The organism is Legionella genomosp. 1, assembly GCF_900640215.1.
Lineage (GTDB): Bacteria > Pseudomonadota > Gammaproteobacteria > Legionellales > Legionellaceae > Legionella_C > Legionella_C quinlivanii_A.
Genome location: NZ_CAAAJH010000014.1, coordinates 1 through 98,973, shown reverse-complemented (window position 1 = coordinate 98,973; position 98,973 = coordinate 1). Strand labels below are relative to the sequence as shown.

The following is a 98,973-nucleotide window of genomic DNA, read 5'->3' as shown; positions in this document are numbered from 1 at the left end:
GCGGCATTCATGTGTATACTGTGGCGAGTTATAATAAAGCCTTGTTAGTCATGCCGGTTTGCTTCTTAATTAGTTTGCTGGCCGTCTTGATAATGCGTGAATCGCATCCGCAAAAATGGCATCGATAAAGTCTCACGACGCTGTCGTCTTTGCGAACGAAGTGAAGCAATCCAGATCGAATCTTGAATAAAGTCAGGAGTGGATTGCTTCGCTGACGCTCGCAAAGACTGTGTTTTGGACCCTGTCTCTGAATAAATCTCAAATCCTTCTTTGGTCGGCGTATTTCTTCATCAGAGCACGGAATGGGTGAATACTCGCGGCATTCATGTGTATACTGTGGCGAGTTATAATAAAGCCTTGTTAGTCATGCCGGTTTGCTTCTTAATTAGTTTGCTGGCCGTCTTGATAATGCGTGAATCGCATCCGCAAAAATGGCATCGATAAAATCTCACGACACTGTCGTCTTTGCGAACGAAGTGAAGCAATCCAGATCGAATCTTGAATAAAGTCAGGAGGTGGATTGCTTCGCTGACGCTCGCAAAGACTGTATTTTGGACCCTGTCTCTAAATAAATCTCAAATCCTTAACATTTATTTAAGCCTCATACATTAAACTAATACTATATACCCAAATAGATAGTTGCAATGACAATGCCAGCAAAGACAAAAGAAGAAAGAACTCTTACTGTTGCCATACAGTATATTGATTTGATCCTGAAGACCCTGGAGGATAATCATCTCTTGACTGAGGCCTTGAATGGTCCTCAGGCAATTTGGTTGGACAAGCACAAAATAAAACTGGAAAATGCTGATCTTGAGCCGTTCTTCTCACAAGAGGGTAGGTTAAATGAACAATATCAGTTTGATTCTCGTATGGAGGAATTTCTACGCAAAATTCCCTTGCGTCCTGAGTCTACTAATCTTGACCGGTTTCAGCTCTATGCCTTAATGTTTTCTTTACCCAGTACGTTATATAACCAGGTTAAACCAGTATCCTTTAGTAATCCGGAAAATCCTACGGATAGTCCGGAGTTTCACGAGTGGTATGCTCAGTTCGATCTTTATAATACCGATGCACCCAAGGCGGTGTATAAGGCACTACAACCTGTCGAGTCAGTAGATGATTTTAAGAATCAGCTAGTGACTGTCAAAGCGCAACTTGAAAAACAACTTAATTCAATAATCTCTATTGCAGAAACAAAAAACCCTCAATTGCTGCTTAACCGTGAAAACCTAAAAGTAAAAGAAGAAATCATTCCGGGTAATAAGCTGCAAATTGTGAAGGATTCTGAACGTGATCTGACATTTAATGGCCAAACTGTTGTGCTAAATAATACTACCGCTGTGTCTGAGCTCGTTGAAGTGCTAAAGATTTCAGAAACACAGGCATTAGATCTGGTTAAGGCTCAGTCCCAACATCTTTCCTATGCAATAAATTATTGTATTGCTCACTTGCAAAACTCTGAACTCTACACCCAGCGAGGTATCATTGCTAAGTGGAATACAGCCTCCAGTCGATGGAATATTGAAAAGAATGGTGATGAATTTACACAAACTTATTTCATCCAAGGTATTCAGTTTTGGGACACTAATGGAGAAATGCTTCATAATATCGATGCAGGATTAACGATTCATTTCAACTTCAATCCCGCATCAGGTTTATGGGAACGAAATGATGCGGTTCATTTCATCGGCAGTGATTCTGATAAAGAGTTTATGACTCAATTAATGAATGCAGAACACTTTGATATCAATGGACGCCCTGAGTTAAAACCACTTGTTCCTTATCAGTTTCCTACAATTAATAAGCTATTGGATTTCTATTTATATGATCGGGAGAATTTCGCTCAACGTTTAAATCGCCATCTTCCTGAACCTTCTGAAGCCATTGTCGCGTTTTTAAGAAATTTAGAGGAGAAATTGGCAACTAAATCCCTGTCACTCACTGATTTTGTAAATAACAATGAACCTAAAGCTCTTCACGAATTTTTCAGAGCAAATCCCGAGATTAAAGAGCTATTGAGGGAGGGGGAGTTTGTTGTAAGTAATCTAAAGGAAAAAGAAGCTCTTTTAATGCCTGCACCCAAGGATGATGTCATTGTCTGGAAATATGAAGCATTAAGAGACATTCCTTTTGCGAACCAAAAGAAATTTGATAAATATTGGCCTTATGTCGACAAGGGTTTACCAGCAAAAGAGGTGCTCGATGCACTAAATACCCATGCTGCCGATTTAGATAAACCGGAAAATGCCTGGAAACTGGATAAAATGATAGCGCTCTGGAAACTGGCGTATCCTGAACAGATGAGTTTACCCGATGAAGACATCAGGTTCATTATTCAGAACCATAATCAATTTAGCTCCATTGCAAACAAAAGCCCTGAGGTTTTTGATCAGCTGATGACGCATTTAATTATGTTTAAAGCCGCTCAAAACAAAGAAGTACCTTCTCAATTATCCTACAGGGTGTTGATTACTCAATTAACGAGCATGGTTGATGCTTTACCTGCTGATTTGGCCAACGATTTTATAGAGCGCTATAAAGAAAACATCCTCAAAGACAATACTCTTATGCAGGAAGCGCTGGTGGCTGCAAATATTCCACCCAGTAATCCTTTGTCAGAACTGGCAAAAGACTATGATGTATTTGTGAGTCACTCAGTTAGTACAGTCCATCAGTTTGAGAAGGAAGAGGCCAATCAAAAATTATTTTTTGACGCGCTGATTAAATTAAGAGGACGCGCAGAATCGTCTGAAGTTAATAGTAAAGATCGAATGATTATCAGAGAGATGGCCGATAAGCTGACCATTCATGGAATGAATTACTTCTCCGGACAGGCTCATGACAAAAAAGACCTTCAGGCATTTAGAAAAACAGCGCTAACAATGATTGAAACTGCCGAAGATCAATTGTCTTCAAAAAGTAAAAACTGGCTTGGCCGCCAATTCCAGAAACTATTATCCTGGATAGGCCAATATTTCCCATCCCTTAAACCAAAAGAAACCAAGGCGGAGCAGACTGTTAGCAGCGTCAAGGATTCAATGAAATTTTTAAGTTTCAAAGAACAGATTAAAGAGGTAAGAGGGAATGATTCTAAGCTGGATGATCAATCGCCTACTAAAGTAATGTGATTCGAACGCAGGCCTGATACAAAATTCTTTTTGTTTTTACTCGAAACCAGATATAGTTTGGACCTTGCAGCATAAAGGAGATTTCTATGTCTGGCTTATTTGGCCCTTACTATTCATCCTCATCAACTCATCGGGGTGCACAAAAAGCATCCGCTGTGGCTACAGTTGTGGAAAATGGACTTAATGCCATTAGCGGCGGTACCCTCAATGCAATTCCAAGCAAAGTCGTACAGATTGGTTCGTCCGGTTACACAATGTTTAGCACATCAACCCACATAAGTGAAAAAATCATTAATGGACTGGAAGCCGGGATTACTTTAACTCAGCTGGCATTAATCATTGCTTTGTACGTAATGGGTGAGGAATGTGCCAACGATGAGCATGCACTATGTAAAGCGTATTTTATATTGGAGGCAGTTTATTCCGGACTGTTGGCCTTAGCATTGGGTATAGGAGAAATGTCCAAAGATCCCATTACTCCTTCCGCCCCTACAGTATAAATTAACTTGATTAAAGGGAGAGCTCTATGCGTTTTGTCGGCATACTGTTTCTATTCTTCAGCACCTCTGTCCATGCTGATCTTAGTGAGAAAGTTGAGCAATTAATTCAACAGAAACTGCCCCAGGCGACTGTTGGGATAGTGGTAAAAGATGTTGTTACAAACGAAATAGTCTACAGTAAAAATCCGGATAAGCTATTGGCACCAGCAAGCAGCACCAAGCTGCTAACCGCGGCGGCAGCGCTCTATCAATTAACTCCGGAATATAAGTTCAAAACTCAATTAATGACAAAAGGGAATGATGTTTATGTGGTTTTCAATGGGTCTCCATCATTAACCTCCAAGGATTTGGCCAGTTTGCTTGCAAGTCTTCCAAAGAAGATCAAAGGGAATTTGATAATCGATGTATCACATTTTAAACCGCCCTATTATCCTGGAGGAACCTCCTTTGACGATCTGGGCTGGTACTATGCAGCTCCTGATACAGCGGCCATTCTTGATGCGAACGAGGTTGCATTTAAATTTACCAGCGCCAGAATTTTAAACAAGCGGGTCAAAATTGAATCGCAGAAACCTGATAATCCACTCCATCTCATCAATGAGGTGAATACGGTATCTGCTCAAACCGAAAAAAATCATTGCAATATGAATATTGAAGTCATGCCTGGCAATACCTTGAAACTCTATGGTTGTCTCGCTCAGACTAAAGATCCCAAGGTAATGAGGCTTGCCGTTCCACAGCCTGTAGCAAGAGCCAGGAAGTTAATTGAAGACTATCTCAAAATACATCATATTGCTTTGAACGGTCATGTGAATACCGGCAAAGCGCCTGCCGATGCTAAGATGATCGCCAGCCTGGAATCACCTGCCACTGAACAATTGATTAGTCACATGCTGCAAGAGTCAGATAATCTTTATGCGAATAGTTTCACTAAAGAATTGGGGTTTGCTATTACGGGTGAGGGTTCCTACAAGCAAGGGGTATTCGCGATTAAACAGATTTTAAGCAAAAATACCTCAGTTGATGTTAAGAAAATTGCTCTTTATGATGGTGAGGGAACACGTTACAACCTGTTAACTGCTCAGCAACTCGTTAATCTGCTGGACTCCTTGTATCAAAATCAAAAGTTGCGTGAAATTCTTTTTAAAGCCTTGCCGCAATCAGGCAGCAGCGGCAGTCTGAAGGCACGAATGACCAAGACGGATCTAAATCATTTGGTATATGCCAAAACAGGAACGCTGCATGACGCTTCCTCCTTATCCGGTTTTCTGATGCGTCCTGAAAGAAGTCCGCTGGTCTTTTCAATCATTATTAATGGAGTCGAAAAGCCCATTTATATCGCAAAGGGATTGGAAGAGGAGATTCTTCTGGCAGTTTATTCGCGAACCAGTAGGCCGGGCGCTTCGCATTAAGTTAAGCTCAAATGTATATTAAACTGTCTTCCCCGCGAAGGCGGAGATCCATCTCTGAGCGAGCTATAGTGCCAATTGAGGAATGGATTCCCGCCTTTGCGGGAATGACTAAATTCCTTAACTTAATAACAGTGGGGTTAGGGCTTGGCCTTATTTCGTAGTTAGCGGCGGCAGGGAAGTCTCCGGAGACTCCTTGGGTTTCTCCGCAAATTTTACTGGGATGTGGCGGCTGATATCACGGCTTAAGCAGGTAAAATTCGCGTTCATACTGCTTACAAGGGTTTGCTGGTTAACAACAGGTAACTTGATGTGATAGTAAGCACTGTATTTCCTGTTCTCAACGGATGGTCCATAGATCACGTAATCTGCCTGCAGGATACTGTTACCCTGACTATCCACTTTAAATTCGTTAATGTTTACCTGAAGCTGAATGGCAGGATCAAATTTGGGGTCCCAGGGAGCTACTTCGACCACGGCATTAGGGATAAGTGTGGAGAGATTGCTGCGAAGCACTCTTTTAACATTACTCTGCAAACCTTCAGCCCATTGATGATCATCTTCCATTTTACTCTGATTAGCGCTAAGAAAAAACATCAGCTGGGGCTTGGCCAGATACTCCGGTATACTCACATCGTCTATGCCAATACGCATCACTGAATGACTGTATGCCTGTGAGCTTGTATTTAAAATGGGATTAATAACATATAACAAGGGCTCTTTACTTCGACCACAGGCAACCAAGAGTAACGTCAGTACAATTAAGAGATATTTTTTCATCACCTTCCTCTTAGCAAGGCATCGGGATGGCGCGCCAGATAATCAGTAAGCGTGCGCACGGAATAGGCCATTTTGGATACCTCTTTTAAACTTTCATTCCAATAGATTAAGGCGCTTGGAATCTGGCCTGTCATCAGATCGGCAAATTGATTAATACTGTCAGCCATTGTCTGAATAGCTATAATCGCTTCTTTTAGTTCTTTCGATTTAACAAAATTACTGATGTCATTCAGTGTACGCCTGGCCGTTCGCATCGTATCTTTGGCGCTCATATCGTCTTCGACAACCACTTCTGTTGGAAATAAAGGCACGCCATGAAAAGTTCTCGCCTTGACAGAAGCCTGCTTTTTCTCCGCAAGAACCAGCTCAATAGTGGAGATACCTGTCAGCAAATTGGGTGATGAAATTGTAGCAACGATCCCATTCTGGATAAGGATTTGAATTGGATTATCTCCAGGCTCAAATGATTTTTCGACAAAGAATTCCACATACACGGGAATAGATACATTGGTCTTGGACTTGGTAGCGGTCAGCTCAACGCGTTTGACTTCACCGATCTTAACGCCGCGATAGGTGATAGGCGAGGTAGCATCCAGTCCGCTGAGAGAGCCTTTAAATAACATGACATAGGTTTCAATTTTGCCATGAAGGTATTGATTATAAACGAATAAGGTACCAAATACGGCTAGAATGAGAGCAAAAAAAACAAAAATACCTGTTCCGATATAAAATCTTTCCTGTTCCATGAAATTCCTAAAGTGTTAAGTAAAGTTCAGTTTGACCAACACACTAATCACAACCAGCCAAAATAAACCCCGGGTTATAATTCTTGAAACTGCTCTTCTGACCGGCATCACCTTATTGGTAACGTAATAATAGTAATAACCTGCAGTATAACTGGCAATGCTCGCATACAGAATAGTTTTGATCAGTGAAGTGATTACATCCGCTGGATTAATAATTTCTGAAAGGCGCAAAAGGTATTCGTCGGTGCTCATATGCAAGAGATAGGAAAAGGTTAAAAAAACACTGAGAAAAAAAGCCGCTGATATGTAGGTGTAAAGTAACATCGCTGTAATATTGACGCCAACAATCAAAGGAATAATGGTCTCCAGCATTACCCGATCTGGCGTATGATTTAAACTGGGATGATCCGGGTTAATCAGATTAAGCCCGCATTGCACACAGAAAATAAAACCAATCGGAAGGGGCGCCATATCGCGGATTATAGTGCTTTGTGCAATAAACAATGCCTGATTCTGCAAATTGAATGGTGCAAGTATGTAGTTAATGCTATAAGCCAGAGACATCCCAATCAGGCAGCTCAGTATAAGGAGCGGAAACACCAGCACTGATCCTGAGTGCAGAGTACCGAGAATGGTATGGCTCCATCGCACATCCTGCCATTTGAATATGAAGCAATAGGATAAATGGCCCAGATAAACAAAAAAGAGAGTAATTGCCCGATGCAGGCTAAAAATTTTCTGGCCGGTGTAAAAAAAAATTTTTGACATTAAATTTGACCAGTTCCCTGTTAATAATAAGCGCGCGTCAATTGAATGGCATTATTTCAGGCACATTCGATTTAACTTAAGCTACCATTATGAATATACTAAATTATAAGGACTTCCATCTCTTATTAAAATACTTGGAATGGATTTAATTAACAGGCACGGAACTATGACACCTTGGTATAAAGAACTCCTGACACCACTAATTAGACGGATTGCGGATGATGATGAGAAACAATTAGCGGCAAATTTTGTTAATAAGGTTTTTTATTTTGTCGAAATGGAAATTTTTAATAAAATTTTGCCTCTGGAATGGTCTCTGGGTGTCATTAATCATCTATTCAGGGAGTTCGGAAGTGAGGATAAACCCATTCTCTTAAAAGAATTTGTTCATATGATTCTCGGGCTCTCTTTGCTGCATGCAAAATATACCAATGATTTTGTTGTATGGACCAGTGATTTTGTACCCGTTCTTCCAATTCCCAAACCGGAAATTCCAAAAAATTATGCACGACCCTTGATAATGCACCGTTTATTCACTCAGTTCAAAGAAGACCAGATTTACCTGCAAGTGGTTCAGGGGGAGATATATTATTTTTACTTGTATGGGGGAACTGCGCGTGAATCTTTCATCGATAATTTGAATAGGGAAAGCAAATCGATTATCCAAAACAAAATTCAGGGGCGACAACCACTTACAGAATCTGAGGCGAGTCTGTTAAGAAAAGCTTTGGCACTAAAAAACCCAAAGCTTGAATTCCTTAAAAAATACCCTAATGCGGCATTTTGTACCACGTCTTATCCCCGATGGGATCAAATAAAACGTTCCCAATATAGTGAGAGTGAGAAAGAGTCTCTTTTTACCGCGAGGGAGATACTAAGCGAAATTGAAAATGAACTTTGGCCAAAACTGAAATTTGAAATGGGTTTTGGCTTACGGCCCAATTCGCGAAGGGGGAAATTATTCTATGATTTATTCATGCAGGAACATTCCGAGTTTTTTTATATCAGTTTGTGCAGTGACTACTGTAAAGTTGAAGGAGGCTCACTACAACTTCGCCGCTTTATTCATCGTGTCATACCAAAGCCAGTCAGAGCTGCCTGGGAGCATCTCTTTAAAATAATACCTCCTGCCTATCATAATCTGTTCATTCACTCATTGTGGACGCTTGATATCCCGGTTAGAGATCGAGAGCTTCTTGAAGCGATAATGACTCTCCTTAAAAAGTTTCCCGCTAATTTTTCATCATTACTTTCTACTTTTTCCAATAATTTGCTTCATCTGTTTTTACAATTACAACAAGCCTATGAAGCGCCTGAATCCGAAGGCGCCGAGCTTGGATTTAAACTCGAGTTATTGCAATACCTTCATAAATATGACTATCAAATCCATGAACCGGGATGGCAGAAACTGACTGAAGCGGTCGAAGATAAACTATTGAATGATTCCTCATACGCTCTGCTGTTTTCACGCATTTCCAGCCTCAATCGTATCAATTGCAATCTATCTTCTTTTCAGGTGGAATTAAGGGATCTGGCTTGCAAACTCTTCAGAGAAGAGAGCAGAGGCGATCCTGATCAGCAATATGAGAGTTATTATGCAATTTTTTTCAACAGGTTATATGACAGAAGAGTAGTTTTAACATCTCCTCAGGGACATGCAATAGTTCAAAGCCTGATTGATATTGGAAAGCACCAGTTTTCCAATTCATCAGCATACGATCTGAGCGACAGATTTTCATGTATCTCAATTAATCAGTCGATAAAAAGAGTCCGATTAGAAAGTCTTGTATTAACCCTGCTGGGCCTCCGAAGTCTAATGCCCGAACTCATCAGTAGAGCCTTGGTAGAAAAATATAAATATGGTATCAATAACAGGCTTAAAAAACTGGTGGCGGCCGAAGTGAACTGGAAGCTGGAAAACAAGGAACGTATCGAGATTAAACGAGCCTTGGTAAAAGATATATATTCTCAGGAGTTTCTGGGTAATCAGGCTCCTGTTCAATTGATTGCGGGAAAAGAAAATGTGGCATGTGGTTTATTCTTTTTTAGCATTGATAGCCAGGGATTGTATTTTCATCTTTCCCGTCTGGAAGCATTCGCCTGGACTCTTTCAATTTATTATCCTGCTGAAGGAAAACAGATATTGGAACTTGCAAACGAGTTGAGAGTCGCTGCTGTCGATATCCTGGAAAATGAGCAGAAGAGTTCTAAAGAATTAAAAATGCTTGCAGTCAGCTTTATCAGATTATTAAACAGCAGAAATGATAAATTAACCAATATAAAACCAAGATGGGAGTCTTATTTGTCAGAAATGACTGAAGCGCTTGCTAGTCTTGAGGTCTTTAAATCATTTGGTGAGTCATTCAAAAAATCTATATTGAGTGCTGCGATGACTGAAAACAGTCATTTATTTTTTAAAAGAAACTTAAGCTTGCAATGCCTGAAGGACTCTACCCAATTACGCCCCCCCTCAAGCCCTTAGTTCAATAAATTTCATAGTTTTCTGGACTTTCAATTAAACTCTTTTAAAATTGTGAGTTTGTGAGAGAGCCCAGAGAGAATATGAATCCAATTGATGCGGTTATTTCATGGGTTGACGGCCATGATCCTGTTTATCTGGAGAAGCTGCGATCGTTTTGCGAACAATTGGGAATCAAACAGCATACGGCCGTTGAACCAACACGTATTAACCACTGTAATGAAATTCAGTATTGCCTGCTTTCGCTTGATCGTTTCGCCCCCTGGATTAGAACAATCTTTATTATCACCAATCAGCAAATTCCTTCGGTAATCGCAGATTTACAGGGTAGTAATCTGGCAAAAAAAATCAAAATAGTTGATCAGAATGAATTGCTTTTACAGTTTGGCTCAAAAGCACCGGTATTCAACAGCATCAGTGTAGAGTGGTTAATTTGGCATATTCCCGGCTTGTCGGATCAATTTCTTTATCTCAACGACGATTTTTTTATCATTCGGGAGGTCAGCCCTGAGGACTTTTTTCGCAACCAGCAATTAGTTCTTCGAGGCGAATGGAAGGTACAGGCAGAGAAAAAATGGACTTATCGGCTTCAAAAACAGTTTAGCCAATGGTTTAGTCTGAAGGAACCAATTCTCAAGACTAATCCTCATCGCGCATGGCAAGAAAAATCTGCCAGAATGAGTGGCTGGGATACGCATTTTTATCTTCTCCCGCATGCCCCTTTTCCATTATTTCGAAGTTCTTTTGAGAAGTACATGACAAACAATTCTGAATTGTTTTCCAGCAATATACGCATTCCATTTCGACATGCGGAGCAGGTATCCAGCGTACCCTTGATGGTTCATTTCGATTTAAAAGAAAAACGGGCTGTACATGATGTTAAAAAACAGGTGACTATGGTTAATGGAGCGAGCCATTCCTTTTCAAAAATAAAAATGCGTCTGAATCAGGCTCATAAAAATAAGAATATTGTGTTTGTATGCATGCAAAGTATCGATCAAGCGCCAGCAGAGGTTCAGGAGTATATGCTGGATTGGCTGAAACAGCATATTGCCTAAGGATTCTGAATGAATATTGTTATTGATGTCACCCGGATAATGCGGCGTAAGCTTAAAAAACAAACGGTTACGGGTATTGACAGGGTTACTCAGGCTTTCGTCAATCATTATAGCGAAAGAGGGCTCGCGCTAGTACGCTGGAGTGGCCGGAGCTGGATTTTACCGCGGGTCCAATCTCAGGCATTATTCAAATGGCTAAACAGTGAAGGTACTCGCTTTGAGTTAGCTAAATATCTTATTAGCGGCATTTTCTCGCGCAAAAAAATGAATAAAGAGAAACCAACCTTTTTACTAAACACGGGTCATGTCGGTTTAGGACAATCCGATTATCAGCGGCTGGCAAAAGAAGAGGGTATTAAACCCGTTTTTATCGTTCATGATACTATACCGACTACGTATCCTGAATATTGCAGCCCAGGAGAAGACCGGCGATACCATGAAAAAATGGCTTCCATTCTACCGCTGGCAAGCGCAATCATCACCAATTCAGAAGCGACTCTGAATGACTTAATCCTTTATTCAAAGCAGCATAATTATGTTTTACCTTATACTAAGGCTATTTTGCTGGGTTCAGGAATTCCACCAGCTATTGAACCTGGTTTAAGGCCAATCCAGAAGCCCTATTTTGTGATGTTAAGTACCATTGAACCGCGAAAAAACCATTTATTAATACTGCAGATATGGCGTCAGTTAGTGGAACAGATGGGAGAAAACGCTCCTCATTTAGTCATCATTGGCAAACGTGGCTGGGAGTGTGAAAATGTGGTAGACATTCTCGAGCGTTCTCATTTTCTTAAAACGTTTGTCACTGAATTATCACATTGCCCCGATGCAGATTTAGTCACCTATCTTTCTCACTCTCAAGCTCTGCTTTTTCCATCGTTCAGTGAGGGGTTTGGATTGCCTCTTGTTGAAGCCTTAACCCTGAAAGTACCAGTAATTGCCAGCGATTTGGCAGTGTTTAAAGAAATTGCAGGACATATTCCTGACTATATTGATCCTTTGGATGGCAGGCGCTGGAAAGAACTTATCTCAGAATACGCTGCGTCGGAGAGTAGTCGCAGAAGGGCACAACTCGAGCGTATCAATAGTTTTAAATACCCCTCATGGGAAGAGTATTTTCAGCAAATGGATTCTGTTTTGGAAGAGATGGGCTGTCCTTCCCACGAAGACATTGTTGCGTAAATGAAGATGGGGGCGCAAAAAAATGTCTTTGCGAGCGTTAGCGAAGCAAGCCAGTTCCTTGCTTTGTTCAAGTTTCGATCTGGATTGCTTCACTTTGTTCGCAAAGACGACAGGTAAAGTGGGTCATGGCAGCTGAACTAAGCTACCCGTCTCTATCACGGCGCAAAACTGGAGGATGAGCTGTCATCCTGCCTTGCTTTTTTATTGCGCTGCTCATCTTCTGTATCTACTTTATCCGTTATAACCGCCTTTAAGTCCAATACCGATACTGTCCTTTTCAATCCTTTTTTGGGTGAACTGTTCGCCTGGAAGAAACCGGAGCTGCCTGGTGCGGATAATTTTTCTGCATCGGAAGCGGCGGAGGTTTCGTTAACAGGCTTTGGCTCGTTCAATCGGGTATTCAGATCAAATACTTTCAGATCGGTATTGTCGCGGAGAAAAGCTTTTTCCTGAGAAAAAGCGCTGTCTTCAAGTTTTTGATAGTCCTCTTCACTCATTGCGAAAAGGGTTTCCAGTTTATCCTGGATGTGAGCAGCTATGTAAGCCGAGACCTGTTGTCCACCGTGGCCATCGTACACACCGCTCATGCCCATAAAACCAGGCACCTCATTTGGCCGTTTAACGGTTTGCACTGCGACGGTCACATTGTCGCTAGAGCCATTTGTGATAGCCCAGTAAGCAAGGTGATCAGAAAGCTGCCCTTCTGAAATGGTATCTGCTTTACCAGCAGCGGCGATAGCTTCCTTCAGATAGTTTTCCTGGCCCTTTTTAACGTCGCCCAGCTCTTTTACCTGCTTGCGTGCTCCATCTGTAAAGCCGTCTGAGCAGCTAATTAATTTTACTGAATATCCTGCGGGAATATTGGACAAGTCAACAATGGAAATATCCGAATCGGCGATAACAGGTAGAAAAAAGGCATCGCCAATTGCTCTGGAAACGGCAAGTCTGCCCCAAACCCGGCCATTTAAAACATAATAATCTTCGAATTCCATTATACGTGCTCTTTCGAGGTTGGGCTTGTGCTCTCTCGCATTTAATCTGTAGACATCAATCACTTCGCCAGATTCATTATAAATAGCCGCGAATGCTGCAGCATCTGCAAGAAGTGCGGTAATTAGGAAATTATTTTTAATCACTGTTGTAACTGCGGTTGAACCGACTTGTTCAAGTGTTTTATCTCTAAGTATTTCGGCGTCAATTTGCCGATAAGCAGTCCATAGACGCTGGCCAATCTGAAGGGGTGTCAAATCCAAAGAAGCGGAGTCTGATTTAAACCAGGCGGCAGTATCTTCCTGGTAAGCACGCCCCCCCTGTAACTGGCTGCCAGCGTATCTGTGTTTAGAAATGTTATCGTTTGGATTATCGCCAGGTACAGGCATGGTCTCAGTAGAATTGTTTGGCATTGGTATCGGAAATAAATCAAACAGGATTTATTTTATACTTTGTGGGGCTGTGTTTCAAGGCGTCTGTATTTTATTTCAAGTTTTTCAATTACTATTTCTATAGCTTGGCATCATGCTAGATAAATTATACAATATGTCAAAAATAGCATCATCCGATTATTTCATGTCAGTTCACTACAATTTAGTATCTCGCCGAAATTTAAAAAATTTCATGCAAAAGCCTAACAAAAGCTATACCCTGCATAGTTTATACGATGAAGCACGCACACTTCATACAGATTATAAAAAAAATAAGGAGAAAAGCCTTGTTGCGCAAATTGATTTTCTAAAATCAATTCTCGATAAAAACAATCACTTCTATGATACGCAAATTTACAAAAAAAAAAGCTGGTGGAAGAAGATTTTCTACTTCTTTGGCTGGGTCCCGAAAGATGAATCTCGGCTTCTCTCACTCAATAAGTCATTAAAAAAACAAATTCAAAGCTTGGAAAAGATGAAGTTTAGCTTTGACTTTCTGGATAAATGGGTACTATCCATTGTAGATGAGCAAATTGATTCTCTTGTGGATAGTGAAAAAGATATCGACAGGCAGTTATCGAATTTGTCGCATCGCTCTTTACTTTCCGTTACAGACGTACCCGATTACCTGGAAGGAAATGCCAGTGTTATCGCTTATCGTGATTATGTTTCAGATTTAAATGATTATATCAGAACCTTGCCCGAGCAATCTGAGATCCAGCTTCGACTCAAGCGAATAGCGGTGCAGCTCAAGAGTTGTGAGGAGCAGGAAGGGCGAGTTTTGAGACATCGTACACAAACAGAGTATCTTATCAAGAATGGGCGTCATCAGGATGTACAAACGCTTAATGAACAATTGCATGATGAAATGACATTTGAAGCAATTAAAAAAATTGATAATCTTTGTCTTGGGGAGTCTGCCCTTTTTAGCCACGGTTTTGCCTCTACTCAGGGAGGGCATGCGACTCTGTTTGAAGTAGAAAAACTTGAAAAGGACTCTTCAGTTTTCCTGTTTATTAATACCGGGTATGGTGTCCAGAAAAGTTATAGTTGGCTAACCTCAATTGTAGACAATGTATTTGGCCTGGATAAAAGCCCCGCTAAAAAAACAAGCCCAATTGACATCGATGAGCTGGCAACAGGCTCGTTAATGCCAGAGTTATTAGCGCCTAGAATCACCACCGCACCGGATATTAAAACCGGTTTACAAAATATGTTGCAGCCATTATCCGAATTACAAAGACAGGGGCGATTACTGGATGATGATCATCAGATAAAACATCAGAAAATGGGATCCTGCTCCCAGTCCTGTATTGATGCCTGGTTTGAGCGGCAATGCAAAGAAGCAGAGACTATTCCATTTCAGATATTTCGATTAAAGAAAACGTTATCAAAAATCGATCTGCTTTTACGAAACAATTCACTCAATCTAAGACAGCGAGAGGCTTGCCGACATATGCGGGTTGCAGTGTATGTTGAACTTAGGAGCTTGCAGGCCAGAGTGAACTCTCTAAACGAAAACACGCGTAACATACTCAGCAATAGCCTTGCTGATTTGAAAAGAGTGCGGGAAGAGAATTCTGAAGCGAAAGAAAAGGCAGCAAAACCGGTAAATTTTGAAGATCCTGATGAACTGGAACGCTACTGTAAAATAAAAACAACACAGCATTTTAACTCCAAATTTTCTTCGCAAGAGCAATTAAGAATAAAAAATGCTTCTCGGGAAACCGTTTCTGTGAAAACCGCATCAAGAACCTTTCTTCTTTTTGGTAAGAAAAGAAAACTCAGCGATGAGGAGATACAGGAAAATAAATTAAACAAGGTATTGCTGGCAAAGCAAATAATGCACGCCAGTGAATTATCAAATCGTTATAGTTTTCTGCAACAAAATCTTCTACAACAGAGCGGACTAAATGAAGAAGAAAGAAAGCGAATCGATCAGCTTGTGGCTTATCAACGAGAGAAGGGCGCGGTTCCCTATTACAGTCTGGAATTTTAAGGATTCAGTCAAAGTCAGAAGTACGATTACTGATTAAGACGGTCCCAGTGGGGACCGGTTATCTTCTATGTTATGAAAGCATTCCATTCAAGCAAAGAATGTTTGATGCAACTGCATGGCCAAAGTCATTTTTGTCATCAGCCTCGTTATCATCCTGATTGGTTTTTGCATTCTCGCATTTTTGAATATAAGTTTTATGCAGATCGACTGTTGTCTGGAGGATAGCCTGACTAAGGCTGCGGATTTTGCATTTGCATTGGAGCATTCCAGAGAGCGCATTCGAGATGCTTTCATCAGCTACAGGGCGAAACTCAGACAATAATTCAGCCAGGCTTGCTTCTGAAGTTTTTAAATTAATTGCAAACAATTTTTTCGCACTTTCGGAGGATAAGTTGAGTAATGCAGGAAGCATCATGCAGTAATACTGGAAAAACTGAACTTTCAACAATCCTGCCATTGCGATGCGTTGCTGATCCTGATAAAAAACAGGTTGATTTTGTTTGAGCTCTTCCTGGGTTGCATGCTGTGCAGGTAATAATCCATTCACTGTACATTGCAGCAATTGCTGCAAATCAGCCAGTTTGGCAGCGAAAACTTGCCGATATACGCGGTCAACTCCACCAAAAAAAGCCGGATCATCCGAGTTCAATGAGATTATTTGTTTTTCCAGAAACTTTATAAATTGCTTGTGTTTATCCAAACCAGGAATTTCATTAGGATATACTGTAATATCGCTTATAGGGCAGCTTTCAAGCGTTACGCCCTTATCTTTCATTATATTTAAGTACTCCTCCTCATCAGCACTATTTTGCCCATGTGCTACCCAATCAAGAAGTTCTGTCGATTCCAGTATAATCTTCGCATCCGAGGATTTTTCCATATGCGCCGTGAAATACCAGGCTGGGTTTTCTGCTGATAAGCGAAGCTCTTTGCCTTCCTTGTAAAACTCTTTGAATAGTTCAAACGGAAATGGCCCTTCATTGCCTGCCAGGCCTATTGTTGTAATTAATCCATTAGGACAATTTTTAAGATCTTTCCAAATCTCATTAAATGGTTCTGGATAGTGGTGGCGCTCCTGATAATAACGCAGTCTTAAAACACTAATCTCGCCAAAATCCTGCATTCCTCTCACTAATGCTCTGTTGTAAGCCTGATTAAAATCAGTAAAACTCATGTATTTTTTGCACTGGACCCAGGATATGCCGGGGAGGGCGAAAATAACATTATTTTCATAACAATATCTGTAAAAATCATAGGCAATGTCTTCGATATCCTGTGGTGTTCTAATAAAATCAGAAATTTCAAAAAAATCATCGAGAAAGCCCTGAAAGTCTTCTACCCCTCGATATTTAAACAGGTTACCGCTCTCATGAACAAGATCTTCACGGAATTGAAGACCATTTCTTGCGGCAATTTCCCTTGCTCTTTTAACCGTTATGAATCCGGCTTCTCCATGAACATGGAGGTCGACTTTGGGCAATTTGTTAATCAGCTCCTCAGCCACAAACTTATTTCCCAAGTGATGCTGTAAATTCTGCAATAACTCTTCAGTTATTGAAGGCAGGGCGGGTACTGGCCTTTGTTTCGAGCTGATTTCAAATCCTTGCAAGTCAATCACAGGCTTAATCGCGGGTGAGGAAGTGGCTTGCTCCTGTTTAAACATACTATTTTTCATTTAATTTTGTCCTTACTCCATTTAAGAGACGTCATTTTTCCATAAATGAAAAATAAGTTCCATAAATAACTTGTCTGTCCTATTTAGCAGCATTATATTGAATGCTTACTTTGAACAAGAGCAATGTACTAAGCTCAGAAACTATTAAACTGTAAAACGAGCATGGATGTTTTTTAATTTTTGTTCGCCGCTCAAACGAGCATAGGCCTTCTCAAGCAAATAGTCCTTTTTCTCTTTCGGTAAATGTTCAATAATTTTATAAAAACCATCGGAAGACAGAGACAAAAACAGGCAGGTCGAACTTGTTTTGACAGTGGCATTTCGCTCACAATTATAAAGCAAGGCGACTTCTCCAAAAAAGTCGCCATCACTTAAACTTGCGATAATTATTTCTTCGCCATCTTCAATAGAAAACACATCAACCATACCGATAGCGATAATATAAAACTTGTCCCCTTGTTCACCTTGTTTAAACACAATTTCATGTCTGTCAAATCGCTCGGTAGTCATGTTGTTCGCAATGTCAACCATGAGCTCTTTATCGAAATCCGCAAAAAGAGGTATGTGTTCAAGCCATGCAGGATTAACTCGCACAAAGCCCTGTTCCGGCATTAAGGTGAAGCCTTTTTGTTTATTCCATAGCTGATTATAAAATCCATTTTGATTAACCAGAGTGCTGTGGTTACCCGATTCCACAATTTCACCTTCCTTCATAACCAGTATCAAATCAGCATTGACAACCGAACTTAGCCTGTGTGTTATCGAAATAATTGTATGCAAGCCGGTTAATTTATCGACGGTTTCATCGATTAGTGAAGAAGAAAAAGGATCCAGGGCTGAGCTTGCTTCATCTAGACAAAGAATCGCAGGGTTGGCAACCAGTGCACGGGCTATACAGATCCTTTGTTTCTGGCCGCCAGAAAGATCTGAGTTTTTAGGGCCTATAAGCGTATTATAGGTATCAGGAAGCTGCATAATTTCATTGTGAATTCCAGCTTGTTTTGCGGCCTCAATAATTTCATTGTCTGATGCGTCCAAACGACCCATTCTGATGTTTTCCAGGATGCTTCCCTCAAAAAGCCTGGGTTCCTGCAATACCACCGAAGTCTGAGCAAGCAATGATTCCTGAGGGAAATCCCGATAATCCTTTGAATCAAAAATGATAGTGCCTGAAGCAGGAGTAATTTCCTTTAGAATAAGCTTTAAAAGGGTGCTTTTACCTGAGCCGCTCAGGCCAACAATCCCTAGAAATTTTCCTGCTGCAATTTCAAAATTAACCTGTTTCAGGACGATTCTGTCATCATAATTAAAGGCAACGTCTTTTATATAAATTCCTTTCTGAAGTCGTGGAAGAAAAACTTCTTTACTGGATGTTTCTTCCATCTCCAGTAAATCCTCAATGATCTTCAAGCTTGAGGCGCAGCGCATAATGACAGGCAAGGTATTGCTGATGCTATTCACTGATGATAAGAAATTTCTAAATAACAGGATAAATGCAATAAACGAGCCCAGGCTTAATAAATGAAAAAATACCAGGATTCCTCCCAGAATATAAATCAAAAGCATGGAAAAATTGATGCCAATTAGCAAAGAGGCACTGGAAAGACCTAAGTTGATGTTATATCTATAATTTGCCTCTGTTGATTGTGTGAGAAAGGAATTAAATTTGTTTTTTTTGAACTCTTTTAAAAGCTCTAATCGTATTACGTCCTGCATTCTAATATTTTCTTGAATGTTATCCAGTATTTGCGCATCCATTTTTTGTTTATCGCTTATTGCCTGCGCGGTTTTTCTGAAAAAGAAACGTGGCAGCGCCAGAATTATTACCAGGCTGGGTAAAATAATCAGAGCAATAATCCAGTCAAAATAAAACAGAAGGGCTCCTGCAATAAAACAAAGTAAAACATCACTCAAAATACTCCAGGTTGAGAACAGGGTAGTACTTTCAATAAGTGCAAGATGTTCACTAAAATAGGAGATCAGAGGAGAGGATTGTTTTTTGTAATAGGAAGTCAGATTTAAATTCTGAAGAGTAACAAACATTTTATATCTCAAATGACTGATAATCTTTGCCCCCATAGTGGACAGAATTTTTGTGCGCATCAGAAATGCAAAAATAAAAAGGATATAGTTAGCCAGTAAGAGAAACATCGTCAGCGCTAACAGAGAAATACTGTTTGTTTTTAAAACATCATTAATTAACCACTCGACGATCACAGGTTGAATGCATTGAAACACTACCGAAAGGATGACGGAGATAAATAAAAGTGAAAACAATACAGGCTGTTTTTTCTGATATCTGAATAAGCTTTGATAAAATTTAAAAAGACTCATTGTATCCCTTTCAATAACAGGTAATTCTATCCAGGCCGATGCGGTTATCTTGAGTATATATCAAAAAAAGAAGCAGTTAGATTACTGATTTATGGGCATAAGCCTGATTGAGTTGTTCTGGCTGACTTGGTTCGCATTGAGAGTCAGCCTGAAGATTTCTAAAGTCAGGTCCTTCACTGCCACTTGGAATAATGGCAAAGTCTGCTGTTCTGACTTACACCACAGCCATCGTTATTAACTGAATGTCTATAACCAGAGTTACCATTCGCACCCAGCCAAAATCCAATTATATGCGATAAATTAACCCCGGGTACTTTGGGAGCTAAAATGGCACTGTCCATCCAAATAGCGTTTTTAAAATTGGTGTAGACACCAAAACCAATTGCCGTATGAGTAGTCACATTGCTTCCCACTTTATAAACAGCGTAGCCATTAATATTTCCATCCATCCACTCTTGCTGGCTGGGAACATCATAGGCAGGCTCCGATTGAAACTCATACATAATTCCGCCATTTCCATTCCATACGACGTTGTATTTTTCAAAATGCTCGGACATAAGGTTGTAGGTTTTGACATTATTGCCATTGATAATAATGCCATAATCACCGGCGTTTTGAGTCCAGCCCACATTCGAGCCATGATCTGCACGCCATAACCAGGTGTTATCAATAACGACATCATTGCTGTTAATAACCATACAGCTTCCAGCGGTACTCTTGTAGTTATTGGGTCCGCCTACACGACAATACACATCATCAATGAAAACAGGATCTACATGGGTTGTATTGTTCGCTGAAGCACCTACCTGCAGCAGAACAGGGGCCGAAACAGGACCACCATCGATCATGAAGCCAGCCAGTTGAACACCTTCAACATCGCTTACATTCATGATTGGCTTGCCCGTATCAGAAACGAAGGTCGGATATCCCATTCCATATATAATTGTATTTTTTCTCGTGACGTTAATGGTTTCTGTTAAATGATATACCCCTGGGGTAATAAAAAGATTGCTTCCCTGTCGTAAAGCTGCATTGATTGAGGCTGCGCTGTCCCCTGGTTTTACCATATAAAATGACGATATCGGCAGGTTTTTGCCTGCAATATGCCAGTCAGTACCGGAAACATTTTTCCGACGTGTTCTTACATTAAGCGCGAATTGATTAGTAAGTTTATCAAATACCAAATAAGGTTTTTCTTTAATCAAAGGTACTTTATCAATGATACTGTAAGGTGGATTGGGCCAATTACCCGCAGGTATCTGACTTCCCGGTGTAATACCCACAAACACCATGTTCCAGTTACTGCCATTCCAGGCTTTAAACTGAGTATTTCTTGTCAGATATTGTTGCTGTGTACCTGAATAAATGGTTCCATCCACCCGTGAGTCTGCAAGTAAGCCGCCGCTTGACCAGCTTACATCATTTAAACGCAAATCGCCCATTACGTGAATGCGTCTTGCTGGTGATGCCTGAGAGACTGCCCAGACATTCTGGTTTTTAGGAATAGAGCCATCTGTAAGAGAGCCCAGGGTAGGAATAATTGCAAGATTTTCCATTGAGCGCCAGAATACGGTGGTGACTCCACCCAGATTGGGTCTATCCTGAGTACGCACGGCACCGGTTATGACGACATCATCGGGCTTTTGTCCCGCACCGACAACAGAGGTATACACTCCAACACGCACATCAACCGGTGATGAAGCAGTGCCGTATTTTCCCGGCATGAATATAAAGGCATAGCGATTATCAGAGAAATCCACAGAGTAGTTATTCGCAGGATTATTTTGCTGATTGTAGATTTGAAGAATCCTGTTATTTATTTCACTGGCGGGCATAGAGGGATCGAAGATGATTACGTTTGAACCAAATGGATTATCTACACCAACTTGATTATCAGTATCTGCAAAAACGGTATTACACACAGGTAACAAAGACAAGCCAAGTGATAAGATAAGTTTCTTCATAAGTGATTTTCCTTAATCGATTATTAATGGGGAACCTAAAAGCCTAGCATAGAAATTTCATGATGTCAGATCGCAAGACAGCCATTTTGATATTTGATGAGGCTCAGAGGATAGGGGATATCAGACGTAGAACTAATATTTCTGGGCAGTCATTTGCATAATATTTACGCATGATTTCATGATGCATACTAAACTAACTGATAGAGATTCTCATTATTTTTTATCTGAAATAATGGACGACATGCCTCAGAAGCTTGCAATGTATCTGGCAAAACAAGTCTAAAGCGAAAAGAAACCAGTCCTTTGCATATTGGCTCTGAGAAAAAAGCGAAATTGTCACCTGAGATTCGAGCATACGAACCTCAGGATAGGACTGAGCAGTTATTCGTGAACGCCATAAACGGAGGTTATTAACAAGCGCCTTACCAGGTTCTGCAGCAAGTCGAAGCAGGGAGGAGGTCATGCGGCCAGGAAAAAGTCAGTTAAGCGTTTGCTTTAGTTTGGATAGCTGGTTTGTAGGTTTTGCTCCTGATCAACCTCTAACCTAAGCCCGGTTTCTATTGTTTTGACCGAGAACATACCAGCCTGGCTACTGCGGCCTTCGGTGGTTTGATTCGGTTTATTTTGCGATAACCACTCGAAAGCTTTTCTACTTTTATCTCCTCGGGTCACATTCTTTTCGGCTGTATCAATCATAGCAGTAAGAAAATTTGGCGCCACTTGTTTAAACCAGTCAAGAGCAGCAATATTGCTGTATTCAACAGCTCCACAGAAGGCTTGATAATTTCTTGCCTTTAACATCTTTGGAAACTCAGCATCAGGAGCATGTTCTTTTTGCCATTTTAAAGAGTCTAAGTTTTCATAGCCGGCAAAGCAAAAGCCCCAATAGTTATCTGCTTGTAGCGCTTTAATTAATTCCTCAGGTACTTCTTTATTTAACCACTCCAGGGAGTCAATATGACCAGCAGCGGCGGCTAATCGAAAACCATAATAGAAGTCGTGCTGTATCATAGCAATCACGTCCTTAGGTGCTTGTTCTTTAAACCAATCAAGGATAGGAGTGTGGCCCGCGACCGCAGCAAATCGAATACCACGATATCCTCGGCTTCTGAGCATGGTCATTATTTCATTCGGTGCTTCTCTCTGCATCCATTTAAGAATATGCAAATGACCATACTTAGCTGCAAAATCAAAGCCGTCATAGGATTGGGATCGAATCATTGATGGCAATTCATTCGGCGCTTCACTGGCTAGCCAATCGATAATTTTTTGATGACCATTTGCTGCTGCCCAGCAAAAAGCCTCATACTCTTTGTCTTGTATCAGCATTAGAAATTCATCAGGGGATTGGTCTTTAATTTTTTGCAAGACATCCAGGTATCCCATAATCGCGCTGATGGTAAAGATTTTCTGCTGAGATAAACCCAGTGTGTTCTGTGCGAAATGCATATAGTCGGACAGTTGTAAATCCGGATAAAATATTCTCAGTAATATAAGTGCTTGGACATCATCTTCTGGAAAATCGTGACGAGTTGTTTCTTGAAAAGGTTTTCTCATAAGCTCGGCATCATTCCATGTTATTTTAAGCTCAAAGTTCTTAAACCAGAATTGCTCGGGTATTTTCTTAGCGATAGGGTGATTTTCTCTTTGCATTTGTTTGGCGCACTGATAATAAAATGCTCATTATTTCATGTTTTAATCGTTGTGTAAAATCTACAAAAAGATAAATTCAGAACATATAAATTAAATTGTTTGCTAGCTTCTCGACTGCTCCATAAGCCTCTGTTAGTATCCATACTGAGTAAATTCAATTACAGAAAAGTTATGAAACAGGGAATGTTGAATCTAATATTTAAAATAATCTCTATCGGTGTATTACTTCTCGCTAGTATGAGTGGCTACGCAGCCGAACAAATCTCTCTTTCAAAAAATATTTATGTTAATGGCAATCGTCCCTTTGAATCGCATTGGGGATCAGGTCCTTTCGATACTGCGATCGCGATGAATATTCAATACCAGCCTGTTAAATCGATACGAGAGGAACTCTCAGGCTATCTACAATATACCTTGCGATTTTTCACAGGATGGAATGAAGATGGGGAAGCGCATATCACGGTGATAACACCGCCAGAATACTCTGAAGTCATTAAGAAGTTTGTCAGCATAGAACGAATTGAAGAGATTGCCGTAGAGAATAGCATTCAAAACTCGGATGTGAAGATTTTGGGGTTGGGAAGAGGTGTCGCAAGCATCAATGATAAAACAGAAGAAACGTATTTTCTTATCGTTAAATCTAAAAATTTATTGAAAATTCGGCAATTAATTTATGAAGAATTCGTCAAAAATGGCGGCGATAAAGATGCCTGGAATCCGAGACATTTTCATCCTCATATTACGGTCGGATATTCTTTAAGAGATCTTCATGAAGCGGATGGTGTGATTAAAGATGTAATGCATTCGCTGGATACTCGATTTGAACTTGTATCTACTGAATAGACAGATCACCCTGGCCCTATTAGGGGCCAGGTATTCCTGCCGGAGCCGGTTGCCTTTGAAGAACGACATTGCTCGAACTTTCATAGCTTATATACAGATTTTAACCACTCCTTTGCTTCTTGGCTGATTTGTTCATCCTGTAGAGCAATGACTGTGATCGCAGACTTTTTATCTCCTTGCACACCACATATTTCATCCATTAATTGACTCCAGCTTTGCAATAACTCAGACGAAGGAATTTTTCCTACATTATTCAGGATGGTATAGGCACGTTGTTTCAAATAAGCATTCATTGCCTTATCCATCCAGACAACGATTTCTGGCGTCAATCCATGCTCCTCAAGTCCCTTTCCCTCAGCAAAACCTTTTTCAAATTTTTTTGTCCGAAGATGAGCATATTTTTTACCATATAGGCTATTGACCCAGTCCATCAATTTTTTCCCCAAACGAATACCCGTTTCGGTATTTGGATCGTCCTGCAAGCTATTTTTAAACTCATCAACCAGATGAAACCAATTTTTTTCAAATATCTCCTTTTGTTCTGGTGTTGAGTTTGTTCTTAACTCAGTTTCAAATTTTGCATAATCTTTCAGTTCATTAGGTGTAAAGATTTCTTTAACCCATGCATTTTCTAGTTGTTGCGCCATTTTATATACCTCGATTAGTTCGATTACTTTTTTCCAGGGAATGGGCTTATTATTGCTGCAATCTTGCGATATTCGGTCTAATATTGCACTTGCCTCCATTAATGAAGCTGCCTTTTCCCGTAAGCACCTTGATTGCATGGCAAGATGGTCGGGTGCATTATCATTTCTGGTAAGTAATTCCTGGATTTGAGTGAGTTCAAACCCCAAGAATTTAAGTGCAATAATTTGTTGCAGCTTTAATAAATCCTTTTCAGAGTACAAACGATAATTATTATTTTGACGCAAACTGGGTTTGAGTAAACCAATTTTGTCATAGTGATGCAGCGTACGTACGGACACCTGGACAAGATTTGCAAACTCTTTTGGCCGCCATTGTTTCATCGTTTTTTCCTCCTTGTATCCAAGGTTAATGTATGACGCAACGTCATAGTCAAGCTTTTTAGATCCAAAGTTATTCATTAGGTTGTCTTATGCTTTTTGAGCTTCAGATTACGATAATCCTGTTCTAAAATAGTTTCAAAGAGGTAGCCTGGTAATATCAGGAAGTTTGATCTGACCAAATTTGAGAGTTGATTGCCAGGTCCCGCAAGAGTTTTGCGGGAGTTCGTTAGTCAAAATGTTTACGAAGGCCTTATTTTAATTGCAGGGCATGGCTGTTCTTTTCCTCTACGTCAGGAACTACAGCGGTGTATACACTTCCCATTTTGGCGAGGATGGCCACGTTTTGTTTCATATCGCCAAATGACGCACTTCGCCTTAGGGCAGGGGTTTCAGTGGTCTCGCTATGAGTAGTCGCTTCGTTTGTTGCTTTCGCCCGAAGTTCCATACCATATTGATGGGCGAGGTAGCTGGTACAAACAGCATTCCCTAATTGATTGTCGCGCAGCATATAAAGCGGACTTATTTCTCGAAGCATTTTATATATTTTCATCACTTCGCTGGTGATATCGGCGACATTCTCACTGGCAAACACCGTGTCATAATTCATTAAAAGCATAAGACTCATGAGAAAATACCCTGTTCGCCCTCTGCCTGCGCTACAGTGAATTACGGTGTTGTTAATTAAACTATCTTCATAGATCTCCCAAATAGCCTTTTTAAGCACTTCACCATCAAGAACAGGATGGCTATGCCAGCAGTTTGCCAGGTTAAGTGAGCCACCATCCGATATAGGAATTAAAACGACATCAACATCTTTTGCTTCGCTATTATCGGTTTGGGGGAAGCTTAAAGTGGAATATGCGATAGTGCTGGGACAAACTCGATTCGTTTTAAACTCAGCCTCGCCGCTTTTTCGAGTGACTGTAAAGCGATAATTTTTTCCTGCCAAAGCAAATGACCTATCCCCGTCAGTAAAACAATAATCAGCAAAATCAGGAAAATGATGTTTATCACTAGAAAGTGTTACTCCTAGTGCAATAATTTTTTTAACTGGATTTTCAGAAGGGTAGATATTGGTTGCAATGAATTGATCTAATGTATCTTGTTGAGGACCCGCAGAGGTAAATAATTTTGTACCTGGAATAGCTATTCTTTCAGAAGATATCGGGGTGCTTTTTTGAAACCGATTTGGCTCTCGGAAAGAATCCTTAACTCTTAAAACAACTTCTTTAATTAAAGAAGGGAGAGGACTGTCTGTGAATTCATCTCGAGTTTCTCTTGTGAAGAAAGGTTGATAAACAAAATCGCTATCATCATAATCTTCCATAGTTTTTCCTAATTAACTTGTTAGAATTGGGCCGCATTCTAACAGATTTTAATTAAATATTGGGGTTATTTTCCTGAAAAAGTTTGCATATTACCCACTGAAAAGATGTGTATCTGATTTGGGTTCGATGTTAGTTATGTGCTAAATTTCAACTCTTGTATCAAGGGCCTTAGCAACAAACATTATTATATGCGTATCGATATGATGCCATCTCTTATCAAATGTCTTGCACTTATGTTGCTGCTCCCTTCAATAGGGATTGCGAGCATTCTAAGTAATCCGCAAGTTGAGAAACTGCTTTCACGGCATATAGAGGCTAGTGGTGGCGAAAATTGAAGACTACTTTTTTGGAAGTATATGATTCGGTATCAATGAAACGATGAAGTGCACTTGATAAAGAGATGCCCTAATTAGTGTTTTAGTTGCAATCACCAATACAATACCTCTGCCGCAGGAAGCTCGTGAGCATCTGGATGCTTATCTCGCAAGCCGCACTGCTGGATCAAACGAACCTCTGTTTGTAAATAGGGCAGGGAATAGAATCAATACTCGTAACATATACCGAATCTGTCAGCGGGTTTTACAGCAAGTTTTGGCATTTTTGCCAGAACATGACCAGTTTGAGTATAGGCCGCATAAGCTTAGGCATACGTTCTTGAAAAAGGTAACCTAATGCTCAACAACATCACAACCCTGCTGACAGCCCCGACACCCTGGCCGCATCAAAGCTATCCTTCTTATCCGAAATCCTCCCCGCCAACTGTAACTTACCCGCCTCTTTAGCAAGCTTAATCCCCTCTATGCAAGCGGCATCAGCTTCTTCGCTTTGTTTCAATTTATTGTAACAGGACGCCAATGTAGAGTAGCAAATTGCACGCTCGTCTTTGGCCTGTCCAGGAAAATAGCTTATTAAATACAATAATTGATACACCGCGACGACATAAGCTTCCGACTGATAATTTTTTACTGCCTTGTCATAAATAAATTTAAAATCAAATTTACCAAGATTCATAGAATCATTAAATTTATTCTGCGTACGCTTCAATAATTCAGTATGCTCTTTATTGTTGTTGAGTGGATAAAATAGTGAAAGAGCCTTTTCAAATGCATTAATACTTTCAGGAATCAGATTCTTCTTCGCATTACAAGACCCTAGCACCGAATAGCAATACCCTAATTCCAAATCGGATCCCTTGTTTTGCTCATAGCTTTCTTTTGCAGCCACACAATAGTTGAATGCCGTTTGGTAATCCTCCAGCTTATAATGAGCCACTGCTTTATCATATAACTCACGCGGTTTCAGCGAAAAAAATCCTGACTGAACTTTCTTCGCTGCCTCCTCCTGTGGAAGACTGGCTTGATACAATAGATGGCTAAGACCTGCAAAGGCGGATTCTTTATTCATTCTTGCCAGGTTCAGTTTGGCGAAATTCTCCTGAATCGTTTTTTCAGCCAGTTTAAGATCCATATCCCGGACAGTATGGTCCAGTGTGCTATAAAAAGAAGCCCATTCCTCGTTAATCGATTCAATGAAAAGCTGCTTATACTGTTCAATGAAGGAGGACCAATCGACCGCCTTGCCTTCTGAGTGATAACCAAGCAAAATCCTGGCCCTGTTGCAAAGCGAATGCCAGGCAGGGGAGTGCACTAAAGGATCTCCCTGTGAAGGCGCTGCATTAATCTGACAGGATTGCTGCCACTCTTCCGGGCTCAGGGTATCAAAATCCTCACGAATTTCCTGCAGTTTGCTGAAAAACTCCTTCAATACGCTGTAGAGCATTGTTTCCAGTTTTGAACTATAGCGGCGTTCTTTCGAATGCCTTTCGGTCTGCTCGTTTCTTAGCTGACGAAGAAAATTTATTTTTTCTTCATTTGTCCCCTTGAGCCAATTCTGCACTAAAGAATCCAGTGATTGGTTGCTTAATAAAGTTAATATATTGGGATCTTTGGCTTGTAAAATCATTTCCGAGCTGCCCGGTTCTCCCTGCCTTGCAGAGCGCCCATCCCCTTGTTCCTGTACTCTGGAATCCTCAGGATGAAAGGTGAAAATAAAATGCAATCCGCCGGCTGCCTTACTTCCGGGAGACAGGATAATATCAGTTCCTCTTCCTGCAATATTGGTGGCAATCGTCACCATCCTTTCCTGTCCGGCTCGCGCAATAATGTACTCGCCCGATTCCCGCTGGGTTTCATTTAACAACTGGCTGTTAATGCCTTTTTCAGCAAGATATGCATTAAATCGTTCAGTTTCAGCGATACTTTCAAAAAGCACCAGCACTGGTCTGTTAAGCGCCTGCATTTCCTGAATGCGTTGATATATAGCCAGGTACTGATTAGGGATATCATCGAGAATTCTGGGAGGCAATGTCTTTCGCTGACAGGGAAAATGTGGCGGGACATCGAAGCTCTTTATTTTATAAATATCCTGAACTTCCTCCCGCTCAATTTTCTCTCCCATTGTTCCTGTTAAACCAAAGAGCAATTGATACTCATTAAACATGGAAGGATGGGAAATGGAAGCCACCATGAGGGACTGAGGCGTTATTTTCAGTTGATGCCTGGCTTGCAGCATTTGATGGATACCATGCTGCCACTGGCATCCTTCACTAATACTTCCGGTATTGGAATAATCAACAATGCGAATGTCATCCGCCTGAATAATATAATCTTTCCCTTCTTTCTTGTAGTAATAAGCAATTTGCGCGCTTTTAATCCATCGGCTGAGGGCAGTATCCGATAGCAAGCGTAACTCCTTCAGAAACGCGGGGCTGTTAAACTCCATACCCAGTTGATTTCTTAGTTTTGAAATATGTTCTGGAGTAATTCGGCCTGCTTTCACAGTTTCTATAGTGAATTTCAGGATTGGCGCGTAAATCCAGGTTAAATCGTCTTTTCCAGGATAGGAAATACGGGCAGCACCGGTTGTATTCAGCAGGAGATTATCCACCTCGTCAACCACCGCAGCGTCGTGGGTGCGAGGGACAAGCTCTCCATTTAGATTGTAATAAAACCGTAACTTTTCCTTATTCAGACCGTCTCTTAATTGTGCAAATTCATAATCCCAATTTGTACCAAACAAAACCTGTGCATGGAAATGCGCTTGCTTCTGCTCGACACGGCTGATGTGGGAGCTGGATATTCCCAGGGCTTCAAAAAACTCTGCATACTTTCTGTAATCGCGGATTGCCAGCACCGAAGAAGACGTGATGACATCGACAAAATGCCCCTGTCCCGCCAGAAAGGCAACCAACATGGCAGAGATAGTCGACTTGCCCTCGCCCGTTCTGATTTGGGCAATCCAACCCTTGATATCCGTCTCTTCCTGACCTATTAAAGCCAATAGGGCCATGATTTGAGTATCGTAAGGGGATATTTTAAAAAAGCGGCGCAGGGTTTCGATAATTACAGCAATCATTATTTGCTTGGCTTCATTATCCTGTTGCACACGAAATCGTTTTGCCGCTTCGAGAAATGAAGTTTTCAAAGCATCCTGGCTCAATTCTTGAAGTGTTTTTGCCTTTGCCCTGATCCCAACATATTCCGGTTTAAAACGCTGTAGGACTGCCGCGGGCAAGGGGTTTGCAGTAAACTCATCAGCCGTTGCAAAGCGCTCCAAAACTGTATCGATATCGCGGTTGGGATAACGCTTTTCCAGATAAAGACCATATTCTGACTGCAGAGCCTTGCGCAGTGCCTGTAGATCAGGCAGGTGGCTCTTAAGCAGAGAAGAAATTCCTTTGACATCCTGCAGATTAATCAGTAATTGCATGACAGCAAGGTAATCGGCAATTCGGCGTTCGCTATCTGGCACTTCTGCCTCTAATAATCTTCGATACAGTTCAAGGCCATAAACTGATTTAAAATAGGAAGCCAGGGTGATAAGCTGCGCCAATTCCTTCACAGCCAAAGGCTGCTCAAAACATTGAAAAACAAGCTCCTGTAATAAAAATTTCTCGGCTGTCTTATCCTGGCTGGCATTTAAATGATTGCAAAACTGGTTCCATTGCTGCCAGGAGGGCACTGTATGGAAATTCTTGAAAAAAATTTCTGCTTTCTTTTGATGCGAAAAATAATCCACTTCATCCAGGACTGCCTCTTTTTGGCTTTGAAAAGTTGCCGATTGATACGATTCAGGGGTTCTCATTAGTATTTTCTCTTAAAACATTAGCTTGGTACGTTTGTTTTTGACTGTTCAGCTGATGGCTGCATCGGCTTATGAAGGCTTTTATAAAAACTGTGCATCATTAAACCTTCCTTCACTTTAGACACTGCATGGTATTGGCTAAGCGCGCGATTTAACTCGTCATTACGCTCCTTAGGTAAATGAGTAAAACTTGCAGGGCTTATACTTTTATCCCCCGCTTGCACTAGTGCCCTGACAATTCTAAAATGCCCTTTACCCAGAGCCGTTTGTGCAGGCGTTAAACCATCAGCATTGATGGGGTTTAAATCAGCTCCATGCTTTATCAATGCCAGCACTGCAGGCATCTTTCCATTCTGGCAAGCGAGGTGTAATGCAGTGCCATTGCCGCTTGCTGGTTGATTCAGATTTGCCCCCGCTTTAGCCAGCAATTCAATCAAACCCACATGATTAAGTTGGGCAGCATAGTGAATCGGCGCATACCCAAGCCGATCGGTATCATTGAGAACAAGATCCCCACCGTTGATCAACAGCGCAGCAGCGTCCCTGGCATCGTTAATACAGGCCAAGTGCAAAGCAGATCGTCCATTCTTATCCAGGACATTGAGATCCACATCGTCCAGAATCAGCTCTGCCAATGCATTTTTGTTATTTTTTGTTACAGCTGCATGCAAAAGCGATCGATTGCGTTCTTTTCTATGATAAAGCGGGATTAATTTAACAAAATCCAGCATTTCCTGATTCTTCGAATAAATGGCATACTCGCATACTCCAAAGCCATGCTTATCCTCTTTTTCAAGGTCAGCTTTTAACTCAAGCAGACAAAGTACGGCTTTAACATGTCCATTCAAAGCAGCCAGATGCAAAGCGGTTCGCCTCGCACTTTTTTCAAGTTTTTTAGTCTCCTCAGGTGTCTCGGGTTGATTTAAATCAAAGCCCTGCCTCGCTAGATACACAATACTTTTTACTTTTCCAAGCATCGCCGCATAATGAAGGGCGTTATTTCCGGATTGATCAACAGAGAAAATGCTATGTCCTGACTCGCAAAGGTATCGCAAGACAGGCAGCGATTCCTTGGCAGCAGCTAACATCATTGGCGTTATGCCCAGACGGTTGCTCTGATTGGGTGTTTTCATCAGAGGAAGAAGCGTTAATGCGGCGGCCTCAGAGGGCTTCTCAAGGGCATAATGCAAGGCACTATTACCTTTTAAATCAACCTGATCAACTCTTGCCCCTTCTTTTAGCAGCAGGTTCATTAAGGCGACATTGCCGGTGGCTGCTGCAAACATCAGGGCAGTCTGCCCTTTATGATTGGGGCGGTTAACCGCATAATAGGGCAGCAACTGTTTCACCAGTTCATACTTGTTGGCCTTTATGGCTTCATGCAAACCATTATGATCCGATGTTTCAGCACTACGGCAAACCGCATCCATTTTGGTAAAGAGCAAGCTATGTGACTTTGCTGAAGCTAACTGCAGCATACTCAGGCCGCGGATTTTGTCGGAAATTAAATCGGCAATGCAGTCAGGAAAATACTTGACCAGGACATCAAAGCGGTAGCATGCCGTTGCGTCATCATTTGCATTGATAATCGCCCGTAATACATTTTTATCTCCTTTAAACAAACCAGGAGAGACTCCATCCTTTTTTAAGGCGGCCAACAATTTTTCCAAAGAGGAATCAAGATTACCCAGGGCCAAGCCTTCTTCACCTGCCTGAAGTGAAGCCAGATGATAGGTATTTGCGATAAGATGTTGCAGTAAAGAAGCCCCTTTTGTGGACTTGAAAGCCGTCAACAGAATTTTTTCTTTGTTAAATAATGACAATGCTTTATCAAATTGCAGTTTTTGTAGATGCAGTTTGAATTTTTTTATAACCTTCCTCCCCTTTTTATCAAGAACAGGGGTAGGAAGCGGCTTGCTGGGAGCTGAGGAGGGCTGAACTGGAGCCCCTTTTGATTTAGCAGCCTCTCGAGAGGGGGATTGACGCTTTTCATATTTACTGAGCAGCTTACGAATATCAGCAGACACTTCTTCCAATACAAACAAGTCTTTCGGCCATTCACTCGGCAGGCTTAATTTAAACAAACGTTTAAGGAGCGCAGCATCGTCCTGTTTTACAGCCAAATGAAAAGCCGTTTGCTGCTTGCTGTTAACGCTTGCAAATTGACAAGCCCTTTCCTTTAACAAGGGTAAAATACGATGGGCGCCAGTCTTTATCGCGATGTGGACTGGATAGTTTCTCTCAGTATCCAGCGGCTGATCGATATCTTTGCAGTATCTGAAAACCAAAGAAGCTATTTTTTCATCATTACTTTCAATTGCCGCAGCTATTAAAAGAGACGTCTGAATAGAGTTCTTTTGACCTTTTTTGAATAAATATTCCAGGCAGGAAAATGCTCTATTTTGAATTGCCTTCAAACTCAAAGCGGTCATATCATTGTCTTCTTGCAGATTATCCCGCAAATAACCAATTTCATCAGCCATTACTGCACAATCAAGCAGAGTCAGCGATGAAGAGGTTTTATAGGCAACACCTTTTTCAAGCAAAGCATAAACAATGAGAAAATGGCCAAACTGCGCCGCTATCGCTGTTAAGCTATTGCCTTCATACATCTCCCTGAAATTTACATTCTTTCGAAGCAACTGCCTGACGCGTGCATAATCCCCATTGCGCACCAGAAAATACAGACTTGAAAAGCCATTTCTGTCTTTGGCGTGATAGTCTTCACCGCGCCTGAACAAGATATCGCTAACGGCAGGCAGCGCATACTGAATAGCTAATTGTGAAGCAGTCTGTTCTTTATGATTAGGCTGGTTAACAGCTGCCCGCTCAGCAAGCCATTGGGCTGTTTCAAGCTGTCCCGCCTTAATAGCGAGGATTAATGGGGTTTCTCCTTCCAGGTTTTGGGCATCGATTAAAGCGCCTTTTCCAATGAGAAACTGAACTGCAGCTAACTGTCCGGCCTGTGCCGCAAGATGCAAGGCTGTTTTTTTAGACTCCAAAGGCATATCCACGGCTAAATCCGGGTTAGCCGCTAACATGATTTGAAGCAGTTCAACTTCACCCTGAGACGCCGCACAATGAAACGCGGTGTAGCCATCGGATTTTCTTCGGATGTCCGGCCGGGCTTTTCGGCGAACCAACTCTTTGGCTGCTTCTATTTCACCGCCTTGAATGGCCAGGTGTAAACTGGTCATACGGCTGTCAATCATTTGATTGAGATCCAGTCCAGGGACATGCTCCATCATCCATAATGCAAGCGATCTGAAATTTTTCTGGAACGCCATGAACAAGGGAAATAGACCATTGGGAAGCGCATAGTTAAAATCGGCTCCTGCGAGCTGCAATGCTTCCATTACCTCTTGTTTACCATGCTGCACAGCCAGCATGAGCGGTGTCAGTCCACGTTTGTTTTTGGCGTTTACCAGATCAGGGGCAATGCCAAGCATTAACCGCAGCGCTTCTACATGGCCCGATTGTGCTGCCATGTGCACCGGCAAATTACCTGCTTTATCCGCCAGTCGAAGCACTTCTATACCGTTTGCCTGGAATATAGTTTTTAAAATAGCGGGATTTAAGGACGCTGCCGCATAGTGCATCAGGGTGGCGCCATTGCTGTCAACAATTGTTTTTAAGCTTTCCTGACTTAAATGCACAGCCTGGGCGGCATCATTATTTATGCGATTAATCGCCTCCACGGCCAGAGTATCCAGTGCCTCATTTTCCTCTGAATCAGCGAGCACCAGTTCAGAATCTTTGGCTCTTAATCGATAAGCAATATAGCTTTGCCCTTGGAACTGAAAGCTGACTTTGTCCTGTCTGCCCGCTCTAAAAGCGGCAGACAGTGACTCTGCAAATAATTCCCCATGCGGCAGCGGGGCAGCTTTTATATTGGGAAGCTCGGGAGCACAGCCGCCGACATATTTTCGTGTTAAATCCGAGCTGGTGAATAAAACGAAGCTGTGGGTGTATTGTTTACTGACAGGATTTTCTGCGATTTCCTTGTGAGAGAGAAAGCAATCAATGAGGTGCTGTATATTCTGCAGATAACTGGTAAGTCGTTTGATTTCATGGGCGAAATAATGCTCCAACTGTCCTAATGCCTCCTGATAACACGCACTGATAACGTCTTCGGCTACCGCCGCTTCGATATTTTTAGCCTGTTCCTGGTTAAGGTTTGTATAATGTTGTTTACATTTTATTATTTCCTCATCATACTTTTCTTTTAATTTTTCGCTGTCTTCTTTAATGAATTTTTCAACCTGAGGGTTAATCAGTGCTGCCAGCTCGGTTTTTCTGGTGCGCAATAATTGTACGGCCTCTTCAGGATCTGGGCTTGTCCCCGGAACTGTTTCGCTCGCTTCAAGTTTAACCTGCTCAATCGACTGTCGAATCCCTTCAATCCGGTCGTTCTCCCCTTTAATGAACGCCGTAATTTGAACCGCATTAGCTGCACGGAGATGCACCGGTACAGCGTCGACCTGAGCCTTTTTGTTGGCTTCGATTTTTTTTATTGCTTCCTCAAGCTGCTTGATAATAAGATCTTTAAGCGCTGTGATTTCTTGGGAAAAAGCTTCTGCAGCCTGTTTCTCATGACGCTTTTTATTTGCCAGCAATCCAGCCTCATAGGCTTTTGACAGCTCTGCGAGATTATCGGCTAAATTCGACTCGCTTTTCTGTTTAATTTCAGAAATAGCAGCTTGTTTCGTAGTGTCCAGATTTTGTTGGATAGCCTTGAAATTATCGCGTATGCTCGCCCGCAATGAGATTAATTTTCCCTCTTTGTCTTTTACCAGAGTGTCTTCCGGAATTACCGCAAGAATTCCGTCCTGTGCTTTCCGAGGATCTTTTTTCCATTCAGCCTCTAATATTGCCTGCTTTTGAGTAATGGCGCCTATGACATATTCAATCCGCGAGGCCAATGCTTTTTCTTTGGCCATCGCTTGCTGTTCCCTGGTCAAGCCAGCGGCCATTTTGTTAGCGGCTTTTTCAATGATGCTGTGCAATTGGCGAATATTATTCAGTAAGTAATCACTCGCGGCTTTTGTGATTCGCTCACTCTCATCTTCATTGATCTCAACTGCTTCACCCTGCGGAAGCTTAGGGCTTAGTTTTTCTTTAATCAGCGAAATAACACTTCCCTGCATTTTCTCGGCAATGCCCTTGGGAAGCGCCTCTGCTTTTTTAAATTTAAAAAGCTCGGAAAATAATTGATCGCTTTGTTCACGCCCCTCTGTCTGCCTGAAGCGCTCAAGTATCTCATTAAACTGAATGCTCAAAGGATAGGTCTGAAAATGACGAACTGGAATTGGCGGTAAAGATTTTGGGAAATGGGGATGAATAGCTGCCTCTTTTAAAGGCGGAAGCTGAGGAAGCTTGCCCATCTTCTCGAAGGTTACATAAAGATATGACAGTACAGTGATTATCCCTAAACGCTTGAATAGCTCTTTACAGAACTGCAGTTGCGGCATTTTTTCAGCCACTTCCTGGGCAAACAATTCATAGCAACGTAAATTGCTCTCATATTCCGGGGGGTATTTTCCATGTTCCAACAAATAGGAATCGACATATTGCTTATAGTCCGGCATTAAATCAACACTGTACTCTATCCTTATATCGGGATGGGGAAGCAGTATATTGTCAATCGTTTCGATTTTTGGGAGTATGGAAATAATGCGAAATGAGGTCATGAAAGGCTGCTGATAAGCTGAATCGCTTGATTTATATTGTACTCCATAGCGACTTTCCAACTCGCGCAATGAAATATAAGCAAGACCCGGCATCTTCTCTTTGCAGTACTTCTTAAGGTCAATCATGTTGGCTCTTAAAAAAGCATCATCACAATTTTCCTGCTCATGCCATCGCTCTAAAAACGCCTCATCAAAAATGCCGCCATTTAAATAGCCTTTCAGCCAGAAATCCAGGAAGCCAATGAGCCTGCCGACCGATGTATCTTGTAATGCCTTTGGCAAAACGGGATAGTTAAAACCCTTTTGATTAATATGCAAACTAAAAATCGGCAGGGTCTTTTCTTTGTGATAGGCATTGTAAAGTTCATGCTGAACCTGATTAAACCACTCATCAGAAACAGACATTTTGTCCTCGGGAAAGCACAGATAGAAATGATCGGTAACTGCATGCGCCTCACTGTTGAGGAGGTTCTCAATGAGGGATACCTCAGAAGCGACACCACCAATTTCCCCGGATGCCTCCATTTGAGAATAGACTCTGTTGACTATATTATACGCGTTAAAGCTACTGACCAGATTGGTTGCCATAAGCACATGCGAAAAATCTGCCAAGCCCGATGTTTGGAAATAAGCGCTATTCCAGGAAGACGTTGATAAAGAAACTTCACGGTAAATCGCCGACTCAATCGATGGCGACATGAAGCCGTAGCGCAGCTGAAATTCCCTGACCGCCTGTTGTTGCGCACTCCAGGTCATCATTGAAAGATTATTAAATGCGAAATAACGCGGCTGATAAGATAAATTAAACTGGTTACTTGTGCAGATGAATTGCTGGAAAGAGGTATTTTTAGAATGTAGATTAGTCGCCTGATAACGGGCGGTGTTCGTTGACGCCTGTTGCTGTGCTGCCTTCTTTTGCTCTGCTTTTGGCGATGCAGGCATATTTCGGCCGTTTAACCAGCCAAATGTGGCATGGCAAACATTCCGGGTAACTTCGCCAAGCGGCTTAACGATTGGAGCAACCGCGTCAGACGCTAATTTTGCCCCGGTTAATCCCCCAATTATGGCGCCAGCTCCTTTAACATAGGGATTGGGTACAGGCCCGCCAGCGGCAAGACCACCAACAGCTGCTCCGCGCACTAACCCCCATGTCACGACCCCCGCACCAGCCCCCACTTCGACAACATTCTTGAGCCCATTGCAAACCAGGCTTTCACCAAAACCGTATTCGGTATCTTTAGCAGCATCCGATACAACCGTTGCCGCCCTTGAAATTTTTCCTACATAAGGAATACTTTCTCCAACAGCTTTGGCACTTCGGTTAACCTGCCTTGCAGAGTCTGCAATGACATCAGCGGCTTTTCCAAGATTCTCACGTAAAGGGGTTTGGTTATCGTTTTTTTCTTTCTTTTCATTCATGGTAGGCTGACTCTTTTAAAGTGCTGAGGTGTGAATTTACTTTGCAAACGGATCTTTAGGGAAGGATTATTTTAAACCAGGGTGCGATAAAAAAATACCGTAGAACTACGGGGTTGACTATCCTTCTAAAGCTGCTATCTGCCGAAAGGCCACCAGAGCCAGTCTCTTTCAGTGTTAGAGTTTCCACCAGAGCCAGAGTTTCCGCCAGTCCCAGAATCGCCGCCAGTGCCAGAGTTTGTCCCTTGAGTAGCATTACCTCCTCGACAAGCGGAAGGACGATATTTATCAGAAAGTGTTCCGGCACGACAATCCCTGGTAATTTCGCCTCCGGGCTGTACTGTTTGAGTTAGTATAATCGTTCCATTAGTACATTTGGGGAACAAAAGTTTTCAAAGCTCGCTAGTTTATTTTATTAATCTCTTCGTTGTTAATTTATACAGCATGCGGAAATGAAGCTTTCGTAAGTGTCTGTTTAAATAGCTCTGTTGTGTATTGGATAATAAATGAGTCCACCCTTCCTTTATGACAGTACCAACATAAATTAATGGTCTCGTTAAAACCTGCTAATTTAAGTTTTACTAATTCCGGATCACAATAATGCAATGGCAATACACTCCAGCACAATCCTGCCTTTACTAATTTGCTTAATGCTTCGAATGAGTAAAGCTCATGCTCAATCATCAGAGGTAATTCAAGTCTGGTAAATATTCGATCCAGCCGGTCGCGTACTGAAAAACCTGACGACGAATGTACACAAGGGTATCTGGTCGCCAAGCTGGATCCCAGGGATTTTCAGGCGAAGTTAAAGGCTGCCAAAGCAGAATTCATGCGCGACAAGCAAAATTATCAGCGCGCTATCGATGGGTAGCTAACGGCCAAACGGTTATCTCGAATCCATGGCGAAGTACAGCTCTTACCTGAAAACCTTTCCTTTCCTCCCATCGCGATTACCGGCAGTCAGGGGTTGGTGATTTGGGTTTGTTGTAACGCATGTGATTCACCAGGCAATCTAAGTGGTTACAGTAGCGAACATATCCAGAAAAAACCCATGATGGGAAGAGAAATGCTCTCTCCCAATTAAAAATTTTGCTATAAAGGAATTGCCCTGCAATTTAGGTAACCTTTTCTAAACGGAGATTAAATGAAAAACGGAGTCTTATTTTATGTTGAGCATTATTGCAGGTTCATCGGATCCCAAATTGATTATTCGTTCAGTGGCTCTTTATATCACATTGATAGAAAGGAATTTGGGCCCTATAAAACAATGGGGAATAAACAAAATTTGATTTACAACACAATTAATGACCTGGCAGCTGAGCATGACCACTACGCTTGCATTCGTTTAATGCTTCAATATCGTATTGGCGACTGTGGGGATCAATCCGCCTATTTATCGGCCCTGCTATCCAATACCACTTACTTATCTAAACGCTATAGAGTGTTCTATGCAGCCTATGAAAGCGAACGGGTCAATCACGGCTTTGTACTCATGGTTCCACGTTCTAATCAATTACTTCAAAGCGATCCGTTTCAAAACAAGACCGGCCCAATGATTGTCGATGCTGAATTATTTTTAGATAATGAAGCCATTATTGTTGCTGATCCCTGGCAGAATAAAATTTTTCCCAATGGGATAAACCAATCGAATAATCCCTTTAATTTTACATCTGAAGTTAGTATTTCAGCGCAACAATGGGTTTTGCAGGAGTTTAAAGTCTCTAACCGTTTTCGGCAGCTTCAATTGCATTGCCTTGACTCTCTGATAGAAGGTTTTGACTGTCTTGATAGAACAGTGAAGCTAGAAATTAGAGATACTGTCAATTATCAAAAGGTCTTAATCGATTCAGCAGCACGACCCGATCAAATTGAATTGACAAGAATATTGCTATGTAATATTCCATTTATACCCCTCTCCACAACTCCCGACGATGTGTTAAAGCAAGCAAAATCCACCGCGATACTGGCTGATAATTGCACCGGACTGGAGCTGATAAACGCCTTCATCGCTCACAAAAAGAATTGGAAAAAACAAGCAAACACAATAAAGCGCGAATGGGATTCTTTGATGAAACCATTGTGGGTGAAGATCCGCTCTGTAGCAACACGTCAGGCGAAACGATATCGCTAATAAAAAATTGAGATAAAGGTGGATATCAATTGAATTAACAACGAATAGCATTTTCTCTTTCGTCAGTCTTAACGCCAATCCCGACTACACGGGGCAGTTATTCTTTAGGCGGGCAGGATAGTAATACCAGGAGCCGATAAAGAAATCGTTTTGTATGGGAAGAATGTAAAGTTTTCGGCAGGCGTAACGGCCCGTAAGGTGATTTTTCCTAAACCGGGCGTTAAGCCATCCGCCTCCGGCCTTGGCTTTTGCAATCTCCTCCTGAACGACTAAAACGCCCAAATCATCTTTATACAACCATTGATTAGTTCCTATCATTTCAGGATGAATAGGGGAGGCGAGCACTGTACCATCCAGTTCAATGGCAAAAATCTGACTTGAATTTTTTTGAAACGCATTCAACGCCGCCTTTTTTCCCTTTGTCTCGATTAATATCCTGGCTTTTGTCACACGGTTGATGACCTTTTTCTCTTCAATGGTTAAAGATTCCATCGCGAACGTATTCATAGCCGGGAAAGTCGCGAGTAAGAAATAAAAAGTATAAGGCCACTTGCTAAAACTCATTCGATTGCTCGCTCATTAGAATGTGGTTTGTTAACACCACCGGATAACGTTGTAAGCCAGTTCCACCGCCCGGCCAGTGGTCGGAGTCACTGGAGACCATTGATCAATAGTCTACGCTATCCGACCGGGGCTTGGAACATGGAAACTAGTTCCTTACTTTCTTCAGACTACCATTCCAGGAATCACCAAACCGTTTGCTTAAATGGGCCTGGTGCTCAACATCTGTTTTCATCGATTTGAGTGGTGGAACCATCCTCCAAGCGTAGGGTAATATTAGACAGAACATGAGCCTCCTTGTTTTGACAATACTGTGTTAGCCTTTGCCTGACTCGGGCCTCACCACAATTTTCAGCGTTGCGTTTACGATTTCGCCCGGCAGCATAACCCACTACCAGACCTATAAAAAATACTGACAAGAAAATAAAAATATCCACATCAACCACACATCCTACCTCCAATAAGACTTTAATTGCATCCTTGCGGTGAGTTCCCCCTAAAGCGTTTATCGCGCGTCATTCGAAAGGGCCATTGCAACTTAAACGCTTATTGTTTGAAAAGTAAACGATACCGCAAGGTGTCGGTGCTAGCATTCAACAGAATGTAGAGTTGGCCATTGAAGAGCAGGGGTTCTATGGATGAAAAAATTTGCTACAATCGCTTTCTTTTTTGGGCAGGCCTTGCATGTCAAAATCGATAGTTCTAGCCGCCATTCGAACCACCGGTTTAAAAATAACCCAAGACCGTATTACTGAGATTGCATTAAGCCGATATCACCCCGATGGGAAAAGAGAGTGTTGCAGCATAATCATTCCCTCCTCTTCACCCGAAACAGGGTTCGCACTCAGTGAGGCACAATCCATCGCTGATTGGTGCGCAGGCAGCATTCTGTTGGCATGGAATGTGCGTCTAACCCATAGTTTCTTGAAAAACACCCTGCAAGGACAGGGATTAGCCATTCAGTGTAAGCAGCTCAATTTGGATGCATTAACGCTGCATTTGCTTCCTGAATCGCCTCTTCAGTCTTTAGAGGACCTCAAAGCGTTTCTCAATTGGAATGAATCATTACAACAAGCCATTGATGAACGGGATTTATTAGATGCTTATCTTTTGTATCTTTTCAGACGTTTTGAAAAGGGTACTGTTTGGGAAGTAATTCATGGTCTGGCGAAACGGCGTAGTTCCCCGCCTAAATTAAAAACCGATATTTCAACCATTCCTAATGCTCCGGGCGTCTATCTTTTTTATGGTGAGCATAGTGAGTTACCTATTTATATCGGTAAAAGCATTCGGCTTCGTCAGCGCATTTTGTCTCATTTTCAACAAGACCATTGTTCTGAAAAAGAATTCAAAATGGCACAGCAAGTCGCGTGTATCAAATGGATAGAAACCCCTGGTGAGCTCAGTGCCTTATTATTGGAGTCCAAACTGATTAAAGAGCAGTTACCGCTTTATAATCAAAAACTACGACGAAAAAAACGCATTGTCGGGTATCAACTCAAGACCAATGTTCTGGGCTATCTGACGCTGCACATTCACACGCAAATGGTCATGGAGGATACCGAAGAGGAGACTGTACTGGGTGCATTTACCAGTGTCCATGCCGCCAAGCGCCACCTGGAACGATTAATAAAAAGCTATCAATTATGTCCCAAGCTTTGTGGACTGGAAAAAACAAACAGTGTCTGTTTTTCATTTCAGTTGGGCCGCTGTCTTGGGGCTTGCAATGAAGAGGAGGGGGCCTTGTCCTATAATAAACGAGTTCATGAGGCGCTTACTCTCTTTAAAAACGCAATCTGGCCTTATCCTGGCAGCATTGTGATTAAAGAACAACACCTGAAGGGCGCACAGTGGCTTTTGTTTAATCAGTGGCGCTATCTGGGAACCTTCGATAATGAGCAGGACTTAAACGCTTTCACAGGGAACTTGCACGCAGTCGATTGGGATAGGGATACGTATCGAATTTTAAAGCAGTTTTTAAAGGAAGAACGGCCCCAGGATGAAGTAGTGGTTCTATAGGGGTTAAACTTAGCATTTATTAGGGTGACGTTTAAGAGTAGTAATCCACATCCTTGTGGAGGGCATCTTCCTGATGCCGAGACAAATTCCGTTTATGACGTCCATTGTCTTTACTCTTGTAAAATAGAATAGTCAAAGAAAAGACAAAAAGCAGTAGGTAATCCGCGCAGTGATTTGTAAGACATTTCTCAAATAAGAGGAATTAGCGATTACAACGTGGTGGCCAATTCGATTGTGATGAAGCCTAATGCGAAGTAGTCCTATGCTGCTGGTTGTTCAATTGAACAGCATCTAACAGGGAATTGAAGAGGGTAAGCCGGGTAGCTCTATAATTTATTTCTTAGATTAGGATGTGGCCGTGGGAAAAGAAAACGCTTGCCCTCTCTGTTCTTCTGTAGCTACTTCATTGATCATTTCTTCCATTGTTGAATCGATTACGCCGTCATTACGGCATTGGAAATACCAATCCCAAATCAAACCAACGACATTGCTTCTATGGGTTCCCAATTGAAGAGTAAATTACCCGTGGGTAGGCGTTTACAGGCCAGTTGGGTAAAGTGAATATCAGCGGGAATATTCATTTGAATTGCTTTCATAGAAAATAAGGGTTATTAGTTTTATTTTAGGGTATATAGGGCTGATTGCTAAAGCAAGTTGATTAATAAACGCCATTCTCAACTTTTCAACAGTTGCTCAAATTAGTAGAGCCCCTTACTGCTAAGAATCAAAAATATCGTATCGTGAGTCATGTGAAGCCTGTTCAGCAGCTCCTGTTGCAATCAATCCTTGCTATAATATGAATCAAAATAACAAAATATGCACCAATATGATCGAGCTTCCCTTAAGAGAACCACGTAATCCTCGGTACCTGTATATCGGTCCAGACAATACGCTCCATGTATTCATGCCCATCGTTGGCGGCACGAGCATTGGGACAGACAACACCTGTAAAGCGGTGTATTCGCTGCAAGAGTTCTTTGGCAAAGGCTCTAATTCAAACCAGAAAGCAACACTCAAGGGTGAGCTGTTGGCGTATCGGGAGGCATTAGAGCATGACTTAGGTCTTTTAGGAAGCGAGACACTTTTGGCGCAACAAAAACAAGAACGACTGACGCAGATTAAAGCCTATCTTGAAGTGCTCAAAAATTTGGAGCACCACTCAGAATTAGACTGTTTGAACTCAGGTTTTCCGAGCTATCCCAGACCTTTGGAATCGATGATGCAGAGCCGCGAGCGCTCCAATGTCTATGCCATGGTGCTGCGTCCCACAGAGGAAGATGGTTACCTTCGATTAGAAGCGGCCAACCCTGTTTTTTCCATGGCTCACAAGAGTATTGCCCGAAACATCATGACTACAGTATCTCCCTTGCAAGAAGCACTCATACAGGCTTATAGCCCATTAAACCTCGAAGCCAAAGGCTTGAAATTTCAAGCCATGCGCAAGACGATGAAGCAATCAGGCATTTCTCGTGCGCCTGTTGATTTTGAGCACTTAAGGGACGTTTTTCAAAAGCACCTTAAAGCACTGATGGATGATGAGTCGATTGATTTAACACACACAGCTGATGGTGAACTGGTCGATCAGGCATACATTGATAATGCAATGGTCTTTAACGCGCAAACCACAACCCCCCAAGAGTATATGAATGCCTTATTGGGGTTTTGTGTTCCTCATCTCTTTACTACAGCCCTTGAATCGCCATTCGATACTCTGGAGAATGCAGAGCGCTGGTCTGTTGCCACCCAATTTTTAGTAGGCCTTATCAATATCCATGGTCTGACTCAAGGCCACTTGAGTGCTGAGACCAATTGGGGCCGGATTCTGGATGAGCATCCTGATTTAAGCCAGAGCCTTGCCCAAACGCTGGCCGAAGCACAACAAGCCAGGGATTCGATTGAATCAGTCTGTTTGTGCTGGATTAATGCCCATGCTCACGAATTAAGACTTAACGCGTCTTTCAATCCCCAAGAGCTGGAGCAGATTAAAGAGGACTTCGCTACACTCTATACACACATTGAAGATTCCCCACATTTCGATGAGTTTCTCCTATTCCGCCACGACCGAAAAGGAGATTTTGTCACCCATCAAGCCTCTATCTGTACGAGCTTTGCTACGTTTGCATGCCATCCTCTATTGGGGTTGGCCAAAGAAGTGACTCAGCCACTGGAACGAGCACAGGCAGCACTTACCACCTTGGGCGCTCAAATTCCCCATAATCCAATGCCTGAGGAAAAAATAACGCTTGATGTAACCCACATGTCGCTCCCCGAAGTTCAGAGTGTGTACGAACGAATCGCCACCTATAAAGACCCACAGGTGCAAGCACAACTCCATACTCAGCTCAAACAGGAACGTCCCGACTTCAAGCCCCAAATTAATGCTAAACAATTCCTGCAGTGTGTGGCTTTCGGGCAACAAAACGAAGCACAAGCCTTGCTCAACGAAGACATGGATAGAGTTCAGGAACTGCTTCTGGCAGACAACACGTCGTTTACAGACTACTCAGGAAGAATCTTTACTTGCACTGCTTATGAGTATGCTTATTGGGCTAGAGACACCCATATGTGCCGGATGCTCGAAAAGTACATGGACAATACGACCCAACACGAGCTGTTACAACGAGTTCAGCGCATTGAAGAACTCGTAGGTGAGGGGCTATTCAAAGCCCCAAGAGGACTGGCCTACACCCAAAATGGGAAAGAACACCGCAGTGCTCATTTTGATTTAACCCCTCTGAAACAAGCATTAAATACTTATATTGAAGCATACGATAAAAGCCCCAAACAAACCGATGACGACTGGGATGCTTTAGACAAGCTCTGGGTAAAGGTTGGGTTGCCACAGCGTGATGTACCTGCACATATCGCACAGGAATACTGTCACCCTAATCGCTCCTTTGAGGAGGTATCCAGAAATCCATCTTTATTGGATGCGACGAACCCGAATAATTTGGTGCGAAAGCTTAAATTTTATAATTGGGATACTGGCGCAAATGATTCATGGTTTACTCCTGATTCTAATTCTTCTAATTCTGGTTTGGGCTTTTCGTTTGCAATATTACGGGGGCGGGGGCGGGCGCGGGGTGGGCGGGAGTGGGGCGGGGGGGCGGACATGGAGTTAGCGGCTATAGAAGCCATTGATAAAGCGAGAACAGACGACCTTAAACAGACTCTTGCCAATCTGGCTGCGCCATCATCCCTGCAGGTTGATCCATTCTTTGCAAGTTAATCAAGAGAATTTCGGCGCCTATACCCGCTATTTGCGGGCCATAACAGCTGCGGATTAATTGGATTAACAAGGTTTGATGACTAAAGACTTGACTTGTTCTCACCCACCAACGTGACCACGCAGTCAAGTAGTTTCTGATTCGTGGAATAAAAAAATCCATCAATAACCATAAGCCGAACTTGTTCACGCGCCTTTCTGATTGTCCTTGTGTGAGGAACAATGGTGATTGGCTCACTATATTCTTGATTTGGCTTTATCGAGTTGTTATTACCCCCCATTTTGACTAAATAACAAACAATAGTCATCCATCAATTGGGCATTGACGGCCATTTCGCGAATATCCTGCGTCACATTAGTGTGAAATCAGTACAAATAGAACTTTCCCCATCAATGGGCCAGAATAAATGCTTGATATCACAATGTTTATAAAGATTTTTTCCTTTTAAAAGGTCATTTAAGAAATTTTCTAAGCCAAGAGTACCGAAATACGTGTGGCCGGGATCGCCATAATGGCTAAAAAAGGATCCAGATAGACGCCTAAGAGGACTTTTTTCGGTTATAAAGTACAAAGGCCAGAGAATAATTTTTCGAATCAGATAGCCTTTAAATCCTGGCCTTTTAGCAAAGAGAGCAAATTGGGTTTCTTCTTTCCATTGTCGAAAACCTTTCAGGACAATCAGTGTTATGCGTAGATTGATTAAGATCCCCAAGAGGTAAATGACAGCAACAATTTCGAAGGCTCCCATCTCTTTATCCCGGTAACACGTTGTGACGGGGGATTCTAACCAAATAAAGAGACTCAATCAATTCTCTCCACTGTTAGCTTCTTTTCTGAACGATGCCTGCATCGTTTGAGCAGGCATGAAACGCTTCACTCTCAACAGTATTGCTAATTGTTTTTAATCTGTCTTAAACTCGAACCCAATATTTCATTGCTACTCTGAAAGCTTGTCTTTGTTATGGCTTAAGCCCGCAGTTTGGAAGCACACCAGTTTATGGATTAAATACTATGAAGACGATTGTTTTTTTTGCCGATGCGGTCGGGCAGGCGTATAACTGTATTGCCATTGCCCAAAACATTCCCAAAGATAATTTCAAAATCATTTTTGTGGCGGACAACTCCTTTGCCGGTATGTTTTCTAAATATGGTTTTACAGAGCATTTGCTGGATATTCATGGAAATGATGAGGAAAGCCAAGTCGCTCAGTCCTGGTCCAATGTAGTACATGAAAATAATGCGGCGCATCGTCTGCCCACTATTGAACAAATTGATACTTATATCACTCCTTATTATAAAGCCATTGTGGAGGGGGCAATTAAAGCGAACCCCTTGCTTAAAAAAGCGCTCGCCGAAATTAAGCCTGATCTTATCTGCTTTGATGATGTAGTCCTTTACCCGGCATTTAAACAGCAGGGCTGCCCATGGGTGCGTATTATTTCCTGCAATGAATTGGAGGTGCCTGATCCGAAGTTGCCGCCCGCATTATCAGGTTACAGTACTTCTGACTCTACTCTGTATGCGCGTTTTAGGTATCAATTTCTAGCATCCATTCAGCCAATCCATGAACAGTTCAATCAGTTTTTGGCGGATCATCATGAGAAACCGTATCCTAATGGACAGTTTCTTGAGCTGTCCCCTTTTCAAAATCTGTTTATCTTTCCTCGCGCAGTCGCTTATTCCCGCTCTGAGGCATTACCTTGGAATAAAGTAACTTATTTAAATGGCTGTGTCCGGCAGGAGGCTCCCTATGTCATTCCCTCTTTTGGTGTATATGATAATTTTCCGCTGATTTATATTAGCTATGGAAGCATGTGTTCTGCGGAAACAGAATTATTTAAAGCGCAGATCGCCGCGTTTGCCGAAAAGCCCTTTCGGGTATTGATGAATGTGGGAAACAATCTGGAAGCTTATTCTCAGCTCCCGGGAAATGTCAGGATTAGTAATTTTTTTCCCCAGCCCGCTGTTATTGAGCAAGCAGATCTCGTTATTCACCATGGTGGAAACAATACATTTAATGAGGCATTATTTTTTGGAAAACCTTCTATCGTTTTACCTTTTGCCTGGGATGGTTTTGATAATGCCATGCGGGTCAAGGACTTAAGTCTGGGAGTGCATCTCAATCGTTACACTTCAGATCCTGAAGCACTGCCAAGAATTGCCCAGCAATTGATAGAGGATAAAGAGTTGTCGCAACGTTTGTTAGAAATAAGCCTCGAGATGAAAAAAAATCCGGGCACTGTGCAGGCAGCACAAGTGTTGCTGAATTTTATTAAGCCACAAAAAATACCAGAATGGTTTCTGGGGAATAATCGATTCAGCCATTACCATTCTGCATTGGCGAAGCCTGTGCAGCAGAGTTCAAAAAGGGAAGAGTCTGCATTGGGCTATGAGTGCTCCTGCTAGGCTAGGGCGCTCTACGGCTCATTTGTTTTCCTTGGTAGAGACATTGAAAGAGAGGAAGGTCGGATTTCGCTCGCTATGTGATGGGGCAATTGATACAACTACTGCTTAAAGTTATTGCGGCAAATAGGATGCATCAGGACAAACATATTGCCATCGAAGAAATTTGTAATCTTTAAAGATATCTAGGCCTAGCTTGTATCGATACCTGAGTATGTAGAGATTAGAAAATGTAAGGGGGTCTTAAATGACAAAACCAGACAGACAGTTTTAGTAAAAAAGTGTGTATTACTTTATGAATTCATCAATTCCACAGGGGAAAGTCCTTAAATGTGAATGTTAGCCAACTGATAAGCGGTGTGTTCATAGCAAAGTAGGGCTCCTCGGGTTAAACAGGTAATGGTTAAGCAAGAGACAAGAAGAGAGTGGAAATTGAAGAGGTCAACCCCAAAATTTTCCAGGGTAGGGCACCGGCTTAGGAGTGAATGATTAACACAGACGATGACTCAATTCATAGTCCATTCGAGCCATATTATCGTACATCCCTTTTTTCTCAGTAAACGGTCGTTTTTTGAAGGCGTTTCTTATAACGCGAGCTTAACATAATAAGGCTCTCAGGAGTATTGTAAACCCATCTAACTAACATATAATTAGAAACTTATTGAAATTGAATATTAATAACATGACAGAGAATACCAGCCGATTAATTGGTTATGCACGCGTAAGTAATTTGGACAAAAACTTTTATCTGACTGTTGAATTTGAGCAGAATATCTTTCTTTCAATTTTTTAAGGAGAAAGATTAAGGAATCAAATGAGGACCTTTGAAAACAAGGCCTTTCAAATTACAGTATTTTCTGGGATTGTGCCAAAATTGTACGTTCGAATGTGGCTCTGTTTCAATGAAAGGAAGCCCAACGTCTCGAACAGAATCGAATTTTGGGCTTCACTTCGTTAAGCTTACATTTTATGCGATAGGTAATCTCTTTCACTAGGAGTTGATGATCCACCTATCTGAGAATAGGGGACAGTTTTTACCTCGGAAATGCAAAGCGATAATTTATTGTATTGGGATTCGTCTAATAATTGCCTATTCTTTTGAGCGTACTGCTCTACCTTTTCACATATTTGCTCAAACAAGTGCACATCGCAATGTATAGTCATGTTTGTAACGTATAGATATAGCGTATCTTTTGGAGGATTAAAAAAGACTGGATCTTTTACAGCCTTTCTATTGAAGATAAATGGATATTGGTCAATAAGTTGTCTTTGATCATTATTTCTAACAATCTTTAACAAATGGACAAAAGGAGTCATATCATCAGCTTGAAGCATTTGTGAGATTAATTTATCCACAAATAACTTGCTGCAAGCTAGTTCCATGTCCTTAGGAGTGTTGTCATGCACGAGGATAAAGTCCAGTAGCTTAATGGATTCAGCAGGATTTTGAGAAACCTGCAGCTGCTGCTTTAAGAACCGGATAAATCGAAGCCATATATCGCTTTTCTCTCCGTTGAGTCGATTTTGGATTATAGTAACTGAGGCTAATAAGCGAGGAAATATTTCTTGTTGCAAGATCATTTGATAACCATGGATATGCTTATCTGCAAGTCGACTGTGAAATTCCTCTAAAAAGCTGAAAGCATTACCTGGTTTACCTAACAGGCTTAGAAGATTATCTTCGGGACAATTTCCAAAAACAACTCTAAAAAATGACAAATAATCTTCTTGATTTTGGTAGTTAAATAATTCATTGAGATCTTCAGTAGTTGATTCTTTGTAATTGATGTATTTATAGGGTATTTGATCTAGAGTTCTGAGCCATTTAGTGTCTTTAAGCTGACGATAGAAGAGATTAATATGCGCTAATGTCAGATTGGATTCTTTTCTAAAAATAGTTTCGAAAAAACGCCGACTTTCATTTTTTAAAATTGAGATATAATCCTCTGGTTGAATTTGTGACAATAGATATCTGGGCGAAATTGCTGCCAATGCAGGCCAGAAATGTTTATGAGGAGTAATTGAATTGTGAGCGACAAGTAAAGTGTATAATGCTAGCTCCAATTTAATATCATGCTCAAAAAATCGGGTGATTTCCGGTAAATAACTTGGAAAGTCTTCTCCAAGGCTAAACGATAAGACTTGAATATCTTGTGGAGAAGGAATATCATTTCTATCAACGAGTTGCAGGATTCCAGTGAATACAATCGGACGAATAGCATTATCTAAAAATATCGTCTCCCTTATTGCATTGAATTGAAAAGGGGTTGTGAATAATCGGGCATAAGGAAAATTTTGAAATACAGATTTTTTATCTTCAACGGTTCCCTGCATAATGGACTGTAGAAAAAAGAGGCTGCCAGGTTTCATCTCTTGAGTTGTGTATTCAAGCTGGTTGATAAACTTGTTCTGTGCTTCAGGCGGGATGGTTCTTATTAATTGGCAAAGTTCATTAAAAGTAGCTACATGATTCTTGAAACCCTCTAATTCAACAATCGATATTAATGAATCATGAGAAAATAGGCTTAAGAGATTTGGCAGTATATCGCGATGGGTAGATAAAATGATGGATTTCAAATGACTAAAAAAAACAACCTGATAAGACTTTGGTATTGTCATTAATAAATAAAATAGATCTAAAGAATTGGCGAATAATGTCAATAATTCATCTTGGTTAAAATGGGTTAATAACCAGTCTAGGAAGACTATCATCGAATCATCTTGTCCTTTTATGGTACCCCACATCTGAATATTAATAGCAACTACTGGTGATGTTTCTGGGTCAAGGAGAAGAGAGTTTCTTCGCAAAATCGCGGTGAGTTCGTTGGAAGAAAACAAACAGAGAAATTTCCTGCGATATGCAAAGGTCGATAGCTTTACAGCCACTAACTCACTCACTACTGCCTTCACAATGGAATTGCGCAAGGGAGTAAGCTTGGGATGTTGCAACAAAGAATCAATCAAATCGATTAATTGTTGATCTTGATAGGGCATATAAGCGAAAGCAAGTTTAAAAAATTTCTCATTACAATATTGCTGAAGATCCTCCATTTCATAATTTGCGAGTATCGAAGACCAGTCATCCCTTGGTATAGCTTGCAAGAGCATAAAAAGAAAACCAAATACAGGTGTACTAGAGAAGTCTCTAGCATCCTTAACCATATCGCTGATAAGGTTTTCAGAATAGACTAGAGAGGAAGAATAGGGAAGCTTACCTAAAACTGCCATCAAGCCATTTCTCAATAGATAATTAAAACCATACTCTAGTGCACAAGAATAGATATCAACCATTTCGGTAATTATTTTTTCAAACAAATCATTGGGCTCAAATAAAGCAACAAGGGTTGTATAATTAAGAAACTGAATAATATCCTTTCTTTCATTTTCTGGAAAAAGCATTAACATTTGCGAAAAATGAGTAACACTTTGATGGTGCCTCGATACAAAATCTTGGCCGAAATTGAGTAATAGATCTCTTCGACTAGAAGGTTGAGTTTGTTCCAATAACAGATAAAATGGATTAAGGGTATACCTTAAAATATTAATAACGGTAGGTTTTGTCCGCTTTAAAAGTTCTATTTCCTCGAGATCTGAGATAGTGATATTCTGATAACCTCGATTTTGTAAAAAACACTCACTATCAGGATGAAGTTGTTCGATATAATTTGATAATTTTTCTAATTCGAGAGGAGCATCAAAATCAAATGAATGCTCAATTTTTCTGGTATTTATAAGATGTTTAATATAAGCATTGAAAACGACTTTTGGTAATGAAAGAATCTCGTATATATTAGAAACATTATCTAAATCTTTCTCTGCAAATAATTGCAGTAATAGCGACTCATCAAGCAAACTTAGTAATTGCGGGAAGCGCCTTTGTGCCTCAGCCGGCTCAAGTGCATTAGCCAATGATTCAAGGGATTTTATTCCTCCAATTATTCGAATCAGTTTATTTTGCTCCGCGGAAGAAAGTTCTATCAATGCTAAGAAAACACCGCAAAACTCATAAGGTAAACTGATGATGTAGTCAAATCCACCTATCTCTTGATAAACCCTCTCACTGCCATGCCCATGAAGTGCTGCAAGGAACATTCCAATTTCGACTAAATTTTGCACAAGATTAAGCAACATGTCTTTGCCGCCTAACTGCTTATACAAAGCATAACGTTGCTCTAAATTTACTGAATTAATAAGTTTGATATATTGAATAAATGACTTTGGCTTAATTAATTCCATTTGAGTAAATTGCGATTGGACAAGATAATAATCTGTTTCATCTGCACCCAATGCCTTTAAACTATCGTTATGATTGAAGAAGCGTTCTTTAGCGGACTGCGGGATAATGGCAAACACTTTTTTGTAATCATCAACTGATTTAATTAGCGCGCAAATCTCGTCAAAACTGAAGAGATCATTAGAAAAAATATCTATCCTCTGGTGTAATAAAATGAGTTTATCTATAGAGGGAACAATCGATTTTAGCTCTGCCAATCCAATGTGATCGATTAATATTTTTTGTTTTTCAAAAGATAAATTAGTTAAAACAATAAATAGGGCTTCATTTTTGGATAAATCCTCTCTCAATGTGGTTAAATCAAGTGTGCTTAAAGTGTCAAGAAACTGATCTTCATTAAATAATGAAAAAAATACCGCAAGATTAATTGGGCTATGGAGAAGTTCCTGGAATTCAGCTGCAGGGATAATACGACATAAATGAAGTCTTCTTTCTGGCCTTAATAAGGTTAGAGTAGTTAAGAAATGGATCGCATTGTCGGTTACCTGATATTCAAACTTTTCTTTAAATTGCTTTAATAACTCATCCCAGTTCTCAGGGTTAATAACATTTACAATGTGCGCTAAAGTAAACAATCGATATTGCTTTAGAATTCCTATTAAAAATGGATGATATAAATCGAAAAAACGCCCCCAATCGTTTGGTGGAATTTTTTCCAACAATGCGGAAAATAAAATTTCATTCTCCAGGAAATAATAAATAAATTTTTCTTCAGTATTTATACAAATACGAATGCGATTCTTTGGTGGCAACTTTTCCAACAATTCCAGGAAATTGAGTGGAGTAAATTGTTTGATAAAACGACTTTGTAATAGTTTTATGGTTTCGTCTGATAGATCGTCTAAATCAGTCAGATAAAATTCTTGAAGTTTTTGAATAGTATCGAGGTCTGATTCAATAAGTTCATTAATTATACTATTTCTCAGTTCAGTAGAATTGATATATGGAAGTATTTTAATTTTATGGCTTAGATCCAGTGTGAGTTTATCTTTTAGCGCACTATATATTTGTTCACAAATGCTAGGTAATTGAATCGACTTGAAGTAAGTCAACAATTCCATTGGACCAATGAAATCAAGACAGCTAATTACTGTAGGTAAATATTGTGAAAAACGAGAATCTCCTAAATACTTAGCGATACCAATAAATAAGCTGATCGGATTGACCTTGCCGTTATAATCAATTAAATAAGATTGTCGCCGCATCTCTGCTAAGAAAACTTGCTCTTTTTCTTCATCGCTGAGACTTGCCAGCCAGGGGGAATCTTGGAAATACTCGCGAAGGAGTCTTGCAGTCTGACGTAAGCTTTTCTCTAAGTGCGTATCTAATTTTTCTTCTTCACTCTGATATAAAAACTCAATTTTTTGCTTGGTGTTAGTAAGTAGTAATGATAGATATTCCAGCATTTTAAATTCTTCATTAGGGAAAGAAAATTGCTGAAGTACTACATCAAATTCATCCTTGAACGGGTTGTATACCGTCATCTCATCCAGAATGGACAAGAAATATTGCTCTTTTACTAAAGCCTGGAATCTCTCTTTAATCTGCAAATAAAAGCCTTCTAAAGATTCATCTTCATATTTTGCTTTATAGATGGTTAATAATTTTTGAAATGAATATTCATTTAATACAGCTCTGATACAACTGTTAATGTCATTAATGATTAACTGATCCAGATCAGTTTTATCTAACACAAGTACTTTTGGATAAACACCATTGAGAGAGGAAATAATCCCATTGACAAGTCCATGAGGGCAACTTTCTAACTGAAATCCGTATTCATTTTGTAGAACATAGAGGTTACGAAATAATAATAGTTTCCGACTAATAATTATTTCATCTAATACAGCATCTTGTTTATCGATGGCAGTTTTCTCTAGTAGTTCCTTTTGTTCGGAGGTTAAGCTATTTTTGTCATTGATTGCACTCCAAACCAGGTTCATTACCATTAAAAGGGTTTGATTTCCTAGATGCGAAAACTGAGTTTCTATCTCATGAATTCGTTTAAATGCGATTTTAATTGTTTGACATTCTAATAAGGAGAAATGTCTTTTAAACTGGATAAAATCCTGTTCCCAATCAGAATCAGTAACTTCATATTTCTCTTGTAAAAAATTGACAGCAGCAAGAGCTGTTCTATTAACCACCGTATCATGGGTGTTTTGTGATAGCTCTACAAACGATTGAGCTTTATGGTCTCTTAATAGTTTTTTAATATGATTACCTACAACTGATGGCTCTTCATCGAGAATCAAATCTAATGCTGTTTTATCATTAACGATTTTATTAATAGGGATAAGCATTTGATTATCACTATCCCGTAAATTTAAAAGTAATTGCAAGGCATGAATTTTCTTTGCTCGCACTGCATGCATCAACAAAGTACCTGCAAAATCTTGATGGGAATGTACATCCGCTAAACCTGGTAGATTAGGAGATAGTGTGTTTAGAGTTTGCAGATCCTCATTGTAGATTGCGTCGAGTATGTTTTTCATTGCGTACTTCAAAAGAATAAATATGGCGAATATTAAACCAGTTAAATCGCAATATCAACTTATTGACTTAAAAATGCAAACAATTTAAAATTTTGTTGCATTATGGTGTCAACTGCTTTCAGTGCAAATTTCATCATGTCATCCCGAAATTTCTATAAATGGGATTTGAAGTCTAACGAAACGAAAACGTACGCTAGCTATTCCTCAACTTCTGTTTGCTGCTTCAACGGTCTAAGCTTTCCATTCATCACTTGCTCAGTAAGTGTAAATGAATAATGCCCAAGCATATTCACATGGTTATGGATTAGACCCCCGGCCGGGATCCTGGTAAAAAAGGGTCATGTTCAATTTTTAATCCCTATTAATACCAAACTGTAATGGCATTGTTTGTCGTGACCTGGACAAATCAAAAACACCATAGCAGTTAATATTCTCCCTGAAATACGCTGATAAAATCGATAAATCATCCTTACTATATTTTTTATCATGATGTAATTGAGAATTTTTCTGATATAAACATTTAGATTTTCGCGTAGGGCCCAAGTTTCGAAGGACTAGGCACATAAAAATCATAAGTTTTTGCCCAATCCTTGAACCTTTCTCAGGATACCATTGACCAGAAGCACAGCAGCGATTAAAAAAGGCGGGGAAGGGGGCTCATATTGATATACAGGTGTACCAGCAAATTTATACTATTCGACCTCACAGCTCGTTAAATTACAAGCCACCTTCCATCTTTGCAAAGGAAGCGACATAATGGATTAACCTCTACGCGAAAATAGTGTAGTTTCAGGGTTTAGGTCATTTGCAAGAAAGGTAAGTAGTTTATATAACAGGCAAAAGGGCGTTACTGTGAATAGTCCAAAACTTTATAATGTATATTACATTGAGGGGTCTGATGAAGTTAGACAAGAAGAATGCGCTAACTATTAATTAACACCTCATGAAATTTAAAATGCAACTCATTATTACCATTTACAACATGTTTATTGGTGAAAATAAATTGAATCTCTGTGAAATTGTTAAGTCTATATTTAAAGAAAAAACCTGTTCCGGTCCCAGTTTCACCAATAATTCTAACTGTAGTATAAAGCAATTGTTCTGAAACTGATTTAGGTTGAATTACTATCATATTGACCATCACTTTATTGATCGAATGAACAAGTTAGTCAATATCTTACAAATTGACTAACTGTATTTTGTTGGCATATAAAGTTTTACCCGATAAGTTGTAACAATTGACAACTCAGACTTATCATAATTAATTATGTAACTTTCTAATAATTTTTAATTAATGAGTAATCGATTTGATTTTAAGGAATATTTTTTAAGAATTTGCCGAACCTATATCATCCCGCTATATCCATATTAGGGGGGAAGTCCATCTTTTAATGCCGGTAGTTGGAGGGCAAGAAATTAGCACAGATAATACCTGTAAATCGACAGTGGCTTTGCGCGATTTTTTGAAGGTGGCGCTATTAAAGAATTAAATGCTTATAAAGAGGCACTTGTCTTTGATATTGGATTTGCTTGCAGCAAATAATCCTCAGCGCCTCGAAAAGGAGGAGCGCTTAGTGCAAATAGAAGCCTATATAGTGGCCATTTCGGCCATGCGCCACAAGAATTAATTGTGCTCCTCAATGACATTGCAAAGGATTATGCTTACCAAAATTAGATAAAGTCAGTAGACAACTTAGTTCATTCAATAGTTTTCAATTTTCTTTTTAAATCCAAAAGAGAGTTTAATCCAAGTTTATCCTTTGCATTGCCCAAATGAGTTTCCACTGTTCTAGAGGATATTGACAAATAATTACCCATTTCCTTATATCGGTGCCCATTTTTAAGTAAAAAAAGACATTGTATCTCACGTCTAGTAAGAAGTTTTAAGGAGGAAATTTTAAATATGCGTTTTAAGGCTAAGTGCCTGTAGAATTCTTCATATTTTAGATAGGATAAATTAATATTTACATTTTCAGGCATGTAGGGTCTTAGATGCGGAGGCAAATACAAACGACGATTATCTCCTTCCTGAAAAAGTTGATTAATTTTCTTACTAAAATAATCAGTATATATTTGCAAATCCTTCATATGGTTGAGATAGCGGTTGACTATATCCTTATCCCCTACAAAACCTGCCACAGCCATTACTTCCGTATAATTTTCAAGTTGGTTGATTATATAGAGGATGCTTTCGCACTGACCTTCATTCGCATTTGCAATTTGAAGCTCCCTAAATTTTTCATCGGTACAAAAATTAGTTAAATAAAAAAAAGATTGATAATGCCAATATTCATCGGGTATAGGGGCCATTGGACTACAGTCTAGTTCCAAATACAATTTCGCAAACATAGGATCTGAATGGACCGATAATATGCTCTTATCTGAAAATATCCTGGCATAAGTCATAGCTGACAAGTTATATTCTTTTAGAAAAGGACTAGTTATTTCTTTGGTTTGTGCTGCCGTGGTTAAGGGAAATTCAATGTCAATATCTATTGGCATATTGTCTGGCTACTAATCAGAGTGAATATATTATATCTTATTGTATTTAATTTGATCAATTGGATTCTTCTTATATCTTATTTCACATAACTAACTAGATTTGACAAAAAGTTAATTTGCAACAATACGATTATTACAATCCGGGATTTTCACTGATCCAGTGAACTACACATTGAATTATAGTTTCTCATTTTAAATCAGAGGAGAAATTATGCCTTTGAACACAGAGACCGTTCAATCTTGGCCGATCCAGGAAAACGAAACGAAAAGCTCTCATGATGATCGAAGTGATTCACAGAGTCTGCTCAAAAAAATGGAAAAAGATCACACACAAATGCATCAGGAATGGCAAGAATTTCGTTTAAAAGCTGAAAAGTTATTAGAAAAGATAGCTGATGAACATGTTAAATTAACGAAAGCAATCACTGAACAGTTCAAAAAAGAAGTTGATAATGAACTTTCCATATTTGAGAGTACCTTTGCTGAAGTATCCAAGATGAACACTCCTGGAAATGCATCGGTGAGTTTAAGCAATAGATTTTTTAATAAACTTGCAGAATACGATGCTGAATTATGTAAACATGAGCTTGAAAAAGCTGCATCAGATTCGCTCAGTAAAATGACCATTGGATAACAGGTTGAAACATCTAAATCCTAACAGTAAAAAGACAACTTAAAGAAGGAGCTACAGTTATCTACCTTCCCGATCTCTTCTGGATCTAAGTAAAATTGCAAAGCCGGAAAAACTGCAATATCAGCCCTTTAATTACTATTAGGTCATCCACTTACTGCCATCGAATAAAGGGGAATTTTGAAAAGTATTAATCTTCTTGTGATTTCAAATAAAAATGAGAGTCCGGAAATGCGTCTATACGAAATTTTAGAACAACTAATTAAAAATGATCCCGATCTGAAGCATGTTGACTTCCTCCAACAGCGATTTACTGATCAAGGGTGTGAGGTTTTGGCAGAGGCGTTAAAAGACAATACTAGCGTTGAAAGCATTGATCTACGGAGTAATAAAATTGGCCCCAAAGGCGCCGAAAAAATTGCTGGGATGTTAAAGACGAACAGGAGTATCAGGAATTTAGACCTAAGTTTTAATGACATTGGTGATGAGGGAGTTGAGGCACTTGCTGTGGCATTAGAAACGAACGCCACACTTAAAACGCTTGGATTAGCATCGACGAAAATTACTGCTGTTGGCGCTAGCAAGCTGGCTGAAGCGTTACATATTAATACTGCACTTGAATGTATTGACATACCTTATAATAGAATTGGTGATGAAGGTACTGTAAAACTGGCTGAAGCACTAAAGACTAATAAAACAGTAGTTGAAATTTGGCTGGAAAGTAATGAAATTGCGGACAAAGGCGCGGTAAAATTGGCAGAAGCGCTGCTGGATAATCCTTCAATTTCAGTAATTAAACTATCAGGAAATCAGATATCTGCTGAGGGAGTAGCATCCTTGTTCGAGGCATTAGATATCTCTAAACGGAAGATAGAAGTCAATGTAGTTTTCAATCGTCTTATTTCTGGCTCATGGCATAGGCTTACAGCCTCTCTAATAGCCCATACTCAGCTTACAAAAGTTAATTTATCAGGAAATGAAATTATGACTTTTGGGTCAGAAATGCTAGGAAAGGCCTTGTCATTGAACAGGAGCATTGAGGAACTAACTCTTAGCCAGAATTATATTGATGATACTGGGGCTGAATATTTAGCTCAAGCCTTTAAATGCAATACCACCTTGACCAGGATTGATCTAACTTTTAATAAAATTGGTACTATAGGTCTCAGTAGCTTAATAGAAGGCTCAAAATTAAATTCAAAAATAATCTATATGCCCCTTTGGGGAAATTTATTGACTCGCGATCAGCGTTCGAAGGCGAATGAATTTCTCCAACGAAATGCCAAAATATCTGCACTAGGAAGAACTATCAAATTCTTTATCCAGGCCAGCCTTAGCTTAGATCAGAAACAAGATGAGAAATTAAATCAAGTAAAAGCACAGTTGATGCGATTCGGTGGTGAACTTGGTGCGTGCTTTGAGTATGTTAAAGGCTTGGGCGTGGACCCCATTCATCTTCATCACCAGATAGTTCAATGGCTAATAACATGCTCCCAACAAATCAATTTATTCAGAGTTAGCTATCTTTTGCAGGAGTTCAGACAATTAAATAAGCAAAAAATTCAATTACCAGCCTATCAAGAACTACTTGAGCTTCTACTTTTGGGCTGCTATAGCGAAGCGGCAAATTGCTCCAATCAGAATTCTCGCAAAGCAGACCAATTCTATAAGGAAACTATCCTATTATGTATCGAGGCCAACCATACGAGGTACAATACAATTCTCTGTGAAAGCCTGATTTCTTATTTTACCCCAGCAAAAAAAAGCCATTTCCGAACCCTCAGTTTAAGAGAAACACTAGATAACTTACAAAGTCTTTCCAGCGAAATGAGTGAAGATAAAAAAAATTTCCTAATCGAAATATCTAAGAGCTTGCAATTATCTCAAACTACAAAGGAATCCCAAAGCAATCGATTTTTTCATCCACTAAAAAGACAAATAGCAAACAATAACAGTGCAAATACTACATCTTTAACCTTATGAGTACTTGGAGTTTATAGAATTTTATCAAGCATTTAGTGATACACTTGTTCAAAGTAACGAAAGAAATGGTTATTGACTTTGCAATCATGATGGTACTTGGCCCTGTTGGTGCGGGTATTGAGATGGCTGCTTATGTTAGTGATCGAATCGATTTAGACGAGTATGATCAAGCAGTTTCGACCTATCTTTCAGCAACCTCTCCCACAGATTTGCCAGAAAGTTTGCAGAAAGAGCTCTCCCTGCGCCAGTTTTTAATGGTGGAATCGGGTTGTTTGCCTTATCTTATCTTTGTAAAGGAATCAGCGTGGGTAAGCAAAAGCCAAGCGCTGGATTAACCTTAGTTGTCGACCTGAGTGTTGACAAGATAGGAGTGTAGCACATTTTTTTAAGGCCGCTAAAAATCCTTCAATTTCTTTCAGCCAGAAATATTTGAAGAATGAAGAAATTTTATGAAACACTTTCACCATACCCAAAACTGTCAACACTGTTGACATAAATTATAGTAGTTCATTTTAAATCAATTCACTTTCACCAGATGTCTTATTATTGCTCAACTCATGTGAAGGGAGCGATTAATCGGACTTATCCAGATTTCCTCTCTATTCCATAGAAAGAGAGCTTTATTTCTCCCTACTTTTCAATGGCTTTCATAACCTTGTTGACATCTTCTTCAATAATTTTATTAATTTCTGAAATTTGATCAGAATAACCAACTGATTCAACAACCAAGTCAGCGATTTCCTCGTAAAATGCATCTCGTTCGTGATGTTGTTTTTCTAAAAAGCTTTTCATATCATCTACTGGAAGCGATGGAGTCCGGCCATTTTTCATACGGCCAAGTTGAGTTGGAATAGATACTTTCAAATAAACAACAAACTCTGTGGACAATAATTTTCGGCATTGCTCGCTTGAGACAATACACTCCTCCAATAAAACGACTATATATTCTTTTCCGGTACAATGGGAAATGATGTCTGCTTGGCACCGATTAAATGCTGCTTCACCTTGCTCTCCCAAAATATCTTTTGTAAGTCGTCCAATATAGCGTTCAATACTTGGATTTGCATCAACGAGTTGCCATCCTAATTTATTAGCCAAAGCTTCAGTAAATATAAACTTACCAGCCCCCATGTGACCCACTACGAAGATGCGCTTTATCATTTGTTAATAATCCTCTTAGCCTGAAATGTCAAAAACTCTTAAAGCAAACCACCAATACCATGTCTTTCTACAATATTGAGTAATTTAAGTATTGCGCCATGGGCATGCCGCTTCCCTTGCTCTAAGCCACGAATCATTGCAGGGCTAACATTAAGATATTTAGCAAATACAGATTGGCTTAATTTTTGTTTTTTCCGTAACTGTTGTATTTCCTCACCGGTAAATTCATGTAAAACAGGTAAATCTTGATCGGTAAGATTTCTTAATGTTTTTTTATCAATAATTTCAGCTTTGTAAAGACCTTGTGCAAGATCATTAATTGTATCTTGTATATTAGACATTTTTATTTACCTCAAACAGTTCCCCTAAAGTAATTAACTTATTTATTTGTTCATTATTAAGCCCAAGCATGATATCAGCCAATTGCTTCAACTTTTTAAGCTCGGAAGTTGTCACATTTCCTTTATCATTCTTAGAGAATAAATGTAACCAGTAAATGCCATTATCCTTCTTAAAAGCTAATATACTTCTTGAGCCTCCGCTTTTACCTCGCCCTTCATTGGTTGCAATTCTTAATTTATGAGCCCAGCTCCTAATGAATATTTTAATTGCTCATCTCTGCTTAACTTAAAAAAATCATCTAAAGTATTGATAGAACTGAGTCCTTTAATCCAATTTTATTTGCTTCATTACTAAATTTTTTTATTTTTAAGTGCTTCATGAATGCATGCCAATTATAATACCATGTATTATAGTACATAGTACTATATATTTCCAAAGGTCAAATTAACGGGGGTTTATTTAACTGAAATAAAGAAGAGATGGCAAAGCGGTAAAATATGGCCCACTACCGTTAAGTAACTTAATTAAGTTATCTATGTTAACTTTTAATGATATTATACGGGTTATTTAACTAATTGAGGGTAAACTGCTAATCGGTTATACCAGGGTTTCAACGGATGATCAAAATTTGCACCTTCAACAAGATGCACTCCAAAGAGTAGGTTGCGAGAAAATTTTTTCTGACAAATTGAATGGTGCCAAATTTGAACGTCCCGGTCTGCAACAAACTCTTGAGTTTGCTCGAAAAGGTGATGTGTTGGTCGTTTGGCGCTTAGATAGATTAAGTCGCTCTTTGAAGGATTTAATTGATGTTGTTAATAAACTGGAAGCCAAAGGGATAGGACTCCAGAGTATTCATGAATCTATTAACACTACTACAAGTTCAGGCAAATTGGTGTTTCATATTTTCGGTGCTTTAGCTGAGTTTGAGCGAAACCTTATTTGTGAGCGTACGCAAGCAGGGCTGGCTTCTGCCCGCGCCCGTGGTCGATTAGGAGGACGGCCGAAGAGCTTAAATGCTGAAAAACAGGCATTAGCCAAAAACTTTATGCTGAGCAAGAATTTACGGTTGACCAAATCTGCGAAATGATTGGAGTGTCAAAACCTACCTTATAATAAGTATCTCTAGGGTGTTTATTTGCATGGCGAACTATTTAATGCCAATTATTAGGTCGTTTCTCACAGCTCCTCTGGCTAAAGAGAATACCGCTGTCCAATAATTGTATGGCGCAACCTATTAACAGAAGCAAGCTACCACACAGGGTTAAATTTTGTGAGCCTTTTCCGACCAATCTATTATCAATTAAAAGATGTTAAATCTTCAAATTGACAATAAAAAGGTTAAACCTCTAATATTTCCCTCTGATGTCACAATTGTCTTAATACAATGCCTAAAGTGATTGCCATTGCGGGAATGGGCCTCTGTGGAAATGCAATTTTTTGTCGTTTAAGTCAACTGCTTGCAACAAAGAATAACGATGACGTTACTATCTTAATCTTTGAACAAAATCCACAATATCTAGCTACAGGCTTTGCCTATTCTATCAATAGCCCGAAATTTTGGACCTTAAATAATCCAGCGGATGGTTTCAAGTTTATTTCTACTACAGATAGCCTAACAGAATGGGTAGATGCCAATACAGACATGCTACAACATGATTACCCGCATATAGATAAGCAATATATTTCTCGTGCAATAGTGGGTCGTTACTTACGCGCCCAATATGAAAAGCATAAAGCACTGGCTAAATCATTGGGAATAACAGTCAAAGAAATTTTTTCGCCAATCTCTGATATTTATTCGCTAAATGAAGGAAATTATCAGATAGCATGTCTGGATCAAACCTATATTGCTGATTCGCTTTTTATAACCACCGGCCATTTAACAAATTCTTTTTTTCATTCTGTCGAGAAGCAGCCAGGTTTTTTCCGTTTTGAAAACACTACAGGGAATCCAGATGCATGGGATTTAGCAGATGATGTGTATATCATTGGTGGTCAAGCAGCATTTGTTGATGCCGCACTCTGGTTGATCATGAAAAAGCAGTACACAGGAAAGATACACTGCGTCACGCGAAATCCTAGTATTTTAACAACCAAAGGCAATACAGATAGTTGTAATACTACCAAACAACAGGAATTATCAAATAGTCTACAAAAAAGCCTTCCTGGCAGCTTAACCTTTTTCGAAGCGAAAACATCATTTTGGAATGCTTACCAAAATGACGCTAAAAATCCTGTCGATCCTACTCATCATCCTGACTCATTTGAGACTTTACGTTATCAAATGAACAAATTTGATCATCTTCCAGAGGGTAATCCTATACCAGGTAATATTGATGAGCTACGAGCATTTATAAAAACTTTTTATTTTAGTGGTTGTTATACTCACATGTGGCAAAGTTTAGATGTAGAAGGTAAAGAGCAGTTTCTAAAATACTTCTATTCTCTTTTAATGGCTTATTTGACTGGAATCACCCCAGTGAATGCCAGAACTATGCTCCATCTCTATGAGAACAATAAGATTATTGAACATCATGGTCTGGTCTCTGTAAGCTATGATGAAGTAACTCACAGGTTCCAATTATTATTCTCATCTGGCGAAACTTTAAATGCTGCAACTCTAATTGACGCAACTGGATATCGTTACAAACCGGACCCCAATAGTGTTAAGCCCATGTTATTGGACAAGCTGGCAAAAAGCGGATTAATAAAGCCTAAGGCTAATGGTGGCATTCATGTAACGGATCATTATCAAGTCATCGATGTACATGGAAATGTACATCAGAATCTGGTGTGTGTGGGTCCCGTAGCACATTACAATCATCCTGTGCCTACTCCTCATTCGTCATTCATGGTTGAACATGATGTAAATTTGGTGATGGATCATTTTGCTTCTATGCTTTTGCCAGAAACCGCTAGTGAGGGCAGGGAAGAGCTGGCAAGAGGGTTTGTGATGTAACACCGGGGTATTTAAGACTCTCCCCGGATGTTTTCAATGAAACGCTCCAGGTTTTCTATAATTGATAACAGGTTCTCATTTAACTTGCTAACTTCTTTGTCGGGTAAATTACCAGTAGACAAATTCTGCATCAACATTCCCTGTGTTTCTAATTTACGGCAAGCGTATTTGGCTTTTTCAGTAAGAAAAAAATGGTAGCAGCGCTTGTCAGATTCACTTCGTACACGTGTAATAAGCTGGTCTCTTTCCATCTTATCAAGTATACCTACTACGGTAGGTTGTTTCAGTCCGGCGCTTTTTGTAAGCTCCATTTGCGTTTGGCCGTCCCGCTCCCACAAGCGAACCAGAAAAATAGTCTGACTGTAGGTCACACCCAGCTCTTCAAGGTTGAGATTGGAAACACGTTCAAATAAGCGGGCTGCTTTTTTAATCAAGACACCAGTATGTTCATTTAAGTTAAATGTCATGGATTGTTCCTTTTTTCATTATTATATAGGCCACTATATATATTGACAAATATTATATTCTGTCACTATCATGGCGACACTTTTTTAGTTATAAAGGGATTTAATGATGTTCAAAAAAAGCTACAGCCTATTCCTTGCTTTATCGATTTTCAATAGCTTCACTTATTCCTCTTCTACCAATTCCACGTTAGCTGTTGTGGAGGAAAATGCCGATCGTATCAGTTTTTATAATCCTGAGACTGGTGCAAGAAAAGGGAGTCTGAAACTTGCCTTCCTTCCTCATGAGATTGCTGTTACAAAAGATGGAAAAACGGCTTATGTCAGCAATTTTGGTATTAGGGACTACGACAGCGGCTCTGGCATACCCGGTGTGTCCATTTCTGTTATCGATTTATTAAATCAAGTCGAGAAATATCGTTTATTTACTTTTCAGTCACTAGAAAATAAGGACTATTCAGACATCGATAGCGCGCCTCATGGTGTGAAGTTAAGACCTCCTTTTGAAAAACAGCTTTATGTTAATGTGGAAAAGGGTGGGAAGATCCTTGTCTTTGACATCGATACCAAAACGATTGTGAAAAAAATTGCGGTTAGTCCAAATACGCATAATATTTTCTTTTCCAATGATGGAAAAACATTGTGGTTAATGGCGGGTAAGGACGGTGTCATCCGAATCGATCCTGATTCAGGAGTGATTACGGGGAGCCTCACATTGCCCTCTGCTGTAAGGGGCCTGAAATACACGCCAGATAATCGCTCTTTAATGGTATCCGCTGTCAATCAGATCGTGTTTATTGATCCAGAAACGTTTGCCATTCAAAAACAACTTACTAATTTGAATTTAGGACCGATTCTTTACTCAGATATTACGCCGGATCAAAATTATGTATTAGCACCTGCTCCCTTTGATCACCAGGTTGCTGTAATTGATGTTCATTCAGGTCAGGTTATAAAACGTTTAGTCACCGGATTAAATCCGATTAATGTTTTAATTGATCCAGAAGGTTTATATGCTTATGTATCTAATGCAACCGACAAGCATTTATCTAAAATAGATTTACATAGTTTTGAGCTCAGCTCTATTGCAACCCATGCTGGACCCAATGGTTTGGCATTCATCCCTGAATGTAACCCAGGTTCACACAAACAACTGCGTATGGGGGTTGCTTTACCATTGACAGGAGAAGAGGGGTCTAAAGGGCGTGAAATGCTAAGAGGATATGAATATTGGAAAAGTACAGTTATCCAAAGCGGCGGACTGTTAATTGACAATCAAGTTTATGATCCCGATATTGTTTATCTGGACACTGAATCCAGGAAAGATAAACTCATAAGCCTGACTCAGGAACTGCTCAATCAATATCGGATACAAATTTTGTTATCTACCTATGGTATTGATAACTACAATCTCGAAAAAGAAATAGCAGAAGCAAACCAAATTATTCTAACCCCAGCAGCCGAAGAATCAATTTGGAGAGCTGATCATATAGCTCGAGGTTATGATTATTTTGTAACAACAAACCTTTATGAGAAAGGCTATATTACACAATACAATTTTAAACCTACTTCCTGGTCAGCAATGGCATCCGTCATCGGTTTGAAATTCCAAAATGCATCTCAATCAGCTAATACTCTGGATTATCAACAAATAATCACTTTATTAAATGAGGGTGAGTTTCATCTCTTTTACCCCTAAACCTCATACAAATGGATAAGCTCAGCTATAAAATTAAGGATTTAAATTATGTTTCTCCACCCTAGGTTGCTGTTTATAATATTTATTTTATTGCTGTGTACTGAAGTACTAGCACATAATGAAGAATATGTCTTTGATCCCAATGATCCCCATCACAGTCTTTATATTCCTGATGCAACGATGCGCTCACCTGCTATTTTATTGTTGCACGCGAGTACCGGTATTGAAAAAGTGAATTATGATTGGGCCACCCGATTAAAAGAGCATGGGTACGTAGTTTATATGATAGACAGTTTTAAACCCAGAGGTTGGGAAGACCGTCGCTCAGTAGGCTGGGAAAGAGCAACGCAAGCGCAGCTTGATGATATCGTTCCTGCCTACGAATATCTTAGGCAGCTTCCTTCAGTTGATCCTGCCCGGATAGGGCTTTTAGGATTCTCCATGGGAGGCTTTGATGTATTGAAAATCATGGCATTATCACAACAAGATCCTAAACCTTATCAAAAGCTTCCTTTTAAAGCAGCGGCTTCGTTTTATGGCGTATGTCATCGTCTTGAAGACGGAACAAAACTAAGGGCAATCACCAAAGTATTTATTGGAGAAAATGATGATCGCGCAACCACCAAAGATTGCATTCAGCTAGTCGAGCAAAGTTCTGATAGTCATCGAAATGTTTCCATAAAAATTTATAAAAATGCATTGCATGGGTTTGATAACTTTGAGTTTCCAGCTTCAAAAGAGATTATTGACGAAAAAGGAGAACCTTATCACATTGGTTTTAATGAAACAGCAAGAGCACAGGCATTGAAAGATTTACCCGAGTTTTTTGATGACAATTTAAAATAACCCATGAGAATCAATAACCAATGGTGTTTTATGATTATAGATAGATCAAAAATAGTTGCGATAAGTTTGCTTCTGCTATCAATTATTGACAATAGCTATGCATCTATTGAAGAGCAACAAAAAATAAATAAACAAATCGTCACTGAGTTTTATAATAAAGCAATTAATCAAAAAAACTTCAAAGCAGCATCAAAATATCTGGGCACACATTACAAACAACATAATCCTGCTGCCGCTGATGGAGCTGAAGGTTTAAGAGCATATATTCAATATTTACTTGAATTTTATCCTAATTCTCATAGTGAAATTAAACAAATTTTTGCGGATGGGGACTATGTAATTCTTCATGTACACTCTATTCGTGAGCCTGGCACTCGAGGTAGAGCTATTTTTGATTTATTCAAGTTAAAAGACGGGAAAATCATGGAGCATTGGGACACGATCCAAGATATCCCAGTAAAATCAGCCAACTCTAATAGCATGTTTTAAAATTTTCACCACAAATTAGTGGCAGTTTAAAGTAATCGAGATGACATTCTCTAGTAGTCCTCATCTGTTCAAGAAGTTGGAGTTATAGAAATAAAAGAACTCCGTGAAGTCTAGTTAATATATTTTTGCTAAAGAAGACGCTTCCACATGCTCGTGGTATCGTTTCACAGAGCGCGATTCGCCAAATAACCCGACGCGATAATAAGCGAATGCTTGTAGAATTGATTTAGACCCTTTTTCTTTGTGATTTAAAAACTCTTCTAACGTTCCTGTGCTCTTACTTTTTGCGTTATTTAGAGACTGTCGTAGTTCACTTACCTTGCGCACACTTTGTATTCCCACACAAAATAAACTAGCGCGTTCAATGGCGTTGATTGTATCTTGCATGATTATTGATAACTCTTCGATGGCTTTTGGATCATCCAGAGGTTCCTGAAGCTCAGATGGAGTAGGGTGAGGCTGTTGTGGAATAGTTGCGCTCGTTTTTTCTTTGGAGAGAGCAAGCAATTCTTCAATTGAGATTGGGATGCCTGATATTGCTGTGGAAGTCATGTTATTCTGAATGGGCTCTGCGGTCATACTATAGAAAAAGCGATGAATAGACGGCCCTTCTTCTTCTCTCCTTCCTATAACCCGAATGGTCTGTATTGGATTGAAACAACCACTATAGAATATATCAGGGTTGGGCTTGTCGGCGGCGCTAAGGAGAAAATGGCAATTCCAGAGATCAAAGCGATAACGCTCTCCGCTTAGGACATTGAATAAATTATGTTTGTCAAAAAATTGCTCCAGCTCATCAATAACCCATATTATCGGAAGTTTTTGCAAAAGATAGACATGAGGATTTAAACCATATAAAGAGAGTGTCTCAATCTTTAGATTGGTGGGAGAAGTCAATCGTGATAGGGGGCAATAGATAACTAGAAATCGTCCTTCACGATAGTTATTCAAGGTGTCTAGTGCAAACTTTTGGAGGAAGTAACTTCGTTGCTGGGCTGGTAAATCGTTTAGTAAAGCAATAACGGTTGTCACCGATTTTTGTTTATATGTTTGGTGAATTAAGTTAGATAAAGGAACCTGACTTTCATTTTGGCTAAAGTGTAAATCTTTCGAATTGTTGCTGCTCGTGTCCAAAGCGTTTGTTAGATACTCCCGCATTCGTCGAAATCCAGGAATCCAGGGGTGTTTTTGTATATTTTCTTCGGTAAAAAAATCAGACAATGGGGGTGGTGATAAAACTAGTTTTAAACATAATTCTTCCTCAGAATTCAAATACATCGAACCTGAAAAAGAATCGGTCCTCAACAAATTCTTAAATTCTTTAATAGTTAAATAATCAATTCCTTCCCAGAGTATATGTTGAAATTTAAACGTGCGATCTTCTTTTTTTAGTCGGGCTGTAACTGTTGCAAAAAAATCACCACTCTCATAGGTAAGTTTTAAGCAGTCTCCTTGCGTAAAAAAATTGCGCTTCCAGTAAACGGTGAGCATAGTGTTTCTACATTATAACTAGTTGTAATTAAGCATATCGGGTTTGAGTTATAATGTCTAAACACGGTTTTATAGCTTTGAATCAGCAAGGATACTAAGTAGTGGCATTTTAGCTAAATCGATGAATTGTTCCCTTTTGTCTATAAAAGGTTGTAAGATCAGAAAGCGGGCACTAGACTTAACCAGGAACGCGCATCAGCGATGCGCATGGAATTAATTCAAGGAGGAAGACATGAGCATCTTTGGTAGCATCGTTTCCGCAATTTTTGGAACTGCAAAAGCAGCTACAGCAGTGGTCACCGGCGGCAATACGGCGGCGGCCCCCTCTACCCGAAAGCCGATGACACGAGCCGAAGTCGAAGCTATGATCCAAAAGATCGCCGATACTACGGGGCGTAAGGACTACAATTGGAAACAATCCATTGTCGATTTGATGAAACTGCTAAACCTCGATTCAAGCCTTAGCGCTCGCAAGCAGCTTGCCCAGGAACTTGGCTACACTGGAGCCCTCAACGGTTCGGCTGAGATGAATGTCTGGCTTCACGAGCAGGTTATGATTAAGCTTGCCGAAAGCGGCGGTGTCGTGCCTGACAGCCTTAAATAAAAATACGGAAAAGAAACAATGCGGTCCTCCGAGTGGCCGCATTTTGTATAAATTAAAGGGTAAATGATGTTATTGAATTAAATGCTTCTTTACATCCTTTCCTCACAACAGAGCCAGCTACTGCAAAAAGATTGTTTGTAAAATGATAGGAAATACTTCCCCATAAACTCCCATTATTTTTTCTTACCAGTTCTTCAGCATTAAAAGCCAAGTAGGTCGTTTGTAGTCTTGCTAATTTAGAATGGGCTGAACCCAGATAATGCTTGTGATTCTAAGTTCGGCAAATGCCGCTAGCTAGTGCATCCTCATTTGAAACAGATGGAGCAGGGGAGGTATGATGACTCCGCCAGAAGCGCTGGATGCTAATAGCCGCTTTATTTTCTACTTCTAATTGCTTTTTTCTATTTTTTATCATTAATTCCATCTTTGTGTCCAGGTACTCTTTGGCTTTGCCTAGAGTTTCAAGAGATACACGAGGGTCGTATATTTTAATATTTAACAAACTTAGTGGAGTTAGTTGAATATTATCCATAATATTGTCTTGAGCGCCGTGTTTTAGTAGTAACACAGCAAAATCAAATTTTTCCTCCCATAAGGCTTTATGTAATAGTGTATGGCCAGTATCAGGCGCTTGTTCATTTTTGTCTGGAAAAAAATTCAGTAAATATTCAAAATCACAAATATTATTATCGTCCATAGCTGTAGATAGAGATGAGTAAATATCCGCTCCATCAGTAATAACAGAGTATGTTACTTGTAAAAGCAAATCAAAATAGGAACCATTTATCATTGCTATGCAATGAACATCAAATTCATATAGTCCATCTGTATTTGCAGTGCATGTTGGCGAAAAAGGTTGATAATCACCTTGTACCAATGAACTATTTTTGGTACTGCAGAAATTAGGTATATTTATCGGAAAGCACTCATCTGAAGATATACCAATTCTTTTGGCCAGGTGAACAAATAAATCAGCTAGCATAAAGCAGTTTGCTTTGATTCTTTCGTTTTCAGGTCGTTTGTAAATATCAACTGATTCAGCATTACCTTCGTATATCCATTTTTTTTCTTTAATAAACCTGGAAGTAACATCAAATAGCAAATCAATATCTGGGCGATTTGTTTTTGCGTGTCTTCTATAATTTCTCAATATCGCATCTTCAATCGTTACCATTATTGCCTATTTGATTATAGTTTAAAAAATACATTGTACTTTAAGACGAAAAATAATCAATGGAGCAAAAGTTTGAACAACAATGGTTAATCAGTACAGGTCTTGTACTGATAGAATTGAAAATAGAGGGGCAAGTTGTCATATAGAGACCCACTAAGTCTGATTATTTTGATAATCAGACTTAGCGGGTCAGGAAGGGAGCGAGTACCATTATAGTACATCAAATGCTCATAACCTCCTGCTTGACTAAATTCCGAGCATCGTCTAAACCATCTACAACAACCTCAGGTCCGCACTATGCTTTTCATATCTATCTCGTACAAGAGCTCGAACACAATCCTCCAAATGATTAATTGTTACAATCTCCTTATTTTTATGCCGTTCGCTTCGTGGTATAAAGGTAAACTCTTCTCGTAACTCAACTGATACAAATAAGCCGACTATAGCTGAATGCATTTCCAGCATTTCGGAACTATTTATAAACCGATCTCTTTTTCTGTATTTTTCAATAGATTCCGCTCCCTGGTTTATTAACCTAAATGCGTAATTCTTATAACTATCAGCCATATTTAGCAAAAGGTCCTTAAGTGAGAGATTGATCTCCATAATTTTTAAATTAAATATATCTGAAAAAATATGCTTAAACATATCTTTTGATGCTTCTTGTTTTCTTTTGCTAAGATAAACTGCATATGCACCCAGAGAAATAATAAATTCAATTAAAAATAACTCGGGATGCTCTTTATCACTAAAATCATGTCTGAATTTCAGCACTTCGACTATTTGCTTTGACGAGAATGGTTGATAGTTGCCTTTAAGCTTTTCAAAAAAATCCACATTTTTTCTATGTGGTCCTGTTTGCAGATTTGAAAGCGCTTGTAGTGCCTCCTGATTTATCTTGTTTATCAATTCAGTTGTTTTGCATGGCATGGATTAATCCAATTAAAAGCGTAATTGATCATTATGCTTTTAATATAGTCTTTAATGGTTTATCTCGCTATAGTTTTCAGGATAACGATCTATTTCAGGATCCCTATCTGTTAGTATCTCATTTTTATGGTTAGTCAAAAGAAACTGGGTTTGCCATTTCAGGATTTCAGGTAACTTTTTGGGGTATTTTAGAGCATCCTGTAAACTTAGATGGGAGGGATAAGGATTCTTTATTGGCTCATTGCGTAAATGCTTTTCTAAGAGGTATTCTACTATCTGTGCATCCTGAAGTTTGCATATTTTTTTTGACATTCTAGCTTTTCAATTTCATCTTTTACCTGGAGAATGGCTGTATCACTCAATAATCCTTCATTAAAACATTTAGGGTTTTCAGCCAGCACACGTGCAGCCTGCGTAGTTAATGATTCAACTTCTTTCATAATGCTCTTTTTTATTTCATTTGAACTACTAATTCGGTAGGAAACACGAACCGTAAGTTCCCGCCATAATGCCACGGCAACACTCTTTAAAAGGTGGCCTTACGAAGGACCACTCCCAATCCCAACTTGTTGATCAGCTTCGTCAGAATCTTGTACCTCAACAAGCGGTACAGAGAAACCTGATTGCTTCAGTATATTTCCTTGTATTTGAGCAGCTTCTTGAAAGAAATTGCTTTTTCCTTGAAAAGTCTTGGAAATTTGCACTCCAACAACCACTAAAACACTTGAAATCATTGCAAGGAAACTATAAAAAGTAGATTTAATTTTTGCATCACTTTCAATAGCTCCTTTATGTTCAGAGCAAACAAGCGTTGTTTTTCGTTCAAAATTCGCGCTTTCTTTAATTTGCATAGCAGGAGAAAGTGCAAAATGCTGGTCAACCAAAGCTTTTAATTTCACATAAGCAGATTTTAATTCATCAGTATATGGATTTAAACCTGCTGTTAAATGTTGGATGCTTGCTTCAATCTCTGCTAATTTATTCCGAGCAATTTTTTCTGGATTAATGAAATTCTTTCGTAAAAACATCTCTAGAGCCATATTTAAAGCATGAAACGCTTGACTCTCATCACGATTATCCGACCAGCTCAATTCGCGTTTAAATGCGCCTAAAACTTCTCCAAGATGCGGATGGATTTTAATTCCGCTAACTGCGGGCTTTATAATGTTCTCCATGTGCGCCAGATATTTATCAGGCTCTAAACCATATTTTTCTGCTGCATCTTCATAGATTGCAAAAGACACCGATGTTAGAGCCCTTTGATTTGTTGTATCCTTAGGGTTTCTTAAATAGTTAATTAGTGCATCTCTAAATTGTTGGCTTAATTTTTTAGACATAGTCTATTCACCATGATCTTAATTAATACAAACCATAGCAAATAAATATTAAGTAAACGTTAACTAATGCATAAAAAAATAAAGACTTAAGACCAATTACGATATGTTATGGGTAGTTATGTCAACTCAGAATGGTAAAATTATAGCCTCAACCATTTGCGGAAGCTGTGGACGCAAAGCCGTAAGAATAAAATTTACCAGGCATTTCGTGAGTTAGGGCGAGTACGAACAATATTCTTGCTCAATTACATCAACGATATACAGTTAAGACGAGTTATTCATGCTGCCACCTGTAAGACGAACCTTCATTCTTATTGACATTAATACTACAATTATTCCCAGAGGCAGCAAGCATTGGAATACCTATTATGGATAAAAAGATTGCAGTAATTACCGGATGTTCAAAACTATCTGGTGTGGGGTATAACCTGACGTGTGCACTACTTGAGCGAGGATTCACAGTGATTGCCACTGTAAGAAATTTGGAAACATCGGAATTAAGCAAGCTCAATGTTCCCAATCCTGAAAATTTGGATATTCAGGTTTTAGATCTTTGTCAAAAGGACTCTATTGATGCGTTTATCAAACTGATATTATCTCAATATTCCTATATTGACATTCTGGTAAACAATGCAGCCAATGTGGCAATCGGGCCTGTGGAATCAGCCGCAGACGAGGATGTTTTAACGACCTACCAGACAAAAGTATTTGGTCCTTTGGCCTTAATTCGAGGATTTGTGCCAGTTATGCGCCAACGCCGAAGAGGATTATTGACTACGACCTCCTCCATCTTTACTTCGTCGCCCATCAGCATGCCTGGCGTGGGAGTCTATTTTTCAGCCCTGGCGGCTTTTGAACGGCTGCAGGAATCACTGGCCATTGAGCTGGCACCATGGAATATTAAGGTAATTAACTTCCAGGCAGGCCCTATTGCTACTGAACTGACCCGCTTTGAAGGGTCAAGAACCGATGTTATTAATGAGCATTATAAAAATTTTACACAACAGGCTTATCAGTGGTATGACCCCTCTTCTTTTCAAACAGGAACAGAGGTTGCAAAAGTTTTTGCAGAGGTTATTGAAGCGAAGGAGCCGGATTTATGTTATCAAAGCAGCGCATTTGGGAAGAAATTTGTAGAGACCTTTAGAAATGATGCCACTGGAAATCAGTCTTTTAATGCATTAGTTAAGCATTTTGAAAATCTATATCACGAGGATAAAAGCGATTGGAAAATCCAAAGACCGACAAATAGCTAAGCCCCCTTCTGCTAGTATTGCCCGGTTCTTGATCTATACTAATAAAAGTCCGTATTGATGGTTATTATTGTATGAATCTAACCGAAGAAGATGCACTAAAACTGCAGCGTCAGCTAGCGCAATTACTGGAAGATTTTATTGAACAGATGCGCAAAGCCAATAAAGATCTTAATAAAAATATGATGGGGTCATCTCCTTTTGAAGCAATAGCCCGAACTGAAAGCGCAAACGATGCAGCTTATCAGAGTTATCTTGCTGTACAAAAACAGAATAATGCTAAAAGTGACGAGGCATTCGACGCTTACAGAGAGACCTGTGAGCGTAATAATGCTAATTCGGCAGCTGCTTTTGATAGTTACAGAGCCGGAGAAATGACCTACGAAGAAGCGGTGGCTATTAAAGAAAAAAATGATTTAGCCAATGACAAGGCCTATGATTTTGCCTGCTCTATTAAACACCAGAATGACAAAGCAAGTGATAAGGCCTATGAGGCCTATTTGAATGCTTTTGATGCCAATACCAAAACATGCGATCAATTTTTACAGAATCAGAACAACTGCTCGCTCTCTGATACAGTAAGCAGTAATTTAGCAAACAATCTCGAACCCTCCCCAGAGAGCACAGCCGATGCAGAAGACCAGGAAGCTGCTGAATTAAATGAAGAAGAGGCTCCTGAAGAGAATGCTTCTTCCTCATTACGCTAGATATTTTAACATTCAATCTGATCTAACAAATCAATCTGTTCGTTTAGATTTCTCATCATATTTTCCCAATATACTGGTGTATTGAACCAGGGAAAACTTAATGGAAAAGCGGGATCATCCCATCGCTTTGCCAGCCATCCTGAATAATGCAGCATGCGTAATGTGCGTAGAACTTCGATTAAATGACGTTCGCGCAGATTAAAATCGTGAAATTCATAATAGCCATTTAGAATTTTTTCAAGCTGTAACTCCATGTGTTTCGGCTCGCCTGAAAGTAACATCCAGATATCCTGTATGGCAGGTCCCATCAGGCAATCATCCAGATCTACAATATGCGGTCCGGAGTCTCTCCATAGTATATTAGCGGCATGACAATCGCCGTGCAGTCTTATTTGATCGAGACCGCCTACCCATTCAAATATTTGTGTTATTTTCTCTAATGCTGTTTCAACGGTTTTACAAAAATTAGAAGTTAAATAGTCAGGGATAAAGCCTTGCTCAATGAGAAGACGATACGGTTCAAAACCATAAGTTTGTGTATTCAGGGAGATACGGTGCTGGAATGATCGGCTGGCACTGACACTATGCATGCGCCCTATAAACCGTCCCATCCATTCTAATTGTTCATCATTATCTAACTCTAAAGCATGACCCCCACGCCTTGGGAAAAGTGCGAATCTGAAATCCTGATGATGGTGTAAGGTTTGATCGTTTACAATTAGTGGAGCAATAACGGGAATTTCCTGTTCCGCCAACTCCAGTGAAAATTGATGTTCTTCCAGGATTGCCTCTGAGCTCCAGCGATGAGGCCGATAAAATTTCGCAATAAGAGGTTCAGCATCCTCAATCCCTATTTGATAGACACGGTTTTCATAGCTATTGAGTGCGTGGAGGCTCCCTGTGCAAAGAAAGCCGATACTCTCAATTGCATCCAGAATGGTATTGGGATTAAGTGCTGCGTAAGGGGTTAGATTACTTTGATTCAAAAGATTCTTGCCTATGCTTCGTTTAAGCCTAGTCTATAGATCTTTCTTAAAAAGTCATCTATAAAAAATGAAAAACCAGAACCTTTATAAGCATATCTGAAGTTTAATCACTTTGTTGAGGATTTAGATCTTTAAAAACACAGTGCTCATTTTTGCAAAATACTGAAACCTGCAAACTGAAAGTTCCATCTCGAAAACGATGAGAGACATAACCTAAGAGCTGCTCTTTTTTAGTATCGCTAACTTTATACAGAGAGTAGCCAATACCAGCCTGATCACAACCTTGTTTTTTTGCGATAACAAGCTCTGTGCTGTCACCAGGTTGAAGTACTTCCGGACCGCTCTGCATAATACATCCCGAATCGGGCCAGAATCTTGTTTTAACTAACGTATATTGCTGAGAGCCTTTATCACTTTGATTGATAAATTTGGAGCTATAAGTATCATCGGCCTGGCTTATAGAAGGCAAAATAAAAAAACACAAAAACGAAGCTAAAATCCCGGCAATTTTTAGCATATTAATTCCTTTTAAGAGCGTTTAGCTTAATTGTAGATGAAAATGTTAAAAAATTTCATTGACGCACTAATCGAAAATTCAGACCTTGAAATTTAGACTTTTCGGTGGAACGATAGGGATTAATATCCAGGCCGCCCCGTCTCGTATATCTTCCGTACACGGTTAGTTTTTCCGGCTGACAGCGATTCATAATGTCCGCAAATATGCGCTCGATACATTGTTCATGGAATTCATTATGATTTCTGAAAGAAACCAAATATTTCAATAATCCCTCTCTGTCAATTTTCTTACCGGTATAAGCAATTTGTACCGTAGCCCAGTCAGGTTGATTAGTTACCAGGCAATTGGATTTTAACAGATCGGAGTAAAGCGTCTCCTCTACTCGCACATTTTCTGTGCAAAGATAATTGGGCTCAACTTGATACACAGAACAAGTCACATCAAGACCATCAAGGCACTCGCCAGCAGCAGTTAATTCAATGTGATTGTAGCCGGACTCTGTTAAGCTAAGAATACGAACCTGCACATCCCCGCCAACACGTTGCGCCAAATCCTGTTTAACGATTTGTTTTACTGCTTCATTATCTTTAAACCGTGTATTGTTGAATGAATTGAAATACAGTTTTAATGATTTTGATTCAATGATATTTGGTGTTGCACAGTCATAGATAATTTCTGCGATGGCGACGACAGGCTTCCCCTTCTCATTGAGCCATGACACTTCATAATGATTCCAGCAATCAAAACCGTAAAAAGGCAGAGCCATTGGATCAATGCCAATTTCCTTGCGTTTGGGTGCACGAGCTATGGCGAATAAGCGCTCCGGATTATAGTGATCATCATATTCAGATGACTGCCCTAGCTCCGATTGCTGGGGGTTTACTGATAATTCGTTCATGCGATTAATCTCTGAAAGGCAGAGGCAAGTTGAGTCATCTTCTGCGTTGATGAATTAGTGTTGTAAGCTGGTGATTGTACCAGGAAATAAAGCACTGGACCACATTCATAATGGGTTCTTTAGTAATGGGAGCTCTGGATTATACGTTAATATTTCCTTAATCAAGTGCGGTTAATATAAAACCTGAATTTCGCATTATGAGCCAGGTCCAATGTCGAAAATTGTCTTATTTATCCCTTTTTCTGCCACTGAAAATAACTTCTCACTTTATTTGCGAGCAATCAGCTGGCGCTATAATTATCAGCAAACTAAAAATAAGAAAGAAATCAGCATTGTTACTTACCGCCATTTTGATGAGACAGACAATGACTATAAAGAATATGCCGATGAGTTTAACTTTAGCGAAGAAAACTGCCCCAAAGGTTCGACTGTTTATGTTTTGGCAGACGGTACAGGACAATCTGAATGGGTCAGTAATATTAATTCATATTATAAGACATTGGGAGACGATACTTATGTCTTACCAGTTAAGCTAATGGCTGAACGTCTGAAAACATGTGGATTAACGAATCAGATTGCCAGTGAGCTCAAGGCCCTGAACTTATACATATGTGAAAAAAATAATAGTAATCGGAATCTAGCTGTTCATTTTGCTCAGTCCCTGGGAAAGAATTATCAAAGTCTAAATTTATTTTATTACACAGCGACACTTATAGTGGCATTTCCCTATACACATGAGGACAATGATCTAAATCATCGCGCAGAAGCTGGCTCCGGTGAGTGCATAGAGAGAGGAACCCCCAAAGATTTTCGGCAGCAACTACCCCTTGATAGTTTAACTTTTGAAAACCAGTCCGATTTTAATGGATATTCCAGGGCCATTTACTGGGAACCTCAACCACAGCCAAGAGTCGTCGATTTAGAGGATGACTGTGAAGTAGACGGTTTAGCGCTTGATAAATTAAATCTTTCAGAAGATACCTCAGTGGTTGCCCCCATGGTTGAAGAGCCAGATTCTCCGAAAGAAATGGCTCTTACAACAATAAAAGCAAGCGTCAACCACTGGCAAGAAAATCTGGGTTTTTTCTCAGTTGAGGATCTTGAGCCCGAAACTGAGGAAGTTTTCCTTAGGCCGTCAATCGTTTGCGATTAATAATATCCCTATTACTGGGGTATGCAGTTCTCAACAATCAATTGTTGCCGTACGACATCCCTATCCCTTCCATGATTTTCCTGGGCAGGAAATAGAGAAGTATAGTAAAGATAGGGATGGGCTCCTGAATATTGAAAATTTCTATCTCCATTCACATTTGGGCTGCCGGGGTCTAGCATGCCTGGATAAGCTTGCCCGAATACGTTGCCTGCATTTTGCCATTGGTCAAGCCAGGTAATTTGACGCAGAAAATATTCTTTAAACAAAGAACCGGTATTGGTTGCTGATGTCAGAATGCCCGTATCGGGATCAAGATTTGCGAGGGTATAGACAAATGCCTCGATGGATTGACCTGACTGAGAGTAATTGGTGTCCAGGCCGATAATGATAAATTTTTGGAGCACTGAATTATAAGTCCAGGAAAAGCGATAATAATTCGGTAATACGCTGTGGCACAAGTATTGTTCCGGGTTTGTCGGATCATATTCCGGAACAAGAGGAACCGTATAAGCTTTACCGTCAAAACCAAGCCATCCTCGGGGATTCGCTAGATTGTCATTACGATAAATACAAACTCCCGCGGCAGGTGCGGAACTGTTAAAAGGCTGCAGATTCTGCTCAACTAAAATATAGAAATAGTCTCCCCATTGAATAATATTACTCTGCGCGAACATTCCCCCTTTACCACTGCTGTTAAAAGGATATGGGGCGACAATAAGCGGTATATTATATCCTGGCTGCTGTGCATTGGTGTAAAATTGAAAACTGTTTCCACCGTCTGTGGAAGAGGCGCCAATCAGATTTCCATACACATCATCCACGTTGGATGGAATAATATGATATTCATTATGAACAAATGTGAAAATATTTTGCCCATCCAGGGTAAAAGGCGTAACCATCCAGATTTCATTGTTGTAGCTCGCGATTGGATATTCATTCGGTGTGGTATTAAATTGACTTTCCAGCCAGGCAACGCATTGATTGTTTTCCTGATAACGTACCAGACTGGAAATAATATCTTTGGCACCATCAGCCACCGGCACCCCTACTGATTTAAAATAGCCCTTTGAATTACTTGCAAACCACCAGACCGTCTGATCCGCTGCAATAAAAGGCCGCGCCGGGTTATCCGAATAGTCGCCATTAGGAATTGGACATCCGCTGCTATGATCAAATACGGTTTCCTCAGCGGGATTTTGTATTCGCATCGGCCCTGATACGGGATCGCAGGATGGGATGGAAAATGCAAGAGTCGTTTTGGTAAACAGAAGTGCCAGCAGAGGCAGTGATATCCTTTTCAAAGTAATGATTCCAAAAAACCAGCATTCTAGCTGAATCCAGTGCACAGAAAAAGAGAATATTACATAATTTCAGGCACTGGGAGCCGCCGTCGCCTCAGCTTCTTCAGATAAATCAGGCGGCGGTTTTGCGGCCATGATCTGGGATTTAAAATTGTTTTTAAATGAAGAAAAATTTTTAATTCCCTCTGACGAGCTTTGCTGCTCCGCGGTTACTGCCACGGGCTGGGCTGGTTCAGCCTTTTTTTCCTGGCTGCTTTCCAATGCGGCGGAAGTTTTATCGAATGCGCTAATCGCTGTCTCTAAGGCTTTTTTTGTTGTACTGAAAAACATCGCAAGCTGACCTTCTGCCTTCATATCCTTCAGAACATTAGATACCTGCGCCTTGGATTGCTCCACAGAATGTTTATCGGTGAGATTGGGCGATTCGATAGCTTTAATAGCTAATTCAATATTATCAATTTTTTTAGTGAGCATTGCCTCTTTTTCTGGGTTATTTTCCAGATTACGTATATTCGCTTTTTGGCCGAGTAAATCCATTCGTCGGTTAACAAGCGTCTGATAAGCGATAGCGATATCAATTTCCGCAGACGTTTTAATTATTGGAGGAGGCCTTCCTTCGGCAGTTCGACTATAAGCTTTTAAATCTTTTTTGTCTGGATCCGGATTACTAGTCCAGGTATCAAATGCGCGTTTCGATATAGCGATCGCACCTTTGTCATTTTGCTCTGCAGGGATCCAGTTGTTCTTTTGACCATTAGGATTTGGCTTAACCAGGATCATATCGTTGATAACGACCATTCTTAGTTTATCTTTGCTGTTTGATTCAAACCATTTTTCAGCCATACGTGAGCCCATGTCACCAAATTTGAAACCACTGGCTCCATAGGCCTTGGACTCTGGTATGCCCTGAGTTGAGTTCATATCAAATTTTTGCTCTGCATCAAATTGATCAGTTTTCCAGGCACGACGAGAACCCAGAAAAGAAACGACTTTCTGGAACAAGCCAGGCTCCTCGCCCTCGACTCTGCAAAATACGTGCTTGGTATTGGGCAAGGCTTCAATACGAGGCATCAATTTTTTGATGGCGTTCAAAGGCTTAATCCACATTGAAAAGGTTTCAGGTATTACTACCCCTACTCCAGTATCCGTTTTAAACAAAGCTTCCTGAACTCGATCTTTTGCTTTTCCAAGAACAGCACTTTGTTCATGTAGATCTTTTATTCCCGTATAACCTTTAGCAATCGAGGCCTGAATGGCCAGTTTTCTTATTTGGGATACTTCCCGGGCTACCCCGCCATCCACCGCCACTACATCATTTCCTGACATATCACCAGGCACCTTAGGCATGAACTGCGCAGTAGTTTTCACTGCCTGAACAGCCGAAACTGTTTTTCCAGAACTTGAAGGGCCTGCAACGATAACAACTGCCCGCTTGGACCATTTTTCACCTTCATAATGAGTTGTTGAAGCGCTGAATACCCCTTCGCGGTATTCCTTGCTATTCATCTCCTCCTCAAGTGCAAGCCGATAAAGTTCTGCGCCATCCTTACCTAAAAAACTCTCCATTGTAATTGTTGCCTGCTCTGGATTTGTTCCCCGGGTATCTGGATCTCCAACCTTGTATTGATTGCTTGTCTGTGAATTTATTTTCTCGACATGCTGAATAAACATCTTTCTAAAAAACTCAGGATCACTCATCGAAACATTAGGAAGTACATTGTTTCTGTTAAGATAGCTATCTACCTTTTCCCGATGCTGCTCCTGGTAAGATCCGACACCGGCATATAGTTCCGTTTGAGCATCAGTTGATAGCAAGCGGTTAACTAATTGGTAATTCGATTCTTTATGCGGTTGTTGATAGACACCAATTTGCGCAAAAAGCTGGTCTGACAGTGCCATAAAAGTCACACTCGACAAGGTTACTTCTTTATCAATATATAGCACAATAATTAAACAGGCGCTTAAGGGGCATTATTCTGCCTGCTCAGATTTATCAAATTTTTGAAATAGTGATTGACTCACCCGTAGAGTCAACGTTAAATAGACGACTGGAATATGTTTTAAATAAATTTCTTATTAATTTAAGGACAAAAGATGAGGTTTTATAAGCCAATTTCTTTAGCGATTGGGATTTTATTTTCAGTAAACAGCTATGCTGACGGCATTCTTGAAGATGAACCCTATCTCATTGGATGGTCCAAAGTGATTACATTGAGTGCGGGGCCTGCCTGGGCCTGGCCGGGCGATGACCAGACCTTGGGTCGTCTTTATATTTATCCCGTCAATTTCGATGAAGTGCATCGTTTCAGGGGAAGCAAGGATGCCAGCACTCTTGGAACTGGTGAAGTCTTTCTGGCATTGCAACATCAGACCGGACCGAATATGATTGGCCGGCTCGGACTTGCTTTTGCCGGGTCCAGTCAGGTAGAAGTTAATGGAACAATGGATTTAATTGGTGTTCCAAGCGTAGCAAACTATAGCTATCACATTAACCACACTCGTGTAGCAATAAAAGGTTTATTGGCTACAGAAAATCCAGGCTATTATGTGCAACCTTACCTGAGCGGCAGCTTCGGTATCGGCTTTAATCATGCCTACAGTTTTCAGACACAGCCCCCTGTTTATCTGCTGAATCCTGGCGTCGCATTATTACAACTTGGCTATCAGAGCAACACCACCCAAGGGTTCTCATTTACGCTGGGTGCCGGGGTTCAAAAATCACTGAGCCGTCATTGGCAAGTAGGACTGGGATATGAGTTTGCTGATTGGGGTAAGAGCCGATTAAACAATGAGATGCCTGATCCCTGGGGTTACGGCTCTCCCAAGCTATCCAATTTATATACTCATGAATTGCAGTTTAGCTTAAGTTTTATTTGCTAGCCAGGCAGATAATCGCCTGCTGCCGCGCTTTCCACCAAGGCGCGGCGATATAATTTAACTTAACGCTTCACTACAGCCGCAGTCATTCTTGATACACAGGTTTTTTTCCCGCGTTCATCAAAAATATTGATCTCCCAAACCTGAGTAGTTCGCCCCAGATGTATAGGTGAAGCGATTGCAGTTACAATGCCCTCCTTGACCGCGCGAAGATGATTCGCGTTGATTTCCAAACCCACGCAATAATAATTCTGCGGATCAATCACTCCATTGGCAGCCATACTGGCCACCGTTTCTGCCAGCGCGACATTCGCTCCGCCATGAAGAAGACCGAAAGGCTGCCTGGTTCGATCATCAACCGGCATGCTTGCCTTTAAAAAATCATCGCCTATTTCCAAAAACTGCATACCCAAAACTTCTGACATGGTATTTTTGATATATTGATTAAGCTGTTCAATCGTAATTTCCCTGGACCAGATAGCCATCAAGATCTCCTCAAAGACTATTATTAATGAGAGAGTCTTCACCAAACTGTGTCATGCCATGTCATCTCGAACGCAGTGAGAGATCTCCCGATGCTGGCACAAACCGAAATCAGAGAGATCTCTCACTGCGTTCGAGATGACGGCCTGCGTTCGTGATGACGGCCTGCGTTCGTGATGACGAGGGCCTGTGAGTAATGACACAGCTCAATGAACACTCTCATTAATGATCATAGTTGACCTCATTTACAAAGCAATCCGTCTCCGCAATAAATAAGCTAAAATATAAATATAAGCATAGACAGGGAAATCAAACATGACATTTGTACAGCACTGTGAGAATTGTGGCATCAAAGTAGAGATTGAGGATACAGACAATCTCGATTTGTCTGTTGAGAAAAAAGAAGAAATGGAGACCGAACCGCAGAAACCCATTTTATGTACAAACTGCATTCAACAAGCAAAGCCAATGAACATCTAATCTCAAGCACTTATCACCGCTAGAGTAAAAGATAATCAATAACAAAGGGAAAAAAGATTAAAAAAAGTCCAAGCCCCAAATAAAGCATAAACTGATCCTGAATTCTTTTTTGCTCGTTTTCTCTGGGGCGCAGCATGTTAAAAGCCACGAAAAGCAGCACTATTCCAACAAGGGTACAGATTATTTGAACAAATAAAAATAGAGACATTTAATTTCCTGTCTACGCATTATTTCCCTTTTCAGGAAGAGGTACATTGTTCTTCCCCGCATTGCGGGGATACAGGTTTTGAGAATGCGATCATCATGCTAATCAGAAAAGATAAGGCCTAGTGTTTGTCTTTCTTATCAGCCGCTCTTTCTGAGCGTTTACCGGGCTTGTTCTGGCTCATGGAACCATTGCCCTCAGGCTTGGATACCTCTTTCTTATATTGCGGCATTCCAGCGGCCTCAGCAACTTCACGAACGATCTGAGTTGGATCGATACCTTCCATTGCAGCTGGATCCAATACTTGCTTAGCCGTATTTTGCCAGGCTGTCATTGGATTAAATTGACTCATGTTTGACATGGCGGTATCAAAAGCACTTTTCCCTGCTTTTGATTCTTCTCTCATTTGACCAAGTCCTTTCAATAATTGCAGCATGGCTCGTTCAGATATTTCATAAGATTTTTCGACATAATCAAGCCACTTGTGTCCAGAATCAATCAGGGCAAAAATTTGTCTTTCCCAAATCATTTCGGGCCGTTCAATTTTCTGTAAGTTTTCTGGCTTGAAAGCCTGGAATGACTGCAAGGTTTTGATATTCAATTGCATCATTTCTTCCATCGGCTTTTGTATCTGTCTTGCAAATTGATTTAGCTGATTTATATAATTTTCCATAATCATGACAATCCCCGTTCTGTTGCATTGCACAATAAAAGATAGTCCTTAAAACGGAAAAAATCAAGTGCCAGAGTTTGCATTTTGGAAGTGAAAAAATAATCAAAAAGTCAAACGGAAGCCCGATATAGTCTACTAATCAAGGCCCCCAGAGAAAGTTTATTTGCTTTTGACTTTTTTCATCAGGCGTCTTTTCTTTTTTATCTGGCGGTCAGTCAGTTTATTTTTCTTATCTTTAAAGGGATTGGAACTGCTCTTAAACTCTAGTTTCAGAGGAGTGCCAATCAAGCCCAAATGCTCTACAAAGGCATTGGTCAGATACCGTTTGTAGCTGCCTGGTAAAGATTCAAGCTGATTTCCATGAATGACGATGATAGGAGGATTATGTCCTCCTGCATGTGCGTACCGCAGTTTGATACGTCTTCCCTGAACCAATGGCGGCTCATGCTGGCTAACAATATCCTGTAACAACCGGGTCAGTTTGGGCGTTGAAAACGCCTGTACTGCAGAAGCGAAGGCCTCCTTGATATCTTTGAATAATAATCCTACTCCACTGCCATGCAATGCAGAAATAAAACGGATTTTGGCAAAATTTGCAAAATGGAGACGTCGTCCGATTTCACTACGCACATGCTCCTTATGATCCTCCTCTAATCCATCCCATTTATTGACAGCGATAACCAGCGCCTTCCCGGCTTCGATAATAAAGCCCAGAATGTGCATATCCTGCTCGGTTAAACCTTCTTTTGCATCGATCAGCATTAAACAGACATGTGAGTTTTTGATAGCCTGTAGAGTTTTAATAACCGAAAATTTCTCAATTTTTTCATCAACCCGAGCTCGGCGGCGAACTCCGGCTGTATCAATTAATATATAGCGTTGCTCATCTCGCTCAAAAGGAATTGAGATGCTGTCTCGAGTCGTTCCAGGCATATCATAAACAACAACTCGTTCTTCGCCCAGTATGCGATTGATTAAGGTAGATTTCCCAACATTGGGTTTACCGGCAAATGCAATTTTAATCTCGTTTGGATTATCATTGTCCAGATCCGATTCGACAGAGTTAAAATCAGCCGTTAAATCATGCAATAGATCCGACATGTTTCGACCATGAGTTGCCGAAATGGGATAGATATCAGAAAAACCCAGTTGCTGAAACTCTGAAATGGCAATTTCTTCGTCAAGGCCATCAATTTTATTTACAACAAGATAGACAGGCTTGCCCAGTTTGCGCAGTTGAACAGCGATTGTTTCGTCAATCCCTGTTCGTCCATCTCTGGCATCCACCAAAAAAAGAATGACATTGGCTTCTTCAAGAGCCATTGCCGACTGTTTAGACATTAAGGCATCCACAGCCAAATCTTCGACACCTACCCCGCCTGTGTCGACAATGATGAACGGTCTGTCTCCAAACTCTGCCTGACCATACTGCCGATCTCGTGTTAACCCGGGGTAATCCGCCACTAATGCGTCCTGAGTCTTCGTTAACCGATTAAACAGAGTGGACTTGCCTACATTAGGCCTGCCCACTAATACAACCACTGGAATCATGCTTACCCTACTGAAAATCGGCTTAATTTGCCGTTATTGGTCATTACATACACATCTTTACCTGAAACACTTGGTGTTGAAGTAATTGCACTTCCTACCTGAGCTCTCGAGATAAATTCCCCTGACTGAGCTGAAAGAACATGCAGCATTCCAGTTTTATCACCAATCAGTAAACGGTCGCCCGAGATCACCGGCTCCGTCAAGCCACGTGCTTTCAATGCGACCTGTTTCCAGTTCACCTGCCCGTTTTGCTTATTAATAGCCCAAACAACATCCTCACTATCAGTCATATAAAGCGTGTTGCCTTGTACTGTCATATTCTTATAAATGGAGGCTGGTTTTCTCCATATAAACTGGCCATCGGAGAGGGAAAATGCACCGACATACCCCTGATAGCTGCCTAAAATAACTGTTTGCCCTTCAACGATGGGATCTGCGTCGATATCTACCAGACGCTCAACATCACTGGCACCGCTGGCAAATGCGATGCTACGTTGCCAGATCACATGCCCGGTCTGAATATCTACCGCATCCATTTTGCCATCGGAGTAGCCTACCAATGCGGTTTGATTGTTCACTACTACCGGAGATGAGCTTGCTTTCAATACCAGGCCTGGTGCGCCATGATCAGATACCCATAATTGTTCGCCGGAAGCCAGGTTAAATGCGTACAGGTTACCATCAATCGTTTTTGCCAGCACTTTACCTTGAGCAATCACAGGCTTTGACAATACTTCACCCGACACACTGGCCTGCCAACCATCACTGCCGTCAGCTTGTTTTAGAACAATCACCTTGGAATTTTCAGTACCCACGGCAATGTAGCCAGCGCCAACACTAGGGCCGCTAACTAACACATTGTCCAGTTTACGTGACCAAAGAATTTTTCCATTTTTTTTGTCGATCGCTTCAACTGAGCCACTGGCATCCGCTGTATATATCGTATTTCCAACGATAACCGGTTGTAATTTAAGATAATTCCCTGAGTGCTTGGCATGACTGACAGGAACAGACCATTTTTCAGTTAATGCCACTTTGGGTTTAATTGGCTCAAGTTCGTTTGGAACAGGGGTATTATCTTTACCTAAAAGGTAATCATCTACCGTAGAGCAGGCACTCAGAGCCGAAATTAAAACTAATAATAAACTTTTTTTAAACATGTGACCTCTTATTACTATGCTGCCTGTAAATTGCTTTTTGATACGCTTGATTGAGATAACGCGGCTAACTCATTTGTTTTCATTTCCAAAAACAAGTTGCCAATGCCATGTGTCCTCACCTCTGTAATCGCCTCTTTATAAGAAGTGATTGCCTGCTGGTAGTGACCTGTTGCGGCAAAAATATCTCCCTTCAGTTCATTGATTACAGGCATATAAGCGGCATCATCCACCGATGTCAGCTCTTCCAGTGCCTTGTCATAATTTTTTTCAGCAGCCAGAAGGCGCGCAATGCGAATCCGGGCAACCTGTTTCAAGGCTTTCATTTTAGAATGGGAGGCAACGTCCTCAAGCATGGTACGTGCTTTGCTGAAATGATTATGAGAAGTCAGCAGTTTAGCCAGAATCATGCGTGCGGCATCTGCATAGACCGTTTCGCTATAATTGGTTATTAAATCGTTCGCATAAGATTTGATTGATTTATTATCCTTATTGGAATAAGCAACCATCATGTGCTCATAGGCGTTGGATGCCTGTATGTTGACCTTTTCAACATGCCAGTTCCAATACTTGTAAGCGGATACGGCCAGCAGAATAATAGAAAGCACTATGGTAATCCGAGTGCTATACCGATTCCACCATTTCTTAATTGCTTCTAACTGTTCTTCTTCTGTCATGTACACTGACATTATCTTCTCCTGTCATCATCCAAGATGATCTGTTAAAAATTGGCCCAGGGCAGTTTGTGAAACTGTAATCTGCTCTTCCTGATTACGCAGGTTTTTAATACTGACCTCATTATTAAGTAACTCATTCTCACCAATAATGATGGCATAATCAGCACCGCTCTTATCCGCTTTTTTAAACTGGCTCTTAAAACCGCCGCCTGCTGTATTGGTCAACACTTGCCATTCCGGGTTTGTTGCTCTTAACTGTTCTGCAACAACCAGAGCCTGTAATAATTCTTGTTCACCTGTCGCTACAATAAAAAAACTGGGGTAAGCTGGCGCTTGCATGCTTATATCAAGAGTTTCCAATAATAACAGCATTCGTTCAACACCAATAGCAAAACCCACTGCAGGTGCAGGATTTCCTCCTAATTGTTCAACTAAAGCGTCATAACGTCCACCGGCACAAACAGTAGCCTGGCTGCCAAGCTTGTCAGTCACCCATTCGAACACAGTGTGACCATAATAATCGAGGCCTCTGACAAGCTGAGGATTAATAGTGTATGGAATTTCCAGACGCTCAAGACCAGAACAAAGCGTTGAAAAATGTTGACTGCTTTTTTCTCCAAGGGAATCGCCTAATTTTGGAGCATTAGATAGCAGTTCCTGCATATCTGGATTTTTGCTGTCCAGAATCCGCAATGGATTTTTATATAATCGGCGCTTGCTGTCCTCATCAAGCCGTTCAAAATGCTGACTTAAATAATTTGTGAGAATTTCCTTGTAACGCTGTCTTTCGCTGATTTCACCCAGGCTATTAATCTGTAACTTAACATGATCCTGTATTCCCAGTTCACGCCACAGACGAAAACAAAGAGCGATGAGTTCCAGTTCAATTGCAGGTCCAGGCATACCCAGTGCTTCAACGCCGAACTGATGAAACTGTCTGTAACGTCCCTTCTGAGGTTTTTCATGGCGAAACATTGGGCCTGCATACCAGAGCTTTTGTTGCTGATTGTGCAATAATCCGTGCTCAAGGCATGCTCTAAGGCATCCTGCCGTGCCCTCCGGCCGCAAACTGATACTCTCTCCGTTTAAGTCGTTAAATGTATACATCTCTTTTTCAACGATATCAGTAATCTCGCCGATAGATCGTTTAAATAATTGAGTGGACTCTACGATTGGGAAACGGATTTCATGATAACCATAACGGGACATGCAATATTTAAATCGTTCCTCGAGTCTTTGCCAGGCAGCGCTTTGCTGGGGCAAGACATCATTCATGCCTCTGATGGCCTGGATTTTCTCAACCACCCTGAACCTCCGAAGTGCTGTCTGAATCATTGCTAAACATGGACTGCATTTGTGACAGTTCTGTTAATTTGGTATCGGCTTCAGTATTGGCAGCCACAGGTTTTTCTTCGGATACTTTTTCAGTAGAAATAACCGTTTGATTTGTCTTATTTTTCTGCCACCAGAGGCTTACTGAAATCACTGCTGCAAAGGCAACAATCATAGTTATCCAGCGGACCACTTTCTCTTTACGGTTTGATTCGCGTCTGCTTTGCCACAAGGCTTTTTCCAGCTTGCGTTCTGAATTAAATAAACTGTTATAGGTTGACAGAAAAGGTTCCGGTGAAATTCCCAATAATTTTGCGTAAGCGCGCAGATAACCTTTGATAAATACCGGTTCAGGCATCTGTTCATAATTATCCGCCTCGAGTAACTCGATCACACGTACTCTGAGATGAAGTTTTCCGGCCACATATTCCTGACTAAAGCCCTTTTTTTCACGTATACGAGCTAATTGTGAACCAGGAAGTTCCTGATTGATTTGATTAACTTCATCCGTTAATGTTGTCGTATTCATTTTTTGCTCCGGTATAGTCCGCTGGTTGTTCCAACTTGCTAAGACGTTGTTTATAGCTTTCTTCCATGTCGAAGCGTCCTGCCTCATGAGCCGCATCCATTGCTTTTGTTAAAAGGACCGTATCGCTGTTAACTAAATCCTTATATTGCTCTAAATAGGTAAGTGCTTTTTCGGTATTATTGTGTTTAATTTCCAGATTAACTAATTCATAAAGCGACTGTTTGCGCTGAGAATCATGCTCCAGTGCCTTTATAAAATAACGTTCTGCTTTTGGATAATCAGGGATTTGTTCTGCGCAAAGCCCTGCATTTTCATAGGCTCCGGCAGTATGAACATATTGAACATCTTTCACGGCTTTAAGAAAATATTGCTCAGCTTGCTGATATTGTCCTTCACGACACAGGAATGCGCCATAGTTATTTAGCTGGGAACCATTTTGCGGTGCTGCTGCAAGCGCTTTCAGATAATAGGTTTTCGCCTGAGCCTTATCACCGGTCTTCTCGAGATAATAACCCATAGCGGCGTTGACGTCTGGTGAGTTTGGAGTTAAATCCAGAGCCATTAGCAATTTTCGTTTAGCCCGGGGAATATCACCCTGCTTCAGATAAGCCATTCCCAATTGCACATTATAGGAGGATGCATCATTACGTTTTTGTGTTTCAAGTTTTTTTTCAGCCTGAATTTCTGAGCTGTGTTGACAAGATATGAGCAACGAAAAAAGAGTCAGTAATAAAAGCCGTGAACAGATTAACACAATTTTTTTCACCACTATGATAAAGAGCGCCCATTATAACCGCGAATAAAGCAATTTAAAAAGACTTAGCTTTGATTTTCGTTTTGACTGACTGCTTTCTCTTTGGATTGAAAATGCAGTTTTTGCCATCGTTGCGAACGCGTGGTGCGATCTTTCACCTCTCCGGCGAGTTGTCCACAGGCGGCATCAATATCATCGCCTCGTGTTTTTCTTGTAATGGTATTAATTCCCTTGGACACTAATATGTCTCGAAACGCATCAATTGCCTCTTTGGAAGACCGTTCATACTGGGTTAAGGGAAAGGGATTAAAAGGAATCAGATTCACCTTTGATGGAATATCCTCGAGTAGTTTAACCAGCTGTCTCGCGTGTTCAGGCTGATCATTCACCCCTTTTAACATGACATATTCAAATGTCACTTTGCGCTTGGGTTCATCTTTAAAATAATACTTGCAAAGCTTCATTAACTGTTCAAGGGGATATTTTTTATTGATCGGAACAAGCACATTTCTCAATTCGTCATTAGGTGCATGTAATGAGACAGCAAGAGCTACCGGGCTGACTTCGCGTAGTCTTTCCAGATCAGGTAATACGCCGGATGTGCTTAAGGTTACTCGTTTCTTGGAGAGTCCATAAGCCAGGTCATCCATCATGATGTCCATTGCCGCAACTACATTATCAAAGTTTAGCAAGGGCTCGCCCATTCCCATCATAACGACATTGGTTATATGTTTATCATGATGCCCATCTTCTTTAGACAGGGTTCTTACAGCCAACCATACCTGAGCAATAATTTCAGCAGTGCTTAAATTCCTGTTAAATCCCTGCTTTGCCGTGGAACAGAAACTGCAATTCAAGGCACATCCAACCTGTGATGAAACACAGAGAGTTCCTCGATTGGCTTCAGGTATGAAAACGGTTTCAATGCAATTACCGCAGTCCAGCTTTAAAAGCCATTTGCAGGTACCATCTTTTGATTGCTGACAGGCTACTATTTCTGGAAGTCTGATTTCAGCAATTTGAGAAAGACGTTCGCGCAATGCCTTTCCAAGATTCGTCATTTGAGAAAAATCATGATAACCCGCCTGATGAATCCATTGCATGACTTGTTGCGCGCGAAACTTTTTCTCGCCAAGTTCTAAAAAAAAGTTTTGCATTTGCTGATAATTAAAATTCAACAAGTTGATCTTACTAGTCATGACAACCTCAGGGGATAATACACGCTTCGCAGCATTTATATAGTTTATCAGAAATTAACTGGCCGTGTTCACGAGCTCTTAATCAAGAGCTCGTGCGGATTGAAACAGAATTATCTGTCGCAAATTTCATGAGGTTCAAAGAAAAAAGCAATTTCAGTAGCAGCGTTCTCAGCACTGTCAGAACCATGTACTGCATTAGCGTCAATGCTGTCAGCAAAGTCAGCACGAATAGTGCCTGGAGCAGCTTCTTTAGGGTTTGTTGCACCCATCAGATCACGATTTTTCATGACTGCGTTGTCGCCTTTTAAAACCTGAATCATAACAGGACCGGAAATCATGAAACTCACCAAATCGTTGAAAAATGGGCGTGCTTTATGAACAGCATAAAACCCTTCAGCTTGTTCTCTGGTCAAATGTGCCATTTTTGCAGCAACTACTTTAAGGCCTGCTTCTTCAAATCGTGAGTAGATTTGACCGATAACCGATTTGGCAACCGCATCGGGCTTGATAATGGAAAGGGTTAATTCAGTTGACATCGTCACTCCATTCAGTTCTCATTAAAGCGCGCTATTATACACGAAATTCTTTCGGAATTCTTCTTATTTCTCATCTTCACCTAAACTGGCATCAAATAATAAAGATTCCTGATTTTCCTGAACCTGTGCTACATCCGGTTTGTAGTCGGGAAGTAGTTTGATCAATTCATTAATGCGTATAATGAGATCATGAAAAACACTTCGGTAGTCTCTCATTTTAACTCCCATCCTAATGACTCGATCGAAATATTCCTCCAAATCCTGTTCCGCAGCAATTACAACCGGTTTTAATTCGCTGATTCGACTTAGAATTTGCCGGTGGCGCTCTCCATCCAGAGTGATTCCGAGACTTGTTTCGACTCTGACCCAAATGTCCTTGCTAATTGAGTTATCTCCTTTGGTAAAATCGTAATGGACCAGGAGGCTAGTTAGAAACTGGGCGATTGAGTTATCAGATTCATGAATCCCTTGAGAAGCCAATTCCTGATTAATCTCCTTTGCCATTGCATGTACTTTCTTTTGCCATTCTTCAGCGTAATATCTAAGTTTTTTCTGGCTTTCTGATATTAACTGTTCTTGAGCCAGTTCATCGATATGAAATGTATCGTTAATCTTTAAAAGGGTTTGACGTTCCGCCTCCAGATCTTCTCTGGTGGCACCGCCTGGAGCTTCCTCAACTTTTCCTGTCTCACCGGACAGAAGATAATCAATGAACAACTTCTGCGCATAAAGCTGATAATCTCTCGCCTGTTGCATGATGATGCCATTGAAAACATTTTTTAAAGGCATACGCATCAGCGTATGATAGAAATTGTTTGGTGTTTTCAGTGCATAGAGTAAATCTTCATCAGCCAGCTTTATCTTATAATTTTCCAATATCCGCTTGGCGGTAATTATTCCATAGCTTGAAAACCATTTGGATAAATCATTTTCTGTTTTTTCTTCGCTCATGATGCGTCCAATTAAAATTGCAACAAGTGAATCTCAATTAGAAAACTCGGTAGGATCGCTAATTGAGGACATAATACATCTATGTTATAAGGCATATTTTGAATTATAGAATACCCTCATGCTAAGCCCTATTTCCAATGATTTGCAAATTTTAATTGATTTTTTACAAACACCTACCCCTGAAGAGTGGCTAACCGCAGGGTTAAAGAACATTCCTTTACTGTTATTGGATCATGCTCATTGCGAACGTAAAGCCGCAGCTACTGCGATCAATTTTATCAGCAAATATCCTGAACTGGCTGAGCTTGTTAAAACCATGTCTCCACTGGCTCGCGAGGAGTTATTGCATTTTGAAAAAGTGCTTGATTTAATGCGGGAACGAAACTATGCCTTTGGACCTTTACAGTCATGTAATTATGCTCAGAAAATACATGCTCATGTGACTAAAGGTGGAGGTTTTGATCGCCTGAGAGATCAGTTAATAGTAGGAGCAATCATCGAGGCGCGTTCATGTGAGCGGTTCTATGCCCTGGTTCCCTTATTAGATGACCCTGTTTTAAGCCGCTTTTATTCCTCGCTGGTTAAATCTGAAGCGCGTCATTTTCAAGACTATCTGAAACTGGCTCATTTATATGGGCAGAATGTTGAAGAGCGGTTGCAATTTTTTCTTGAGATAGAGAATCAGATCATAAGAGATAAGGATGAGCTATTTCGCTTTCATAGCGGTATTCCGGTCCCTCACTCCGTCATTTCCGCGCAGGCGGAAATCCATCCATGATTTGGTGCAGTGCTCTTGCTGAAATAGATTCCCTCCTGCGCGGGAAGGCGTTGTTGTGTAAATGAAGATGTGGGGCAAAAACTGTCTTTGCGAACCTTAGCGAAGCAATCCAGATCCTAACTTTGTTCAAGGTCCGATCTGGATTGCTTCACTTTGTTCGCAAAGACGACAAGTTATTTCCTTTGTTCTATTTGCGCAACAATGCCGCGCGGGAATGACAGATTTTCATAAGTAGAATGCGGCGGTGCTCGCTCGAAATTTTCGCGCAAAGCTCGCATTGACCGGCAATCACATAGACGGACTATTTGTATTTTCGTCTGTATTCTCATTAACATTATTGAAAGCCATTTGGAAATAGTTTTCAAAGTGTGCTCTTAATCCATTCTTACTATCCGCATTCATCTTTATATAGTCATCCTGTGTCATGGGTTTGCCTGTCGCCACATTTTTGATCGTGTTATCAGGCTCTCTTTTAAATCCATTCTTTTTTAACCAGATCAATAATCCTGTATCCACCAGATCTTTCTGATCTTTGGTAAACTCTTCATCTTTATAGCGCAAATGAGTGGTTAATTTGCCATCAGCATCAAAATTAACGGCATAATCAACGGCTTCTTGAGGTTGAGGTGTATAGAGTCCTGCTTTCTCGGCAACTGCTTTACCTATGTCGATTGCTTTTCCACCAAGCCATATAATGGCGTTTTCAACCGGATGGCTATTGGCAAAAGTGACTCTCAGCGCAATATTTAATTTCATAAACGCATTCACCAATTCTGATGCACCTGTCGACCATTCAGTGAACCCTTCCATACTGCGGTCCATTAAATGAGACGCCTTGTCATCGACCTCTTTCCAGTAAGGTTGAGCATTGGCCCAGTCTGTTTCTGCTGCAATACGCTGTTTTGCTTCGCGGGTAGCCTGAATGTTGGCATTCTCTTTAGCAATAATTTCTTCGCGCAGGCGTTTTTCTATCTCTTCTTTGTTCGTACTCATAATCTATCCTCTAAGCAAGGTTCGGCTGTCCAAATATTACTCTATTAATAAATAATAACACACTATCATGACATTATATGATTGATTTTTGCACTAGAATACCCTGTAACATAATGGGGAATTATATCATTTAAACTTTTTTTCGATTTCTTTACATTAGGCATTTACGTTCTCATTCCAAACTAACAAAACTCAAACCCTTCACATTATCGAAACTTAAAATCTTCGGAGTATTGTCCCAGTCGCTTAGTACAAATCTTCGCAGTATTGAATGCTCAGGCATTGGGTATTCGCTGATACCTGGTTTATGAGTGTGACCATGTATCAGAATGGATGTATTCTTTGACTGCATCTCCTGAATACAGTCCTCGGCCACCACATCCATTGATTCGTAACTTAGAGAACGATTCGACTGGCTTTGCTGGCGAACGCGTTCCACCATTCGATTTCTGGTACTTAAAGGCAGACTTAGAAAAAGAAAGCGGAAGAATTTGTTTCGGGTTAAACGTCGAAAACGTTGATGAGCCTTATCCAGCGTGCAATAGCGATCGCCGTGGGATAATAAGATGGCTTGTCCGTTCAGCTGGATGATACATGGATCAGCAAGTAACTGGAGAGAGGCTTTTTCAATAAATTGATGACCAATCAAAAAATCCCTGTTGCCATGCATGAAACAGGTATGAATGCCAAAAGTGGTTAGCTCTTTTAGGGATTCGGCAATTCTTTCGCTCCAGGGAGTCATACCATCATCACCAGCCCAGGCATGAAAAAAATCACCAAGAATGTATAACTGACGACAAGGATTAGTCTTTATCCAGCTAAGAAATGCTTCAAAACGCCCGGCGATCTCATTATCGCCAGGATGCAGATGTAAATCGGAAATAAAAACAGCTTCTAGCATATGGGTTCAATGTGAATGTGCTCATCCTGAAGATAAATCTGACAAGGTGTTGTACTAGGCTCAATCGCATCGCTAAGACGATAAAAGCCTGCGATAGACACCAGATCGGCCTCAAGAGCCTGGCAGAAAATACGGGCCGTTTTATCGCCAGAAATACCTGCAAGAGCTCGTCCCCTGAGAGTGCCATACACGTGGATATTTCCATCAGCAAGCAACTCAGCCCCATGACTTACCGATGCGGTAATAATCAGATCACCGCCCTTGCTAACTACCTGCTGGCCTGAGCGAACAGGAGTCGTCAATAATTTGGTTTTAGGGTTGTCATGATGAGGTACTTCTTCAGGCTGCTCATCAAGAAGCGGTTTATCATGATTCGTAGAGGCATGCAAAACAGCCATACCTTTACATTGGGCAACTGTAGACACCAGTGGATCCGCTCCCTGGACTCCTACAGGAAAAAGATTATGTTCCCTTAATTCCTGGTAAAAAATATCCAGATCAATTGACTGGTTATTCAACTGACTAAAATCCAATACAACAGGCGTATTATCAAACAGTCTGGGCGCTTTGGCTATCATTTCATTTAATTGGTGAACAAAAAGAGTCTTGTCCGTGGATAATAATTGTATCACCGTAAAAGTGTATAACCGTCCTTTTAGTTTAAAAGCCTGAGATTTCAATAAATTATCTACCATTGTTCTGATATCCACCGTCGCATTTTTTGTTTATACTAACATGAGAGGACAGATAACAGAAGGACACTATTGTGGAGAAAGTGTGGCTTAAAAATTATCAGAAAGGTGTGCCCGCTGAAATTGATATTAATGAATATCGTTCTTTGGCACAATTATTCGATGAAGCCTGCAACAAGCATGCTGATAAAATTGCCTATGAAAATCTGGGGCATGGTATAACCTATGAAGAATTAAACAGGAAATGCAACGAGTTTACGGTTTATCTACAACAACTGGGTTTAAAAAAAGGTGCACGCGTCGCTATTATGATGCCTAACGTGCTTCAGTATCCGGTTGCATTATTTGGCGCCTTACGCGGCGGTTATATGGTAGTAAACACCAATCCGCTTTATACAGCCGATGAACTGATTCATCAGATGAATGATTCTGGAGCTGAAGTTATTGTTGTGTTGGCTAATTTTGCGAAAACGGTGGAAAAAGCCTTGCCGCATACAATGCTTAAACATATTGTCGTCACGCAAATTGGTGATTTGCTTCCATTTGTCAAACGGATTATTGTGAATGCCGTTGTTAAATACATTAAAAAAATGGTTCCAGCATACCACCTGCCTCAAGCCATCAGTTTTAACGAAGCCCTGAGTCAGGGCAGCGGCAAACCAGTGCAGCCTGTTGATCTTAATCACGATGATATTGCATTTCTGCAATACACTGGTGGAACAACAGGGGTGGCCAAAGGCGCTATGCTGACTCATGGAAATATGGTTGCCAATGTGCTGCAGGCCTATACCTGGATTAGCCCAATGGATGTGGGTGAGCAGGATATTATTGTTACTGCCCTGCCGCTCTACCACATTTTTTCACTGACAGCCAATTGCCTGACCTTTTTAAAGGCCGGCGCGAAGAATGTTCTGATTACTAATCCGCGAGATATTCCCCACTTTATCAAGGAAATTAAAAATATCCAGTTTACAGCGATTACAGGTGTTAACACTCTGTTTAATGCGATGATGCATAACCCCGCTTTTCATGAAATTGATTTCAGCAAGTCAAAACTGGCGCTCTCCGGCGGAATGTCTTTACAAAAAGCCGTTGCTTTGAAATGGGTCGAACTGACCAAAAGCCGTATTCTCGAAGCCTACGGATTAACCGAGACATGTCCCGCGGTAACCATTAATCCAATGTATATGGAAGATTACAATGGCAGCATTGGTTTACCCATTTCCTCGACTGAAGTATCGATACGCAATGACGACGGTGTGGAGCTTGGATTCAATCAAACAGGCGAGCTCTGCGTCAGAGGCCCTCAGGTTATGGCTGGATATTGGCAGCGTCCGGATGAAACTGCTCTGGTGATGACTGAAGACGGATTTTTACGTACAGGGGATATGGCGCAAATCGATCAAAATGGTTTCGTTTATCTTATTGACCGTAAAAAGGATATGATTGTTGTTTCCGGTTTCAATGTCTATCCCAATGAAGTAGAGCAGGTTATCGGGATGATGCCAGGCGTACATGAAGTAGGTGTTATCGGCGTTCAGCATGAAGAAAGCGGTGAGCGGGTTAAAGCCATTATCGTCAAGCGCGATCCTGCCCTGACAGCAGAACAGGTCATTGAGCACTGCAGAGAACATCTGACAGGTTACAAGATCCCTAAGATTGTGGAATTCGTTGACGAGCTGCCGAAAACTAATGTCGGAAAAATACTGAGACGGGCTTTAAAAGAGTCATCTCGATAATTCGATAGAACGTCGATCTTAACCGTCTTTGCGAGCATCAGCGAAGCAATCCGCCTCCTTAACTTTGTTCAAGTTTCGATCTGGATTGCTTCACTACGTTCGCAAAGACGACCCTGTTACAACTGGATTTTATGATCCTCATTATTTCTTCACCGTCTTTGCGAGCATCAGCGAAGCAATCCACCTCCTTAACTTTGTTCAAGTTTTGATCTGGATTGCTTCACTACGTTCGCAAAGACGCCCCTGTTAGAACTGGATTTTATGATCCTCATTATTTCTTCACCGTCTTTGCGAGCATCAGCGAAGCAATCCACCTCCTTAACTTTGTTCAAGTTTCGATCTGGATTGCTTCACTA

The 98,973-nt window shown here is 40.5% G+C and carries 79 protein-coding genes and 1 pseudogene; 33 read left to right on the top strand and 47 right to left on the bottom strand.

The genetic code is table 11. From position 1 onward, the window contains the following. Window positions 1-306: 306 nt before the first annotated feature. From E1O89_RS15480 to dacB, 4 genes are all read left to right on the top strand, one after another. Window positions 307-444 carry a hypothetical protein gene (locus tag E1O89_RS15480; RefSeq protein ID WP_165483154.1) on the top strand — a complete coding sequence of 46 codons (138 nt, stop codon included), beginning with the start codon at window positions 307-309 and terminating at the stop codon, window positions 442-444. Between the two features lie 206 nt (window positions 445-650). Next, entirely contained in the window at window positions 651-3,131 is a 2,481-nt protein-coding gene (locus E1O89_RS12650) for a hypothetical protein (protein ID WP_133140450.1), read from the top strand. An 86-nt stretch (window positions 3,132-3,217) separates the two neighbouring features. Next, the gene (locus E1O89_RS12645) at window positions 3,218-3,631 is read left to right on the top strand and encodes a hypothetical protein (protein WP_133140449.1); all 414 of its coding nucleotides are present in this window, start codon (window positions 3,218-3,220) and stop codon (window positions 3,629-3,631) included. Window positions 3,632-3,657: 26 nt separating this feature from the next. Further along, window positions 3,658-5,043, top strand: coding sequence for a D-alanyl-D-alanine carboxypeptidase/D-alanyl-D-alanine-endopeptidase (gene dacB, locus E1O89_RS12640; RefSeq protein WP_133140448.1), 1,386 nt, complete (start codon window positions 3,658-3,660; stop codon window positions 5,041-5,043). Between the two features lie 150 nt (window positions 5,044-5,193). Here dacB and E1O89_RS12635 read toward each other — a convergent pair whose 3' ends face one another. From E1O89_RS12635 to E1O89_RS12625, 3 genes are read right to left on the bottom strand one after another with little or no spacing between them, the layout of a single operon-like run. Beyond that, on the bottom strand, window positions 5,194-5,820 hold the full coding sequence (locus E1O89_RS12635) for a membrane integrity-associated transporter subunit PqiC (protein ID WP_133140447.1): 627 nt from the start codon (window positions 5,818-5,820) through the stop codon (window positions 5,194-5,196). After that, a complete protein-coding gene (locus tag E1O89_RS12630; protein ID WP_133140446.1) occupies window positions 5,820-6,566 on the bottom strand; it encodes an MlaD family protein in 747 nt (248 codons plus the stop codon). Before E1O89_RS12630 ends, E1O89_RS12635 begins: the two co-directional genes overlap by 1 nt. 15 nt (window positions 6,567-6,581) lie before the next feature. Further along, on the bottom strand, window positions 6,582-7,334 hold the full coding sequence (locus tag E1O89_RS12625; protein ID WP_133140445.1) for an ABC transporter permease: 753 nt from the start codon (window positions 7,332-7,334) through the stop codon (window positions 6,582-6,584). 166 nt (window positions 7,335-7,500) lie between these two features. Between E1O89_RS12625 and E1O89_RS12620 the strand changes: the two genes are divergently transcribed. The 3 genes from E1O89_RS12620 to E1O89_RS12610 all read left to right on the top strand — a co-directional run bounded on the left by E1O89_RS12620 (window position 7,501) and on the right by E1O89_RS12610 (window position 12,056). After that, entirely contained in the window at window positions 7,501-9,816 is a 2,316-nt protein-coding gene (locus tag E1O89_RS12620; RefSeq protein WP_133140444.1) for a hypothetical protein, read from the top strand. A gap of 80 nt (window positions 9,817-9,896) precedes the next feature. After that, window positions 9,897-10,871, top strand: coding sequence for a Stealth CR1 domain-containing protein (locus E1O89_RS12615; protein WP_133140443.1), 975 nt, complete (start codon window positions 9,897-9,899; stop codon window positions 10,869-10,871). Between the two features lie 9 nt (window positions 10,872-10,880). After that, entirely contained in the window at window positions 10,881-12,056 is a 1,176-nt protein-coding gene (locus E1O89_RS12610) for a glycosyltransferase family 4 protein (RefSeq protein WP_133140442.1), read from the top strand. Window positions 12,057-12,211: 155 nt separating this feature from the next. On the opposite strand, the gene E1O89_RS12605 is transcribed toward E1O89_RS12610, so the two are convergent. After that, window positions 12,212-13,459 (bottom strand): PP2C family serine/threonine-protein phosphatase, encoded by a 1,248-nt coding sequence (locus E1O89_RS12605; protein WP_133140441.1) that lies wholly within the window; start codon window positions 13,457-13,459, stop codon window positions 12,212-12,214. Window positions 13,460-13,670: 211 nt separating this feature from the next. On the opposite strand from E1O89_RS12605, the gene E1O89_RS12600 reads away from it, so the two are divergent. Further along, window positions 13,671-15,476, top strand: a complete 1,806-nt coding sequence (locus tag E1O89_RS12600; RefSeq protein WP_133140440.1) for a hypothetical protein — start codon at window positions 13,671-13,673, stop codon at window positions 15,474-15,476. Between the two features lie 70 nt (window positions 15,477-15,546). Here E1O89_RS12600 and E1O89_RS12595 read toward each other — a convergent pair whose 3' ends face one another. The 4 genes from E1O89_RS12595 to E1O89_RS12580 all read right to left on the bottom strand — a co-directional run bounded on the left by E1O89_RS12595 (window position 15,547) and on the right by E1O89_RS12580 (window position 23,102). Then, complete coding sequence (locus E1O89_RS12595; RefSeq protein ID WP_133140439.1) at window positions 15,547-17,151, bottom strand: hypothetical protein; 1,605 nt, start codon at window positions 17,149-17,151, stop codon at window positions 15,547-15,549. 144 nt (window positions 17,152-17,295) lie between these two features. Further along, window positions 17,296-19,485 (bottom strand): ATP-binding cassette domain-containing protein, encoded by a 2,190-nt coding sequence (locus E1O89_RS12590; protein ID WP_133140438.1) that lies wholly within the window; start codon window positions 19,483-19,485, stop codon window positions 17,296-17,298. A gap of 173 nt (window positions 19,486-19,658) precedes the next feature. Further along, entirely contained in the window at window positions 19,659-21,449 is a 1,791-nt protein-coding gene (locus E1O89_RS12585; protein ID WP_133140437.1) for a coagulation factor 5/8 type domain-containing protein, read from the bottom strand. A 495-nt stretch (window positions 21,450-21,944) separates the two neighbouring features. Continuing rightward, window positions 21,945-23,102 (bottom strand): ankyrin repeat domain-containing protein, encoded by a 1,158-nt coding sequence (locus E1O89_RS12580; protein WP_133140436.1) that lies wholly within the window; start codon window positions 23,100-23,102, stop codon window positions 21,945-21,947. A gap of 183 nt (window positions 23,103-23,285) precedes the next feature. Here E1O89_RS12580 and E1O89_RS12575 point away from each other — a divergent pair, with 183 nt between their 5' ends. Beyond that, window positions 23,286-23,945: a 2'-5' RNA ligase family protein gene (locus tag E1O89_RS12575; protein WP_165483153.1), complete on the top strand. Its 660-nt coding sequence runs from the start codon at window positions 23,286-23,288 to the stop codon at window positions 23,943-23,945. A gap of 80 nt (window positions 23,946-24,025) precedes the next feature. On the opposite strand, the gene E1O89_RS12570 is transcribed toward E1O89_RS12575, so the two are convergent. Further along, window positions 24,026-24,973: a MerR family transcriptional regulator gene (locus tag E1O89_RS12570; protein WP_133140457.1), complete on the bottom strand. Its 948-nt coding sequence runs from the start codon at window positions 24,971-24,973 to the stop codon at window positions 24,026-24,028. A 250-nt stretch (window positions 24,974-25,223) separates the two neighbouring features. Continuing rightward, window positions 25,224-26,300: a protein-tyrosine phosphatase family protein gene (locus E1O89_RS12565; RefSeq protein WP_133140434.1), complete on the bottom strand. Its 1,077-nt coding sequence runs from the start codon at window positions 26,298-26,300 to the stop codon at window positions 25,224-25,226. A gap of 409 nt (window positions 26,301-26,709) precedes the next feature. On the opposite strand from E1O89_RS12565, the gene E1O89_RS12560 reads away from it, so the two are divergent. Further along, complete coding sequence (locus tag E1O89_RS12560; protein WP_133140456.1) at window positions 26,710-26,973, top strand: tyrosine-type recombinase/integrase; 264 nt, start codon at window positions 26,710-26,712, stop codon at window positions 26,971-26,973. A 12-nt stretch (window positions 26,974-26,985) separates the two neighbouring features. Here the strand turns inward: E1O89_RS12560 and E1O89_RS12555 are convergent, their stop codons facing one another. The 4 genes from E1O89_RS12555 to E1O89_RS15810 all read right to left on the bottom strand — a co-directional run bounded on the left by E1O89_RS12555 (window position 26,986) and on the right by E1O89_RS15810 (window position 38,327). Continuing rightward, window positions 26,986-30,444, bottom strand: coding sequence for a hypothetical protein (locus E1O89_RS12555; protein WP_133140433.1), 3,459 nt, complete (start codon window positions 30,442-30,444; stop codon window positions 26,986-26,988). A 20-nt stretch (window positions 30,445-30,464) separates the two neighbouring features. After that, entirely contained in the window at window positions 30,465-37,553 is a 7,089-nt protein-coding gene (locus E1O89_RS12550; RefSeq protein WP_133140432.1) for an ankyrin repeat domain-containing protein, read from the bottom strand. 55 nt (window positions 37,554-37,608) lie between these two features. Beyond that, window positions 37,609-37,857, bottom strand: coding sequence for a hypothetical protein (locus E1O89_RS12545; protein ID WP_133140431.1), 249 nt, complete (start codon window positions 37,855-37,857; stop codon window positions 37,609-37,611). Between the two features lie 128 nt (window positions 37,858-37,985). Further along, entirely contained in the window at window positions 37,986-38,327 is a 342-nt protein-coding gene (locus tag E1O89_RS15810) for a LysR family transcriptional regulator substrate-binding protein (protein WP_165483152.1), read from the bottom strand. 367 nt (window positions 38,328-38,694) lie between these two features. Between E1O89_RS15810 and E1O89_RS12530 the strand changes: the two genes are divergently transcribed. Then, entirely contained in the window at window positions 38,695-39,681 is a 987-nt protein-coding gene (locus E1O89_RS12530) for a hypothetical protein (protein WP_133140430.1), read from the top strand. Between the two features lie 84 nt (window positions 39,682-39,765). Here the strand turns inward: E1O89_RS12530 and E1O89_RS12525 are convergent, their stop codons facing one another. Next, window positions 39,766-40,245, bottom strand: coding sequence for a cache domain-containing protein (locus E1O89_RS12525; protein WP_133140429.1), 480 nt, complete (start codon window positions 40,243-40,245; stop codon window positions 39,766-39,768). 681 nt (window positions 40,246-40,926) lie between these two features. Between E1O89_RS12525 and E1O89_RS12515 the strand changes: the two genes are divergently transcribed. Both E1O89_RS12515 and E1O89_RS12510 read left to right on the top strand, forming a co-directional pair. Next, window positions 40,927-42,261 (top strand): GIY-YIG nuclease family protein, encoded by a 1,335-nt coding sequence (locus tag E1O89_RS12515; RefSeq protein ID WP_133140428.1) that lies wholly within the window; start codon window positions 40,927-40,929, stop codon window positions 42,259-42,261. A 796-nt stretch (window positions 42,262-43,057) separates the two neighbouring features. Further along, entirely contained in the window at window positions 43,058-45,490 is a 2,433-nt protein-coding gene (locus E1O89_RS12510; protein WP_262337512.1) for a SidC, read from the top strand. 347 nt (window positions 45,491-45,837) lie between these two features. Here the strand turns inward: E1O89_RS12510 and E1O89_RS12505 are convergent, their stop codons facing one another. Further along, window positions 45,838-46,236: a hypothetical protein gene (locus E1O89_RS12505; RefSeq protein WP_165483151.1), complete on the bottom strand. Its 399-nt coding sequence runs from the start codon at window positions 46,234-46,236 to the stop codon at window positions 45,838-45,840. A 263-nt stretch (window positions 46,237-46,499) separates the two neighbouring features. On the opposite strand from E1O89_RS12505, the gene E1O89_RS12500 reads away from it, so the two are divergent. Both E1O89_RS12500 and E1O89_RS12495 read left to right on the top strand, forming a co-directional pair. Next, window positions 46,500-47,894 (top strand): glycosyltransferase, encoded by a 1,395-nt coding sequence (locus E1O89_RS12500; protein WP_133140426.1) that lies wholly within the window; start codon window positions 46,500-46,502, stop codon window positions 47,892-47,894. Further along, on the top strand, window positions 47,878-48,003 hold the full coding sequence (locus tag E1O89_RS12495) for a recombinase family protein (protein ID WP_133140425.1): 126 nt from the start codon (window positions 47,878-47,880) through the stop codon (window positions 48,001-48,003). Before E1O89_RS12500 ends, E1O89_RS12495 begins: the two co-directional genes overlap by 17 nt. An 848-nt stretch (window positions 48,004-48,851) precedes the next feature. Here the strand turns inward: E1O89_RS12495 and E1O89_RS12490 are convergent. Next, window positions 48,852-54,680, bottom strand: a complete 5,829-nt coding sequence (locus E1O89_RS12490) for a hypothetical protein (protein WP_133140424.1) — start codon at window positions 54,678-54,680, stop codon at window positions 48,852-48,854. Between the two features lie 1,346 nt (window positions 54,681-56,026). Between E1O89_RS12490 and E1O89_RS15680 the strand changes: the two genes are divergently transcribed. Beyond that, window positions 56,027-56,170 carry a hypothetical protein gene (locus tag E1O89_RS15680; RefSeq protein WP_262337514.1) on the top strand — a complete coding sequence of 48 codons (144 nt, stop codon included), beginning with the start codon at window positions 56,027-56,029 and terminating at the stop codon, window positions 56,168-56,170. A 208-nt stretch (window positions 56,171-56,378) separates the two neighbouring features. On the opposite strand, the gene E1O89_RS15735 is transcribed toward E1O89_RS15680, so the two are convergent. Further along, entirely contained in the window at window positions 56,379-57,182 is an 804-nt protein-coding gene (locus E1O89_RS15735; RefSeq protein WP_133140422.1) for a helix-turn-helix transcriptional regulator, read from the bottom strand. Window positions 57,183-57,393: 211 nt separating this feature from the next. On the opposite strand from E1O89_RS15735, the gene E1O89_RS12475 reads away from it, so the two are divergent. The 3 genes from E1O89_RS12475 (at window position 57,394) to E1O89_RS12465 (ending at window position 60,131) form a co-directional block, all read left to right on the top strand. After that, complete coding sequence (locus E1O89_RS12475) at window positions 57,394-57,816, top strand: hypothetical protein (protein WP_133140421.1); 423 nt, start codon at window positions 57,394-57,396, stop codon at window positions 57,814-57,816. A 177-nt stretch (window positions 57,817-57,993) separates the two neighbouring features. Next, complete coding sequence (locus E1O89_RS12470; RefSeq protein ID WP_133140420.1) at window positions 57,994-59,796, top strand: hypothetical protein; 1,803 nt, start codon at window positions 57,994-57,996, stop codon at window positions 59,794-59,796. Window positions 59,797-59,861: 65 nt separating this feature from the next. Then, complete coding sequence (locus E1O89_RS12465; protein WP_133140419.1) at window positions 59,862-60,131, top strand: hypothetical protein; 270 nt, start codon at window positions 59,862-59,864, stop codon at window positions 60,129-60,131. A gap of 295 nt (window positions 60,132-60,426) precedes the next feature. Here E1O89_RS12465 and E1O89_RS12460 read toward each other — a convergent pair whose 3' ends face one another. Genes E1O89_RS12460 through E1O89_RS15805 form a run of 3 tightly spaced genes read right to left on the bottom strand, consistent with a single transcriptional unit; the run spans window position 60,427 to window position 61,527 of the window. Next, window positions 60,427-60,957 (bottom strand): shikimate kinase, encoded by a 531-nt coding sequence (locus tag E1O89_RS12460; protein WP_133140418.1) that lies wholly within the window; start codon window positions 60,955-60,957, stop codon window positions 60,427-60,429. 38 nt (window positions 60,958-60,995) lie between these two features. Next, a complete protein-coding gene (locus tag E1O89_RS12455; RefSeq protein WP_045105560.1) occupies window positions 60,996-61,298 on the bottom strand; it encodes a helix-turn-helix domain-containing protein in 303 nt (100 codons plus the stop codon). Beyond that, window positions 61,291-61,527 carry a type II toxin-antitoxin system RelE/ParE family toxin gene (locus E1O89_RS15805; protein ID WP_410054772.1) on the bottom strand — a complete coding sequence of 79 codons (237 nt, stop codon included), beginning with the start codon at window positions 61,525-61,527 and terminating at the stop codon, window positions 61,291-61,293. The genes E1O89_RS12455 and E1O89_RS15805 overlap by 8 nt, the downstream gene beginning before the upstream one ends. Window positions 61,528-61,885: 358 nt before the next feature. Between E1O89_RS15805 and E1O89_RS12445 the strand changes: the two are divergent. Beyond that, a pseudogene (locus E1O89_RS12445) lies at window positions 61,886-62,415 on the top strand (recombinase family protein). 271 nt (window positions 62,416-62,686) lie between these two features. Then, window positions 62,687-64,261 carry an FAD/NAD(P)-binding protein gene (locus E1O89_RS12440; protein WP_133140417.1) on the top strand — a complete coding sequence of 525 codons (1,575 nt, stop codon included), beginning with the start codon at window positions 62,687-62,689 and terminating at the stop codon, window positions 64,259-64,261. A gap of 11 nt (window positions 64,262-64,272) precedes the next feature. Here E1O89_RS12440 and E1O89_RS12435 read toward each other — a convergent pair whose 3' ends face one another. Next, a complete protein-coding gene (locus E1O89_RS12435) occupies window positions 64,273-64,728 on the bottom strand; it encodes a MarR family winged helix-turn-helix transcriptional regulator (protein ID WP_133140416.1) in 456 nt (151 codons plus the stop codon). A 103-nt stretch (window positions 64,729-64,831) separates the two neighbouring features. On the opposite strand from E1O89_RS12435, the gene E1O89_RS12430 reads away from it, so the two are divergent. The 3 genes from E1O89_RS12430 to E1O89_RS12420 are packed head-to-tail and all read left to right on the top strand — an operon-like array spanning window position 64,832 to window position 67,759. After that, on the top strand, window positions 64,832-66,424 hold the full coding sequence (locus tag E1O89_RS12430; RefSeq protein WP_133140415.1) for a hypothetical protein: 1,593 nt from the start codon (window positions 64,832-64,834) through the stop codon (window positions 66,422-66,424). 48 nt (window positions 66,425-66,472) lie between these two features. Next, window positions 66,473-67,270 carry a dienelactone hydrolase family protein gene (locus E1O89_RS12425; protein WP_133140414.1) on the top strand — a complete coding sequence of 266 codons (798 nt, stop codon included), beginning with the start codon at window positions 66,473-66,475 and terminating at the stop codon, window positions 67,268-67,270. A 30-nt stretch (window positions 67,271-67,300) separates the two neighbouring features. Beyond that, window positions 67,301-67,759: an ester cyclase gene (locus E1O89_RS12420; protein WP_133140413.1), complete on the top strand. Its 459-nt coding sequence runs from the start codon at window positions 67,301-67,303 to the stop codon at window positions 67,757-67,759. Window positions 67,760-67,873: 114 nt separating this feature from the next. On the opposite strand, the gene E1O89_RS12415 is transcribed toward E1O89_RS12420, so the two are convergent. Beyond that, a complete protein-coding gene (locus tag E1O89_RS12415) occupies window positions 67,874-69,250 on the bottom strand; it encodes a hypothetical protein (protein WP_133140412.1) in 1,377 nt (458 codons plus the stop codon). Between the two features lie 232 nt (window positions 69,251-69,482). Here E1O89_RS12415 and E1O89_RS12410 point away from each other — a divergent pair, with 232 nt between their 5' ends. Continuing rightward, window positions 69,483-69,854, top strand: a complete 372-nt coding sequence (locus E1O89_RS12410) for a DUF3597 domain-containing protein (RefSeq protein ID WP_133140411.1) — start codon at window positions 69,483-69,485, stop codon at window positions 69,852-69,854. Window positions 69,855-70,125: 271 nt separating this feature from the next. Here E1O89_RS12410 and E1O89_RS12405 read toward each other — a convergent pair whose 3' ends face one another. From E1O89_RS12405 to E1O89_RS12395, 4 genes are all read right to left on the bottom strand, one after another. Beyond that, entirely contained in the window at window positions 70,126-71,028 is a 903-nt protein-coding gene (locus E1O89_RS12405) for an ankyrin repeat domain-containing protein (RefSeq protein WP_133140410.1), read from the bottom strand. A 273-nt stretch (window positions 71,029-71,301) separates the two neighbouring features. After that, window positions 71,302-71,958 (bottom strand): hypothetical protein, encoded by a 657-nt coding sequence (locus E1O89_RS12400; protein ID WP_133140409.1) that lies wholly within the window; start codon window positions 71,956-71,958, stop codon window positions 71,302-71,304. A 272-nt stretch (window positions 71,959-72,230) separates the two neighbouring features. Then, window positions 72,231-72,398: a hypothetical protein gene (locus tag E1O89_RS15470; RefSeq protein ID WP_165483150.1), complete on the bottom strand. Its 168-nt coding sequence runs from the start codon at window positions 72,396-72,398 to the stop codon at window positions 72,231-72,233. 99 nt (window positions 72,399-72,497) lie between these two features. Further along, complete coding sequence (locus tag E1O89_RS12395; RefSeq protein WP_133140408.1) at window positions 72,498-73,295, bottom strand: hypothetical protein; 798 nt, start codon at window positions 73,293-73,295, stop codon at window positions 72,498-72,500. A 156-nt stretch (window positions 73,296-73,451) separates the two neighbouring features. Here E1O89_RS12395 and E1O89_RS12390 point away from each other — a divergent pair, with 156 nt between their 5' ends. The 3 genes from E1O89_RS12390 to E1O89_RS12380 all read left to right on the top strand — a co-directional run bounded on the left by E1O89_RS12390 (window position 73,452) and on the right by E1O89_RS12380 (window position 75,255). After that, the gene (locus E1O89_RS12390; protein WP_133140407.1) at window positions 73,452-73,613 is read left to right on the top strand and encodes a Tn3 family transposase; all 162 of its coding nucleotides are present in this window, start codon (window positions 73,452-73,454) and stop codon (window positions 73,611-73,613) included. Window positions 73,614-73,663: 50 nt separating this feature from the next. Then, entirely contained in the window at window positions 73,664-74,551 is an 888-nt protein-coding gene (locus E1O89_RS12385; protein ID WP_262337511.1) for an SDR family NAD(P)-dependent oxidoreductase, read from the top strand. Window positions 74,552-74,622: 71 nt separating this feature from the next. After that, complete coding sequence (locus E1O89_RS12380; RefSeq protein WP_133140406.1) at window positions 74,623-75,255, top strand: hypothetical protein; 633 nt, start codon at window positions 74,623-74,625, stop codon at window positions 75,253-75,255. Window positions 75,256-75,260: 5 nt separating this feature from the next. On the opposite strand, the gene E1O89_RS12375 is transcribed toward E1O89_RS12380, so the two are convergent. The 3 genes from E1O89_RS12375 to queF form a co-directional block, all read right to left on the bottom strand. Next, window positions 75,261-76,241 (bottom strand): serine/threonine protein kinase, encoded by a 981-nt coding sequence (locus E1O89_RS12375; protein ID WP_133140405.1) that lies wholly within the window; start codon window positions 76,239-76,241, stop codon window positions 75,261-75,263. A 103-nt stretch (window positions 76,242-76,344) separates the two neighbouring features. After that, window positions 76,345-76,758 carry a hypothetical protein gene (locus E1O89_RS12370; RefSeq protein ID WP_133140404.1) on the bottom strand — a complete coding sequence of 138 codons (414 nt, stop codon included), beginning with the start codon at window positions 76,756-76,758 and terminating at the stop codon, window positions 76,345-76,347. A gap of 55 nt (window positions 76,759-76,813) precedes the next feature. Continuing rightward, window positions 76,814-77,656, bottom strand: coding sequence for an NADPH-dependent 7-cyano-7-deazaguanine reductase QueF (gene queF, locus E1O89_RS12365; RefSeq protein WP_133140403.1), 843 nt, complete (start codon window positions 77,654-77,656; stop codon window positions 76,814-76,816). A 211-nt stretch (window positions 77,657-77,867) separates the two neighbouring features. Between queF and E1O89_RS12360 the strand changes: the two genes are divergently transcribed. Beyond that, on the top strand, window positions 77,868-78,809 hold the full coding sequence (locus E1O89_RS12360) for a hypothetical protein (RefSeq protein WP_133140402.1): 942 nt from the start codon (window positions 77,868-77,870) through the stop codon (window positions 78,807-78,809). Between the two features lie 11 nt (window positions 78,810-78,820). Here the strand turns inward: E1O89_RS12360 and E1O89_RS12355 are convergent, their stop codons facing one another. Both E1O89_RS12355 and E1O89_RS12350 read right to left on the bottom strand, forming a co-directional pair. Next, the gene (locus tag E1O89_RS12355) at window positions 78,821-80,110 is read right to left on the bottom strand and encodes a hypothetical protein (protein WP_133140401.1); all 1,290 of its coding nucleotides are present in this window, start codon (window positions 80,108-80,110) and stop codon (window positions 78,821-78,823) included. Between the two features lie 69 nt (window positions 80,111-80,179). After that, window positions 80,180-82,009: a hypothetical protein gene (locus E1O89_RS12350; protein WP_133140400.1), complete on the bottom strand. Its 1,830-nt coding sequence runs from the start codon at window positions 82,007-82,009 to the stop codon at window positions 80,180-80,182. 195 nt (window positions 82,010-82,204) lie between these two features. Between E1O89_RS12350 and E1O89_RS12345 the strand changes: the two genes are divergently transcribed. Beyond that, the gene (locus E1O89_RS12345) at window positions 82,205-82,990 is read left to right on the top strand and encodes an outer membrane beta-barrel protein (protein ID WP_133140399.1); all 786 of its coding nucleotides are present in this window, start codon (window positions 82,205-82,207) and stop codon (window positions 82,988-82,990) included. Window positions 82,991-83,049: 59 nt separating this feature from the next. Here the strand turns inward: E1O89_RS12345 and E1O89_RS12340 are convergent, their stop codons facing one another. Beyond that, a complete protein-coding gene (locus tag E1O89_RS12340; RefSeq protein WP_133140398.1) occupies window positions 83,050-83,472 on the bottom strand; it encodes a hotdog fold thioesterase in 423 nt (140 codons plus the stop codon). A gap of 313 nt (window positions 83,473-83,785) precedes the next feature. Here E1O89_RS12340 and E1O89_RS15465 point away from each other — a divergent pair, with 313 nt between their 5' ends. Then, window positions 83,786-83,950, top strand: coding sequence for a hypothetical protein (locus tag E1O89_RS15465; protein WP_165483149.1), 165 nt, complete (start codon window positions 83,786-83,788; stop codon window positions 83,948-83,950). Window positions 83,951-83,969: 19 nt separating this feature from the next. On the opposite strand, the gene E1O89_RS12335 is transcribed toward E1O89_RS15465, so the two are convergent. The 11 genes from E1O89_RS12335 to E1O89_RS12285 form a co-directional block, all read right to left on the bottom strand. Continuing rightward, window positions 83,970-84,158: a hypothetical protein gene (locus tag E1O89_RS12335; protein ID WP_133140397.1), complete on the bottom strand. Its 189-nt coding sequence runs from the start codon at window positions 84,156-84,158 to the stop codon at window positions 83,970-83,972. A 118-nt stretch (window positions 84,159-84,276) separates the two neighbouring features. Beyond that, complete coding sequence (locus tag E1O89_RS12330) at window positions 84,277-84,828, bottom strand: hypothetical protein (RefSeq protein WP_133140396.1); 552 nt, start codon at window positions 84,826-84,828, stop codon at window positions 84,277-84,279. Between the two features lie 159 nt (window positions 84,829-84,987). Continuing rightward, window positions 84,988-86,379 carry a ribosome biogenesis GTPase Der gene (gene der / locus E1O89_RS12325; protein WP_133140395.1) on the bottom strand — a complete coding sequence of 464 codons (1,392 nt, stop codon included), beginning with the start codon at window positions 86,377-86,379 and terminating at the stop codon, window positions 84,988-84,990. 2 nt (window positions 86,380-86,381) lie between these two features. After that, window positions 86,382-87,539, bottom strand: coding sequence for an outer membrane protein assembly factor BamB (gene bamB, locus E1O89_RS12320; RefSeq protein WP_133140394.1), 1,158 nt, complete (start codon window positions 87,537-87,539; stop codon window positions 86,382-86,384). A 14-nt stretch (window positions 87,540-87,553) separates the two neighbouring features. Then, the gene (locus E1O89_RS12315; RefSeq protein ID WP_133140393.1) at window positions 87,554-88,225 is read right to left on the bottom strand and encodes a YfgM family protein; all 672 of its coding nucleotides are present in this window, start codon (window positions 88,223-88,225) and stop codon (window positions 87,554-87,556) included. A gap of 15 nt (window positions 88,226-88,240) precedes the next feature. After that, window positions 88,241-89,518, bottom strand: coding sequence for a histidine--tRNA ligase (gene hisS, locus E1O89_RS12310; protein WP_133140392.1), 1,278 nt, complete (start codon window positions 89,516-89,518; stop codon window positions 88,241-88,243). Then, window positions 89,511-90,074 (bottom strand): helix-turn-helix domain-containing protein, encoded by a 564-nt coding sequence (locus tag E1O89_RS12305; protein WP_133140391.1) that lies wholly within the window; start codon window positions 90,072-90,074, stop codon window positions 89,511-89,513. Before E1O89_RS12305 ends, hisS begins: the two co-directional genes overlap by 8 nt. Continuing rightward, window positions 90,049-90,828, bottom strand: a complete 780-nt coding sequence (pilW, locus tag E1O89_RS12300; protein ID WP_187347041.1) for a type IV pilus biogenesis/stability protein PilW — start codon at window positions 90,826-90,828, stop codon at window positions 90,049-90,051. Before pilW ends, E1O89_RS12305 begins: the two co-directional genes overlap by 26 nt. Window positions 90,829-90,893: 65 nt before the next feature. Continuing rightward, window positions 90,894-92,027: a 23S rRNA (adenine(2503)-C(2))-methyltransferase RlmN gene (gene rlmN, locus E1O89_RS12295; RefSeq protein WP_133140390.1), complete on the bottom strand. Its 1,134-nt coding sequence runs from the start codon at window positions 92,025-92,027 to the stop codon at window positions 90,894-90,896. A gap of 110 nt (window positions 92,028-92,137) precedes the next feature. Then, window positions 92,138-92,563, bottom strand: coding sequence for a nucleoside-diphosphate kinase (ndk, locus tag E1O89_RS12290; protein WP_133140389.1), 426 nt, complete (start codon window positions 92,561-92,563; stop codon window positions 92,138-92,140). 63 nt (window positions 92,564-92,626) lie between these two features. Continuing rightward, window positions 92,627-93,514 carry a hypothetical protein gene (locus tag E1O89_RS12285; protein WP_133140388.1) on the bottom strand — a complete coding sequence of 296 codons (888 nt, stop codon included), beginning with the start codon at window positions 93,512-93,514 and terminating at the stop codon, window positions 92,627-92,629. 118 nt (window positions 93,515-93,632) lie between these two features. Here E1O89_RS12285 and E1O89_RS12280 point away from each other — a divergent pair, with 118 nt between their 5' ends. Beyond that, on the top strand, window positions 93,633-94,292 hold the full coding sequence (locus E1O89_RS12280) for a tRNA-(ms[2]io[6]A)-hydroxylase (protein ID WP_133140387.1): 660 nt from the start codon (window positions 93,633-93,635) through the stop codon (window positions 94,290-94,292). Between the two features lie 288 nt (window positions 94,293-94,580). Here E1O89_RS12280 and E1O89_RS12275 read toward each other — a convergent pair whose 3' ends face one another. The 3 genes from E1O89_RS12275 to minC all read right to left on the bottom strand — a co-directional run bounded on the left by E1O89_RS12275 (window position 94,581) and on the right by minC (window position 96,881). Beyond that, entirely contained in the window at window positions 94,581-95,285 is a 705-nt protein-coding gene (locus E1O89_RS12275) for a hypothetical protein (RefSeq protein WP_133140386.1), read from the bottom strand. Between the two features lie 172 nt (window positions 95,286-95,457). Next, the gene (locus E1O89_RS12270) at window positions 95,458-96,186 is read right to left on the bottom strand and encodes a UDP-2,3-diacylglucosamine diphosphatase (protein WP_133140385.1); all 729 of its coding nucleotides are present in this window, start codon (window positions 96,184-96,186) and stop codon (window positions 95,458-95,460) included. Further along, complete coding sequence (gene minC, locus E1O89_RS12265; RefSeq protein WP_133140384.1) at window positions 96,180-96,881, bottom strand: septum site-determining protein MinC; 702 nt, start codon at window positions 96,879-96,881, stop codon at window positions 96,180-96,182. The genes E1O89_RS12270 and minC overlap by 7 nt, the downstream gene beginning before the upstream one ends. 71 nt (window positions 96,882-96,952) lie before the next feature. Between minC and E1O89_RS12260 the strand changes: the two genes are divergently transcribed. Continuing rightward, complete coding sequence (locus E1O89_RS12260; RefSeq protein ID WP_133140383.1) at window positions 96,953-98,617, top strand: AMP-binding protein; 1,665 nt, start codon at window positions 96,953-96,955, stop codon at window positions 98,615-98,617. The last annotated feature ends 356 nt before the right edge of the window (window positions 98,618-98,973 follow it).

Bases quoted from the DNA above. Each gene is read 5' to 3' on its own strand.
- E1O89_RS12335 (WP_133140397.1), bottom strand. From the start codon at position 84,158: ATGTCTCTATTTTTATTTGTTCAAATAATCTGTACCCTTGTTGGAATA.
- E1O89_RS12270 (WP_133140385.1), bottom strand. From the start codon at position 96,186: ATGCTAGAAGCTGTTTTTATTTCCGATTTACATCTGCATCCTGGCGAT.
- E1O89_RS12475 (WP_133140421.1), top strand. From the start codon at position 57,394: ATGCCTTTGAACACAGAGACCGTTCAATCTTGGCCGATCCAGGAAAAC.
- E1O89_RS12635 (WP_133140447.1), bottom strand. From the start codon at position 5,820: ATGAAAAAATATCTCTTAATTGTACTGACGTTACTCTTGGTTGCCTGT.
- E1O89_RS12490 (WP_133140424.1), bottom strand. From the start codon at position 54,680: ATGAAAAACATACTCGACGCAATCTACAATGAGGATCTGCAAACTCTA.
- E1O89_RS12530 (WP_133140430.1), top strand. From the start codon at position 38,695: ATGAAAAACGGAGTCTTATTTTATGTTGAGCATTATTGCAGGTTCATC.
- E1O89_RS12370 (WP_133140404.1), bottom strand. From the start codon at position 76,758: ATGCTAAAAATTGCCGGGATTTTAGCTTCGTTTTTGTGTTTTTTTATT.
- E1O89_RS12580 (WP_133140436.1), bottom strand. From the start codon at position 23,102: ATGCAAAGAGAAAATCACCCTATCGCTAAGAAAATACCCGAGCAATTC.
- E1O89_RS12385 (WP_262337511.1), top strand. From the start codon at position 73,664: ATGGATAAAAAGATTGCAGTAATTACCGGATGTTCAAAACTATCTGGT.
- E1O89_RS12460 (WP_133140418.1), bottom strand. From the start codon at position 60,957: ATGATAAAGCGCATCTTCGTAGTGGGTCACATGGGGGCTGGTAAGTTT.
- E1O89_RS12550 (WP_133140432.1), bottom strand. From the start codon at position 37,553: ATGAATGAAAAGAAAGAAAAAAACGATAACCAAACCCCTTTACGTGAG.
- der (WP_133140395.1), bottom strand. From the start codon at position 86,379: ATGATTCCAGTGGTTGTATTAGTGGGCAGGCCTAATGTAGGCAAGTCC.
- queF (WP_133140403.1), bottom strand. From the start codon at position 77,656: ATGAACGAATTATCAGTAAACCCCCAGCAATCGGAGCTAGGGCAGTCA.
- E1O89_RS12595 (WP_133140439.1), bottom strand. From the start codon at position 17,151: ATGAAAAATAGTATGTTTAAACAGGAGCAAGCCACTTCCTCACCCGCG.
- E1O89_RS12440 (WP_133140417.1), top strand. From the start codon at position 62,687: ATGCCTAAAGTGATTGCCATTGCGGGAATGGGCCTCTGTGGAAATGCA.
- E1O89_RS12600 (WP_133140440.1), top strand. From the start codon at position 13,671: ATGCAAAAGCCTAACAAAAGCTATACCCTGCATAGTTTATACGATGAA.
- E1O89_RS12315 (WP_133140393.1), bottom strand. From the start codon at position 88,225: ATGTCAGTGTACATGACAGAAGAAGAACAGTTAGAAGCAATTAAGAAA.
- E1O89_RS12555 (WP_133140433.1), bottom strand. From the start codon at position 30,444: ATGAGAACCCCTGAATCGTATCAATCGGCAACTTTTCAAAGCCAAAAA.
- E1O89_RS12420 (WP_133140413.1), top strand. From the start codon at position 67,301: ATGATTATAGATAGATCAAAAATAGTTGCGATAAGTTTGCTTCTGCTA.
- E1O89_RS12430 (WP_133140415.1), top strand. From the start codon at position 64,832: ATGATGTTCAAAAAAAGCTACAGCCTATTCCTTGCTTTATCGATTTTC.
- E1O89_RS12650 (WP_133140450.1), top strand. From the start codon at position 651: ATGCCAGCAAAGACAAAAGAAGAAAGAACTCTTACTGTTGCCATACAG.
- E1O89_RS12515 (WP_133140428.1), top strand. From the start codon at position 40,927: ATGTCAAAATCGATAGTTCTAGCCGCCATTCGAACCACCGGTTTAAAA.
- E1O89_RS12585 (WP_133140437.1), bottom strand. From the start codon at position 21,449: ATGAAGAAACTTATCTTATCACTTGGCTTGTCTTTGTTACCTGTGTGT.
- E1O89_RS12425 (WP_133140414.1), top strand. From the start codon at position 66,473: ATGTTTCTCCACCCTAGGTTGCTGTTTATAATATTTATTTTATTGCTG.
- E1O89_RS12360 (WP_133140402.1), top strand. From the start codon at position 77,868: ATGTCGAAAATTGTCTTATTTATCCCTTTTTCTGCCACTGAAAATAAC.
- E1O89_RS12565 (WP_133140434.1), bottom strand. From the start codon at position 26,300: ATGGAAGATTATGATGATAGCGATTTTGTTTATCAACCTTTCTTCACA.
- E1O89_RS12645 (WP_133140449.1), top strand. From the start codon at position 3,218: ATGTCTGGCTTATTTGGCCCTTACTATTCATCCTCATCAACTCATCGG.
- E1O89_RS12500 (WP_133140426.1), top strand. From the start codon at position 46,500: ATGAAGACGATTGTTTTTTTTGCCGATGCGGTCGGGCAGGCGTATAAC.
- E1O89_RS12465 (WP_133140419.1), top strand. From the start codon at position 59,862: ATGGTTATTGACTTTGCAATCATGATGGTACTTGGCCCTGTTGGTGCG.
- E1O89_RS12395 (WP_133140408.1), bottom strand. From the start codon at position 73,295: ATGTCTAAAAAATTAAGCCAACAATTTAGAGATGCACTAATTAACTAT.
- E1O89_RS15735 (WP_133140422.1), bottom strand. From the start codon at position 57,182: ATGCCAATAGATATTGACATTGAATTTCCCTTAACCACGGCAGCACAA.
- E1O89_RS12610 (WP_133140442.1), top strand. From the start codon at position 10,881: ATGAATATTGTTATTGATGTCACCCGGATAATGCGGCGTAAGCTTAAA.
- E1O89_RS12505 (WP_165483151.1), bottom strand. From the start codon at position 46,236: ATGGGAGCCTTCGAAATTGTTGCTGTCATTTACCTCTTGGGGATCTTA.
- E1O89_RS12405 (WP_133140410.1), bottom strand. From the start codon at position 71,028: ATGGTAACGATTGAAGATGCGATATTGAGAAATTATAGAAGACACGCA.
- E1O89_RS12630 (WP_133140446.1), bottom strand. From the start codon at position 6,566: ATGGAACAGGAAAGATTTTATATCGGAACAGGTATTTTTGTTTTTTTT.
- E1O89_RS12305 (WP_133140391.1), bottom strand. From the start codon at position 90,074: ATGAATACGACAACATTAACGGATGAAGTTAATCAAATCAATCAGGAA.
- E1O89_RS12495 (WP_133140425.1), top strand. From the start codon at position 47,878: ATGAGTGCTCCTGCTAGGCTAGGGCGCTCTACGGCTCATTTGTTTTCC.
- ndk (WP_133140389.1), bottom strand. From the start codon at position 92,563: ATGTCAACTGAATTAACCCTTTCCATTATCAAGCCCGATGCGGTTGCC.
- E1O89_RS12345 (WP_133140399.1), top strand. From the start codon at position 82,205: ATGAGGTTTTATAAGCCAATTTCTTTAGCGATTGGGATTTTATTTTCA.
- E1O89_RS15465 (WP_165483149.1), top strand. From the start codon at position 83,786: ATGACATTTGTACAGCACTGTGAGAATTGTGGCATCAAAGTAGAGATT.
- E1O89_RS15470 (WP_165483150.1), bottom strand. From the start codon at position 72,398: ATGAAAGAAGTTGAATCATTAACTACGCAGGCTGCACGTGTGCTGGCT.
- dacB (WP_133140448.1), top strand. From the start codon at position 3,658: ATGCGTTTTGTCGGCATACTGTTTCTATTCTTCAGCACCTCTGTCCAT.
- E1O89_RS12340 (WP_133140398.1), bottom strand. From the start codon at position 83,472: ATGGCTATCTGGTCCAGGGAAATTACGATTGAACAGCTTAATCAATAT.
- E1O89_RS12415 (WP_133140412.1), bottom strand. From the start codon at position 69,250: ATGCTCACCGTTTACTGGAAGCGCAATTTTTTTACGCAAGGAGACTGC.
- E1O89_RS12575 (WP_165483153.1), top strand. From the start codon at position 23,286: ATGTTGAATCTAATATTTAAAATAATCTCTATCGGTGTATTACTTCTC.
- E1O89_RS12380 (WP_133140406.1), top strand. From the start codon at position 74,623: ATGAATCTAACCGAAGAAGATGCACTAAAACTGCAGCGTCAGCTAGCG.
- E1O89_RS12570 (WP_133140457.1), bottom strand. From the start codon at position 24,973: ATGAAACAATGGCGGCCAAAAGAGTTTGCAAATCTTGTCCAGGTGTCC.
- rlmN (WP_133140390.1), bottom strand. From the start codon at position 92,027: ATGACTAGTAAGATCAACTTGTTGAATTTTAATTATCAGCAAATGCAA.
- E1O89_RS12525 (WP_133140429.1), bottom strand. From the start codon at position 40,245: ATGAGTTTTAGCAAGTGGCCTTATACTTTTTATTTCTTACTCGCGACT.
- E1O89_RS12285 (WP_133140388.1), bottom strand. From the start codon at position 93,514: ATGAGCGAAGAAAAAACAGAAAATGATTTATCCAAATGGTTTTCAAGC.
- bamB (WP_133140394.1), bottom strand. From the start codon at position 87,539: ATGTTTAAAAAAAGTTTATTATTAGTTTTAATTTCGGCTCTGAGTGCC.
- E1O89_RS12620 (WP_133140444.1), top strand. From the start codon at position 7,501: ATGACACCTTGGTATAAAGAACTCCTGACACCACTAATTAGACGGATT.
- E1O89_RS12435 (WP_133140416.1), bottom strand. From the start codon at position 64,728: ATGACATTTAACTTAAATGAACATACTGGTGTCTTGATTAAAAAAGCA.
- E1O89_RS12330 (WP_133140396.1), bottom strand. From the start codon at position 84,828: ATGGAAAATTATATAAATCAGCTAAATCAATTTGCAAGACAGATACAA.
- E1O89_RS12615 (WP_133140443.1), top strand. From the start codon at position 9,897: ATGAATCCAATTGATGCGGTTATTTCATGGGTTGACGGCCATGATCCT.
- E1O89_RS12510 (WP_262337512.1), top strand. From the start codon at position 43,058: ATGAATCAAAATAACAAAATATGCACCAATATGATCGAGCTTCCCTTA.
- E1O89_RS12280 (WP_133140387.1), top strand. From the start codon at position 93,633: ATGCTAAGCCCTATTTCCAATGATTTGCAAATTTTAATTGATTTTTTA.
- E1O89_RS12410 (WP_133140411.1), top strand. From the start codon at position 69,483: ATGAGCATCTTTGGTAGCATCGTTTCCGCAATTTTTGGAACTGCAAAA.
- E1O89_RS12625 (WP_133140445.1), bottom strand. From the start codon at position 7,334: ATGTCAAAAATTTTTTTTTACACCGGCCAGAAAATTTTTAGCCTGCAT.
- E1O89_RS12275 (WP_133140386.1), bottom strand. From the start codon at position 95,285: ATGAGTACGAACAAAGAAGAGATAGAAAAACGCCTGCGCGAAGAAATT.
- E1O89_RS12590 (WP_133140438.1), bottom strand. From the start codon at position 19,485: ATGAGTCTTTTTAAATTTTATCAAAGCTTATTCAGATATCAGAAAAAA.
- minC (WP_133140384.1), bottom strand. From the start codon at position 96,881: ATGGTAGATAATTTATTGAAATCTCAGGCTTTTAAACTAAAAGGACGG.
- E1O89_RS12455 (WP_045105560.1), bottom strand. From the start codon at position 61,298: ATGTCTAATATACAAGATACAATTAATGATCTTGCACAAGGTCTTTAC.
- E1O89_RS12350 (WP_133140400.1), bottom strand. From the start codon at position 82,009: ATGGCACTGTCAGACCAGCTTTTTGCGCAAATTGGTGTCTATCAACAA.
- E1O89_RS12605 (WP_133140441.1), bottom strand. From the start codon at position 13,459: ATGCCAAACAATTCTACTGAGACCATGCCTGTACCTGGCGATAATCCA.
- E1O89_RS12400 (WP_133140409.1), bottom strand. From the start codon at position 71,958: ATGCCATGCAAAACAACTGAATTGATAAACAAGATAAATCAGGAGGCA.